Raw genomic sequence first — 82066 nt, 5'->3', positions numbered from 1 at the left:
AGCGGCCGGGGATCCAGCGGCCGGGGATCCAGCGGCCGGGGATCCAGCGGCCGGGGATCCAGCGGCCGGGGATCCAGCGGCCGGGGATCCAGCGGCCGGGGATCCAGCGGACGGAGAGTCAGCTGCCGGGGACCCAGAGGCGAGGCTGCTCACAAGTCGCCCTTCGGCCCCACGTTCAGCGCCTGCATCACGCGCTGCGCGCTGCTGCCCAGCTCCAGCAGTTCGACGAGATCCAGCCACCGCTGCGGGTCCGCGACCTCGGTCGGCATCTTCGCGTCGTGGGCGCTGACCGGCGCGTCGTGCGCAACAGCGACCACCTTCGGTGCGACGTCCAGGTAGTCGCTCGCCTCCAGGATCTTGCGCTTTACCGACGGCGACATCGGCGTCGAAGCATCCGCCGCCGCGGCGCGGATCTCGGCCAGACCACCGTACGCCGTGACCAGCGACGCCGCGGTCTTCTCGCCGACGCCCTTCACGCCGGGCAGTCCGTCCGACGCGTCCCCGCGCAGCGTCGCGTAGTCGGCGTACCGGGACGCGGGGATGTCGTACTTGGCCAGCAGCGCCTTCTCGTCGTACACCTCGGCGCGCCCCACGCCCTTGGCCGCCGTGTAGATGACCCGGATCCCGCGCGCGTCGTCGATCAGCTGGAACAGGTCGCGGTCGCCGGTCACCACGTCGACCGGCATCGTCGAGCGGTGCGACAGGGTCCCGATCACGTCGTCGGCCTCGTGGTCGGGCGCGCCGGCGATCGCGATGCCGAGCGAGTCGAGGCAGGCGCGGATGAACGGGACCTGCACCTCCAGGCGATCCGGCACGTCCTCGACCTGCTCGCCGCCGGTGGCGACGTACTCGACCCGCTGGGCCTTGTACGACGGGATCAGCTCGACCCGCCACGACGGGCGCCAGTTGTCGTCCCAGCAGGCGACCAGGTGGGTCGGCCGGTGGTTCTCGACCAGGCGCGCGATGAAGTCGAGCAGCCCGCGGATCGCGTTGGTCGGCGTACCGTCGGCGGCCTTCATCGTGTCCGGGACCCCGAAGAACGCCCGGAAGTACAGGGAAGCAGTGTCGAGCAGCATCAGCCGTTGCCCGGAACCAGTCTCAGCCATGGGGTGATGCTTTCATGCCGGGCCCCCGGGGCAGTAGGGTCTCCAGCGTGGAGGACCTGGACCGCAAGATCGTGGCGCTGCTGGCGTCGGACGGCCGGATGAGTTTCACCGACCTCGGCAAGGCCACCGGCCTGTCCACGTCGGCGGTGCACCAGCGGGTGAAGCGGCTGGAGCAGCGCGGCATCATCCTGGGGTACGCGGCAACGATCGACCACACCGCGCTCGACCTGCCGCTGACCGCGCTGATCTCGATCCGTCCGATCGACCCGTCGCAGCCCGACGACTCGCCGGAGCGGCTGCGGGACGTGCCCGAGATCGAGTCCTGCTACTCGGTCGCGGGTGATTCCAGCTACGTGCTGATCGTCCGGGTCGCCTCGCCGGCGGCGCTCGAGGAGCTGCTGGCCACGATCCGGGCCCGGGCGAACGTCTCCACGACCACGACGATCGTCCTCAGTACGCCGTACGAGCGCCGCCCACCGGCGCTCTGAGCGATCCCAAGCCCCACGGCCGCCCGCGAGCTTCGACTTTGAGCACGGCTCAGTCATTGCAGCGGCGCTGCGGTGGCTGAGCGGTGCACAAAGTGGCGCGGGGCCGGTGCCGAAGGACAGGAGGTGTCGGGCGGCGGAGGCGGGCGGTTCGGGTCGGACGGCGGGCCTGAGCGGGCGCCGACGAGGGACCTCCTGTCGGTCGGTACGCAATCAGACCGCGCAGCTGTCCGGCCCGCAGGCGCCGTCGACCCCGCCGACAACCTCCAGCACCGGGTGGGTGTCCGCCCAGGCCCGCTCCATGACCTCCAGCAGCTGCTCGACCCCAACCGCACCCGGGATCGCGTACTTGTTGTCGATGACAACAAACGGCGCGCCCTGCGCCCCGAGCCGCTCGGCCTCGCGCTGATCAGCCGCGACCTGCGCCTGATACCGCCGACTCCGCAACACCTCGTCGGCCCCGTCGAGCCCGAGCTCGTCGGCGAACTCGAGCACCTGCTCGAGCGTCCAGAACTCCCGCGCCTCGCCGAAGTGCGCGCGGTAGATCGCCGTCCACACCTCGTTCCCACGACCGAGCGAGGACGCGTAGGCCAGCAGTTCGTGCGCGTAGTCCGTGGGTCCGAGCGTCCGGTCAACTGCCCGGTACGGCGTCAGCCCCTCGGCGTGCGCCGCCGCCTCGATGGGTTCGAGAACCTGCTGCTCCACCCCCGGCACGCCGTGCATCCGCAGCAGCTCACGCTGCGTCACGCCGGTCCGCGGCAGATCCGGGTGCAACTGAATCGACCGGTGCACCACCTCGACAGCATGCGGGAACCGCGCGAGCGCCACCTGCAGCCGGTTGTCCATCAACCCGCAGTACGGGCACACGACGTCCGACCAGAACTCGATCTTCACAGCACCAACCTCCTGATACACACTTTCTGTTCGTAACACCACTGTGCATTAGAATCGGACCCTCTACAAAAGGCACATCAATGTGCGCGGGAGGTGGCAGATGGAGCGCAGAAAGGCCCCGGTCAACGTCCGGGCGAACGTCCGCCGGGCCCCCGGCCCGTGCGCGCACTGGGGCGACACCGACGCCGACTTCATCCGCGAGATCCTCGACCTGGTCGGCGACAAGTGGAGCGTCCTGATCATCGGCACCCTGGCCGACGGCCCGGTCCGGTACTCCGACCTCGGGCACGCGATCCCCGGCATCTCGCAGCGGATGCTGACGCTGACCCTCAAGCAGCTCCAGCGCAGCGGCATCGTGTCCAGGACGGCGTACGCCGAGGTCCCGCCGCGCGTCGAGTACGCGCTCACCGACATCGGCGCGTCGCTGCTGTCCACGGTGCTCGCGATGGCGGCCTGGTCGGCCGATCACCACGCCGAGATCCGTCGCCGGCAGGCGGCCTTCGACGCCGCTGAGTGACGCCGCCCGGCGGCTCCCTGAACGGCCCGGGAACACCCGGCGAACTGTGCGCCGCCCTGCTGTCGCACACCCTGAAGAGGTCGCATGCTCCTCCTCGAACCATTCTCGATCGAGGGGGGACCTCGTGGACCTGTCCAGAGCACGCCGTCGTGCTGTCGCCGCCGCGCTGCCGCTGGCCGTCGTGGCCACGCTGGCCGGACTGCCCGGTACGGCGAACGCGCTGTCGACCGACGTCGTCATCTCCGCCGTGTACGGCGGTGGCGGCAACTCGGGCGCGGCCTTCCGCAACGACTACATCGAGCTCGCGAACCTGACCGGTACGCCGGTCAGCGTCGACGGCTGGAGCGTCCAGTACGCGTCGGCCGCCGGCTCGGTGTTCCAGCTGACCAACCTCACCGGCACCATCCCGGCGCACGGCCGGTACCTGGTCCAGGAAGCCGCCGGCGCCGGCGGCACCGTCGCGCTGCCGACGCCCGACGCGACCGGGTCGATCCCGATGTCGGCGACGTCCGGGGTGGTCGCCCTGGTGACGGCCCAGATCCCGCTGGTCGGCTGCGGCATCTCCTGCTCGACCGCGCCGAACGTGAAGGACCTGGTCGGGTACGGCGCGACCGCGAACGTCGAGACGCTGGCCGCGCCGGGCCTCACCAACACCACCGCCAACGCGCGCTCCGGGGCGCTGACCGACACCGACAACAACTCCGTCGACTTCAGCTCCGGCGTCCCGAAGGCGACGAACACGGCCGGTACGACGGTCGACGCGGGCAACCCTGGTGGTCCGGTCGACCCGACGCCGGGCTCGGTCCGGATCCACGACATCCAGGGCTCCGGCCGGATCTCGCCGATCGTCGGCCAGAGCGTCACGAACGTCCCCGGCATCGTCACGGCGACCCGTACGACGGGCAACGCGCGCGGTTACTGGATGCAGGACCCGACCGCCGACGCGGACCAGTTGACCAGCGAGGGCCTCTTCGTCTTCACCGGCTCCACCTCACCGGCCGTCGTGGCCGGCGACTCCGTGCTCGCCTCGGGCCGGGTCACCGAGTTCCGCCCGGCGGCCGGCGCGCAGAGCCTGACCGAGATCGGCGGGACGGTGAACACCCTCAAGGTCAGCAGCGGCAACGCGCTGCCCGCTCCGGTACCGGTCGCGCTCCCGGACGCCTACACCAAGGCCGGCGCGCTCGAGGCGCAGCCGCTGGAGGAGAACTCCTACGTCCTGGACTGGCTGGAGGTGCACGAGGGGATGCGGGTGACCGTTGCCCAGAGCACCCGTCTGGTCAGCCCGGTGAACACCGAGTTCGGTGAGCTGTGGGTGACGTTCAAGCCGGCCCAGAACACGACGCCGCGCGGCGGCACCGTCTACACGTCGTACGACGACCAGAACAGCGGCCGGTTCATGATCGCGGCGCTGAACGGCGCTCCCGCGGCGAACGTCGGCTCGACGCTGGCCGCCGGGACGACCGGCGTGATCGACTACCAGTCGTTCGGCGGCTACGTGCTGCTGGCGACGCAGCTCGGCGCGATCACCGACGGCGGGCTGAAGAAGCAGAAGGTGCTGCCGCCGAAGAAGGCCGGCGACCTGTCGATCGCGACCTACAACGTGGAGAACCTGGCCGCGACCAACCCGGACGCGAAGTTCGCCCGGCTGGCCGAGGCGGTCGTGCACAACCTCGGGTCGCCGGACATCCTGGCGCTGGAGGAGATCCAGGACAACAACGGTGCCACCGGCAACGGAGTCGTGGCCGCCGACCAGACCGTCACGAAGTTCACCGCCGCGATCCAGGCGGCCGGCGGACCGGCGTACTCGTCACGCTCGATCGACCCGAACGACGGCACCGACGGTGGTGAGCCGGGCGGCAACATCCGCCAGGTGTTCCTGTTCAACCCGGCCCGGACGACGTTCGTCGACCGTCCCGGGGGCGACGCGAACACGGCGGTCTCGGTGGTCCGCGCCCGGCCGACCAGCAACCAGGTGTCGCTGTCGGTCTCGCCGGGCCGGATCGACCCGGGCAGCGACGCGTGGGCGTCGAGCCGCAAGCCGCTGGTGGGGGAGTTCCTGTACGACGGCAACAAGCAGCTGTTCCTGGTGGCGAACCACTTCAACTCCAAGGGCGGCGACCACCCGCTGTCGGCCGCGGTGCAGCCGCCGGTGCGCAGCAGCGAGGTGCAGCGGCTGAAGCAAGCCAACGAGGTCCGCGACTTCGTCCAGGACCTGTCCGACAAGTCGGCCGGGCGCGCGCGGGTCGTCGTACTGGGTGACCTGAACGACTACCAGTTCAGCCCGGCGATCAAGACGCTGACCAACGACGGCGCGCTGCTCAAGCCGCTGATCGAGACGCTGCCGGTCAACGAGCGCTACAGCTACGTGTTCGACGGCAACTCGCAGGTGCTCGACCACATCCTGGTCAGCCCGGCGATCCAGGGCTACTCGTACGGCGTCGTGCACATCAACGCCGAGTTCTCCGACCAGGCCAGTGACCACGACCCGCAGATCGTGCGGATCCTGACCGGCTGCGACGTCAGCCCGCTGCCGGCCCGGTGCCGCCCGGGCAGCCCGGTGGTGGACGTGCCCTAGCCCTGGCCCTTCTGGGCCATGAACGCGGCGTACCCCCGGCCCGGGGTGCTGCCCTGCTCGGTGAGCTGGGCGGTGACGGTGAGATCAGCTTCGGCGAGAGCCGCGGTGATCACCTCGGGCCGGTACAGGTACGCCGTGTAGCTCACGGCGACGCCGTACGCCTTCTCCGGCTGCAGCGTCTCGTCCTGGCCGGAGTGCGTCCCGATCAGCACCCGCCCGCCCGGCCGCAGCACCCGGGCGAACTCGGTGAACAGCCCCGGCAGCTCCTCGCGCGGGATGTGGAAGGTCGAGTACCAGGCCAGGACGCCGCCGAGCGCGCCGTCCTTGAACGGCAGGTCGGTCATCGACCCGACCTCGAACGTCACGCCCGGGTAGTTCTTCCGGGCCAGCTCGACCATCTTCGGCGACAGGTCGAGCCCCGAGATGTCGCACCCGACCGCCTTCAGGAACCCGGTGGTCCGCCCGGCCCCGCAGCCCAGGTCGACCATCGGGTCCCCGGTCAGCTCCGCGAACGCCGTCAGCATCGCCCGCTCCAGCGGGTTCCCGGCCATCCGGTCCTTCACCAGCTCGTGGTACGCGTCCGCGACGTTGTCGTACGACGACCTCGTGGCGGCAAGGTGTTCAGTCACCGCGACAGATTAGTCGCTGCCTGTGACAGTCCTGACACGGAGTCTTCCGCCGGTGCCGCTGACCCCTGTGCGGCGGCACCGGCGGAAGCTGATCAGGTGATCTGGAGGAGCTTCTGGGACTCGGCCGCGGCGCGGGAGGCGGCGGCCTGCTCGGTGGCGGCGGCGATGGAGTCGCCGGCGTGGGTGCGCCACCAGTCCTGGCCCTCGGTGGGCAGGGTGTCGATCGGGTCGTAGTACTCGTAGGTGCGGTTCAGCGCCTCCGGGTCGGTCTGCTCGATACCGGTGCGGTAGTTCTTCTTCCAGTACGAGATGCCGCGGACCTCGTCGTACTCCGAGAGCTGGTGCACCCAGCGCTTGCCGACGTACGGGACGTCGCAGACGATCCGCGGGGTCGCGAAGCCGGGCAGGTAGCCGAGGATGCCGTGCTGCAGGTGCTGCGCGTCCTTGACCGAGACCCGCCAGTGCTCCGAGAACGGGATCATGTCGCACATGTAGAAGTAGTACGGCGTGATGGTGGCGCCGTCGAGCAGCGCGAAGCACAGGTCGAGCAGCTCCGGCACCGAGTCGTTGACGCCGCGCATCAGCACGCCCTGGTTGCGCACGTCGCGCAGGCCGGCCTCGAACATCGCCTTGGTCGCCTCGGCGACCAGCGGCGTCACCGACTGGGCCGCGTTGACATGGGTGTGCATGGCAACCATCACGCCGCGCTGCCGCGCGATCGACGCGACCCGCTCGACGCCGGCCCGGACGTCGTCGGACAGCCAGTGCTGCGGCATCCCCATCAGCGCCTTGGTGGCCAGCCGGATGTCGCGGATGTTCTCGATCTCCAGCAGGCTGGTCAGGAACGCCTCCAGCCGCGGCCAGGGCATGTTCGCCACGTCGCCACCGGAGACCACGACGTCCCGGACGCCGGGGTTGCGGCGCAGGTAGTCGAGCATGTCGTCGAGGCGCTGCTGCGGCTTGATGGTGAACTTCAGCTTGTCGATCACCGGCGTCGAGTTGCCGACCAGGTCCATCCGGGTGCAGTGCCCGCAGTACTGCGGGCAGGTGGGCAGCACCTCGGCCAGGACCTTCGTCGGGTAGCGGTGGGTCAACCCCTCCGTGGCCCACATCTCGTGCTCGTGCAGCGAGTCGCGCGTGGCGTGCGGGTGCGACGGCCAGTCCGTCCGCCGATCCGTGAACATCGGCAGCATGTAGCGCCGGACCGGGTCGGCGTAGAAGGCCTCGGTGTAGTCGGAAGCGCCCTGCGGGACGATCGTGTTCAGCATCTGCGGCGGGAGCAGCATCGACATCGTCGCCCGCTCGGCCTGGTCGCGGGCCAGGTCCTCGTAGACGCGCTCCTCGAGCAGGTCGCCCATCACGTCGCGCAGCTGCTTGACGTTCTTCACGCAGTGCGAGCGCTGCCACTGCACCGAGCGCCACTCGTCGGCCGTCACGTCCTTGAACCCCGGCATCCGGGTCCAGTCGGGCTCGACGAGCTCCGCCCGGGTGTAGGCGTACGGCTGGCCGTCGGGGACGGTCAGCTCGGGGCTGATCAGATCAGTCACGGAAGTCCTCCGGGGGCTCCACGGGCGATGCGGTCTCATGTGAGGATAGCGATAGAACTTCCCTCAGATCCAACAGTACGCCGTAAGAATTCCTTCTCAGACCCAGAATCAGTAGTATTTTGCCCGGCTCACCCCCGAGCCGCGAACCTCTGGAGGCAGCGTGTCGTCGAGCCCCGTCGGACTGCACCGCGTGATCGAGCCCGCGGGTGTGCTGCCGCAGGCCGCGACCCGGCTGGACGCGCACCCGGAGCTGTGGCCGGACGAGATCCGGATCGCGGTCGAGCGGCTGAACCTGGACGCCGCGTCGTTCCGGCAGCTGGCCGAGGCGCACGGGCACGACGGTGAGGGCGTACGCCGTGCGGTGCTCGAGATCGTGGCCGAACGCGGCAAGATGCAGAACCCGGTCACCGGGTCCGGCGGCATGCTGGTCGGCGTCGTCGACGAGGTCGGGCCGGAGTCGCCGCTCGGCGTGAAGCCGGGTGACCGGGTCGCCACGCTGGTGTCGCTGACGCTGACCCCGCTGCGGATCACCGACGGCCTGCGCCGCTGGGACGGCCGCAGCGAGCAGGTCCCGGCCGAGGGGCACGCGATCCTGTTCGCCCGCTCGATCGTCGCGAAGCTGCCCGACGACCTCGCGCCGGAGCTGTCGCTGGCCGTGATGGACGTCTGCGGCGCGCCGGCGTTGACCGCGCGGGTGGTCCGCGAGTATGTCGACAAAGGCATAAAGCCTGTCGTGTCAGTAATTGGCGGCGCAGGGAAATCCGGGTCGCTCGCGCTGGCCGCCGCGCGGCGCTCGGGCGCGGCCCGGACGATCGGGATCGTGCCGGTCGAGGCGGAGCGGGAGCGGCTCGCCGAGGCCGACCTGGCCGACGTGGTCGCGCTGGCCGACGCCCGCGACCCGGTCGCCCTCGCGGCTGCGGTCGAGGCGTCCGGGGGACCGGCGGACATCACCGTCGTCTGCGTCGACGTACCGGGGTGCGAGCACGGCGCGGTGCTCGCGACGGCGTCCGGCGGCACGGTGATCTTCTTCTCGATGGCGACCTCGTTCTCGGCCGCCGCGCTCGGCGCGGAGGGGCTCGCGGCCGACGTGACGATGCTCGTCGGCAACGGCTACGTGCCCGGTCACGCCGACTTCGCGCTCGAGCTGCTGCGCTCCGAACCGGGTGTCCGGCGACTCTTCGAGAGCCGGCTGAAGGCGGAGGGGCAGGATTAGCCCTGTGCGCACACTTCTGACGAACGGTTCCGTCTACTCACCCGCCGACCCCCACGCGACCGCGATCGCGTTCGACGACGGCGTGGTCACCTGGCTCGGCGACGACAGCAGCGCTTCGTCGTACGCCGAGGGCGCGGACGAGGTGATCGACCTCCGGGGCAAGCTGGTCACGCCCACCTTCGTCGACGCCCACGTCCACACCGCGCAGACCGGCGCCCTGCTGACCGGCCTCGACCTGATCGGCACCACCAGCCTGACCGACGCCCTCGACCGGCTCGCCGCGTTCGTGGCGACGCTGCCGGCCGACGCGGTGGTCGACGGCGCCGGGTGGGACGAGACGAAGTGGCCCGAGGGCCGCCCTCCGACGGCCGAGGAGCTGGACCGCGCCGGGGGAGACCGTCGGGTCTACCTCTCGCGTGTCGACGGCCACTCGGGCGTCATCTCCTCGTCGCTCATGAAGGCTGTCGAGGGACTGGAAGGACAGGCCGGGTTCGACAAGAGCGGCCGGGTCGAGCGCGACGCGCACCACGCCGTACGGGACGCGCTGAGCGAGCTGGTCGGTCCCGACCAGCGGCTCGCCGACGCGCGCGCGGCGGTCAAGGCGATGGCCGAGCGCGGGATCGGCGCGTTCCACGAGATGGCGGCGCCGCACATCGGGCCGGTCTGGGAGCTGCCGCTGGTCCGCCGGGCCGCCGACGAATTGGGGCTCTCGGCAACCTTGTACTGGGGCGAGACCGGTGTCTTCGACAACGTTTCGCAGTACGGGCTGGCCGGGCTCGCCGGTGACCTGAACGCCGACGGCGCACTGGGCTCGCGGACTGCGGCGTTGCGCGCGCCGTACGCCGATCGTGAGGACCACCGTGGGCACGCGTACCTGACCGCGGAGCAGATCGCCGAGCACGTGATCGCCTGCACCGAGAAGGGCGTCCAGGCGGGCTTCCACTGCATCGGGGACCTTGCCCTCGACAACATCGCGCGTGGCTTCGAGCTGGCCGCCGAGAAGGTCGGCGTCCCGGCGCTGCTCGCCGCGCGGCACCGGCTCGAGCACGTCGAGATGCCGGACGCGGACGTCGTCGCGACGCTCGCGAAGTGCGGTGTCGTGGCCAGCGTGCAGCCGATGTTCGACGGTCACTGGGGTGGCCCGGACGGCATGTACGCCGAGCGGGTCGGCGACCGCTGGGAGGGGATGAACCCGTTCGGCACGCTGCAGCGCGCGGGCGTGGTCCTGGCCTTCGGCTCGGACGCGCCGGTCACCGCGCTCGGCGGCTGGGAGGCTGTCCGCGCGGCGGCGTTCCACCGGACCGAGTCGGAGCGGATCACCGTGCGCGCCGCGTTCCAGGCGCACACCCGTGGCGGCTGGCGGGCGGCCGGGATCGACGACCAGGGCGTCCTCGCGCCCGGTACGCCGGCGACGTACGCGGTCTGGGAGACCGACGCCCACCTGGTCGTCCAGACGCCGGACCCGCGGGTCGCGGCCTGGTCGACCGACCCGGGTGCCGGCGTACCGGTGCTCCCGGACCTGAGCGACGCGGCGCAGGTGCCGCAGTGTGTGCGGACCGCCGTCGGTGGCCGCCTGGTGTACGAGTCTGAAGGGTGGTCCACGGAGTGACCCGTGCCGTGAAGAAGCTCGACCTCGATCCGGTCACCGTCCGGAAGGCGCGCAGCCTGGCGCGCAAGGCCGGCAAGCCGATCGTGAACATCGCCCGGCAGCACACCACGGTCTCGGTCGAGCGGGCCGTGCTGCGGCTGGCCGGCCTGGCCGGGGCCGACTCCGAGGGCATCCCCTGGGTGAACCGGCTCGCCGACACCGTCCGGGCCGACGTCGGCCTGGAGCACGGACTGGCGCTGCCGGTCTGGGACGCACTGGTCCGCGGCGAGGCCGAGGACCTGTCGGTGCTCGCGCAGAAGGCGGCGTCGGGCTCGGTGACGTTCCGGCTGCCGGAAGGGCGGGACGCCGTACGGGCTCGTGCTGCCGCGCGCAAGGCCGCGGCCGGAGGGCTGAAGAAGGTCGACGGACGGCGTCGTGAACGGGACCGGCTGATCGCCAAGCACGGCGATCCTGAGCAGCGGCCGTGGATCTACCTGATCGTCGCCACCGGCGACATCTACGAGGACATCCCGCAGGCCCAGGCGGCCGCGCGGGCCGGCGCCGACATCATCGCGGTGATCCGGTCGACCGGGCAGTCGCTGCTCGACTACGTGCCCGAGGGCGCGACCCGCGAGGGCTTCGCCGGCACGTACGCAACGCAGGAGAACTTCCGCCTGATGCGCGCGGCGCTCGACGAGTCGTCGCGCGAGCTCGGCCGCTACATCCGGCTGACCAACTACGCCTCCGGGCTGTGCATGCCGGAGATCGCGACGCTGGCCGGGCTGCAGCGCCTCGACATGATGCTGAACGACTCGATGTACGGGATCCTGTTCCGCGACATCAACCCGATCCGGACCTTCGTCGACCAGCGCTTCAGCCGCCAGATCCACGCCCGGGCCGGGATCATCATCAACACCGGCGAGGACAACTACCTGACCACCGCCGACGCCGTCGAGGCCGCGCACACGGTGACGGTCTCGCAGCTGCTGAACGAGTACTTCGCCAAGGAGGCCGGGCTCGAGGACTGGCAGCTCGGGCTCGGGCACGCCTTCGAGATCACCCCGGAGATCCCGGACTCGTTCCGGCTGGAGCTCGCGCACGCGATGCTGGCCCGGCAGCTGTTCCCGGACGCGCCGCTGAAGTGGATGCCGCCGACCCGGCACATGACCGGTGACGTGTTCCGCGGCTACCTGCTGGACGGGTTCTTCAACCTGGTCGGCGCGATGACCGGGCAGGGCATCCTGCTGGTCGGGATGATGACCGAGGCCGTGGTCACGCCGTGGATCTCCGACCGCGACCTCGCGCTGCAGAACGTCCGCTACGTACTGGGGGCCGCAGGCAACCTTCACGAGGACTTCCACCCGGCACCGGACGGTTTCATCGCGCAGCGCGCCCGGCAGGTGCTGGGGGAGTCCGTCGAGCTGCTGGAGAACATCGTCGACGACGGCCTGCTGAACGCGATCGGCGACGGCACCTTCGGGCTGATGAAGCGCCCGCAGGACGCCGGCCGCGGCCTGGACGGCGTCGCGCGCCGCTCGGCGGCGTACTACAACCCGGCGATCGAGCTGCTCGAGGAGGCGCAGTGAGCATCATCAGGCCGTACGGCGACACCACCGGCGACGGGATGGTGCAGCTGTCGTTCACGCTGCCGATCCCGCACGACAAGCGCGCCGAGGGCGCCGCGGTGCAGCTGGCCAACAAGATGGGCATGGACCCGGCGCTGGTCGTGCACGCCAAGGCGATGGGCCCGGACTTCACCTTCTTCGTCGTCTACGGACCGGTGAACCACCTGGTCGACACCGACAAGGTCGAGGTGATCGAGCGCGACTACCCGCTGCTGGCGCCCAAGGACGCGAACCTTGCCATCCGCAAGGGTCTGCGCCGCCGGCTGACCGTGGTCGGCGCCTGCATCGGCACCGACGCGCACACCGTCGGCATCGACGCGATCATGAACATCAAGGGGTTCGCGGGGGAGAAGGGCCTGGAGTACTACCGGGAGCTGAAGGTGGTCAACCTCGGTGCGCAGGTCGCCGTACCGGAGCTGGTCCGGCGGGCCAAGGCCGAGAAGGCCGACGCGATCCTGGTCTCCCAGGTGGTCACCCAGCGCGAGGCGCACGTGCTGAACACCAAGGAGATGTCGGCCGCGTTCCGCGAGGCCTACCCCGAGGAGACCCGTCCGGTACTGGTTGCCGGTGGCCCCCGTTTCACCGAGCAGATGGCCGGGGAGCTCGGTGTGGACCGGGTGTTCGGCCGCGGTACGACGCCCGGCGAGGTGGCCAGCTACCTGGTCGACGTACTGGTGACGAAGCGGGTCCGGACCCCGAACAGGAGAAGCGCATGAGCAAGGCCGAGATCGGTCTGTCGGTCACCCACCGGCGTTACGTCCCGTACAGCCACGCCCACTACGCCGGGCACCTGGTCGACGGCGCCTACGTGCTGGGGCTGTTCGGCGACGTCGCGACCGAGGTCTGCATCGTGGCCGACGGAGATGAAGGATTGTTCGCTTCCTACTCCGATGTCCAGTTCCTGCAGCCTTTGCGGGCCGGCGACATGGTCGAGGTGACCGCGACGATCTCCCGGGTCGGGACGCGCAGCCGCGAGCTCGACTTCGCGGCGTACGTGGTCTGCCGGGGGCGGCCGGACAAGTCCGAGTCGGCGGCCGAGGTACTGGCCGAACCGCTGCTGATCACGAGGGCAACCGGTACCGTCGTCGTACCGGCTGCGTGACAGATAGTTGCCCTGGGTAACAACGTCGACCGAATGTGTTACAACGTTCTGAAGGAGCCGGTGCAGAGGTTGACTTCACCGCTTCCAGCGAGCATCGTTCTGAGAGTCGTCAATGTTCGTTGTTCCAGCAGACACACAGAGTTCGGCCACCGGATGATCCCGCGACGCTGACCAGGCCAGTGCCAGGCTTGAGTCGACGGGGGCTGAGATCGCCGGTGGACAGCCCCCCGCGGGGCAGAGGTGGAAGAGGCTCGGCGCCCAGTAGACAACAGCCGGGCGGCTCGCATCCAGCGGGTCCGCCGGTTGGTCCGAAGGGTCGGCCGAGCCTCTTTCCTCTCTCACCCGACAGCCGCCTCTCGCGCCGCGTCGGTGCCGTAACACCATCTCGACACCTCTGCGTCACCAACCGGATCTCTTCCGGGTTCCCGTACGTTGTACCGTCGTGCGCACCGGCAGGTGCCGGACGGTGAGGCGAAGGGGACCCGAGTGGAGCGGTTGAAGGCTCTGGCACGGCTGGTGCCGAGGATCGTGGTGGCGGTCGGCGCCGGCGCCCTGCTGGGACTGGCCTTCGAGCCCCACGACCACCCGTGGCTGGCCGTCGTCGCCGTACCGCTGTTCCTGGCCGCGCTGAACGGCGTCTCGGTCAAGGGTGGCATCCTGGTCGGCGCCGGCTTCGGCATCACCTACTACGCAGTCCTGGTCCCGTGGCTCAGCGTCATCGGCGGCGACGCCGCGATCGCGCTGGCGATCCTCGAAGGGCTCTTCTACGCGGTCTTCGGTGCCCTGGCCAGCCAGGCGTTGAAGCACAAGCTGTGGATGCTGTGGATCCCGTGCCTGTGGGTCGGGACGGAGTTCGCCACGTCGTCGGTGCCGTTCGGCGGGTTCCCGTGGGGCCGGCTCGCGTGGGCGTTCTCGGACTCGCCGCTCGGCCGGCTCGCCTCGCTGGTCGGGATCGCCGGCCTGAGCTTCGTGATCGCGCTGCTCGGCGTTCTCGCGTACGCCGTACTGCGCCGCAGGAGCGCCCTCGGCCTGCGCGTCGTCGCGCTGGTCGCCGGGGTCGCGATCGTCGGCGGCAGCTCGCTGATGTCGCTGTCCACCGAGGGCAACGGCAAGACGATCACCGCGGCGATGGTGCAGGGCAACGTGCCGGGCAAGGGACTGGAGTTCCTCGGCCGCGCCCGGACCGTCACCAAGAACCACCTGAACGCCACGCTCGACCTGCAGCGCCAGGTCGAGGCCGGCACCCAGGTCAAGCCCGACCTGGTGATCTGGCCGGAGAACTCGACCGACATCGACCCGTACAAGGACGCCGAGACCCGGGCCGACATCGAGGCCGCGGTGAAGGCGGTCAACGTCCCGATCCTGGTCGGCGCGGTGACCGAGGGGCCGGGCGAGAACGAGCGGCAGACCACCGGCATCGTCTGGGACCCGGCCAGCGGGCCGGGCCAGCGGTACGCGAAGCGGCACCCGGTGCCGTTCGGCGAGTACATCCCGTTCCGCGACCAGCTGCTGCCCTACATCAAGCGCCTGGAGATGGTCGGCCGGCAGACCGCGCCGGGCGTCGGTCCCGGGCTGATGCCGATCAACGGCGTCACCTACGGCGACCTGATCTGCTTCGAGCTCGCCTACGACAACGTCGTGTCCGACCTGGCCAAGGGCGGCGCGCAGGTGCTCGTCGTACAGACCAACAACGCGACGTACGGCGGGACCGGGCAGCCCGAGCAGCAGTTCGCGATCACCCGGATGCGTGCGATCGAGACCGGGCGGACCGTGCTGATCGCCTCCACCTCAGGGATCTCCGGCGTGATCCGGCCGGACGGGGCCGTCGAGCACAAGTCGGGCCAGTTCGTGCCGGACGTGTACGTCGCGTCGGTGCCGGTCCGCGACGGCGAGACGCTCGCGACCAAGCTCGGCGGCTGGCCGCAGTGGCTCTTGACCGGCCTGGGGATCATGGGAGCAGTGCTGGCGCTGGCGACGCGCCGGAACCGCCGCCCGGCGGACCCCGGTACGCCGCCGGCCGCGACCCCCAGCGCTGAGAAGGTACCGGTCTGACCGACACGAGAGGTGGGGCTGCTGTGAGCGGCGTAACCGGAAGTCCGACGCGCAAGACCCGAGGGCTGCCGTGGTTCGTCGCGGTGGCGCTTCTGGTGGTGCCGATCGTCGAGATCTACGTGATCATCCAGATCGGCCAGGTGATCGGCGGCTGGCCCACGGTCGCCCTGCTGCTGATCGAGAGCGCGCTCGGCGCCTGGCTGATCAAGCGCGAGGGACGCCGGGCGTTCTCCGCGCTCCGCACGGCGCTGGAGACCGGGCGGATGCCCGGCAAGGAGCTGGCCGACGCGGCGCTGCTGCTGGTCGGCGGCACGCTGCTGCTGACGCCGGGGTTCGTCACTGACATCTTCGGCTTCTTCTTCGTGCTGCCGTTCACCCGACCGCTCGCGCGCCGGGTGCTCTCCGGGTTCCTGGGCCGCCGAGTGGTCTCGCAGCTCGGGGGCAATCCGATCACCGGGTTCATGCCGGGGACCTTCCGGCCGCCGTCGGCCGAGCAGTCCGAAGGGCAGCGGATGCGGAACGACGACGTCGTCCAGGGCGAGGTCATCGACCCCGACCGGCCGCAGGACAGGTGACCGAGGTCACGTCCTCGACCTGGGGGTGAACACAGCGAACGGGCCGTTCCGCGACTCTGCGGAACGGCCCGTTCGGGGTTCGGTGCTCAGGCGGTGCGCTTGCCCGTGGTGTTGCGGGCCCGGTGCAGGTGCGCCGGACCGATCTCACCGTTGCGGAGCAGCTGGACGCGCTCGGCGAGCAGCTCCTCGAGCTCGGAGATGCTCCGGCGCTCGCGCAGCATGTCCCAGTGCGTCCGGGCGGGCTTCTCCTGCTTCGGCTCCGGCTTCTCACCGGTCGAACGGGCGGCCTCGCTGCCGCAGTGCGGGCACTCCCAGATCGCGGGGACCTCGGCGTCGTGCGCCATCGTCACCTCGACCACGTGACCGCGCGGGCAGTCGTAAGTGATCATCTGGCGCGGCGCGAACTCCACACCACGGTCGTCCTCGAAGCTGACCCCACCCAGCCCCGAACCACGCAGAACGCGATTAGACATGTCAAACCTCCGAGATTTCGTCATCCGTGCCAACGGTCGGCCGGCTCGGATCATTCCCATTTTGGCATGCCCGAGGCCAAGGTACGCACCTGACAAGCCCGTCGTGACCCGGTGTCATCGCCTGTTCACAGTTGACTGTGTGTCGCGCGCCACAGTCTGAAACGAGCAGCCGGATTCACAGCCAGTTGCCAGCAAGCCCGGATTCATTCCTCAGCAAAGCTTCCTAGCGTCTGCGCTCATGGTCCTCCCACGCCACAGACTCGGTGGCCTCAGCCTGCTCAACGTGGCCCTGGTGGCGGTCGTCGTCGCCGTCGCCGTCACGGCGTACCTGCTGTTCTTCCGCGACGAGTCCGAGGCGGCCGGTACGACGCGCCCGAGCGTCGCGGTGGCGCGTGGGGAGGTGGTCGCCGGCGTGTCGTCGAGCGGGACGCTGCAGAGCTCCCAGTCGGCGACGCCGCAGTTCGCGACGTCGGGGACGGTCACGGCGGTGTACGTGAAGGTCGGCCAGGTGGTCGCGAAGAACGCGGCGCTGGCCAGGATCGACCCGGCGCCGGCGGAACGGCAGGTGCGGATCGCCGAGCAGAACCAGATCGCGGCGGCGAACTCGGTGGATGCCGCGGAGGAGTCGCTGAGCGACGCGGAGGAGGCGGCGGAGTCAACGGCGACGCCGGCAGTCGGCGGACAACAGCAAGATCCTGAGATCGCGGTGACGAACGCCAAGGCGAGCCGTGCGCGGGCGAAGGCTGACAAGGAACAGGCCGATCAGAACCTCGAGGCGGCTCAGGCGGCGGTCGAGGCGACGACTTTGCGGGCGCCGATCGCGGGGACTGTGACTGCGGTGAACGGGGGAGTGGGGTCGGTGGCCGGTGGATCGAACTCGCCGTCGGCATCTGCCGAGGCCTCAACTTCTACCTCAGGCTTCGTCAACCTCGCGGACCTGAAGTCTCTTCAAGTAGTTGCCGCCTTCCCCGAAGCCGACGCCGTGAAGATCAAGGCCAAGCAGTCAGCGACCGTCACCCTCAACGCCGACCCCGGCACGACCCTCTCGGCTACTCTCCTCTCGGTCTCGCCGACCCCCACGACGACCAACGGCGTCGTCTCGTACTCCGCGACCTTCAGCCTCACCAAGCTCCCCGCCGGCGCCCGGATCGGCCAGACCGCCAACGTCACCGTGCAGACGGCGAAGGTCTCCAACACGCTGTACGTCCCGAGCACCGCCGTCGTCACCTCCGGCGGCACCCACACGGTCACCCTTGCCGACGGATCCACCCGGGAGGTCCAGATCGGCGTCCAGGGCGGCAGCTTCACCGAGATCAAGTCCGGCCTGGACGAGGGCGAGCAGGTCGAGCTCCTCCAGGGAGCCATCGGCGGCGCGACCGCCGGCCAGGAGCGGGCTGGTCAGGGCCGGGCCGGTCAGTTCCAGGGCGGCGGCGGCCAGCTCCCCGGCGGCTTCGGCGGCGGCCAGGGCGGAGGCGCCAACCGTGGCCGCTGACGCTCAGCACTTGCTGCGCGACACCCCCGCACCTGCGCCCGCCTCGGCGCTGATCGAGCTCCGGGGTGTGACCAAGACCTACGGCAGCGGCGAGACCGCCGTACATGCTCTTCGTGGGGTCTCCCTGCAGGTTCACGCCGGTGACTACGTAGCGGTGATGGGCTCGTCCGGCTCCGGCAAGTCGACCCTGATGAACATCCTCGGCTGCCTGGACGTCCCCAGCCGGGGCGAGTACTGGCTGGACGGGACCGACGTCGCCCGCCTCACCGAGGACCAGCAGGCCCTCGTCCGCGGCCGCAAGATCGGCTTCGTCTTCCAGTCGTTCAACCTGATCCCGCGGACCAGCGCGCTGGCGAACGTCGAGCTGCCGCTCACCTACGCCCACCTCCGGCGCTCGGAGCGCCGTCAGCGGGCCCGGCGCGCACTCGAGCTCGTCGGCCTCGCCGACCGCGCGGACCACCGGCCCAATCAACTCTCCGGCGGTCAGCAACAACGCGTCGCCATCGCCCGAGCCCTCGCCACCGGTCCGCGCATCCTGCTCGCCGACGAGCCGACCGGAAACCTCGACGCGCGGTCCACGGACGAGGTGCTCGACATGTTCGACGCGTTGAACGCCGAAGGCCGCACGGTGGTGGTGATCACGCACGAGGATGAAGTAGCTCGCCGAGCTCGCCGGTTGATTCAAGTGTCTGACGGAAAGATCGTTGCTGACAAGGTGACTGGCTGATGTCTCCTAGAGATCTCTTCGGGGCCGCCCTGCGTGGGCTCGGGGCCAACAAGTTGCGCTCCTTGCTCACCGTCCTCGGCGTCTCGATCGGCGTCGGCGCGGTGATCGTGCTGGTTGCGGTGGGCAACGGGTCGGGGAAGGCCGTGCAGGAGCGGCTGGAGGCGATGGGCACCAACCTGCTCACCGTCTCGTCCTCAGGCGGCGGCGGTGGTTTCCAGCGCGGCCAGGCCGGTCCGTCCGCTCAGCAGTACGCCCTGACGACCGACGACGCCGCGGCCCTCGCCGACGACCGGCTCGCACCCGACATCGCGACCGTCGCCCCCGTGATGACCAGTTCCGGTACGGCGACCAACGGCGACACCAGCTACACCGTCAACCAGGTGATCGGCACAACCCCCGACTACCTGCCCGCGACCAACACCCCGGTCGGCACCGGCCGCGCCTTCACCCAGCAGGACGTGGACCAAGCGGCCCGCGTGGTCCTGCTCGGCCAGACCGCCGCGAGCGAGCTGTTCACCCGCCCGAACACCGCCGTCGGCCAGACCGTGAAGCTCGGCGCGGTCGACTTCACCGTCCTGGGTGTCCTCGCGAGCAAGGACAGCACCGGCTTTGCCGACCCGAACGCGGCGGTCGTCGTACCGATCTCGACGCTGCGCGCGACCCAGGCCGGGTACGGCGCGCTCAACCAGATCGTCGTCCAGGCGACGAGCAAGGACCGCGTCGACGTCGCCCAGGCCGAGGTCACGCAGCTGCTCGCGGCCCGGCACCAGGTCCCGGCGACCCAGACGTCACCGTTCCGGATCACCAACTCGGCGCAGATCCTGCAGACCAGCCAGGACACCGCCGCGACCTTCACCGCGCTGCTCGCGACGGTCGCGGCGATCAGCCTGGTGGTCGGCGGGATCGGCGTCACCAACATCATGCTCGTCACGGTCACCGAGCGGACCCGCGAGATCGGGATCCGCAAGGCGCTCGGCGCGCGCCGGCGGGCGATCCTCGGGCAGTTCCTGATCGAGGCGACGCTGCTCAGCCTGATCGGCGGCGCCGTCGGCGTCGCGGCGGCGCTGGTCGTCAGCCGGTTCGAGCTGGCCGGCGTACGCCCGGTGCTGGTGCCGTCGTCGATCGCGCTCGCCTTCGGCGTCTCCGCGGCCGTCGGGCTGTTCTTCGGCAGCATGCCGGCCCACCGGGCGGCCGGGCTGCGTCCCATCGATGCACTGCGACACGAGTGAGAGGTTCAGGCATGTCCAACCAGAGTCCCGACGAGTTCGCCCAGATCGGGTCCGACCAGGAGGTCGAGGCGGCGCTCCGGCCGAAGAAGACGCTGAAGTTGCCGGTGGCAACTGCCGTGCTGAGCGGCGTGGTGGTGCTGGCGATCGGGCTGGCGGGCGGCGCCGGGCTGCACGCGGCGTTCGCGTCGGACGGTACGCCGGCGCAGGCGGGGCGCGGGGCGGGGTACGGCGGATTCCGTGGTCAGGGCGGGCAGCCCGGCCAAGGCGGTGCCGGTCAGGGAGGCGCTGGTCAGGGTGGGGCCGGCCAGGGCGGTGCCGGGCAGCGCGGCGGCGGGCAGTTCGGCCAGGGCCGCGCGGCGATCGGCACGGTGGTGTCGGCGGCCGACGGGAAGCTGGTGGTGAAGACGCAGAACGGCGACGTGACCGTGAAGCTCACCGGCGACACGGCGTACGAGATCTCGAGCAAGGGATCGGTGAGCGATCTGAAGGCCGGGCAGCAGGTCGTGGTGAGCGGTGAGACGGCCGACGGGACGCTGACCGCGCGCACCGTCCGGCAGGGGGAGCTACCGCCCAACCGTTGACGGGCTTCTTTGGAAAGCGCTATCTTGCGACGAAATGAGGCGCAGAAAGTACAAATTCGCCTCTTCGTCGACAGGAGAAGACGGCATGCGCAGTTCCAGGAGACTCGTCGCGGCGGTGCTGGCGGCCACCTTCACGGTGGCCGCGTGCGGTTCGTCCGGCGCCGGTGAGGTGACCCAGGACTCGTCGGCACCGCTGGAGCTGTGGGTCAGGACCACGCCCGGCGGTGACGGCGAGAAGGGGATGAAGAAGCTGGCCGCCGCGTTCGAGGCGGCCAGTGGGCAGAAGGTCCAGGTCACCGCGATCTTCGACGACTTCGAGACCAAGCTGTCCCAGCGCGCGGCGCAGAAGGACCTGCCGGATCTGGTCCTGAACGACTCGGCGCAGCTCGGCACGATGGTCAGCCAGGGGATCGTCCGCGAGGTCGACCTCGCGGCGGTCAAGGGCAGCGACCAGCTGCTCGAGGCGGCGCTCGCCGCCGGGCGCGCGACCGACGGCAAGACGTACGGCGTCCCGTACTCCGCGCAGGCGAGCGCGCTGCTGATCCGCAAGGACTGGCGCGCGAAGACCGGCCTGCCGGTGCCGGCCACGTGGGCGGAGCTGATCACGCTGGCCAAGGCGTTCACCACGCAGGACCCCGACGGGAACGGCAAGGCCGACACCGCCGGGCTCGCCGTACCGGGGTCGACGAAGCGTGGGTACGCGTCGTGGTACTTCTCGAACTTCCTGTGGGCCGGTGGCGGTGACTTCGTCGCGGCGCAGCCGGACGGGAAGTACAAGGCCGCGATGAGTACGCCGGAGTCGGTCGCCGCGACGACGTGGTTCCGGGACCTGGCCTGTACGGCGAAGGTGGTGCAGCCGGGCGCCGCGACGATGGACACGCCGCCGACGAACGAGACGTTCGAGGCGGGGCGCGCCGGGATGTACGTGGTCGGGCCGTACCTGCTGCCGCGGTTCGACTCGGCGCTGGGCAAGGACAAGTACGAGGTGGTGCCGGTGCCGGCCGGGCCGAAGGACGCGACGGTGCTGGCCGAGGGCGGCAGCGTGTATCTGATGGCGGGCTCACCGAACCGCGCCGGGCAGGACGCGTTCGCGGCGTACGCGATCTCGGCCGAGGGGCAGAAGCTCGGGATGGCCGGCGAGAAGGCGTTCATCGTGCAGCTCCCGGTGAACAAGACCGTCGACATCGGCAGCGTTCGGCCCGACCCACGCTGGAAGGTCTACGCCGACGCGTACAAGTCGCACGCCCGCTACGCGCCGTCGATCCCGAACTGGACGGCGGTCCGTCAGTCGTCGGCCGACACCGTCAACGCGTTGATCGCTGACTGCAGCCTCAACGTCGGTGACGAGCTGAAGAAGCTCGACAGCAAGCTCACGGACGCGCTGAACCAGCAGGGGATCGGCGCCTGATGACCGCGATCGAAGTACTGGGGGTCGCTCGCGCGAAGGTGCGGGTGAGAAGACTCGGACAGTGGTGGGTGCCGTGGGCCTTCCTGGCTCCTGCTCTCGTTCTGTTCCTGTACTTCAAGTTCATCCCGATGGCTCGGGCCATCACGATGTCGGTGCAGGACGTGAAGCCCTATCTCGGGAACACCTGGGTGGGGTCGGCGAACTACGGCGAGGTGCTCGGGTCGGAGGGGTTCCGGGCGGCGGCGTGGAACACCGTGGTGCTCGCGGTGGGGCAGACGTTCGGGTCGATGCTGCTCGGGTTCGGGCTGGCGCTCCTGGTCGAGGGGCAGACCCGGAAGCTGAGCTTCGTCCGCTCGGCGGCGTTCCTGCCTGTGGTGGTGCCGTTGGCGGTGGTCGCCGAGTTGTGGCGGATCATGTACCACCCGACGGCCGACGGGCTGATGAACCAGGTGATCGGGCTGGTCGGGCTCGGGCCGTCGGGGTTCATCAACCACCCGGACAGCTCGCTCGCGTCCATCGTCGTGACCGGGATCTGGCGTGGCGCGCCGTACGACATGATGATCTTCCTCGCCGGGCTGGCCGGAATCGACCGCGGCCTGTACGAGGCGGCGACCGTCGACGGCGCGTCCACGCGGCAGCGGATCCTGCACGTCACGCTGCCGGGGCTCCGGCCGGTGTTCGCGATCCTGTTCGTGCTCGCCGCGGTGCGCGGGTTCCGGAGCTTCACCGAGGTCTTCCTGCTCACCAACGGCGGGCCGAACGGTTCCACCGAGGTCGTGATGACGCTGATCTACAAGCTCGGTCTCGAGCAGAACCGGCTCGGCGTCGGCTCGGCCGGTGCGGTGCTGCTGTTCGCCGCGACCCTCGTCCTGACCGTCTGCGTCCAGCTGCTGCGTCGAAGGAGAGCCGCATGAGCGCCGCCACCGAGACCGCGCTCGGTCTCACCGAACGCACCGGCCCGGTCGCCAGGCTGCTCAAGGCCGTCGTCTACACCGGCCTGTTCGTGGTCTTCGCCGGCCCGCTGCTCGCGCTGCTGGTGAGCTCGTTCAACCACGTCTCCGACCCGACCCAGCTCAGCGTCATCCCGCGCAGCCCGACGCTGGACAACTTCCGGATCGCCTTCGACCACGGCGTACTGCGGTACCTGCTGAACTCGTTCTTCGTCGTCGGCTTCGGGCTGCTGCTCCAGGTCGCGGTCTCGGTGCTGGCCGGGTACGCGCTGGCCCGCAAGGTGTTCCCGGCGATGACGCTGGTGATGGTCGCGATCCTGGCCACGATGATGCTGCCCGAGGAGATCCTCGCGCTGCCGCTCACGCTCGTGCTCGGCGATCTCCCGCTGCTGCACGTGAACCTGATGGGCACGCTGGCCGGGATGATCGTGCCGCTCGGCGCCTGGGCGTTCTCGATCCTGGTGATGACCGAGTTCATGAAGGACGTGCCGCGTGAGCTGGAGGAGGCGGCCCGGATCGACGGCGCCGGCGAGCTGCGGATCTTCGCCCAGATCATCCTGCCGCTGTGCAAGCCGGCGCTCGGCGTGATCGGGGTGTTCGGGTTCACGATGATCTGGGACCAGTACCTGCTCCCGTTGCTGGTGGCAACGGACTCGTCGGCGTACACGTTGCCGCTGGCCCTCAGAACGTTGCGGATCGACCCGGTCGTCACCCCGGGCGTCGTGCTGGCCGCGTCGCTGCTGGCCCTGCTGCCGTCGGTGCTGGTCTTCCTGTTCTTCCAACGGTCGTTCGCGCGGGGTCTGACCTCGGGCGCCCTGAAGGGATGAGTGGCATGGAGTGGTTCCGGCACGACCGGTTCGGGATGTTCGTGCACTGGGGGCTGTACTCGCTGGCCGCCCGGCACGAGTGGGTGAAGAACCGGGAACGGATGACCGACGAGCAGTACCAGCGGTACTTCGACCGGTTCGACCCCGATCTGTACGACCCGCGCGCGTGGGCGCGCTCGGCGAAGGCGGCCGGGATGCGGTACGTCGTGCTGACGACGAAGCACCACGACGGGTTCTGCCTGTGGGACAGCGCGCTGGCCGACTACAAGGTCACCGGTACGCCGTACGGGCGGGATCTCGTCGGGCCGTTCGTGGCCGCTTGCCGGGAGGCGGGGCTGAAGGTCGGGTTCTACCACTCGCTGATCGACTGGCATCATCCCGAGTTCCCGATCGACGGGCTGCATCCGCAGCGCGACGACGAGGAGGCGCGGAAGCGGCCCCGGGACATGAGCGTCTACCGGGAGTACCTGCACGGTCAGGTGCGGGAGCTGCTGACCGGGTTCGGGACGATCGACTACTTGTTCTTCGACTTCTCGTACCCGCGGAGGGCGGAGGGCAAGGGCGCCGAGGACTGGGGTGCGGCTGAGCTGCTGGCGATGGTTCGCGAGTTGCAGCCGGAGATCCTGGTCAACGACCGGACCGGGCTGCCCGGGGACTTCGTGACGCCGGAGCAGTACCAGCCGTCCGGGCCGCTGCCGGTGGCGTGGGAGGCGTGCCAGACGCTGAACGGGAGCTGGGGCTACGACCGGGACAACGCCGACTACAAGTCGCCGGAGCTGCTGGTCCGGATGCTGATCGACGGTGTCTCCAAGGACGGCAACCTGCTGCTCAACGTCGGGCCGACCGGTCGCGGGCTGATCGATCCCGAGGCCGAGACCCGGCTCGCGGCGATCGGTGGATGGATGCGGCTGCACGAGCGGTCGATCCGCGGCTGCGGTGCGTCGGAGTACGACGCGCCGGCCGACTGCCGCTACACACAGAACGGCGATCGGCTCTACGTGCATCTGTTCAGCTGGCCGTTCAAGCACGTGCATCTCCCGGGCCTGGCGGGCAAGGTCCGCTACGCCCAGCTGCTGTCGGACGGCTCCGAGGTCCAGCTCGTCGATCACGACGCGGACCGCGAGGCCGAGAACACCCGCCCCGGTGCTCAGCCGCCCGGCACGCTCACGCTCGAGCTCCCCGTCCGCCGCCCCGAGGTCGCGGTCCCCGTCATCGAACTGTTCCTGTGAGCAGGAGGACCCATGAAACGACGAACGTTCCTCACCGCCACCGGTGTGACAGCAGCTGGTCTCGCCATGCCTTCTGAAGCTGTGGCCGCGCGAAGACCACCTGTTCGTTCACTGGAGGAACTGCAGCGAGCGATCAACCAAGCAGTAGCCGGAAGCACCATCACGCTTGCCAACGGCACCTACGACGTCACCAACCCGATCGCGATCACCGGGAAGCGGGGGAGCCGGCGCCGCCCGATCACCATCCGCGCCGAATCCGTCGGTGGCGTCGTGCTGACCGGCGAGCAGAGCTTCGTGCTGACCGGCTCGTCCGACCTCACGCTCAGCGGGTTCGTCTTCAAGCAGCGGACGACCCTCGACCTGCCGCCGGACTGCCGGCGGATCCGGTTGAGCCACAACGAGTTCCAGCTCGCCGACCTCGAGGGTCTGCACTGGGTGATGGTCCGGGCCGACCACTCGACACTCGTCCGGAACGTCTGGCACGGCAAGTCGACGCTCGGCATCTACCTCGGCATCGAGGGCGCGGGGACCAGTGCGATGGCCCAGGGCGTGTACGTCGCCCGCAACCACTTCCGCGACCACACCTTCCCCGGCGACAACGGCGGCGAGCCGATCCGGCTCGGCGTCAGTCCGCGCGCCCTGTCCCGGGCCGGCGCGGTGGTCGAGCTGAACCTGTTCGAGCGCGCCAACGGCGACCCGGAGGCGATCTCGGTGAAGTCGTCGGGGAACGTGATCCGGCGCAACACGATCCGGGACAGCATCGGGGGGATCGTGCTGCGGCACGGTAACGACAACCGGGTCGAGGGCAACTACCTGCTCGCTGGTGGCAACGGGATCCGGATCTACGGCAACGATCATCTTGTCGCCAACAACTACCTGGAGGGGATCGAGGGCGCTGGGGTGGTGCTCGGGAGTGGGTCGGTGCGGGACCACCTCGCGGGGGAGACGGCGGAGTCGCGGCGCGGGAACGACGCGCCGGACCGGGTCCGGATCGGGCTGAACACGATTCTCGACTGCGGCTCCGGGATCGTCGGCGAGAGCCACCGGACCCTCCCGCCGCTGGATTGCGCGATCACGGACAATCTCCTGGTGGGCGACACAGGACAGCTGATCGACATGCCGTACCCGGACGGGATCGACTTCGCGGGCAACCTCACCTGGGGAGCCGCGGCCGACGGCAACGGGCCGGCGACGCGCAAGGACCCGCTGCTCGCGGCCGGGCCGGACGGCGTCCGGCGCCTGACCGAGCACAGCCCGGCGCGAGACGCGTCGGCGCGCTGGTACCCCGGCGTCGAGTGCGACCTCGACGGCGACCAGCGGCACGGCCGCGTCGACGTCGGCGCCGACGAGTACTCGCGGCACCGGCCGGTCTGGGGCCCGCTGACCGCGGCCGAGGTCGGGCCGTACAGCGCATGAACACGACGGTCACTCAGCAGGACGAACTGATTCGGACCCACCTGGATCGTCTGCGCCTCGACCTCGTCGTCGCCGCCCGGATCACCAAGGTGCACCGCGAGTGGGCGCGCCCGCTGCAGCCCGACCCGTTCTCGCGGCTCTACCTGATCCTCGAGGGCGAGGGCCGGCTCGTCGTCGGCGACCAGGTCCTCGACCCGAAGCCCGGCGACCTGTGCTACCTGCCCGCCGAGGTCCCGGTCTCGTACGAGGCGATCAGCGACAACACGTACCGTAAGCACTGGCTGCACTTCTCCGCGCTGATCGGCGACAAGGACATCGGCGAGGTGCTCAGCCTCCCGTACGTCGTACGCAGCAAGTCGCCCGAGGAAGCGGGCGCGCTGTTCGAGCAGGTCGGCGCCGCCGACCGGGATCCGCCCGGTCTCGCGACCCCGCTCCGGCTGCGCTCGGCGCTCACCGCGCTGTTCGCGCACTACCTCGACAGCGCGCCGCCCGGGACCGTCCAGCTCTCGCCGCAGCAGACGAGCGAGTCGGACGTCGTCCAGTACATCCAGGCCAACCTCGGCAGCCCGCTGACCGTGGAGAGCCTGGCCGCCCGCTTCGGGCAGGACCAGCCGAGCTTCATCCGGTACTTCCGGGCGGAGTTCGGGCTGTCACCCAAGCAGTACCTCAAACGGGCCCGGATCGAGTGGGCGCAGCGCGAGCTGGCGTCCACCGCGCGCCCGATGGAGGAGATCGCCGCGGCCGTCGGCATGGACCAGTCGTACTTCTCGAAGGTCTTCCGCCAGGTCAGCTCGGTCACCCCGAGCGAGTACCGAAAGCTGTACCGCCCCCACAGCTAGGAGTCTCATCATGCAACGTCGTACCTTCTTGCTCGGCGGCGTCGCCGCCCTCGTGCTGTCCAGAACAGAAACGGCTTTCGCGGGCACGACCGCGACCGTCACCTCGCTCGCCCAGCTCCAGCAGGCGATCAACAGCGCCACCGCCGGCGCGCGGATCGTCCTCAAGAACGGCTCGTACGCCGTGCCGTCCGGCTCGCCGATCACCATCAGCGGCCGGCACGGCACCAGCGCTTCGCCGATCACGATCACGGCCGAGACCCGCGGCGGCGTCACGCTGACCGGACCGCACAGCTTCGTGGTGTCGAACTCGTCCGACATCGTGATCAGCGGCTTCGTGTTCAGGCAGAGCTCGACGCTCGACCTGCCCGCGAACTCGCCGGGGATCCGGCTGACTCGCAACGACTTCAACCTGGCCGCGGCCGCCGAGCACTGGGTCGTCGTCCGCGGCGACGGCGCGAAGGTCGACCGCAACGTCTTCCACGACAAGTCCACCAAGGGCTGCTACCTGGTCGTCGACGGCCCGTCCGGTACGGCGATGGCGCAGGGTACGCACATCCTGCGCAACCACTTCCGCGACCACAGCTTCGGCGGCGACAACGGCGGCGAGCCGATCCGGCTCGGTGTCAGCAGCCGGGCGCTCGGCGACGCCGGGGCGACGGTCGAGTACAACCTGTTCGAGCGCGTGAACGGAGACCCGGAGGGGATCTCGGTGAAGGCGTCCGGGAACACGATCCGGTACAACACGATCCGGGACAGCGTGGGCGGGATCGTGCTGCGGCACGGCAACGACAACCGGGTCGAGGGCAACTACCTGCTCGCTGGTGGCAACGGGATCCGGATCTACGGCAACGATCACCTGATCGTCAACAACTACTTGGCGGGGATCGGAGGAGCGGGGATCGTGCTCGGGAGCGGGTCGGTGCGGGACCACTTCAGCGGCGAGTCGTCGGACTCGCGCAAGGGCAACGACGCGCCGGACCGGGTGACGATCGTGCTGAACACGCTGCGGAACAACGGGCAGGGGATCGTCGGTGAGAGCCAGCGGACACTGCCGCCGCTGGCGTGCCGCGTCGCCGACAACCTGGTCGTCGGCGACGGAGACGCGCTGGTGGAGATGCCTTATCAGCAGGGGATCACCTGGAAGAACAACGTGCTGTGGGGGAGTGCGGCGAACGGGAACATCCCGGCCGGTGGGTTCACGCGGGCCGATCCGAAGCTCACCGCCGGCTCCGACGGCATTCACAGACTCGGCTCGGGGAGCGCGGCGATCAATGCGGCGAGTGAGTCGAGCAGAGTGACGGACGACGTCGACGGACAGACGAGAACAGCGCCCTTCGACGTAGGTGCCGACGAGTACTCGACTGCCCAGCCGGTACGCCGTCCGCTGACTGCTGCTGACGTCGGACCCGGAGCTGCTTAGACCAGCGTCGGCTGGGTGTTGCCGGCCTCCGTGATCCCGCGACGCATGTCGACGCGGCTGAGCAGCACCAAGCCGATCAGGAAGAACAGCCCGAGCGCCACGATGGCCGGCCGGTAGGAGCCGGTCACCTGGTGGACCAGGCCGAAGACGAGGGTGCCGAGCCACGAGGTGCCCCGCTCTCCGGCCTGGTACAGGCTGAAGTACTCGGCCTCGCGGCCCTTCGGGATGAGCTGGCTGAACGCCGAGCGGGACAGCGCCTGCGTCCCGCCGAGCACGATGCCGATCGCCACGCCCATCGCCAGGAAGGGGACGATCTGCTTCTCCGGCAGCGTGAACCCGGCGATCACGATCACCATCCAGACCACCAGCCCGCCCATGATCGTGCGGTGCGAGCCGTACTTGCGGGCGAACCGCCCGAACCCGATCGCCCCGAAGAACGCGACGAACTGGACCAGCAGGATGGTCATGATCAGCACCTGGGTCTCGAACCCGAGCTGCTTCTCGCCGTACGTCGAGGAGACCGAGATGACGGTCTGGATCCCGTCGTTGAAGAACAGGTACGCGACCAGGAACAGCAGCGTCATCGGGTACGCGCGCAGGTGCTGCAGCGTCGCGCCGAGCTGGCCGAAGCTCTGCCGGACCAGCGACCCGCCGCGCACCTGCACGACCGCGACCGGTGGCCGGTTCCGCAGCTTGACGAACGGTATGAACGTGAACAGCCCCCACCACAGCCCGGCGCTGAGCAGACTCAGCCGGACCGCGGTGCCCTGACCCATCCCGAGCGCGTCGTGCGCGGTGACCACGCCGAGGTTGATCGCGAGCAGGATGAACCCGCCGAGGTACCCGAAGGCCCAGGCCCGCGAGGACACGTCGTCGCGGGCGTCCGGTGGCGCGATGTCGATCAGGATCGAGTCGTAGACCACCATCGACGAGCCCAGACACAGGTTGCCGACGAACAGCAGGAACGCGCCGAGCTGCCAGTTCCCGCCGCTGACGAAGACCATCGAGCTCGCGGCGACCGCGCCGGTCCAGGCGAAACCGCACATCAGCAGCTTCTTGCGCGGCGAACGGTCCGCGATCGCGCCGACGATCGGCAGGAACAGGGCCGAGAACAGCGTCGCGACCGTGACGACGTAGAAGGCCAGCGAGCCCGGCGAGATGCCGAGGCCGAGCACTTCTAGGTTGGTGCGGCACGGGTTGTCCGTCGTACCGGCGGCACCGCAGGCGGCGGTCTCGGCGACCGAGGTCAGGTACGGCGCGAACAGCACCGTGCCGGTGGTCGTCACGTAGCCCGAGTTGGCCCAGTCGTAGAGGCTGAAGCCCCAGTACTCACGCTTGTCGACGGCCGCCGGGGCCGACAGGAATCCCATGCGCAGGAGTGTGTCAGGTCAAGGCGTCGTTCGCAGGACCTGCCGGTAACACTTCAGCGCCACTCGCCCCGTTCGACCAGTACGTCGCGCAGCAGATCGGTGCGGTCGGTGATGATCCCGTCGACGCCGGCGTCCAGCAGCCGGTGCATGTCCGCCGGGTCGTCGACCGTCCAGACGTGCACCTGCTTGCCGAGGGCATGCGCCCGCCTGAGCAGCCCGGGCGTCAGCACGCGGATCCGGCCGTACACCTCCGGGATCTGCAGGCACGCGCCCGGCGACGACAGCCGGAACGGCGCGAACCGCAGCCGGGCGATCTCGTTCTGGCCGAACCCGGTCGCCAGCCGCGGCCCGAGCTCGCGCCGGATCCGCTGCACCCGGGCCTGCGAGAACGACGACACGCAGACCCGGTCGACGGCGCCCGCGTCCCGCAGTACGGCGGCCGCCGGGCCGACGCCGTTGTCGGCCTTGATGTCGAGGTTGAGCCGGATGCCGGGGAACTCCTCGAGCACGTCGGTGAGCAGCGGGATCGGCTCGTGCCCGTTGATCCGCGCCTTGCTGACCTCCGACCAGGGCAGCTCCGCGATCAGGCCGGTCCGGTCGGTGACCCGGTCCAGCCGGTGGTCGTGGAAGGCGACGACGACACCGTCGCTGGTCGCGTGCAGGTCGGTCTCGACGTACTGGTAGCCGAGCGCCACCGCCTGCGCGAAGGCGCGCAGGGAGTTCTCGTAGCCGACGTTGTCCGGGTGCAACGCACCACCGCGGTGGGCCATCGCGATCGGCCCCTCGTGGTCGAGGTAGGGGTACACGGGCCAGATTATGTACCGTGGTGACGGTGACGGATCTCAGCCCCCGCCCCGACCTGTGGTCCCTCGACCCCGAGGTCCTGCACCTGAACCACGGCTCGTACGGCGCGGTCCCGCGCCGGACCCAGGAGCTGCTGGCCAGGCTGCGGACCGAGACCGAGGCCAACACGATGCTCTGGTTCCGCTCGGTCGCCGACCGGCTGACCACGAGCCGCCTGGAGCTCGCCGCGTTCCTCGGCACCGACCCGGCCGGCTTCGCGCTGGTCCCGAACGCCAGCGCCGGCCTCACCGCCGCGCTGGCCGCGATCCCGATCCCGCCCGGCAGCCGGATCGTCCTGACCGACCACATCTACGGCGCCGTCCGGTACGCCGCCGAGCGGATTGCCCGGGCCCGCCAGGCCGAGGTGGTGATCGTCCACGTGCCGCTGGAGGCCGACGACGACACGATCGTCGCGGCTGTCGGCGCCGCGCTGGACGAGCGGACCGCGGCGCTGATCGTCGACCAGATCAGCTCGGGCACCGCGATGGTGTTCCCGATCCGGCGGCTCGCCGAGGCGTGCGGGGACATCCCGCTGATCGTCGACGGCGCGCACGCTCCGGCGCTGATCGACGAGCCGGCCGAGGACGGCGCCGACTTCTGGACCGGCAACTTCCACAAGTGGCCGGCCACGCCCCGCGGTACCGCCGGGCTGGTCGTCGCCGAGAAGTGGCGGGCGGCGACGATGCCGCTGATCGTGTCCTGGTCGGAGTACGACGAACGGCTGCCGGAACGCTTCGACATGCAGGGCACCTACGACTACGCGACCTGGATCGCGGCGCCGGAGTCGCTGCGGGTGCTGGCCGAGCTCGACTGGCCGGTCCGGCGGCCGCAGCTGACCACGCTGGTCGAGGAGGGCGCGCAGATCCTGGCCAAGGCGCTCGGCTCCGACCTGCCGGACGTCGCCCACCCGGCGGCGACGATGCGGCTGGTCGGGATCCCGTTCGACGCCACCCGGTCGCCGAACGCGGCCGAGGAGTTCAAGATCAAGGTGTCGCGCGAGCTGAAGGCCGAGATCACGCTGACCGGGTTCGACGACCGGGTCTTCGTGCGGCTGTCGGCGCACGCCTACAACAGCCTGCGCGACTACGAGCTGCTGGCCTCGCGGCTGCCGACGTTGCTCTGAATCTCGCTGAACGAGCGCTCCCCGTGCACCGCCAGCTCGGCCAGGACCGAGGCCGGGTCACCGGCCTCGACCAGGTCGAGCAGCTTGCGGTGCCGGGCGACGTGCTCGTGCAGGTCCTCGTAGAAGTGCTCCCGGGCGTACAGGTTGCGGGCCATGCAGAGCAGGAGCTGCTGCTGCACCGACGCGTACGCCTCCTCGAGCCGGCGGTGACCAGCCAGCGCGACGAGTGAGGAGTGGAAGCGGTAGCCCGCTTGGACCAGGCTGCCGCGGTCCTCGGCGCTCGCGCAGCGTTCCATCTCCAGGAGCGCGTCCTGCGCGACCTTCAGCCGCTCGGGGACCTGCACCGGTACGCCGAGCTCGACCGCCAGCCGCTCCAGGGCCGAGCGCAGGGTGAGGATCTCGAAGACGTCCTGATCGGTCAGCGTCGCGACCGTCGAACCGCGCCGCGGCTTGGTGACGATCAGGCCTTCCTGCTCCAGCACGCGCAGCGCCTCGCGCAGGGGAGGGCGGCTGATCCCGAGCTGCTCGGTCAGCCGCTCCTCGATCAGCCGCTCGCCCTCGGCCAGCTCCCCGGCCAGGATCATCCGCCGGATCGCGTTGGCGGCGAGCTGGACCAGGCTGGGCGATTCGAGTTGGTGCTCTGTCATGGGCGTCATTGTTCCCCGAAGTCTTGTGGGCGTCGACTATCTATTGTAGACAATAGTTCATAGACGGTTGGACCGTACGAACTGGAGGCGTTCGTGGGCCAAGACATCGACCGAGAACAGCCGATCGGCTTCGTCGGACTCGGCAACCTGGGCCGCCCGATGGCCGAGTCCTTGCGGCGCGCGGGCTGGTCGCTGAAGGTGTACGACCAGGATTCGGCCCATGCTGCCGGTCTGGACGCGGAACTGGCCGACGGACCCGCTGACCTGAGTGAGTGTGCGGCGGTCGCACTGGCTGTTCCTGACGACGAGGCGGTCACCGGGATCCTGACCGAGCTGATCCCGCGGCTGGCCGCGGGATCGGTGGTGCTGATCCACAGCACGATCCTCCCGGCGACCGCTCGTCAACTGGCGTTGCAAGCCGAGGTCCGTGGGATCGGGCTGCTCGACGTACCGGTCAGCGGGGGAGCGGAGAGAGCGCTCACCGGCTCTCTCACGGTGATGGCCGGCGGCCGAGCCGAGGTGCTCGACCAAGCCCGCCCGGTTCTCGAATCCGTTGCCGACAGCATCCTTCATGTCGGGCCTGCAGGCGCGGGCGCGGCGGTGAAGCTGGCCAACCAGCTGATGATGTTCGCGGCGCTCGCCGGCGTGCAGGAGGGTCTCGCGCTCGCCGGCGCCTACGGCGTACCGGAGCAGGCCGTCCTCGACGCGGTTGCGACCAGCACCGGCGACTCCTGGATCACGCGGAACTGGGGATTCTTCGACCGCGTCGCCGCGGCGTACGACGCGGCGGGGACGCCGGTGCGGAACCGGCCGTGGAGCAAGGACCTGTGGGACATCGTCGCGGCCGCGCGTGAGTCCGACGTACAGGTGCCGGTGGCCGGTCTGCTGGCGCAGCATCTGGCTGACGAGGTCGAGGCCCACGCGCGGAAGAGCGGCCGATGAAGAACACGCGGACCGGCCGCGAAGGGCTGACGGCGTACCTGTTCCTGAGCCCGTGGCTGGTCGGCATCGTGCTGCTCACGCTGGGACCGATGCTGTACTCGGCGTACCTGGCGTTCACCAGCTACGACCTGCTCAGCGCACCACGCTGGATCGGCCTCGACAACTTCCAGCGGATGTTCACCGCCGACCCGCGCTACCTGTCGTCGGTGCAGGTCACGCTGATCTACGTCGTCGTCTCGGTGCCGCTGCTGCTGATCGTCTCGATGGTCCTGGCGCTGCTGCTCAACAAGGGCATCAAGTTCCTGTCGGGCTACCGGGCGCTGTTCTACCTGCCGTCGTTGATGGGCGCGAGCGTCGCGATCGCGGTGCTCTGGCGGCAGATGTTCGGCAGCACCGGGCTGGTGAACCAGGTGCTCAGCCTGTTCGGCATCACCCACGGCAGCTGGGTCGGCAGTCCCGGTACGGCGCTGTGGACGATCGTCACGCTGAACCTCTGGGCGTTCGGCGCGACGATGATCATCTTCCTGGCCGGGCTGCGGCAGGTCCCGGCCGAGCTGCACGAAGCGGCCGCGGTCGACGGTGCCGGGCCGGTCCGCCGGTTCTTCAGTGTCACGCTGCCGCTGATGACACCGCTGATCTTCTTCAACCTGCTGCTCGACACGATCCACGCGTTCCAGGTCTTCACCGGCGCGTTCGTGGTCAGCCGGGGCTCTGGTGGGCCGGCCGACTCGACGCTGTTCTACACGCTCTACCTGTACCAGCAGGGCTTCGCGGAGCTGAAGATGGGCTACGCGTCGGCGATGGCGTGGGTGCTGGTTGTCGTGCTGGGGCTGTTCACCGGGTTCCTGTTCCTGACCGCCAAGCGGTGGGTGTACTACGGGGACGAGCGATGACCGCCGTGTCGGTCGGCGCCCGGCCGTTCTTCGGCCGGCGCACGACGCGGAACCCGCTGGTGATCGGGCTGCTCCGGCACGCGCTGCTGATCGGCGTACTGATCGTGATGTTGTACCCGGTGGTCTGGATGGTCGCGGCGTCGTTCCGGCCGTCGGCCGAGGTGATGAACAGCCTCGGGCTGTTCTCGAAGAACTACACGCTGGACAACTACAAGCACGGCTGGAGCGCCGGGCAGCTCGACTTCTCCCGGTACTTCCTGAACTCGGTCGCGATCACCGGGCTGTCGATCGCGGGCAACCTGTTCTCCTGCTCGCTGACGGCGTACGCGTTCGCCCGCCTGGACTTCCCGTTGAAGCGGACCCTGTTCGGGGTGCTGCTGGCAACGATGTTGTTGCCCTACCACGTCACTTTGGTGCCGCAGTACATCTTGTTCAACGAGCTGGCCTGGATGAACACCTACCTGCCGCTGGTGGTACCCAAGTGGCTCGGCGTCGAGGCGTTCTTCATCTTCCTGATGGTCCAGTTCATCCGGACGCTGCCGCGCGAGCTCGACGACGCGGCCCGGATCGACGGCTGCGGGCACTGGCGCACCTTCAGCCGGATCATCCTGCCGCTGGCGCTGCCGGCGCTCGGCACCACCGCGCTGTTCACCTTCATCAACAGCTGGAACGACTTCCTCGGCCCGCTGCTCTACCTGAACCGGCCCGAGCTCTGGACGGTCTCGCTCGGCCTCAACTCGTTCCTGGACGTCACCGGCGAATCGGCGTACGGCTCGCTGTTCGCGATGTCCACGCTCGCCCTGGCCCCGATCGTCGGCTTCTTCCTGGGGGCGCAGAAGCTGCTGATCGAGGGCGTCGCCACCACCGGCCTCAAGTGACTGGAGATCTGCGATGAGAAGACTGAGTACGGCGGCGCTGGCCACGGCCGCGCTGATGGTGGTTGCCGGCTGCAACGGTACGTCGGTCGGTGACACCGGCGGTGGCGCTGCGAGCGGGCAGGACGGCAAGGGTGACGTGACCGGTAGCCTGCAGCTGACCTTCTGGGGCGGAGCGAGCCGGGCGGCGAAAACCAACGCGGTCGCGGACATGTTCGTCAAGGCCCACCCCGGCGTCAGCATCGACCGGCAGAACGCGGACTTCGGCAACTACTTCAACAAGCTGAACATCCAGGCCTCCAGCAAGACGCTGCCCTGCGTCATGCAGCTGCAGGGCCGGCAGCTCAACGACTACACCAAGCGCAAGGTGCTGCTGCCGCTCGACCCGATGATCGAGTCGGGCGCGATCAAGGTCGACGACATCCCGAAGGAGGTCGTCGACACCGGGCGCGGACCGGACGGCAAGCTCTACTTCCTGCCGTACGGCGCGGCGTACGACGCGGTCGGGGTCAACGAGACGCTCGCGGAGCAGGCCGGGATCGGGCTGCCCAAGGACGGGTACGACTGGCAGCAGTACACCGACTGGATCGCGTCGGCCAAGGGCAAGCTGCCTTCGGGTGTCTTCGCCTCCGGCTCGCGCGGCGGCGTACCGAACTACTTCATCGCATACCAGCTGGCCAACGGCAAGCAGCTGTTCACCGACGACGGCAAGCTCGGCTTCACCAAGGAGTCGCTGGTCGAGTACTGGGACATGTGGGAGAAGCTGCGCAAGGACGGCGTGACGATGGGCGCGGACGCGCAGGCCGACGAGCCGGAGGGCGCCGAGCAGAACTTCATCGCGCAGGGGCGCGTGATGACCGACAGCATGCCGGGCAACGCGCTGACGCCGGCGTCGGCGACGCTCGCGGACAAGGCCGGCGGGCAGAAGCTGAACACGCTGCCGATGCCGTCCGGGCCGAACGGGTCGGGGAACGCGATCTTCACCTCCGGGTTCGCGATCCCGACGAACTGCGACAACGTGCCGACGGCGGCGGCGTTCATCGACTTCTTCACCAACGACCTCGAGGCGGGGAAGTCGTTCAAGTCGGACAACGGTGCGGCGACGAACCAGAAGGTGCTGCAGGCGCAGATCGACGATCCGGCGTTGCCGGCGCTGAAGAAGCACGAGCTGGAGCTGTACGCGCAGATCGTGGCCAAGAAGCCGCCGACGATCCTGTACCCGCCGGGGTACCAGGCGACGTTCGAGAAGGCCTACACGCGGGCCTACGAGGAGATCGCGTTCGGGAAGAAGACCGTGCAGCAGGCGGCCGACTCGTTCTTCACCGAGGCGAACGCCGGACTGGGCGGCTGATGAGCTTCGCTGCGGGGGACGCTGGTACGCCGGACGCTGCGGGCGGCGAGTCCGCGGCGGCCGCCGGGCCGCCGGGTGCGCTCGACGGGTTGCGGGTGCTGGACCTGACGCAGGTGATGGCCGGGCCGTTCTGCACGATGCTGCTCGCCGACCTGGGCGCGGACGTGATCAAGATCGAGAACCCGGCGACCGGCGACCAGACCCGCCGGTCGTGGGGCTACTCAGTGCACGGCGAGGACAGCCGGGCCTTCCTCGCGCTCAACCGCAACAAGCGCAGCGTCGTGCTGGACCTGAAATCGCCCGACGACCTCGCGTCGTTCCACCGGCTCGTCCTGAGCGCGGACGTCGTGGTGGAGAACTTCCGCCCCGGCGTGACCGCGCGGCTCGGCGTCGACTACCCGACACTCGCCGCGCTCAACCCGCGGCTGATCTACGCCAGCGTCTCCGGTTTCGGCCAGACCGGCCCGTACGCCGACCGCCCCGGCTACGACCTGATCGCCCAGGCGATGTCCGGCGTGATGAGCATCACGGGTGAGCCTGGCGGCCCGCCGGTGAAGTCCGGGCTCCCGGTCGGCGATCTCGGCGCCGGGCTGTTCTGCGCGTTCGGCATCGTCGCCGCCGTGCACGCGCGGGAACGCACCGGCGAAGGTCAGTACGTCGAGACGTCGCTGTTCGAGGCGGCGCTCGCGATGTCGGTCTGGGAGTCGACCGAGTACTGGGCCACCGGCACCGTTCCGCAGCCGCTCGGCTCGGCGAACCGGATGTCGGCGCCGTACCAGGCGTTGCGGACGAAGGACGGTCACCTCACGCTGGGGGCGAACAACGAGCGCCTTTGGCAACGACTCTGTACCGCTCTGGAGGTCACCGACTTGCTCACCGACGAACGCTTCGCTACCAACACCGACCGGATGGCGCACCGCGACCAGCTGGCCGGCGTACTGGAGGACAGGCTGGCCACAGCGACCACCGACGAGTGGGTCACGCGGTTGCTGGCGGCCGGCGTACCGGCTGGTCCGATCCGGGACTACCGGTACGTACTGGACGAGGACCCGCACGTGCGGGCCCGCGAGATGGTGCAGGAGATCGACCACCCGGTCGAGGGGAAGGTGCGGGTGCTGGGCTCGCCGGTGAAGCTGAGTGGGACGCCGGCGCGGATCAGGCGGCACCCACCGCTGCTCGGCGAGCACACGGACGAGGTGCTGGGCGAGCTGTCGCCGCGCCTCGACGAGGGGACCGGCGCATGAGCGCGCTCGAGATCGACCGCGACGGCGCGATTCTCCGGCTCACGCTGGCCAACATCGAGCGCCGGAACGCGATCACGTGGGAGATGTACGACGGTCTCTCGACCATCGAGTCGCTGGTCGAGAAGGACCGCGGGATCCGCGTGGTCGTACTGCGCGGCGCGGGCGGGAAGGCCTTCGCGGCGGGCACGGACATCCGGCAGTTCGCGGACTTCACGACGGGGGAGCAGGGGGTCGAGTACGAGCGCCGGATCGGGGCGGTCCTGACGAGCTTCCTGCGCGTCCGCGTCCCGGTGGTCGGCGTCGTCCAAGGCCCGGCGGTCGGCGCCGGCTTGGCGTTGGCGGCCTGCTGCGACCTGGTCGTCGCGACGCCCGACGCGGTCTTCGGTGCGCCGGTCGCCCGGACGCTCGGCAATACGCTCCCGCCGTTGGTCATCGCCCGCCTCCAGCAACGCCTGGGCGCCGGCCGCACGATGGCGCTGCTCCTCACTGCCGGCCTGATGCCGTCGTCCGAGGCTGCCATCGCCGGCTTCGTCACCGAGGTCATCGAACGCGAGGACCTCGACGACCGGGTCGAGAAGCTCCTTGCGGTGATCTGCGCCAACGCGCCGCTCACCCTCGCCTCGATGAAGGAGTTCGACCGCCGCATCCTCCGCGACGGCGCTTTCACCGACGGAGAGGATGTTCTGGCCGAGGTCTACGCCAGCCGAGACTTCCAGGCCGGCGTCAAGGCGTTCCTGGCTCACGAGGATGTCGAGTGGGAGGGCCGATGATCGTCGACGCCCACCACCACTTCTGGCAGCTCGCCGCACAAGAGCAGCCGTGGCGAGACAACCGCCACGGGGCGATCGCCCGCGACTACACGCCGGAGGATTTGTCGGTGGAGCTCACCGCAGCGGGAGTCGACCGCACGGTCCTCATCCAGTCCGTCGACGAGCCGGCGGAGAACGACCGGCTGCTGGAGTACGCGCGTACGCCGTATGTGGGTGCGGTGGTGGGCTGGCTGCCGCTGTCCGACCCGAAGGCAGCACGCGAGGAGATCGCACGGGTGGCGGCGAGCGCTCGCCGCGCAGACGAAGCAATCGGCTCGAACAGCCCGGCGACGCGCGCGCGGCCGGTCGCCTCGGCCGGCACCGGCGGCGGCTCGGTGATCTCCGGCGAGCGCAGCGAAGCCGGGGGCGGCGGCTCCTCCCCCCTCGATCTGCCCGCTGAGTTGCAGGGATTCGCTGGGGTGTTCAGCGGGGTGCGGTGTCTGGTGGGGCGTGACCCGATGGAGTGGCTGGGGGAGTCGGTGGGGCTCTTCCGCGAGCTGGCCTCCGCGGGGATCGCCTGGGATGTGGTTCCGGTGACCGCCGAGCAGACCAAGGCGGTGCTTCAGCTTGCCGACGCCGTGCCCGAGCTGCGGATCGTGGTCGACCATCTCGGGCGGCCGCCGGTGGACAGCGGGGTATGGGAGCCGTGGGCGGGGCAGGTGCGGGAGTTGGCTGCCTGTCCGCAAGTGGGGATGAAGGTTTCGCTGGGGATCGATCTGCTGACCGAGCTGAACGAGTGGCCGGACATCGGGCGGTACCTGGCGTGGGTCGTCGAGTGCTTCGGGGTCCGACGGCTGATGGTGGCGAGCAACTGGCCCGTGGTGCTGCTGCGGGCGTCGTACGGAGAAGCGTGGAGCAACCTGCGGGGCGCGCTCGAACAGGTGCTGCAGGACGGGGACGAACTCGCGGCCGTGCTCGGAGGTACGGCCGCCGACTACTACCGGATCAACTGAAAGGTCATCCAGATGACAGTGACCGAGACAGCCAGGGCCGACGATCTGAGCAGCTTGTACCGGCACCTGCGGGTGGTGGACGTCGCCGACGCGCTGGACGGGATCGGGTACTTCGACATCGGGCTGATGTCGCCGGACGTCCGGCCGCTGTGGCTGGGGATGAAGTTCTGGGGCCCGGCGGCGACGATTCGCGCCGTGCCGTCGAACCGGCCGATGTGGAAGCTCGACAGCACCCAGGACATCGTCGAGGCGCACCGGATCTGGTTCGAGGAGACCGGCAACGTGAAGCTGCCGGGCGACCTCGCGCCGGGGCACGTGGTCGTGATGGACGCCGGCGGCGGGAAGGAGGTCGGGTTCTGGGGCTCGGAGAACGGGATGGGCGCGGTGCAGAACGGCGCGGCCGGGATCGTCACCGACGGGTACTGCCGCGACACCGCGGAGATCGCCGCGCAGCGCACGCCGATCTGCTCGCGGGCGCGCGGCCGGACGATCATCCCGGGGCGGATCAAGGTGGTCGAGACGCAGGCGACGATCGCCTGCGGCGGGACGCAGGTCAGCCCCGGCGACATGATCGGGTGCGACGACGACGGGGTGATCGTGGTCCCGGCGGAGGTCGCCGAGGAGGTCGCGGTGCACGCCCGGGCGATCCTGCTCGCGGACATGCGGGCGCGCCGGAAGAAGTACGAGTCGCTGGGGATGAAGCCCGACAGCTCGGTCGACCACGCGGCGATCGAGGCGTACTACGACGGCGTGTGAGAACTGTCGGCGGTGACGGTTAGCCTCCCGGGCCATGACCTCGTACCTGGACAACACCCGGAACTCCTACGACACCGTCGCCGCCGACTACCACGCGCTGGTCGCTCCGCGGTTCGACGACCCGTACCACCGCGCGATCCTCGGCCTGTACGGCGACCTGCTGGCCGAAGGCGACGGCGGGCCGGTGGGCGATCTCGGCTGCGGCCCCGGCCACGTCACGGCGTACGTGGCCGAGCTCGGTATGGACGCGTTCGGGATGGACCTGTCGCCGGGGATGGTCGACTTCGCCAGGGCCGAGTACCCCGACCTGAAGTTCGAGGTCGGGTCGCTGCTCGACCTCCCGCTCCCGGACAACGGGCTGGCGGGCGCGCTCTCGTACTACTCGCTCGTCCACACCCCGGCCGAGGATCTCCCGACGGCCTTCGCCGAGATCCACCGCGTCCTCGCGCCGGGCGGACTGTTCCTCTACGGCTTCAAGGCGGGCACCGGCACCTACCACCTGACCGAGGGCTACGGGCACCCGATCGAGCTGAACGTCTACGCCTACGAGCCGGCCGCGATCCACGAACTGCTGGTCGCGGCCGGCTTCGCCGAGGTGACCCGGCTGACCCGCCCGGCGATGGACACCGAGAAGACCGACCAGGCCTTCCTCATCTACCGCAAGCCCTAGCCCTTCACCGCCCCCGAGGTCATCCCCGCGACGATCTGGCGGTTGAAGAACAGGAACATCACCAGCGGCGGGACGGTGATCAGCAGGATGTTCATGAACAGCAGGTTGTACTGCGTGGTGAACTGACTCTGGAAGTTGAACAGGGTCAGCTGGACGGTGGCGTTCTGGTCGCCGGGCAGGAAGTAGAGCGGGTTCACGAAGTCGTTGAACACGTTCACCGACTGCACGACGACCACCGTCACGATCACCGAGCGCAGCAGCGGGAAGATCACCCGGAAGAACAGCCGCAGCGGTCCGGCGCCGTCGATCACCGCGGCCTCGTCCAGCTCGCGCGGGATGGTCGCGACGAAGGCCCGGAACAGCAGGATGCAGAACGACAGCCCGAAGGCGATCTCGATCAAGATCAGCCCGGTCATGGTCCGGAACAGCTGCAGCCCCTGCAGCACCCAGATCGTCGGTACGACGGCCGGCGGGATGATCAGGCCGGACAGCACGATGAAGTTGATGAACGGGTTCCAGCGCGACCGCCGGCGTTGCAGCACGAAGCCGACCATCGCGGCCAGCACCACCATCCCGGTGACGCTGACCACGGTCAGCACGGTCGAGTTGATGAACGCGATCACCAGCATGTAGTCGCGGGCCTTGACCACGGCGACGAAGTTCTCGACGAACTGGAACTGGTGCGGCCAGGAGAAGTCCAGCAGCGCGGACTGCTGCCGGTCCTTGACCGCGGTCAGCACGATGAACACGAACGGGATCACGAACACCACGAACGACGCGACGATCGCGACCGCGCTGAGCAGGTAGTTGCGGCCGGGTTTGTGGTTGACCAGCTCGGCGGTGCTCACATCTCCACCTCCTTGCGGTTCAGGAACCAGAACAGCGGCAGCACCACCGCGGTCACCACGATGAACAGCACCACGTTGCCCGCGGTGGACAGCCCGTAGAAGCCGGCCTGGTACTGCTTGTAGATCACCGACGCGATCACGTCGGAGGTGAAGCCCGGCCCGCCGCGGGTCATCGCCCAGATCAGGTCGAACGACCGCAGCCCGCCGATCAGCGACAGGATGATCACGGTCACCGTCGCCGGTCGCGACAGCGGCAGCACGATCCGCCGGAACGTCTCGAACGCGCTCGCGCCGTCGACGCGCGCGGCCTCCATGTACTCCCGCGGGATCGACACGATGCCCGCGATGTAGATCAGCGTCGCCAGCCCGACGCCCTTCCAGACGTCGACCAGCGCGACCGACAGCAGCGCCCACTTCGGGTCGGTGAGCCAGCCGGGCCCGCTGATCCCGATCACCTCGAGCGCGCCGTTGATCAGGCCGCGCTCGGGGTTCATCAGCACGGTGAAGGTCAGCCCGACGCCGATCGTGCTGACCAGCACGGGGAAGAAGACGACCGACCGCAGGTACCCGCGGCCGATGATCCGCGACGTCAGCAGTACGGCGAGCAGCAGCCCGAGCACCACCTTCGACCCGGAGGTGACGACCGCGAAGATCAGCGTGTTGGTGAAGCCCTTGATCAGCTGCGGCTCCTGGAAGAACAGCTGGAAATTCTCCAGCCCGATGAACTTCGACTCGAACAGGCTCCACCGGGTCAGGCTGAAGTACAGCGACGCGAAGGTCGGGACGACGAACAGCACGCCGTAGATCACGGCCGCCGGCAGGTAGAACCAGTTCGAGTACGGCGAGTAGACCTTCCCCCCGGCCGCCGAAGCGGCCGGGGAGACTGCGCTACGGGAGCGTGGTCGGACAGACGTGGTCGCCACGTCTACCAGCCCGCCAGCCCGAGCTGCTGGGCCTGCTTCTTGACGTCCTCGTCGTACCGGGCGGCGCCGTCCTGGGCCTTGCGGATGCCCGAGCCGACCTCGACGGTGATCTGCTCCAGCGAGGGGCCCTTCACCGGCGACAGGAACTCCAGCGCCAGGCTGGACCCGCCCTGCTTGTCCAGGTACGGCTGCATGTCCTTGATCGACTGCGGTACGTCGGCCGGCAGCGTGCAGCCCTTGACGGCGTACGGGCCGGTCGGCGTACCGGACTTGGCCAGCGACGCGCAGCCGTCGGGGCTGGCGACGAAGGCGAGGAACTTCTTGGCCGCCTCCAGCTTGTCGCCGGTGGTCGTGGTCGGGATGTAGACGCCGTTCGGGGTCCAGACGGTCAGCCCGTTGGTGCTCGCGTCGTCACCAGGCAACGCGAACAGCCCGACGTCCTTGGCGCCGGCCGGGTAGGTGTCCACCATGTCGTTGACCACGCCGGTCAGGATCGGGTAGTGCGCACCCTTGCCCTGGGCAAGCATCCGCAGTCCGTCCGGCAGCTTCGCGGAGGCGAAGTCCTTGTTCTGGTAGCCGGCGTCGTGCACGGCCTCGGTGTGCTCGAAGCCCTTCTTGGCCGCCGCCGACGTGGCGTACTTGGCCTGGTTGTTGGTGTACTTCTCGGCGAAGTCGGTCTCGGTCGCCGCGACGTTGTGGAAGTCGCCGAGCACGAACAGCTGCGAGGTCCAGGTCTCGCCGTAGGTCTGGATCACCGGTGCGATCCCGGCGGCCTTGATCTTGGCGTTGTTGGCCATGAACTCGGCCCAGGTCTTCGGCACCTTCAGCCCGAGCTTGGTGTAGATCGGGATGTTGTAGAGCACCGCGCCGGCCATGAAACCACCGGCCGGTACGCCGTACACCTGGTCGCCCGCGGTGACCGTCTTCTTGAAGTTCTCGTCGATGTCGTTGATGTAGGGCTGGTCGCCGATCGGGACCAGGTTCTTCTGTGGCGCGATCGCCTGGAACAGCGACCCGGTGTTGTAGCTGAACACGTCGGTCATGTCGCCGGTGGACAGCCGGGTCTTGATGATGTTGTCGCCCTCGGTGCCGCCGGGGCGGCTCTCCAGCTTGACCGTGACGTCGGGGTTCTTCGCGGTGAAGTCCGAGATCAGCTGCTGGGCCTCCTTGACGTCCTGCTCCTGGTTGCCGGCCAGGTAGGTGATGGAGACCGAGCCGGAGCCGCCCGTGTCGTCGCTGGAGCCGAGACTGCCCGCGCTGCAGGCGGTCAGGGCGAGGGAGGCGGCCGCGACCACGGCCAGTCCTGAGGTACGGCGGCGGAACGTCATCTGTGACCTCCAGGGGATCTTCATCGGCGGTTGAGCAGACGGTCGAGCTCGGCCTGCAGCGCCTCGGCCGACGGGGAGAAGCCCCGCGGGCTGACGGCGTCGACGAGCTGGGTGGCGGGTTGGTCGAGGTAGCGGGTGAGCCGGGTGGCGAACGCGGCGTCGTCGGGGACGACGTCCTTGTCGACCGCGGCGCGGACCAGTGCGTCCCAGGTCGGCTCGTGGTCCATCAGCTGCCGGATGCTCGCGTTCGCGGGCAGCGCCGAGGTCTCGGCGGCCGGGTCGGCGACGGTCCACTCGTGGTTCCCGTGACCAACGGTCTCCGGGGAGGTTGCCCCCGGCACGTGAACCGTTGCCGTCGACCCCACGGGCACGGTGACGGCGAGGGTGAGCTGCCCGTCGGCGCGGGTCCAGGAGACCGCCGCTTCGCCGTACGGCGTGAGGTGCTTGGCCGACGCCTTGGCGAGACGTTCGGTCGGCAGCGGGTCGACGACGATCGTCCGGTAGCCGGGGTCGCCCGGTGCGAGCCCGGCGACCCGGCGGTGCATCCAGTCGGCCACCGCGCCGAGGGCGTAGTGGTTGAACGAGGTCATCTGCCCCGGGTTGATGCTGCCGTCGGGGAGCATGCTGTCCCAGCGCTCCCAGACCGTCGTCGCGCCCATGGTCACTGCGTACAGCCAGGACGGGCATCCTGTCTGCAGCAGAAGCCGGTACGCGAGGTCCGGATGTCCGGTATCGGCCAAGGCATCGGCCATCAGCGGCGTACCGACGAAGCCGGTGCTGATCCGGAAGCCCGACGTCCGGACGAGGTCGGCGAGCCGTGCGGCCGCGCCCTGCCGCTGCTCGGTGGTCGGCAGCAGCGCCCACTGCAGAGCCAGCGCGTACGTCGTCGTCGCGTCGCTCAGCACCCGGCCGCCCTCGGTCGTGTACTCCGCGGCGAACGCCTGCCGGACCCGCGCGGCCAGCTCGCCGTACCGGCTCGCGATGTCGGTCTCGCCGACGACGTCGGCCGCCCGGGCGACCACCTCGGCGGAGCGGGCCAGGTGCGCGGTCGCGATCACGTCCGCGTCGGCCTTGGCCGCGAAGGCGTTGTCCGGCGGCGCGGTCGGGTCGAGCCAGTCGCCGAACTGGAACCCGCCGGTCCACAACAGGTTGTCCCCGGCAAGGTCTGCCATCCGGTCGACCCAGGCCCGCATGCTCGGCAGCTGCCGCGCGAGCAGGGCAGCGTCGCCGGTCCGCTCGTACACGACCCACGGGACGATCGTTGCCGCGTCACCCCACGCCGCGGTCGCCGGACCGGGGTCGCGCAGCACGTCCGGGATCACGTACGGCACCGAGCCGTCCTCGTGCTGCTCGGCGGCCAGGTCGGCCAGCCAGTTGGTCAGGAACCCGGCGCTGTCGAACAGGAAGCTCGCCGACGGCGAGAACACCTGGATGTCACCGGTCCAGCCGAGCCGCTCGTCGCGCTGCGGGCAGTCGGTCGGGACGTCGAGGAAGTTTCCGCGCATCCCCCAGACCACGTTCTCGTGGAACCGGTCGAGGGTCTCGTTCGAGGACGCGAACCAGCCGGTGCGGGTGAGATCGGAGCCGACGACAACGGCTTCGATGTCCTCGGCAACGAGATCGGCGACCCCGGTCACCTCGGCGTACCGGAAGCCGTGGAAGGTCAGCTCGGACTCGAGCGTCACCTCGTCGGGGCCGGCCAGGACATAGGTGTCGATCGCCTTCGCCGTGCGCAGCGGGCGGACGCCGAGCTCGCCGTTCTCCAGGACCTCGGCGTGCCGGAGCACGACCTCGTCCCCGGCCGCGCCGCCGCGGACCTTGAGCCGGACCCGGCCGACGACGTTCTGGCCGAAGTCGACCAGGGTCTTGCCCGCGGGGGAGGTGGACACCTCCACGGCCGGCAGCACGTCGGTGATCCGGACCGGCGGACCGTCGGGCGCCACCAGCAGCCCGAGATCGGCGTCGACCACGTCGACCGGGGTGCTCGGGCCGGGAGTCCGGCGGAGGTCGGTCGACTGGCCGTCGTACAGGTCGTCGGCGGTGATCGCGCTCTCTCGTGCTCTCCAGCTGCCGTCCGAGCCGATCACGAGCGTCTCGCCGGAGCTGGTGGTCACCTCCAGTTGGGCGAGTACGGCCAGGCGGTCGCCGTACACGGCCCGCTGGTTCTTGAAGCCGAGGCGGCCGCGGTACCAACCGTTGCCGAGCAGGAACTCGAGCTGGTTCGCGCCCGGGCGGACGAGGTCGGTGACGTCGTAGGTCTGGTAGCGCAGCCGGAACTGGTACGCCGTCCAGCCCGGCGCCAGCTCGTGGTCGCCTACCCGGCTGCCGTTCAGCGTCGGCACGTAGGTGCCGTGCGCCGTCGCGTACAGGCGGGCGCTGACGATGCCCTCGGGCAGCTCGAAGTCGCCGGTGACGATCGGTGCGGGGGAGTCGGGGGCGCCGATCTCGCGCGGGGTGACGAACCGCGCGGACCAGTCGCCGGTGCTGAGTAGCCCGGCCTCGACGACGGCCGGCTCGCTCCAGTCGCTCCACTCGACACCCCGGACGCGGACCCGGACCGTCGCCTGCTCGCGCGACCCGAGCGGATCGTCGGGCCACGCGACCAGCACCTGGTCGGCGGCCTCGACCAGATGGGTCTGCGGGGCCGCGCTGCCCCGGACGATCTCCAGCTCGTACGCCGTCTGCGCCCAGTCCGCGTCGGCGGAGGGCACCTGCCAGGACAGGCGCGGTGCGCCGGTGCCGATCCCGAGGACCGGGCCGGCGCCGGTGTGATGGTCGAAGCGGAGGTGTGTCGGTGCGGCGGATCGCGACATGGCACTCCTAGCGGGATGAAACGATTCATTGGGTAGGTCCGATCTTGGGGCCGCCGCCGTCCGCGCGCTAGAACGGAGTGCACCGGACCTAGCACAAAACGCACTTTGCCGCCTAGGTTGAGGCATGGAGGATCCACCGGTCGGCAACACCCGCACGCTGCTGCACTTCGTCGACGGTGCCGTCGCGTACGCCGGCCCGTACGTGCACCCGACCGGGCACCCGGTGCACACCCACAGCTTCTTCGAGGTCGCCGTCATCACCGGCGGCACCGGGTACCACGAGAGCCTGTCCGGACGGCATGAGCTGACCGTGGGCGACGTGATCCTGCTCCGCCCCGGCGTCTGGCACGCGTACGACGACTGCGTCGACCTGGAGCTCTACAACTGCTGCTTCTCCGCCGACCTGATCCAGCGCGAGCTGGCCTGGATGCGCGAGGACCCGCTGCTCGGATTCCTGCTCTGGACCGGCCCGTTCTCGGCCCAGCGCCGCGGCATCCTGACCACGCATCTGGACGAGGTCACCCTGGCCGAGGCGATCGGGCATCTGCAGGGGCTCGGCGAGCTCCGACATGAATCGGTTCACCTGCACCGCGGCGACATCGTCGGGCGGCTCTCGCTGTTCCTCAGCTGCCTGGCCCGGGCGGTCGCCGCGACAGGCGTGGTCGGGCGCGAGACGCAGATCCATCCGGCGGTGCTGACCGCGATGCGGATGCTGGAGGCGGCGCCCGCGCATCAGTGGACGCTGACCGAGCTCGCGGAGGAGCTGCACCTGGTGCCGGGGTACTTGGTCAGGCTGTTCAAGTCGTCGACGGGACTGCCGCCGATGGCTTACCTGTCACGGCATCGCGTCGAGCTAGCGGCCGATCTGCTGCTGCACACCGACCACTCGATCAGCCGGATCGCCGAGTCGGTCGGGTGGCCCGACCAGAACTACTTCGCCCGGCGCTTCAAGCTGCACTACGGGCTGACCGCGTCGAACTACCGGGCCCGGTTCACCCACGCGGCGTTCCCGCGGCCGGCCTCCCAGCCGCGCCCGACCGTGCGCAGCAGGTCGGGGTAGACCCAGAGGTAGCGGAACGGCTTGATCAGCGCCATGTACGCCGTACCGCGGAGGCCGTTCGGTTTGACCAGCACGGCCATCTGGCCGCGGTAGTGGTCGCCGTCCTGGACCCAGCCGAGGTGCAGGACGCCGTGCATCGTGCTGTTCGCGATCTCCGCGGCCCATTCGTTGTCGGTCAGGAAGATCGGGCGGAAGGGAACGCCGTCGAGCTCGGGGCCGGTCGGGCCGTCGCGGAGGTCGGCCGGGAGGCGGTCCTTGAGGCTGGGGACGCGTCGACCGAGGCCCTCGCCGTCCTTGTCCCAGCCGAACAGCTCGCCGAGCTTCCAGCGGGCGGCCATCAGGAACTTGCCGATGGTCGACGACATCAGCTCCGGGGTGTCGGCGTTCGCTTCGGAGAACTGGGCGATCAGGCGCTGGAAGTCGGCGGGGCCGCCCGGGGTGGGCAGCGCCCAGACGTCCTCGATCTGGAAGTCGGCGGTGATCTCGTGGATCCGCCAGGGAATGTCGGCGTGCGCCGCGGTCGGGAGCCTCATCATCCTGATCCCTTCTATACGATGCCGTACATGAGCAACGTAGACCGCTGTGTACGGTGCCGTATAGATCTCGGCCGCGTGAGGGGAGCCACACGGTGGGCGTGACCCGTACGCCGCGGACGCGGTGGGTCGAGGAGGGGCTGCGGCTGCTGTCGACGGGCGGGCCGGACGCCGTACGGATCGAGCCGCTGGCGCAGCTGCTGGGCGTGACCAAGGGCGGCTTCTACGGCTACTTCAAGAACCGTGACGCGCTGCTCACCGAGATCCTCGACACCTGGGAGCGCGAGACCACCGAGGCGCTGATCGACCAGGTCGAGAAAGCCGGCGGCGACGGCCGGGCGAAACTCAACCGCCTGATCACCCTCGTTGCCGCCGGCGACGGCGTGATGACCGGCACGGCGGTCGACCTGGCGATCCGCGAGTGGGCCCGCCGCGACGAGCGGGTCGCCGTACAGCTCAAGCGGGTCGACAACCGGCGGATCGCCTATCTGCGCGAGCTTTTCGGCGAGTTCTGCGCCGACCCGGAGGACGTGGAGGTCCGCAGCCTGCTGCTCTTCTCGCTGCGCATCGGCAGCCCGCTGATCGCCGCCGACCACGCCGGCCGCAGCCGCAAGGACGTGCTAGAGCACACCCGCCGGTGGCTGCTTACTTGAGCAGCGGAAGCGTGTGCAGGAAGGACTCCCACGAGTCTGGGAGCCAGCCCGGTACGCCGAGGACGGCCATGTAGAGCCAGATGGCAACGAGCACACAGACGAACAGCGCCAGCGTCCCCAGCGCCTTCAGCCAGGCCGGCTGCTTCCCCGTCCAGGCGGTCAGCTGCTGCACCCACTCCTTCACCCGGTAGAGCAGCCGCTGCGCCCACTCGAACTCGCTGGCCAGCACCGCCAGACCCGCGATGAACAAGGGAATCCCACCCGGCCCCGGCAACCACCCGGTCAACGGCGCCGCGATGATCAGGATGCCACCCACTACACCCACCCCGATCCGGTAGATCAGGTGCTTACGCGGATTCGCACGGATCTTCCGCCGCCACTCCCACCGATCGTCCTGGGCGTCCAGCGTGATGTTGTCGTCCGTGCGGTCCGGACTGGTCTGCTCGGCCACACCCCAAATGTACGTCCTGCTCAGGCTCGTTCCGGGGATCTGTGACCCTGATCCGCCCCTGAAATCCTCGCCGTCAGCCCGCCCGCCTGCCCTTTCCTAGTTGAGTTTACAAGCGGGACATCGGACAGTGATCAGCTTGTCCACAGGCCGTCACGCGCTGGTGGAGTTGCCGTACTCCCAGTGCCAGGGCTCCTCGCGGTTGCCGCCCTGTTTGGCCCAGTCGGGGTGGATCCAGCCGAAGCGCGGGGCGTTCTGGAGCATCCACTGGTGCTGGGTGGTGCCGAAGTTCTCGATGCCGCCGCAGAGGTCGACGGCGAGGCCCCAGCCGTGGTTCGACGTACCGGGGAGGGCTGCCAGGGACGGTTTGCGGCCGTACAGGGAGACCTGGGAGCTGTAGGAGCGGTAGGAGTCGGTGATGCAGAGCGGTTTGCCGAAGCGCTTCTGGTACGCCGACGACAGACCCAGGTACGCCGTGGCGGCGTCGCAGCGCAGCGAGTGGGCGCTGGTGATGTTGCACAGCTTGTTGGCGGGGATCATGCCGTTGCTGTAGCCGCCCCAGCCGAGGCTCGTGCCACCCGTGGCCAGGAACGGCATCGGGTTGACTGGGTCCCCGCCGAGCCGCACCTCGAAGTGCAGGTGGGCGCCGGTCGAGTTCCCTTCGGTGCCCACGGCACCGATTCGCTGGCCGGCCTGGACCTGCGCCCCGTCCGGTACGTCGATCGAGCTCAGGTGCGCGTACAGCGTTTCCAGCCCGTTCCCGTGGTCGATCCGGACCAGGTTCCCGGCCCACGCCGGGTGCTCGACGCGCACCGTCCCGGCGGTCACCGCGCGTACCGGCGTACCGATCGCGGCGGGGAAGTCCTGCCCGGTGTGGATCCCGCTCGCCCACAGCGACCCGGACTGCCCGAACGGCGTCCCGATCTCGTAGGTCCCATCGGCCAGCGGCCAGGTCCAGGCGCCCGTGCCTACGTCGTACGACGTCGGCGTGTTCCCGCAGCGGAACTGCGCCGCCTGGGTCGTCGTCGCGGGCGGGCTGTTCAGCTTGGCGGGGGTCCCCAGCGTCGGCCGCAGCGCGGCGTACAGGCTCTCGGGGACGGTCGTGACGACGACGGCGCCCTTCGGCTCGTCGGCGGCGATCATCTCGCCGTCACCCAGCGCGATCCCGACGTGGTAGAGCCCGACCGACCGGCTCCCCATCACCAGCAGGTCACCCGGCTGCACCGACGCTCCGGGGACCGTGTGGTAGTTCGAGTACACCTTGCTGATCAGCGCCGGAAGATTCGTGTACGGCGCCCAGCTGGTCCGCGCCGCTCCCAGGCACCCGTACTTGGCCGGCCCGGTCGCCGAGACGCCGTACGGCTTGCCGAGCAGCGCGAACGCCTGGTTGACCGCCCGGATCGTCTCCGCCGGCAGCACCTTGACCGTCCGCCCGGCCGCGGTGAACGTCGCCGCACCCGCCACAGCCTTCCCAGCAGCCGTGAGCGGCTTGTAGCCGGCCGGGAGCTTGGCAGGGTTCCGCAGCGCACTGGCGCCAGGCGGCTTCACCCCTGCGGCAGTCAGCTCAGCCAGGTACGTCTGCCAGCGCGACTTGGCCTGCTGGTTCCGGCTGGCCTGCAGCTGCTCGGACAGCTGGGTAGCGCCCGCCAGGTCGGCCAGCTGGCCCTCCATGGTCATGGAGGCGTTCGCAGCCTTCTGCTGGACCTCCTGGCTCAGCTGCGCGGCCTTCGCCGACGCCTCGTCAGCGGCCTTGCGCTTGTTCTTCGCGTCGTTGTCCGCCGTACCGGCCGCGTTCTCGGCGGCGCTGGCGGCGTTGTACTGGGCGACCTGGGTGCTGCCGAGCTGCTTGATCGCGGCCTGCCGGTCGGCGATCTCCTGCAGGTTCTCCGCGATCGGCGCCAGCGACCACAGCATCGACTCGGTGCCGATCACGGTCGGGATGCCGAGCTGGTACGCCTGGGCGGTGAGTAGGCCGAGCTTGCGGCGCTCCACCTCCGAGCTCGCCCGCTTCGTCGCGGCGTACGCCTCGGCCCGCTTCGCGGCGGCCTCGGTGGTCTGGGCGGCCTTCAGGGCGTTCGTGTACGCGATCGTCGCCTTGGCGAACTCGGCCTGGACCGCGGCCGCCTCGGCCCGGAGCTGCTCCAGGGACCGGTTCACGTCGGTGACCGAGGCCGGCGGCGGGGGAGTCGGGTCGTCGGCGTACGCCGAGTACGCGGGCACGGCGAAGACGGCCAGCAGCGTGCCGAGCGCGGCGAACCGCAGCCCCCGCCTGTTCGTCATCCGAAGCCCCCATCGACCGTCGCCTCACGCGCGCACGAGAGGTAGAGACGGCCCCCGTGCGCCCCCAGCCTAGGCGGCGACCGGGTGACGCGAAACCCCGGCTCACCGATCGTGACCACCACCACGGGGCCCACGGCGGGATCCGCTGGTGCGAGGCACTAAAGTTCAGGTATGGCCTCGCACTTTGACGTTGTTGTCCTCGGCGCCGGCCCGGGTGGGTACGTCGCGGCGATCCGCGCCGCCCAGCTCGGGCTCAAGACCGCCATCATCGAGAAGAAGTACTGGGGCGGTGTCTGCCTGAACGTGGGCTGCATCCCGTCCAAGGCGCTGCTGCGCAACGCCGAGCTGGCGCACATCTTCCGCAAGGAGGCGAAGACCTTCGGCATCAGCGGCGAGGTGACCTTCGACTTCCCGACGGCCGTGCAGCGCAGCCGCAAGGTGGCCGACGGCCGCGTCAAGGGCGTGCACTTCCTGATGAAGAAGAACGACATCAAGGAGTACGACGGCTGGGGCTCGTTCGTCGACGCGAACACCCTGGACGTGTCGCTGAACGACGGCTCGTCCGAGACCGTCACCTTCGACAACTGCATCATCGCCACCGGCGCCACCACCAAGCTGCTCCCGGGCACCCAGCTGAGCGAGCGGGTCGTCACCTACGAGGAGCAGATCCTCACCGAGGAGCTGCCGGGCAGCATCGTGATCGCCGGTGCCGGCGCGATCGGTGTCGAGTTCGCCTACGTGCTGGCCAACTACGGCGTCAAGGTGACGATCGTCGAGTTCCTGGACCGGATGGTCCCGCTGGAGGACATCGAGGTCTCCAAGGAGCTCGCCAAGGCGTACAAGAAGCTCGGCGTGGACGTGCTCACCGGCACCCGGGTCGACTCGATCGACGACTCCGGCGACAAGGTCAAGGTCACCGTCACCGGCAAGGACGGCAACCAGCAGGTGCTGGAGGCCGACAAGGTGATGCAGGCGATCGGCTTCCAGCCGCGCGTCGACGGCTACGGCCTGGACAAGATCGGTGTCGAGCTGACCGAGCGCGGCGCGATCAAGGCCGACGGCTTCCTGCGCACCAACGTGCCGAACATCTTCGCGATCGGTGACGTGAACGCCAAGCTGATGCTGGCCCACGCCGCCGAGGCGCAGGCGATCGTGGCCGCCGAGACCATCGCCGGGGTCGAGACGATGGAGCTCGACCACGTGATGATCCCGCGGGCGACCTTCTGCCAGCCGCAGATCGCCAGCTTCGGCTGGACCGAGGAGCAGGCCCGGCTGGAGGGCTTCGACGTCAAGGTCGCGAAGTTCCCGTTCACCGCGAACGGCAAGGCCCACGGCCTCGGCGACCCGACCGGTTTCGTCAAGGTGATCAGCGACGCCAAGTACGGCGAGCTGCTCGGCGCGCACCTGATCGGCCCCGAGGTCACCGAGCTGCTGCCGGAGCTGACGCTGGCCCAGAAGTGGGACCTGACCACCAAGGAGCTGGCCCGCAACGTGCACGCCCACCCGACGCTGAGCGAGGCCCTGCAGGAGGCCTTCCACGGCCTCGAAGGGCACATGATCAACTTCTGATCGGCTCTGTCCACAGGACCCCCGGCGTCACGCCGGGGGTCCTTGCTTTTGTGGCACTCTCTTGGGCATGGAGAGTCTGTACGACGCGGTGGGTGGGGACGAGGGGTGCCGGCGGCTGGCGCACGCGTGGCACGATCGGGTGCTCGCCGACGAGGTGGTGAGCCACGCGTTCAGCCACGGCTTCCATCCGAAGCACACCGAGCGGCTGGCGGCGTACTGGGCGGAGGCGCTCGGCGGGCCGGCGACGTACTCGGCGTCGTACGGCGGGGAGACGCTGGTCGTCCGGATGCACAGCGGCAACGGCCCGCACGAGGAGATGGACCGCCGCGCGATCGCGTGCTTCGCGGGAGCATTAGACGATGTTGGTGTGGGGGAGCCGCTGAGGACAGTCCTGTACGACTACTTCGCTTGGGCGACGACCGTGTCGCTGACGCAGTACACGGGCTCGGCGAGCGACGTACCGGCCGGGCTCGCCGTGCCCAAGTGGTCCTGGAACGGCCTCGTCACAGACTGAACGCGACCGCCCGCAGGATCAGCGCGGCCACGAACACCACCGTGAATGCCAGATCGATCCCGATCCCACCGGCCCGCAGCGGCGGCAGCTTGCGGCGTACCGGCGCGATCACCGGCTCGGTCCACGCGTGCGCCAACTCCCGCGCCCGCCCACCGCGCGCGGCCCCGCTCGCCATCCCGGTCCAGTCGAGCACCATGCGCACGATCAGCACCAGGATGAACAACGTCAGCGCGTACCCCAGCAGGGTCCCGATCAGGCTCATGAGCTTCCTCCGTAGAACGTCTTGCCAGTATCAACGGCCGAACCCCGCCGATGATGTCGCCGGCGCCAGCTTCTTAGCCGACTTTCAGGCGGCGAGCGCTGGGATGATGAGCGGATGAGCAGGCTCCGACCCACCACCGGCCGCGCCGCCGCGGCGTACCCGGAGGTCCCGGTGCGCTACCACCGCCCGTTCCTGCGGTGCGTCGCCGGGCTGTTCCTGATGGGCGAGTCGGTGCTGACCATCTCGCTCACCTACTTCCCCGAGGGCCGCGGCGACGACGTCGACGGCGGCGACTGGTACCTGAACCTCGCCTTCCTGGTGATGCTGGGCAGCGTCTACTTGTACCTGGCCTCGTCGCTGGTGCTGACCCGGACGCATCTCGTCATCAACAACCCGCTGCGGCGGGTGGCGATCCCGCTTGCGCAGATCGAGCGCGCGGAGGAAGGCAGCAACCTGCGGATCGTCACGGCGTACCGGTCGTTCCTCGCGGCGGGGGTCGAGGCCGCCAACGTCCAGATCGCCTCGGGCCGGTACGGGACTCAGCAGGATCTCGCCGAGCTGATCAACCACGCGGCCGCCGATGCCAGATCCGCAGCGGCCGAGCCTGAGGAGCCGGCGCGCTATCGGTTTGCCTGGCCGGACGCGCTCTTTCTGGTCTTCGCGGTCATTCATCTCGTCAACGCAGCCGTGCTGCTGGTGAACGACGGGCCGCTGCCGCTCTGAGCGTTACGCGAGGTGGACGAACTTGGTGAGCAGTGGGACGTCGGGGTGGTGGACGTGCAGGGCCAGGCCGGGTGGGGCGGTTGGGTCGACCAGGCTGCCGGTGGGGGACGGGGGCTCGGCGAGCAGCGGGACTGTGGAACGGATGCCGGGGGCAAGTAACAGCGGCAGTCCGGCGTACGACGTACTGATGCCGTTGTGCAGGTGACCGGCGAACAGCGCGTTCACCGGGTGGCGGCGCAGCAGGCTCGCGAACTGGCCTGGTTCGCGGAGCAGCCACTGGTCCATCGTCGGGTGCTCGAGGCCGACCGGCGGGTGGTGGAACGCGATGAACACCGGCCCGTCGTGCGGGTCGGCGAGTGCGGCGTCGAGCCAGTCGAGGGAGTCGGAGCTGAGGTGCCCGTGGTCCTCGCCGGGCACGGTCGTGTCGAGCAGCACGAAACGCGCGCCGGCGACGTCGCGGACCTGGTGCACGGGGTCCTCGCCGCCGGTCACCGATTGGACGTACGCCGTCAGCCCGGCGCGGAAGTTCGCGCGGACGTCGTGGTTGCCGGGCAGCACCAGCACCGGCAGCTCGCCGAAGGCGGCCAGCTCGGCGGCGACCTCGGCGTACTCGGTGCCGTGGTCGGCGAGGTCGCCGGTGACCAGCACGACGTCGACCGGCCGGCTGAACGCCAGCAGGTACGCCGTGACGCGGCGGAGGCGGTCGCGCGCCTCCGCTGTCCCGTCCAGGTGGGGATCACTCAGGTGCGCGATGACTGTCACCAGCAGACCTCCTCGTCGTAGGTCAGCAGGTTATCCGCAGAAGTCCCCCGCGAGGTCGCCGCACGGCACCAGTCCGTCGCGGGCCAGGATCGGCTTGGCCTGGTCCGACGTCAGGTAGTCGAGGAACGCGTCCTGCAGCGAGTCAGGTTTCGGCACCGCCGCCGTGTACGCGTGCTCGACCTCCCAGAACCGGTACGTCCGGTCGCTCACCTTCTCGGTCGCCGGCACCACCCCGTCGATCGCGATCGGCGTGATCGTCGGGTACTTGCGCGACCCGCCGAGCTCGGCGTACCCGATCGCGCCGTCGATGTCGGCCACGCGACTCAGCAGCTCCTCGGTCGTCCCGACCTCGCAGCGCTGCTGCTTGGCGACCGGGTCGTCCTTGGTCTTGCAGTCGTCGGAGGTGATGCCGAGCTCCTGGTCCCCGGCGAGCACCTTCTCGCGGAACGTCCGCCGCGACCCGGAGTCCGGCCCGACCCGGCTGACCATCCGGATCGGCAGGTCGCGCCCGCCGAGCTGCTTCCAGTTCGTCAGCCGGCCCGCGTAGATGTCGCGCAACTGGTTGGTGGTGAGCGCGCTGACGTCGGTCGTCCGGTTCACCACGACGGCGAACACGACGACTGCAATCGGCCGGCTCTGCAGCTCTGCCGCCTCCTCGGCGGGTCCGTCGGACATCGCGATCAGCTTCTCCGCGGCCGCCGGGTCTTTCTTGCCGGTGTCGGCGAGCAGCCGCGTCCCGCTCCGGCTGCCGCCGGCTGCGATCGTGATGTCGGCCTGCGTGCACTCGGCGACGTACGCGCTGCGCACCTCCATCACCGTCGGCTCCACCGCCGTCGACCCGACGACGCGCAACTGCCCGGCCGCGCAGTTGTCCGGCGGCTGCAGTACGTCGACCAGGAACAGCGCGACCAGCGCTCCGACGAGCACCAGCGACAACGCACCGAAGATGAGCGTACGGCGACCCGGCCCGCGCGGCCGCGGCTCGTGGTAGACGCCTCCGCCCGCCGACCCACCCGCGAGGTAGCCCGAGTGCGTGACCCCGTCGCCGCGCCCGCTGAGCACGAGCAGGAACTTGAAGCTGTCGCCGCGGTTGATCGCCATCCGCGGGATCACCAGCCGGCTGGTGTCGACGAAGTTCTCCGAGTCGAGCTGCCGTTGCAGCATCTCGCCGAGCGCCTCCGGCTTGGCCTCGGTGACTTCCAGCCCGACGATCGTGCGGTCCGGGAAGGCGAACGACACCTTCTCGTGCATGTGGTGCGGCTCGATGTCCATCCCGCCGGCGTTGTCGACGCGCAGCAGTACGACGCTCGGTTCCTCGACCACGTCGCCCTGGTGCCGGACCTCGACGTCGACCATGTGCGAGCTCGGGAACACCCCGATCGGGGCGTCGACCTGCACGCGGTAGACCAGGCGTTTGCGGCGCAGGAAGTACCGGTCCACCAGCCAGGCGACCGCCGTACTGATCAGGGCGACCGCCGCGATCACGGTTTCGAGATTGATGTCTCCGAGCCCGGAGAAATCCACTGCCAGTCCCATTCCCCCTCCAAGACCTGCAGGCTACGGAGCGTTGGTGAACGGTTGCTGACACTGCGGTGACCGTTGTCCGGGCGGTGCGGGAGCTTGGCCGGGCCGCCGCGTTCTGCGAGATTTGGCCGCATGGCTGAACAGGTGGACGTGGTCGTGATCGGGCTCGGCGTGGGCGGCGAGGAGACCGCCGGACGGCTGGCCCAGGCCGGGCTGAACGTCGTCGGCGTCGACCCGCGCCTGGTCGGCGGCGAGTGCCCGTACTGGGGCTGCATCCCGAGCAAGATGATGATCCGGGCCGCGAACCTGATCGCCGAGACGCGCCGCGTCGACGGGATGGCCGGGCACGCCACGATCGAGCCGGACTGGGCGCCGGTGGCGCGCCGGATCCGCGAGGAGGCGACCGACACCTGGAACGACCAGGTCGCCGTCGACCGGCTGGTCGGCAAGGGCGTCACGTTCCTGCGCGAGCGCGGCACGATCACCGGTCCGGGCACGGTCCAGGCGGGCGATCGGACGTTCGAGGCGGCCCGCGGGATCGTGGTCGCGACCGGGACGGTGCCGGTGGTGCCGCCGATCGAAGGGCTGGCCGGTACGCCGTACTGGACGAACCACGAGGCGATCGAGGCGGACACGTTGCCGGCCACGATCGTGGTGCTCGGCGGCGGCGCGATCGGGCTGGAGCTGGCGCAGGTGTTCGCCCGGTTCGGGGTCGCGGTGACGGTGGTCGAGGCGGCCGACCGGATCCTGGCGCTGGAGGAGCCGGAGTCGAGTGCGCTGGCGCAGGAGGCGCTGGAGCGCGACGGAATCACCTTCCGGGTCGGCGTCCGCGCCGAGGCGGTTGCCTACGACAACGGGTTCACCGTACGGCTGGGCGACGGTTCGTCGGTCACCGGCGAGAAGTTGCTGGTGGCAACAGGGCGCCGGACCGATGTCCGGGCGCTCGGACTGGATGCCGTCGGCATCGACCCGGCGGCGCGGTTCGTTGCCGTCGACGAGCATGTCCGGGCCGCGGACAACGTCTGGGCGATCGGCGACGTCACCGGCGAGGGGGTGTTCACGCACAACGCGATGTACCAGGCGAACATCGCGGTGCACGACATCCTCGGCACCCCCGATGCTCCGCTGGCCCGATACCACGCGATGCCGCGGGTGACCTTCACGGACCCGGAGATCGGCGCGGTCGGGCTGACCGAGCAGCAGGCGGTCACGCAGGGCCTCGACGTCCGGACCGCGGTCACGCAGATCCCGTACTCGACCCGCGGCTGGATCCACAAGGCGGGCAACGAGGGGTTCGTGAAGCTGGTGATGGACGCATCACGCGGAGTGCTCGTCGGCGCGACCAGCGCCGGGCCGGTCGGCGGCGAGGTGCTGAGCGGGCTCGCGGTCGCCGTGCACGCCGGCGTACCGGTGAAGGAGCTGCAGCAGATGATCCTCGCGTACCCGACCTTCCACCGTGCGTACGGCGAGGCGCTGAAGAACCTCTGACGAACCCTCGGTGACCTTTGTTGCGATCGGGTCGCAACTAGATCAACAATGGATCTATGCATGTTCCTGACGGGTTCTTCGACGCCCCGACCTCGATCGCGACCGGACTGATCGCGGCCGGTGCCGTCGGCATCAGCCTCCAGCGCGCCAGCCGCGAGATCCGCGAGACCGGCCCGGCGCTGGCCGGGCTGACCGCGGCGTTCGTGTTCGCCGTCCAGATGGTGAACTTCCCGGTCGGGGCCGGGACCAGCGGGCACCTCCTCGGCGGCGCGCTCGCCGCCGCGCTGGTCGGTCCGTGGAGCGCGGTGCTGGTGATGTCGACGGTGCTGCTGGTGCAGGGACTGCTGTTCGCCGACGGCGGGCTGACCGCGCTCGGCACCAACGTCACGCTGATGGGCCTGATCACGGTCCTGGTCGGGTACTTCGTCACCCGCGCGCTGCTCCAGGTCCTGCCGAAGCGCGTCGGCAGCGTCGTACCGGCGACCACGGTCGGCGCGCTGGTCTCCGTCCCGGTCGCCGCGCTCTGCTTCACCGGCCTGTACGCCGTCGGCGGCGCCGTCGACATCCCGCTCGGCAAGCTCGCGACGGCGATGGTCGGCTGGCACCTCCTGGTCGGGCTCGGCGAGGCGGTGATCACCGCGGCCGTGCTGAGCGCGGTCGTCGCGACCCGCCCGGACCTGGTCTACGCCGCCCGGCACCTGCAGACCGACCTCGTCCTGGTCGATGCCGACGGCAACTCGTCGACGGTCTCGCCGGACCGGCCGATCGCCGCCCGCCCGGCCGGGCGCTCGCTCGGCGTCGGCGTCGCGGTGACGCTGGTCGTCGCCGGGGTGGTCAGCCTGTTCGCGAGCGCGCACCCGGACGGACTGGAGTTCGTCGGCGCGAAGCTCGGGTTCGAGAGTGCGGCGAAGGACTCGGCGGTCGCGGGCAGCCCGCTCGCGGACTACGGGGTGAGCGGGATCGGGAACAGTCACGTCTCGGGCGCGCTGGCCGGGATCATCGGCGTACTGGTGACGATCGCCGTCGGGCTGCTGGTCGCCAAGATCGCGTCGCTGCGGTCGGCTCGGGCCAACGCCGACACGAGCGCGTGATGCCCGTCCTCACGCGGGCCGGCGGTCGATGAGCGGCGACGGGCTGCTGGTCCCGACCGGGAGCCTGATCCACCGGCTCCCGGCGCAGGTGAAGATCGTCGGGCTGCTGCTGTTCGTGCTCGCGGTGGTGTCGACACCGGCGGCGGTGTTCTGGGCGTTCGGCGTGTACGCCGTACTGATCGTCGGCTGCGTCGTGCTCGCTCAGTTGCCTGCCGCAACGGTCCTGAAGCGGCTGGCGGTGGAGACGCCGTTCATCGTGTTCGCGCTGCTGCTGCCGTTCGTGGCGACCGGGCCGCGGGTCGACGTACTGGGGGTGTCGTTGTCGTCGGCCGGGGTGCTCGGGGCGTGGAACGTGCTCGCGAAGGGGACGCTCGGTGTGGTCGCGGCGATCGTGCTGTCGGCGTCGACCGGGCCGCGCGACCTGCTCGCGGGGTTGGAGCGGCTGCGGTTGCCCTCGACGCTGGTGGCGATCTTGTCGTTCATGGTTCGCTACCTGAGCGTCGTGTCGGACGACCTGCACCGGATGCGGATCGCGCGCGAGTCCCGGGGGTACGCCGGTGGGCGGGCCGGCCATCTGCGGGCGGTCGCCGGGGGAGTGGGGGCGCTGTTCGTGCGGAGCTTCGAGCGCGGCGAGCGCGTGCACCTCGCGATGCAGTCGCGCGGGTACACCGGGCGGATGCCGCTGCTGTCCGTCACCGGCGCCGACCGGCGGCAGTGGCTGACCGGCCTCACGGTGTCCCTGGCCGCGATCGCCGTCGCGGTGGCGGCTAGGGTGGTCGGCTTGTGAGCAGCCCTTCGATCCACGTCGAGCGCCTGGTGTTCGCCTACCCCGACGGCCGGCAGGCGTTGTTCGGCGTCGACTTCACCATCGAACGCGGCGAACGCGTCGCCCTGCTCGGCCCGAACGGCGCCGGGAAGACCACGCTCGTGCTGCACCTGAACGGCATCCTCGGCTCGGTCGCCGGCGGCACCGGCAGCGGCCGCATCCAGATCGGCGGCACCGATCTGCACCGGGAGCACCTGCCCGAAGTACGCCGTAAGGTCGGATTGGTCTTCCAAGACCCCGACGACCAGCTCTTCATGCCGACGGTCCGCGACGACGTGGCCTTCGGCCCCGCCAACCTCGGCCTCCGCGGCGCGGACCTCGACGAACGCGTCCAGGAAGCACTCGTCCAGGTCGGCATGCAGGACCACGCCGATGTTGCGCCTCACCACCTCTCCTACGGTCAGCGCCGGCGCGTCGCCGTCGCAACAGTCCTGGCGATGCGGCCTGAAGTGCTTGTGTTGGACGAACCCTCCAGCAACCTCGACCCCGCCAGCCGCCGCGAGCTCGCCGACATCCTCTCCGCCCTGGATGTCACCCTGCTGATGATCACCCACGACCTCCCCTACGCCCTCCAACTCTGCGAACGCAGCCTCCTGATGGACACCGGCCGCATCGTCGCCGACGGCAAAACCCGAGACCTGCTCGCTGATCCCACGCTGATGTCCGCCCATCGGTTGGAGCTCCCGTACGGCTTCAACCCGCTGTCCGTCCCGGGACCCGAAAACTAGCGGTGTCGATCTGCGGGTCCTTCATCCGACGCGTTGGTAATCGACCAACGCTCGGAAGGACCGGACCATGAATACCACCCCGAACAACAGCCCGGCGACCATGCGGCCGACAGCGCAGCCGGTGGCTGATGCCGCAGCGGCCGGGAACAAGCAGTTGGCACAGTCTGCAGGTTCCACTCACGTTCGCTTTCCGGCCGGTGTGGCGTCAGCCACAGGCGGCCGGGTCGGCCGCATGGGCGCCGGGCTGTTGTTAGGACTGGGCGCTCTGGCCGGCCCGTCCAACCTCGTGGTGGTGCTGACTCAGGCGTTCACCCGCGACGGCTTCGACGTACGACGCCACGCGGGGAGCATGCTGACGCTCGGCGACCACGGCTGGATCCAGAGCGCGAACTTCGTGCTCACCGGCCTGCTGGTGGTTCTCGGCGCCATCGGGCTGGGACGCGTGGTGAGCAAGCGCGCCGCGCGACTGCTGACCGTCTTCGGGCTGGGGACGGCCGCCGGTGGGGTCTTCCTTCCTGACCCGGCGCTGGGATTCCCGACCGGCGTCCCCGAGACCGCGACGATGTCGTGGCACGGTGCAGCCCACTTCGCCGCCGGTGGGATCGGGTTCCTCGCGTTCATCGCCTGCTGTGTCGTCGTCGGGAACCACTTCCGGCGTACCAGCAACCGCATCTGGGCGGCAGCCTCCTACACGACCGGCACGCTCTTCCTCGCCGCGTTCGCCGGCATCGCCTCCGGCTCGGCCGGTGAGACCACCACGCTCGCGTTCTGGGCGGCGATCATCATCGCCTGGATCTGGCTGACCGCCACCCTGAACCGCTTCCGGCTCACCGCTCGGTGAGCCGCCCGACCAAGTGCGTCAGCTCATGCCGTTCGTCGTACAGCGCGAAATCGACCCCGGCATCCCGCGACTCGTACCCGAACTGCACCCGCGACGGCAGCAGCAGTGGCTTGCGGAAGTCCACCCGCACCTCGAACGCCTCCGGCAACCCGGCGCCCCGCTCGATGGACGCCAGAGCGGCAGCCTTCGCCCACATCCCGTGGGCGATCTGCCGCGGAAAGCCGAACGCCTGCGCCGACAGCTTGAACAGGTGAATAGGGTTCCGATCCCCGGACGCCGCCGCGTAGCGCCGCCCGAGATTCCCGCGCAGATCCCACCACGCGACGCCGTCCAGCCCGGGATCGTCCAGCAGCGAAGCATGCGCCGAAGGATCGCCACTCGAACGACTCAGCAGCGTCGTCGAGTCGGTCCAGACCAGCTCACCGAACACCCGCACCTCGCTGAGGACGTCGAACACCGTCCCCTTCGGGTGCGCCCGCTCCGGCCCGCTGTGCACGGTGATCGCGAGATCGGCGTGCAGCGGGATCGGCCGGTACTGGGTGATCGTGTTCGACAGGTGCACGATCCCCATCGGCTTGTACGGGAACGACGGGTCCGACATTAGATCCAGGTGGAGCGGAAAGGCGAGCACATGCGGATACGTGACCGGCAGGATCGGCGCAGCGCCGAATCCCGTGACTTCCCGGTACGTCGCCAGGTGGTCCTGGTCGACCACCACCTCGGGCAGCTCCAGCCGCAGCCCGTCGGCGTCCGGCTCGTACTCCGCCCGCCGCAGCGTGGCCTTCACCGTCCGCGCGTACAGTGAGCCGAGTCCCGGCGAGTCGTCGTACCGCCGTGTCGGCATCTCAGGCGCCCAGCATGCTCTGGCCGCAGACCCGGACGACGTTCCCAGTGACGCCCGCGGAGGCCGGGTCGGCGAACCAGGCGATCGTCTCGGCGACGTCGACCGGCTGCCCGCCCTGCTGCAGCGAGTTGATCCGGCGGCCGACCTCGCGGATCGCGAACGGTACCCGCGCGGTCATCTCGGTCTCGATGAACCCGGGCGCGACCGCGTTGATCCGGATCTGCCGCTCGGCGAGCTTCGGCGCGTACGCCTGGACCAGCCCGATCACGCCGGCCTTGGAGGTCGCGTAGTTGGTCTGGCCGTTGTTGCCCGCGATGCCGGCGATCGAGGAGACACCGATCACCGAGCCGCCGTCGTGCAGCGCACCGGACTCGAGCAGGTGCGCGGTGATCCGCTCGGGCGCCCGCAGGTTGACGTCGAGCACCGCCTCCCAGGTGTCGGTGCGCATGTTCGCGAGCCGCTTGTCGCGGGTGATGCCCGCGTTGTGGACGACGATGTCGAGCCCGCCGTGGTGCTCCTCGGCGTACGCCGCGATCCGCTGCGGTGCGTCGATCGCGGTGACGTCGAGCAGCAGCTCGCTGCCACCGATCGCCGAGATCACCTTGCGCAGGTCGTTGGCGTTCTGCGGTACGTCGACGCCGATCACGGTCGCGCCGTCGCGGGCCAGCGTGTCAGCGATCGCGGCACCGATCCCGCGGGCGGCGCCGGTGACCAGCGCGACCTTGCCGGCCAGCGGCCGGGCCGGGTCGTTAGCGACCAGCGGGCCGGTGCTGATCCGGGCGACCTGGCCGTCGACGTACGCCGACTTGGGGGACAGGAAGAAGCGCAGCGTCGACTCGAGCTGGTCGTGCGCGTCGGGGGCGACGTACACGAGGTTGACGGTGGCGCCGCGCTTGACCTCCTTGCCGAGCGAGCGGGTGAAGCCCTCGAGCGCGCGCTGCGCGATCTGCTGCTCCGGCGTCGCGGCGAGCTCCGGCGTGCGGCCGACGACGATCACGCGGCCGGCCGCGCCGAGCTGGCGGATCACGGGGGAGAAGAAGCGCTGCAGCGAGCTGAGCTCCGCCGTACTGGCCGCGCCGGTCGCGTCGAACACGAGCGCCTTCGGGCGCAGCTCGCTCGACGAGACGCCTTCGGCCGCCGTACTGAAGCTCGCGCCGATGTCGCGCAGCAGCGCCTGGATGGCCTTGCCGGTGTCGGTCTCGCCGATCGAGCCGAAGACGACCGGGCCGTCGATCACCTTGGAGCCGTCGCGCCAGCGCGGCAGCGGCGTCGGGTCGGGCAGGCCGAGGTTCTTGACCAGGGCCTGGCCGAGCGGCGTCCGGGTGAAGGTCTGGTAGCGATCCGTCATCTGTCAGGCTCCCACTACTTCTCGAGGATGGCGACGACGCCCTGGCCACCGGCGGCGCAGATCGAAATCAGGCCACGGCCGCCACCGTTCTCGTCCAGCTGCTTGGCCAGCGCGGCCACGATCCGCCCGCCGGTCGCGGCGAACGGGTGGCCGGCGGCGAGCGAGCTGCCGTTGACGTTCAGCTTGGCGCGGTCGATCTCGCCGAGCGGCGCGTCCAGGCCGAGCCGTTCCTTGCAGAAGATCGGGTCCTCCCAGGCCTTCAGCGTCGACAGCACCTGGGACGCGAACGCCTCGTGGATCTCGTAGTAGTCGAAGTCCTGCAGGGTCAGGCCGGCCCGCGCGAGCATCTTCGGTACGGCGTACGCGGGGGCCATCAGCAACCCCTCGGCGCCCTTCACGTAGTCGACGGCGGCGGTCTGCGCGTGGGTCAGGTAGGCGAGCGGGCGCAGGCCGTGCTCAGCGGCCCACTCGTCGGTTGACAGCAGCACGGCCGACGCGCCGTCGGTGAGCGGGGTCGAGTTGCCCGCGGTCATCGTCGCGGTCTCGCCCTTGCCGTACACGGTCTTGAGCTTGGCGAGCTTCTCGAGCGTGGTGTCGGGGCGCAGGTTCTGGTCCTTCTCCAAGCCCAGGTACGGCGTGATCAGGTCGTCGTGAAATCCGCGGTCGTACGACGCCGCCAGGTTGATGTGCGAGCGGTAGGCCAGCTCGTCCTGCGCCTCGCGGGTGACACCCCACTCCAGCGCGGTGAGCGCGGCGTGCTCGCCCATCGACTTGCGGGTCCGCGGCTCGGCGTTGCGCGGGATCTCCGGGACGATGTCCTTCGGGCGGACCCGGGCGAGCACCTTCAGCCGGTCCGGTGCGCTCCTGGCCCGGTTGAGGTCGAGCAGGATCTGGCGCAGCTTGTCGTTGACCGCGATCGGCGCGTCCGAGGCCGTGTCGACACCGCCCGCGACCCCGGCGTCGATCTGGCCGAGGGCGATCTTGTTCCCGACCAGGATCGCCGCCTCGAGCCCGGTGCCGCAGGCCTGCTGCAGGTCGTACGCCGGGGTGGTCGCGGCCAGCTTCGACCCGAGCACCACCTCGCGGACCATGTTCCAGTCCCGGGCGTGCTTGAGGACGGCACCGGCGACGACCTCGCCGAGCTCGGCGCCGCCGAGGCCGGTGCGGTCGACCAGGCCGTTGAGCGCGGCGGTGAGCATGTCGGAGTTGGAGGCGTGCCGGTAGTTCTTGTCCTGCCGGGCGAACGGGATCCGGTTGCCTGCGACAACGGCAACCTTGCGGGGTTCGGTCACGGGGTTTCTCCTGTGCTGCGGCCGGCGGTCGCCTTGGTGGGTTTCCTGGTTACCTTGCCGTCTGCGATCTTGTTGCCTGAGGCCCGGATGTTGCCGAGCGCCCGGCGACCGACCGCGGTGGCCAGCGTCGCCGTGATGGCAGTCTCCCGGACGGTCGCGACATCGGCCTGGTGCACCACCGGGTGTCCCGGTTGCGTCGCGGACACGATCAGGCCCATCCGTGCCATGTGCAGCGAGCCGAGCGTCTGGGTGTAGAGGTGGTTGGCCAGGTAGTCGGCGTCGACGTCGTCGAACACGCCGGCCCGCTGGCCGGCCACGAGGATGGTCGAGATCCGCTGCAGCGCGCTGCCCATCGCCGTACCGAGCTTGAGCATCACCGGCTCGGTGATCTCGCCGAACAGCTCGTCCCCGGTGCGCCGCAGCAGACTCATCGCGCAGTCGGCGAAGGCCGGGTACTCCAGGCAGAAGTCGACGAACACCTCGCTCAGGGCGCGGAGCCGGTTCATCGGCGTACGGCGGGGGCTGTCGACTGCTTCGAGCCGCTCGTCCAGCTCGCCCAGGTAGTCGATCAAGGTGAGCGCGAACAGCTCTTCCTTGCCCGCGAAGTGCCGGTAGATGAGGGCCTTGTTGATGCCGACCCGCTTGGCGACCTCGTCGATCTGGGCGTCGATCGAGCCGCGCTCGTCGAACAGCTCGCGGGTGCAGCGGATGATGTCCCGCTCCCGGTCGCGACGGCGCTCCGCCGTGGTGCGGCGGCGTCCGATCGCGAGCAACGCGGAGCTCATGCACCGATCTTAGTCACAGGGGTGCCGCCCGGTGCAAACGCCGGTTACACTCGCGGGTAACATTGCTCTCGAATGCGTTCTTCCCCTGCCCTGCTCGCCCGGAGGACTCGATGACCATGACCGACCCGAAGCCCGCCGTCTCCGCCGACGTGATGGCCCTCGCCGGCGAGCTCGGCGCCGAGCGGGCGAAACCGGGCTGGAGCGCGTTCTCGCTGGCCATCAACGACGACCAGCGCGAGCTGCGCGACTGGGCGCACACCTTCGCCGCCGACGTGATCCGCCCCGCCGCCTCGGAGTGGGACGAGCGCGAGGAAACCCCGTGGCCGGTGATCCAGGAGGCCGCGAAGATCGGCCTGTACGGGCTCGAGGCGAGCATCAACCTGTTCATCGACCCGTCCGGCCTGCTGATGCCGCTGGTCCAGGAGGAGCTGTTCTGGGGTGACGCCGGCATCGGCATGTCCCTGGTCGGCACCGGCCTGGCCTCGTCCGCGATCTTCTCCAACGGCACCCCCGAGCAGTGGGCCCAGTGGCTCCCGCGCTGCTACGGCACGCCGGACGACGTACAGGTCGCCGCGTTCTGCTCCTCCGAGCCCGGCGCCGGCTCGGACGTCTCCGCGATCCGCACGCGGGCGACGTACGACGAGAAGACCGACGAGTGGGTCATCAACGGCCAGAAGGCCTGGGCCACCAACGGCGGCATCGCCGACGTCCACGTCGTCGTCGCGACCGTCGACCCTGCTCTGGGCACCAAGGGGCAGGCAGCCTTCGTCGTACCCAAGTCTGAGGTGGTTGGCCTGGAGCAGGGCACCAAACTCAAGAAGCACGGCCTCCGCGCCTCCCACACCGCCGACGTCTTCTTCGACAACGTCCGCATCCCCGCCGCCAACGTCCTAGGCGGCAAGGAGAAGCTCGACACCCGCCTGGCCAAGGCCCGCGAAGCCACCTCCGGCGGCGCCCGCAACGCCTCCATGGCCACCTTCGAGATGACCCGCCACATCGTCGGCGCCCAAGCCATCGGCATCGCCCGCGCGGCGTACGAGGTCGCCCTCGACTACGCCAAGACCCGCGAACAGTTCGGCCGCCCGATCATCGACAACCAGGGCATCGCCTTCAAACTCGCCGACATGGCACTGGAAATCGACGCCGCACGCCTGCTGGTCTGGCGAGCCGCCAACATGTCCTCGGCCCTGATGCGCGGCGAAACCCCCGACTACCGCCACGGCGAAGGCTCCATGGCCAAACTCAAGGCCGGCGAGGTCGCCGTCAAGGTCACGGAAGAAGCCATCCAAATCCTCGGCGGCAACGGCTACACGCGGGAGTACCCGGTGGAGCGGATGCACCGCGACGCGAAGATCTACACGATCTTCGAGGGCACCTCGGAGATCCAGCGGCTGGTCATCTCTCGCGCAATCTCGGGAATGCGGATCAGGTAGAAGAACTACAGGCGACTCAGAGAAACAACAAAAGAACAGAAAACAGAAAAGAAAGATTAGAATGAGAGTTGCCTGGTTGCTGCCGGCAGGAACGTGCGGCTGGGCGCTCGGTTGTCCGTGATTTCGCTGCGAGTCGGACTACGGGCGGTGGAGCGCGCCGGTTCGGTCGACCCACCACACCTCGATTCCCGCAGCATCCAGCGACCCAGTCGTTTCGGAATGCACGTTCCGGTATCGCGGGAAGTCGGGGAGGGCAATCACGCTGCGCCAAGAGGGCTCCTTACCCCGCAGTCGCATGGCGGCGAGCACGGCTTGGGCATACCAGTGCCCAGCTTGGGTGCTTGGTGCAGTGCGCTTCTTCTCGCCTGCGCGCGAGGGGTCCGCGTACGCGCGGCTCGGGTATCCCTTCACTTCGATGCCTACAGTCTGTCCGTGTCGAGAAGCGATCACATCGACCCCGCGCTCCTTCGAGGCAGTGTTGGCTACGGACAGAATGCGCCAGCCGTCGGTTGCGAGAGCAGTGACCAGCATGGATTGAATGTTGGCTTCCGTGTGCCACTCGTCTGCCGGTGGTGTCGTCCTCAGTGGAGGTTGCTGGGTGCGAACTTCGCTGCTGTGGCCGCTGCGCCAGTCCGCGATTTCGTCGGAGGTGGCGCGCCGAAAGAGTCCGCGATCGAGCCGGGTGAGGAACGGCTCCTTCTTTGAGAACTGGGAACGGTTGACAACGTTCCAGCAGGCACCCCGGATATGCGTTCGCACTGTTTGATCGCTGGCTTGCGAGGGCGCGTGACGGTGAAACCACGAGAGGACCTCTTGAGACGTGAAAGGTCCAGGCTGGATCGCTGCGTAGTCCCGCAATCGATCCCAGACTGTCAGCGACTCCTTCATGAGCCTAGACTGCCAGACGCGCCGGGCATCACAGAGCCCACAGCCTTGACGACTAGCTGGGTCGGACGCGTTTGGTGTCGTGGGCCCAGATGGCTATTTCTACTCGGTTTCGGGCGTTGAGTTTGGTCATCAGGGCGGCTACGTGGGACTTGACTGTGCTCAGGCCTACGTAGAGGTCGGTGGCTATTTCGGCGTTGGTTCGGCCTCGGGCGACGAGGGCGAGGACCTCTTCCTCGCGGTCGGTGAGGGGGTCCAGGGGTTGGATCGGTACGGCGGGGGACTGGGCGGCGAAGGTTGCCAGGAGGCGGCTGGTGATGTTGGGGGCGATGAGGGCGTCGCCGTTGGCGGCTGCGTGGATGGCTTGGACCAGGAGTTGGGGGCCGGCGTCTTTGAGGAGGAAGCCTCGGGCGCCGGCTCGGAGGGCGCCTAGGACGTACTCGTCGAGGTCGAAGGTGGTGATGACGACGACTGCCAGTGGGTCTTGGACGTCTGGGCCGGCTAGGCGGCGGGTTACCTCTACGCCGTCGAGGCCGGGCATGCGGATGTCGCAGAGGAGGACGTCGGGGCGTAGGCGGGTGGCCAGGTCTAGGGCTGTGAGGCCGTCTGGTGCTTCGCCGACGACTTCGAGGTCGGGTTGGGCGTTGAGGATCATGACCAGGCCGGTGCGGACCAGATCCTGGTCGTCGGCGACTAGGACGCGGATGGTCATCTCGGCGACTCCACGGGCAGCACGGCTTCGACCACCCAGCCGCCCTTGGGGACTGGGCCGGCGGAGAACGATCCGCCGAGGAGTTGGGTGCGTTCGGCCATGCCCTGGAGGCCGAAGCCGGGGGCCGACGGTGGGCCTGGGGTGGTTTGGCCGTTGTCGGTGACGCGTAGCTTGATGGCGTTGCCGTTTCGGCGTACGGCGATCTCGACGCGGGTCGCGTTCCGGGCGTGCCGTACGGCGTTGGTCAGGGACTCCTGGGCGAGGCGGTAGAGCGCGGCGTCGACGGGTCGGGTCAGCCGGGTCACCGAGGCGTCCAGGGAGACCTCGACGGTGGGTGTTGCGCTAGGGCGCGCCAGCGCGGGCAGGTCTGCGACGCCCATCGGCGGTGCGTAGGCGACGGCTTCGTCGTCGCGCAGCACCCGGACCATGGATCGCATCTCGGCCAGGGTTTGCGTTGCCTCGTTCTCGATCGCGGCCAGGACCTCGGCGGCCTTCTCGGGCTGGAGACTGGCGACCACGCCGCCGGCCTGCGCCTGTACGGCGATGGCCGAGACGTGGTGAGCCACCGTGTCGTGCAGCTCGCGCGCCAGCGCGACCCGTTCCTGGTTGCGGATCTCGCGCTGCCGGCGGTGCCAGAGGTCTGCGCGGTAGCGGAACACGACCGCGACGGCGGCGCAAAGCAGGACCAGGACGCCCCCGCCGAAGGTGTCGGCCCAGCCCGTTGAGGCGGCGTACATGCCCAGTACGACGACGACCGTCACGAACGCCGTACCGACGACGATCTCTCGGCCCGAGCCCCAGCGCACGAGGGAGTAGAGCAGGATCAAGGTGGCGATCATCGAGTCGAGGCCGAGGTTTCCGGTGTGGACGGTCAGTTGGAGGACGGTCAGCAGCCCGGCGACGCCCCACCCGATCAGGGCGGCCGGCAGCGGGCGCCTCCGTCGCAACAACACCGTAGGGATCAGCACCAGGGCAAGCAGCGTGACCAAGGGTCGCCAGGCGAGGTTCGGGCGGGCGATGCCCTCGACCAGTACGGCGACCGCGAGCACGCCGGCCAGCAGCCAGTCGAGCCGGCCGACGGGTGGGGCGTCGGCGGGCCGCGGTTCGTGCCAGAGAGTGACCACGGCTCCAGAGTAGGGTCCGGCGGACGTCGACGTACCAGCCGAAAGAACTAGAGGCAGGTCGTGCCATCGGCCGGGCGAAACCGAGCCTCTGGGCGGAGGTGCCGACCTGCTGGGCGACGCCATCGTGGAGCCACTGATCCGCACCACGACAATCGGAGCCCACGATGACAACCCTGGTAGACCAGCCGATCCCGGTCCGCGCCAAGCTCGCCGCGACGTGGACGAGCTTCATGTTCCTCTACGCCTACGTCGACATCCTCAACTTCTTCACCCCCGGCGTCGTCGGCGACATCCTGGCCGGCAAGGTCTTCGAGTTCGACCTGTCCCAGACCTTCTCGACCTCGGCGCTGGCCCTCGTCTCCGTCCCGGCCCTGATGATCGCGCTGTCGATGATGCTGCCCGCCAGGGCGAGCCGTACGACGAACCTCGTCGTGGCCACGCTCTACGTCCCCGTCACGGCCTTCAATCTGGTGGGCGAGGACTGGCGGTACTTCTACGGCCTCGGCGTCGCGCTGGAGCTGATCCTGCTCGCCTTCATCCTGCGCAGCGCCTGGACCTGGCCGTCGACGACCACGGCTAACCGCGGGGCCGTGCGCGCCCACCAGCAGGCGTGACCGCTACTCGACGAACGCGGTCATGCGGATCGAGACCAGCAGCCCGGGTACGTCGACGCCGAGCTTGGCGACGTACCGGGTCGGGGGATCGGTCGGGAACCAGCGGGCGTACTCCTCGTTGAGAGCGGCGAAGTCGGCGGGGTCGGTGAGCAGGATGCCGACCTCGACGACGTCGTCGAGCTCGGCGCCGCCGGCCCGGAGAATCGCGCGGCAGTTCTCCAGCGCCTGCCTGGTCTGGGCCTCGATGCTGTCTCCCGCGAACTTGCCGGTCTGCGGGTCGACACCGGTGGTCCCCGAGACGAGCAGCTGGGATCCGGCCCGGACGCCCTGGCTGTAGTACGGCGAACTCGGCGCGTTCGCGGTCGAGATGATGTGTCGTCCCATGACCGTCTTCTTACTCTCGCGGCCGACGTTGCACAACGCGTCAGAGGCGGAAAGCCGGGGGAGTGCCCTGGAGGCCGCGGGACGTGGTTTCGGGGTCGGTGAAGAAGTTGGGGGACTGTTCGTCGGCGGTGTAGAGGCGGTGGAAGACGGGGGTCTGGGAGCCGGACATCGGGGGGACGATCCAGGACCAATCGGTGGGGCACTGGCGGCCGGCGCGTTCTTCGCGGTCGAGGTGGACGAGGAAGCGGCGGGACTCGGTGTGGTGGTCGGTGATCGAGACGCCCTGGGACTTGAAGGAGTGCAGGACGGCGCGGTTGAGCTCGACCAGGGCTCGGTCTCGCCAGAGGGTGGCTTCGGTGGAGGTGTCGAGGCCGAGGCGCTGGGCCACCTCCGGGATGAGGGCGTAGCGGTCCTCGTCGGCCAGGTTGCGGGCGCCGATCTCGGTGCCCATGTACCAGCCGTTGAAGGGCGCGGCGGGGTAGGAGATGCCGCCGATGTCGAGGCGGTTGTTGCTGATCACCGGTACGGCGTGCCAGCGGAGGTTCAGGTCGGCGAACCAGGGGAGGTCGGGGTGCTCGAGGGGGACCTCGTGGATCGAGTGTTGGGGGAGCTGGAACAGCTGGGGGCCCTCGTCGGCGGTTTCGACAACCAGGGGGAGGACGTCGAAGGCGCTGCGGCGAGTAGGAGGTTGCCAGCCTCGGCGGATGAGTTCGGTGGTGAAGGGGCGGTAGCGCGGGTCGCCGAGGACGCGGCCGTCGGGCTCGGCGTAGCCGGCGTACCGGATGAGTTGTTCGTTCCAGATCCTCGGCGCCGGTCTGGTCGGGGTCTCGGGGGCGAAGATGCTGATCATCGGGCGGATCTTGCCGCCGTTGTGGGCGGCGCGGAGGTGGTCGAAGCAGTGACCTGCTACGCCGGAAGCGTCGCCGACGGTGCGCAGGTCGCGGACCTGGAGGCTGCGCCAGTAGAGGCGGCCGATGCAGCGGGCGTTGTTGCGCCAGGCCACTCGTGCGCCGAACGCGAGCTCCTCGGGGGTGTGCCAGTAGGTGCCGGTGAGGTCGATCTCGCGGTGGACGGCGGCGATACGCGGGCCGATGCGGCCGGAGCGGGGGTTCTCGGCGGCGTAGAGCTCGAGGAACTCCTCAGCAGCAGCGCGTACGGCGTCTTGGCCGGTCCAAGCCGGAGCCGCGACCGGGGCAGGGGGCGAGACGCCGTGAGCCGGGCAGCCCGCCGGAGCGGCTGAGCCGTTCGCCGGATAACGCGCTGGACCGGCTTCCGGCGATGGAGGCTGCTCGGCCTCGGGTCGCCGTACGGCGTGAGGCGGCGGGTGCGTCGGTCGAGCCTGCACCCTCCCCGGACCAGGCGACGCCCGCCGCCCGCCCCGGGGAGCCTTGTGCCACGGCCGGTCGCCGATCTGCAGCAGCTGCTCGCCACCGACGAGCTGCGGCGCGCAGGTCCGCAGGGCGGCGAACAGCAGCACCAGCATCAGTACGACGCTCGTCGGGAAGCTGGTCGGCACGGTCCAGCCGGTGAAGGCAGCGGCCGTTGCGGCGAGGACGATCACAACAGGGCGGTGCTGTGCGGGTCCCACGGTCTATCCCGGAGTGCCCGGTGCGTGACCGTTGCGGGAGCGGGGATGCGGGTCGTCGGTGAAGAACGCGTCGGCCGCGGGTTCGGTCGGCGTCACGGTGCCGAGGTGCCCGACCTCCGAGGCGAACGTGCTCACGATCGACTGCATCTGCGCCTGCGCGGTCTCGGCGTACGAACGGACCTGCTGCCCGGCGGTGTTCATCGCCTCGGCGACGATGCGGCGCTCGTGCTCGCGGGCCTGGCCGATCCGCTCGCGCGCGTCGCGGCTGACGTCACTGACCATCTCCTCGACCACCAGCTGGGCCTGGCTGAACATCTGGACGACCTGCTCGTTGACGCGGTCACCCGCCTGCTCGTACTGGTCGAGCTCGGCCTGCACCCGCTGCAGCTCGGCCTGGAGGCGCTCGCCGTTCGCGCGGCTCGCGGACAGCTCGTGGTCCATCGCCTGCAGCTGGTCAGCGAGCCGATCGAGGTAGGCGTAGACCTCGCCGGCGTCGAGTCCACGCATCCGCTTCGGGAAGGTCTCGTCCCGGATCGACCGAGCCGTCTGCCGTGGCGAACCCTGACGGTGCTTGCTGGTCCTCACTGGGTGTCTCCTGCCGTAGTAGCGGTGGCCCGGCGGTGTGGTCGTCCGCGGCCGCGTAGTAGAAGTGCTCGTACTTGATGTGCTCGGGCGGCAGGCCGGCGGCGGCGAGCCGTTCGAGCGTGTGCGCGACCATCTGCGGCCCGCCGCAGACCATCGCCGTCCGGCCGGGCTGCACCTGCCGAGCGGCGACCGTGCCGACCTTTCCGCGCGTTCCCGGGTACGACGGGTCGTCGGACACGACCTCGGTGTACTCGAACCACGACCGCGTCTCGGCCAGCTGCCGCAGCCGCGGCCGGTCGTACAGATGCCAAGGCATCCGTACGCCGTGCAGCAGGTGCACCGAGGGACCGCTGCCCGACCGGTGCCACGCGCCGTCGATCTGTTCGAGCAGCGCGAGCAGCGGCGCCAGACCGGTCCCGCCGGCTACCAGCAGCAGCTCCCGCGGCGAGGTGTCGCGCAGAGTCAGCCGTTCGCCGACCGGTGCTCCGAGCTTGACGGTGTCGCCGGCCTTCAGCGACCGCACGACGCTCGGACTCACCTGGCCGCCGTCGATCTGCTGGACGTGCAGGTCGATCGAGCCGTCCGCTCGCGGCGCGTTGGCCGGGCTGAAGTACCGCCACTGCCGGGGGCGCTGCGGGATCTCCATCGAGATCGACTGGCCGGGCCGGAACGCGAACGGCCGCCGCGGCCGCACGGTCAGCAGCGTGAGGTCCATCGTGCGCCGCTCGGCCGACATCACGTCGGCGTCCCACCAGTCCGGCGTGGACTCCGACGCGTCCTCCGCCGCCTCGACCATGATCCGCGCCACCACCTGGTACGCCGCCGTCCAGTGCGCGGCCAGCTCCTCGTCCCACTCCGGCCCCAGGAAGTGGGCGAGCGTCGCGCACAGCGAGGCGCCGACCGCGTTGTAGTGCTCGGCCAGTACGGCGTACTTGCGGTGGTCGCGCCCGAGGTGCTGCAGGAAGGCGGCGTCGTGCTCGATCTGGTCGGCGTGGCTGACGATCCGGCCGAGGGCGCCGACGAACTTGTCGCGCTGGTTGGCCATCGACAGCGGGAACATCGAGCGCACCTCGGGGTACGACACGAACAGGTGTGAGTAGAAGTACAACGGGACCTGTTCGCCGTGCTCGGTGACCTGGTCCCAACTGCGTTGCAGGGCCTGTGCATCCATCGGAGATCGCTATCTGTCTCGATTCGTCAACTCGTCGAGAAAAGCGAACGTTTCGTTCCTGGGACACACGTGTTCCCGCTCGCCGGCGGCGCGTGCCGGCAGGTGTTCCGTGGACAAGGGTGCCCTCCCAATTCCAGTCCCCGAGTCGTCTCCGGTGCTTCGACCTTCCCGATCTACCCGTGCTCGACGAGGGTAAACCGTTGAAAGGACTCAAAGGTCTCGAAATTCTGGAACCCAACGGGTGGTTGAGATGTGGACGACTTGCCGCCCCGGCGGGCTCCCGGAAAGGGGCCTGCGGCAACCATCGGGAAATCCGCAGGTCAGGGCCGGAATTCACTGCTCGGAAGACAACTGGTCTACACCGGGAAATGCCTTCTGGTATGTCCCGGAATTAACGGGCCGTCGGCCCATATAATATTCGACTAATCGGCTGTGACGTCCGCCGTTGACGCCGGGCCGCCCGCTTTGGTAAAGCAGGAGCCCGGCGTCGGGGTAGCAGGACGGCGGCGTGGTGGTCGAACCGGATTTATCCGGCTTCGAGCGCGTTCGTCAGCAGTGTCGCGAGGGCCTCGACCTGGATGTCGATGGTCGCCTGGTCCTCGGGGTCGGCACCGTCCAGCGCGACGGCGGCCAGCCCGGCCTTGCTGTCGATCAGGTCGGCGATCCGGGTGTCGATGGTCTGGGCCGCGATCACGCGCCAGGCCGTGACGGGCTCCTGCTGGCCGATCCGGTGCACCCGGTCGATCGCCTGGGTCTGCTCGGCGTTCGTCCAGGACAGCTCGGCCAGTACGACGTTCGACGCGACCTGGAGGTTCAGCCCGACGCCCGCGGTCAGCAGCGAGCAGACGACGATCGAGACGTCCGGGTCGTTGACGAACGCGTCGATGTTCTTCTGCCGCGTGGTCGGGGACTGGTCGCCGCGGATCGAGGCGTAGCTGATGCCGCGGTCGGCGAACAGCTGCTCGGCGGTGTCCATCGCCTCGATGTGGCGGGCGAAGTACACGACCTTGCCGACGTTGTGCGCCAGCTGGGCCGCGTAGTCGGCGGCTAGCGTCGCCTTGGCCTTGCCGATCCGGCGTACGAGCGTGAAGACGTTCTCGCCGGTCTTGGCCGTCGAGGTCTCGGTGCGCTCCCACTCGGCGACCTGGCGGACCAGGGTGTGGTCGATGCCGTCGACAACGACTCCGGAGGTGCGCAGCTCGAGCGCCGCGTGGTACCGGGAGACCAGCCGCGCGGCGAGCTCGCGCTCGGCCTCGCGGATCGAGCGGCCGACCGAACCGTCGAGCTCGACCGGCAGGTTCGCGATCCGGCGGGCGGGGATGTCGGCCGCGACGTCGACCTTGCGGCGGCGCACGATGCCCATGTCGATCACGCTGGTCCGGGCCGCCGGGTAGAAGGCCGGGTCGGCCGGCGTCAGGTCGGTCTCCTCGAGCTTCTCCATCAGGACGGCGCCCGGGGAGCGCTCCTCGATCCAGCCCAGGTACTGCCAGATCGCGGTGAAGTCCTCGATGTCGTTGATCAGCGGCGTACCGGTCAGTGCCATCAGCAACGGCCGCGCCGTCCGGGAGCGGATCCGCTCGGACAGGTGCAGCACGTTGCGGGAGCGGTGCGACTTCTTGTTCTTGATGAAGTGCGCCTCGTCGACGACCATGCCGCGGAAGCCGAAGTCGACCAGCCAGCCGACATGCCGGTCGAGGACCTCGTAGTTCACCACCACGATGTCGGCGAAGCCGTCGATCGAGTCGCCGTCGCCCTGGATCACGGTCGCCTTGCGCTTCGGCGTCCACAGATCGGCCTCGCGGGCCCAGTTCGTCTTGACGACGTTCGGTACGACGACCAGCAGCGGGTACGCGTTCGCCGCCTGGGCGGCGAGCAGGGCCTGGGCGGTCTTGCCGAGGCCGGGCTCGTCGGCGAGCAGGAACGTGCGGTGGCCGTCGGACGCCGAGGCGATCAGCTGGGCCTGGTGCAGCATCAGCTCGCGGCCGCCCGCGGCCTGGAGCGAGGCCGGGTCGGGGAGCGACATGCTCGCCGAGGCGCCGGCCTGCTCGAAGGAGCGGAGCAGGGGACCGATCAGTTCCCACCCGGCCAGGCGGCGCGGCTTGGCCTCCTTCTGCGGCGCGGCCGAGAAGTCGGGCGCGAGGAACGGGTTCGCGAGCTGCCGTGAGACGACCGACTGCGGCACGACCTGCCGCGGCGGGGGAGCGGTCTCGGTGGGCGGCTCGACCGGCTTGGGCTTTTCCACCGGCGCTTCGAGACCGGCCGCGAGCAGCATCTCGCGCTGCAGCGCGACGGCGGCTTCGGACATCACCGCGTCCTCGGCGAGCAGAGCGAGCAGCGAGGGCTCGCGGGCGGCGGTCTTGGCGAGGATGGTCGCGACCCCGTCGAGCCGGCGGAGCTGCTCCGCGCGGTACGCGTCGGTCGCGGTCGCGTCGCCGTTCACCTGGGCGCGCTCCTGGCGCACGAGCAGGCCGATCACCTGGAACTTGGTCCGGATCGAGGGCGCGATCGCACCCCGCTCGACGGCTGCTTCGACCTCGCGGACGGCGCGCGCGAGGACCGGGATCAGTCCGTCCGCGTCGTCGGTACGCCGCTTGCGCCGCGTCCCGCCGCCGCCCGATCCGCCGCGCGAAGCGCCACCGCGGGACGAGCCGCCGGAGCTGCCACGGGACGAGCCGCCCGAGCCGCCGGAGCGCGAGGACCCGCCGCGGCCACCGCCGGACCCGCTGCGCGAACCGCCGCCTCCGCCGCGCGACCCCGCGGCGGCCGAGGCACGTGAGCCACCACCCGAGGCGCTGCGCGAGCCGGATCCGCTCCGGGAGTCCCCGGACCCACCGCGCGACCCCGCGTCGGCCGAAGCGCGCGAGGAGCTGCGACCGGAGGAGTTCCGCGAGCCGGTGCTCGACCCGCCGCGGGTGCTCGCCGTACCGGCGCTGCCGCGCGGGTCTCCGGCGGACGCGCCGCGGTCGGTGCTGGGTGCGTCGGTGCCGGGCTGGCGACGACCTCGGTTGGCCAAGAATCCTCCTCAGAGCCACCGCGGCACGGTGCCGCGGCACAACAGCGACGCCGTACGCCGCCGGCGGTCCGGTGAACCGGCGTGCGAGCACGGTTCATCGACTCGTCGAGCGGCCGAGGACCCTCCGGCGGAACTGGCTGTCGTGCGGGACGACGGGTGGATGGCCGTGAGTTCCAGCCCCGGGCGAAGTGGTCGCGGCGGGATCAGCGGTGCGGGGGCGTCAAGCCCACACCGTCAATAGTAGTTCCCCGCCCCCGGTCTGTGTCACCGGTACGGAGAGGTTATCTGTCCGGCCGGTCACCGAGGCCGGTCCGTTGCTCTGTCCACAGGCCCCGGGAGGCTCGATGCACAATCTGTGGATGGTTGTGGACAACCTGTAACGGGGATCGGGCAGATGCTGCAACATCAGTGCTGAACGGCCCCCGTCTGCGCTCCCGCCGACCGGGTACCGGGCCGGTCTTCGAGTCAGGAGGCGAATGATGGGTGCAGTTCTGTGGATCCCGGTGCTGCTGATCGCGCTGCTCGCGATCGGCGGTGTGCTCTGGGCGCTGTTCGGCGCCGGACTCGGCGCCACGGCGGCGGCGAAGTCGGCCAAGGGTGAGACCACCGGTGAGACGGCCGCGCACACCGACGAGCGGACGAAGTCGCGGCACGTGGACACCACGCCGCCCGACCAGACGGGCTGAGGCCGCCGTACCGGACCTGTACTCCGTGAGGCTGCGGTATCCGTCGGGACCCTGCGCCCGACGGATACCGCAGGTCTTGGGTCAGCCGCAGATGGACGTTCGCATCACGTCGGCGGGGCTGTTCCAGTTGGCGCAGCCGGTGCCGGAGTGCCCGTACCAGTCGTGGCCGAACTCGTGCGCCGCGAGCAGAGGGACGTCGCCGACCGCGCTGGCGACCAGCGTGATCCGCTGGCCGGCGCCGTAGTTGCAGCCGATGACGGTGCCGGCGCCGCAGTCGGTGATGTAGCCGTCCTGGCAGGAGACGGGCGTGCCGCCACCCTCGGTCAGGCCGTTCCAGGCGGCCGCACCCTGGCGGATCTGGTTCGCGTACGGCGCGCAGGACGCGGTGATCGTGTACGAGCGGGCGCTCGGGACGTCCCAGCCGAGCATCTTGGCCGGCATCGGCGCGGCGGCCTTGCCCGGCACCAGCTGGACGCCGTGGGCGTCGGTGCCGTGCTCGTCGTCGGCCGCGAGCGTCATGGTCTGGGCGGTCGTCGACATGGTCTGACTCGCGGCCTCGGGCAGGTCGTACGCCGAGGCGGCCGGGACCGATCCGAGTACGGTGGCCGCCACTGCCGCGAACAGCACCGTCACGCGCTGGAGATTTCTCATGGGGGTTTCCTTCCTCACTGGCACGGAATCGCCCATGAGCACACCGGGGGCGGAGCGGGTCGTCGGCCTGGCAGGCGGCGCTGACAACCTTGTCATGGGCGGTGACGTGACACATCGTTGTCAACCGACCACGAGCTGTCAAGGGGTTGTGCCGCAGCAACCGCTGTCCGGTTGACTGGTCGTTGCCATCGGCCCGTTCGAGAGGACCCTCATGCAGTTCGTGTTGCTGTACTACTACGACCCCGCCGTCGCCGGCCCGACGAAGGAGGAACTGCTCGACTGGCTGGCCTTCGACGCCGCGGTCCGGAAGGCCGGGGTGTTCGTGCACGAGGCGAGTTTTCACGCGGTCTCGCGAGCGCGGACCGTGCGGGTTCGCGGCGGCGTGACGTCGAGTGAGAAGGGTGGCGCGACCGGCTCGCCGGTACTGGCCGGGTACTACATCGTGAACGTTGCCGATGCCGAGGCCGCGGAGGTCTGGGCGGCGATGATTCCGACCGCCCGGTACGGCGCGGTGGAGGTCCGGCCGATCGTCGAGTACGACGCATAGCCGGGCTTTGTCAGCTCGGATTTGAATCGTTTCCAAATTTCCCGGCCGGATCGTGAGACGAACCGCCGACAGAGCCCGCGAGCGGGCGCCGGCCTTGGTTAGGTAGGTCGGAGATCGTTTTCCACTGACCGACCGGTGCGAGGAGAAGATGGTGTCGAAACCGCTCAAGATCGCGGCCCTGGGATTCTGGCACGTGCACGCGGGGGACTACTCCCGGCAGGCGCAGGAGCATCCGGGGACCGAGCTGGTCGCGGTGTGGGACGACGACCCCACGCGCGGCCGGGCCGGCGCCGAGCAGTTCGGGGTGCCGTACACCGACGACCTGGACGCGCTGCTGGCCCGCGACGACCTCGACGGCGTCACGGTGACCACGTCGACCGACGTGCACCGCGACCTGATGGTGAAGGTCGCGAACGCCGGCAAGCACATCTTCACCGAGAAGGTGCTCGCGCCGACCGTCGCCGAGGCCGAGGAGATCGTCGCCGCGGCCGACGCGAACGGCGTCAAGCTGGTGGTCTCGCTGCCGCGGCTCGCACACGGCTACACGCAGGCGATCCGCGAGGTGATCGACAGCGGTGACCTCGGCACGATCACGTACGGTCGGGTCCGGCTGTCGCACGACGGTGCGGTCTCCGATGGCGGCAAGGGCGGCTGGCTGCCCGAGCGGTTCTTCGACCCGAAGACCGCGATCGGGGGAGCGCTCACCGACCTCGGCTGCCACCCGGTCTACCTGACGCAGCTGTTCCTCGGCGCGCACCCGGAGACCGTGAGCGCGGTGTACCGGTCGGTGGCCGGGCTCGGGCTGGAGGACAACGCCGTCGTCACGGTCGGGTACGCCGACCAGCGGATCGGCGTCATCGAGGCCGGCTTCGCGAGCCGCAACCCGTTCACGATCGAGCTGTTCGGGACCACGGGCAGCCTGACGTACTCCGAGGACGGCAACGCGCTGCACGTCTTCGGGCCGGCGTACGGGGAGGGTAGGCAACTACCTGTGCCGGAGCACAGCATCGACCCGTTCGGTCAGTGGGTCGAGCACATCAGCAACGGAACACGGGCCGACGACAACATCTCTCGCGCGATCGAGCTGACCCGAATGGTTGTCGCGGCCAACGAAGCCGCCGAGACCGGAACCGTCGTGCAGTACGGAGGAGACGCGAATGCCTGAGCTCAAGGTCGGACTGATCGGCGCCGGCGGGATCGCGGGCGCGCACATCCGCGGGTACCAGGAGCACGCGGCGCGGATCGGGATCACCGCCGTGGCCGACGTCAACGAGCAGGCCGCGGCCGCGCGGGCCGAGGAGCTCGGCGCGACGCCGTACGCGGACTACCGGGAGATGCTCGAGCGCGAGGACCTCGACGCCGTCGACATCTGCCTGCCGCACCACCTGCACCGCGACGCGATCGTCGCCGCGGCCGAGGCCGGCAAGCACATCCTGTGCGAGAAGCCGCTGTGCTTGACGGCCGCGGAAGCTGCGGACGTCCGCGCGGCGGTGTCGGCCGCCGGTGTCACCCTGATGTGCGCGCACAACCAGCTGTTCCTGCCGGCCGTTGCCAAGGCCAAGGAACTCCTGGAGGCCGGCACGATCGGGACGGTCTTCGAGGTCCGGACGACCGACAGCTTCTACAACGACTTCGATCCGTCCTCGATGGGCTGGCGAGCCAGCGCGGCGACCAGCGGCGGCGGCGAACTGATCGACACCGGCTACCACCCGACGTACCTGCTGCTGCACCTCGCGGGCGGCAAGCCGGTCGAGGCGACGGCGATGCTCTCCACGCACCGGCTGAAGTTCATGGAAGGCGAGGACTCGGCGCAGGTCCTGGTCCGCTTCGACAACGGCGTCGTCGGCCAGCTGGTCACAAGCTGGGCCTACCAGCCGGCGGCATCGACCGAACGCTTCTCGGCGGTCGGCTCCGAAGGCGCCCTGCACAGCGACGGCAACACCCTGACGATCCGCCCGCGGTCGGGCGAGGTGAAGACCATCGAACTGGAGCCCGTCGACGGCTTCGTCGCCGAGATCGGCCACTTCGCCGACTCGCTGCTGAACAAGACCCGTCCCCTGCACACCGAGGAGGAAGGGATCGCGGTCCTCGGCATCCTGCTGGCCGCGTACGAGGGTGCGCGGACGAAGACGATCGCCCCGGTCCTGCCGAGCTGATCGGTGCACTACTGCATGAACGTCGTCCTCGGCCCCGACGGGCAGCCTTCAGCCGCGCT

78 protein-coding genes are annotated in these 82066 nt (G+C 69.8%); 47 read left to right on the top strand and 31 right to left on the bottom strand.

Going from position 1 to position 82066, the window contains the following annotated elements; all coding sequences use genetic code 11:
• Nucleotides 1–149 precede the first annotated feature (149 nt).
• Nucleotides 150–1076 carry a 5'-3' exonuclease gene (locus AB0M01_RS38020; RefSeq protein WP_363677528.1) on the bottom strand — a complete coding sequence of 309 codons (927 nt, stop codon included), beginning with the start codon at nt 1074–1076 and terminating at the stop codon, nt 150–152.
• A 77-nt stretch (nt 1077–1153) separates the two neighbouring features.
• On the opposite strand from AB0M01_RS38020, the gene AB0M01_RS38015 reads away from it, so the two are divergent.
• Nucleotides 1154–1594 carry an Lrp/AsnC family transcriptional regulator gene (locus tag AB0M01_RS38015; protein WP_363677527.1) on the top strand — a complete coding sequence of 147 codons (441 nt, stop codon included), beginning with the start codon at nt 1154–1156 and terminating at the stop codon, nt 1592–1594.
• 210 nt (nt 1595–1804) lie between these two features.
• Here the strand turns inward: AB0M01_RS38015 and AB0M01_RS38010 are convergent, their stop codons facing one another.
• Entirely contained in the window at nt 1805–2485 is a 681-nt protein-coding gene (locus AB0M01_RS38010) for a DsbA family oxidoreductase (RefSeq protein ID WP_363677526.1), read from the bottom strand.
• 100 nt (nt 2486–2585) lie between these two features.
• On the opposite strand from AB0M01_RS38010, the gene AB0M01_RS38005 reads away from it, so the two are divergent.
• Together AB0M01_RS38005 and AB0M01_RS38000 are read left to right on the top strand one after the other, a co-directional pair.
• Nucleotides 2586–3002 carry a helix-turn-helix domain-containing protein gene (locus tag AB0M01_RS38005; RefSeq protein WP_363677525.1) on the top strand — a complete coding sequence of 139 codons (417 nt, stop codon included), beginning with the start codon at nt 2586–2588 and terminating at the stop codon, nt 3000–3002.
• Between the two features lie 124 nt (nt 3003–3126).
• Entirely contained in the window at nt 3127–5577 is a 2451-nt protein-coding gene (locus tag AB0M01_RS38000; RefSeq protein WP_363677524.1) for a lamin tail domain-containing protein, read from the top strand.
• Here the strand turns inward: AB0M01_RS38000 and AB0M01_RS37995 are convergent.
• Together AB0M01_RS37995 and AB0M01_RS37990 are read right to left on the bottom strand one after the other, a co-directional pair.
• Nucleotides 5574–6206: a methyltransferase domain-containing protein gene (locus AB0M01_RS37995; protein WP_363677523.1), complete on the bottom strand. Its 633-nt coding sequence runs from the start codon at nt 6204–6206 to the stop codon at nt 5574–5576. The two genes, AB0M01_RS38000 and AB0M01_RS37995, sit on opposite strands and share 4 nt — an antisense overlap.
• Before the next feature lie 92 nt (nt 6207–6298).
• The gene (locus AB0M01_RS37990) at nt 6299–7753 is read right to left on the bottom strand and encodes a lysine 2,3-aminomutase (protein ID WP_363677522.1); all 1455 of its coding nucleotides are present in this window, start codon (nt 7751–7753) and stop codon (nt 6299–6301) included.
• Nucleotides 7754–7913: 160 nt separating this feature from the next.
• Between AB0M01_RS37990 and AB0M01_RS37985 the strand changes: the two genes are divergently transcribed.
• The 7 genes from AB0M01_RS37985 (at nt 7914) to AB0M01_RS37955 (ending at nt 15908) form a co-directional block, all read left to right on the top strand.
• Nucleotides 7914–8966: an L-erythro-3,5-diaminohexanoate dehydrogenase gene (locus AB0M01_RS37985; RefSeq protein ID WP_363677521.1), complete on the top strand. Its 1053-nt coding sequence runs from the start codon at nt 7914–7916 to the stop codon at nt 8964–8966.
• 4 nt (nt 8967–8970) lie between these two features.
• Nucleotides 8971–10575 (top strand): amidohydrolase, encoded by a 1605-nt coding sequence (locus tag AB0M01_RS37980; protein WP_363677520.1) that lies wholly within the window; start codon nt 8971–8973, stop codon nt 10573–10575.
• Nucleotides 10572–12140 carry a lysine 5,6-aminomutase subunit alpha gene (locus AB0M01_RS37975; protein WP_363677519.1) on the top strand — a complete coding sequence of 523 codons (1569 nt, stop codon included), beginning with the start codon at nt 10572–10574 and terminating at the stop codon, nt 12138–12140. The genes AB0M01_RS37980 and AB0M01_RS37975 overlap by 4 nt, the downstream gene beginning before the upstream one ends.
• Nucleotides 12137–12895, top strand: a complete 759-nt coding sequence (locus AB0M01_RS37970) for an OAM dimerization domain-containing protein (RefSeq protein ID WP_363677518.1) — start codon at nt 12137–12139, stop codon at nt 12893–12895. The genes AB0M01_RS37975 and AB0M01_RS37970 overlap by 4 nt, the downstream gene beginning before the upstream one ends.
• Nucleotides 12892–13281: a hotdog domain-containing protein gene (locus AB0M01_RS37965; protein ID WP_363677517.1), complete on the top strand. Its 390-nt coding sequence runs from the start codon at nt 12892–12894 to the stop codon at nt 13279–13281. Before AB0M01_RS37970 ends, AB0M01_RS37965 begins: the two co-directional genes overlap by 4 nt.
• A gap of 486 nt (nt 13282–13767) precedes the next feature.
• Nucleotides 13768–15333 carry an apolipoprotein N-acyltransferase gene (gene lnt / locus AB0M01_RS37960; RefSeq protein ID WP_363677516.1) on the top strand — a complete coding sequence of 522 codons (1566 nt, stop codon included), beginning with the start codon at nt 13768–13770 and terminating at the stop codon, nt 15331–15333.
• A gap of 23 nt (nt 15334–15356) precedes the next feature.
• Nucleotides 15357–15908, top strand: coding sequence for an FxsA family protein (locus tag AB0M01_RS37955; RefSeq protein ID WP_363677515.1), 552 nt, complete (start codon nt 15357–15359; stop codon nt 15906–15908).
• Nucleotides 15909–15994: 86 nt separating this feature from the next.
• On the opposite strand, the gene AB0M01_RS37950 is transcribed toward AB0M01_RS37955, so the two are convergent.
• Nucleotides 15995–16381 (bottom strand): RNA polymerase-binding protein RbpA, encoded by a 387-nt coding sequence (locus AB0M01_RS37950; RefSeq protein WP_344172121.1) that lies wholly within the window; start codon nt 16379–16381, stop codon nt 15995–15997.
• 238 nt (nt 16382–16619) lie between these two features.
• Between AB0M01_RS37950 and AB0M01_RS37945 the strand changes: the two genes are divergently transcribed.
• From AB0M01_RS37945 to AB0M01_RS37895, 11 genes are all read left to right on the top strand, one after another.
• On the top strand, nt 16620–17873 hold the full coding sequence (locus tag AB0M01_RS37945; protein WP_363677513.1) for an efflux RND transporter periplasmic adaptor subunit: 1254 nt from the start codon (nt 16620–16622) through the stop codon (nt 17871–17873).
• Nucleotides 17863–18600, top strand: a complete 738-nt coding sequence (locus AB0M01_RS37940; protein WP_363677512.1) for an ABC transporter ATP-binding protein — start codon at nt 17863–17865, stop codon at nt 18598–18600. The genes AB0M01_RS37945 and AB0M01_RS37940 overlap by 11 nt, the downstream gene beginning before the upstream one ends.
• The gene (locus AB0M01_RS37935) at nt 18600–19829 is read left to right on the top strand and encodes an ABC transporter permease (protein ID WP_363677511.1); all 1230 of its coding nucleotides are present in this window, start codon (nt 18600–18602) and stop codon (nt 19827–19829) included. Before AB0M01_RS37940 ends, AB0M01_RS37935 begins: the two co-directional genes overlap by 1 nt.
• Before the next feature lie 11 nt (nt 19830–19840).
• Nucleotides 19841–20410, top strand: a complete 570-nt coding sequence (locus AB0M01_RS37930) for a DUF5666 domain-containing protein (RefSeq protein ID WP_363677510.1) — start codon at nt 19841–19843, stop codon at nt 20408–20410.
• An 85-nt stretch (nt 20411–20495) separates the two neighbouring features.
• The gene (locus tag AB0M01_RS37925; RefSeq protein WP_363677508.1) at nt 20496–21818 is read left to right on the top strand and encodes a sugar ABC transporter substrate-binding protein; all 1323 of its coding nucleotides are present in this window, start codon (nt 20496–20498) and stop codon (nt 21816–21818) included.
• Nucleotides 21818–22732, top strand: coding sequence for a sugar ABC transporter permease (locus tag AB0M01_RS37920; protein WP_363677506.1), 915 nt, complete (start codon nt 21818–21820; stop codon nt 22730–22732). Before AB0M01_RS37925 ends, AB0M01_RS37920 begins: the two co-directional genes overlap by 1 nt.
• Nucleotides 22729–23595, top strand: a complete 867-nt coding sequence (locus tag AB0M01_RS37915; RefSeq protein ID WP_363677504.1) for a carbohydrate ABC transporter permease — start codon at nt 22729–22731, stop codon at nt 23593–23595. Before AB0M01_RS37920 ends, AB0M01_RS37915 begins: the two co-directional genes overlap by 4 nt.
• Nucleotides 23596–23600: 5 nt before the next feature.
• Entirely contained in the window at nt 23601–24824 is a 1224-nt protein-coding gene (locus AB0M01_RS37910; protein WP_363677503.1) for an alpha-L-fucosidase, read from the top strand.
• A 12-nt stretch (nt 24825–24836) separates the two neighbouring features.
• A complete protein-coding gene (locus tag AB0M01_RS37905) occupies nt 24837–26240 on the top strand; it encodes a polysaccharide lyase 6 family protein (RefSeq protein ID WP_363677501.1) in 1404 nt (467 codons plus the stop codon).
• The gene (locus AB0M01_RS37900) at nt 26237–27079 is read left to right on the top strand and encodes an AraC family transcriptional regulator (RefSeq protein WP_363677500.1); all 843 of its coding nucleotides are present in this window, start codon (nt 26237–26239) and stop codon (nt 27077–27079) included. The genes AB0M01_RS37905 and AB0M01_RS37900 overlap by 4 nt, the downstream gene beginning before the upstream one ends.
• Nucleotides 27080–27089: 10 nt before the next feature.
• Nucleotides 27090–28499: a polysaccharide lyase 6 family protein gene (locus AB0M01_RS37895; protein ID WP_363677498.1), complete on the top strand. Its 1410-nt coding sequence runs from the start codon at nt 27090–27092 to the stop codon at nt 28497–28499.
• Here the strand turns inward: AB0M01_RS37895 and AB0M01_RS37890 are convergent.
• Both AB0M01_RS37890 and AB0M01_RS37885 read right to left on the bottom strand, forming a co-directional pair.
• Nucleotides 28496–29869, bottom strand: coding sequence for an MFS transporter (locus AB0M01_RS37890; RefSeq protein WP_363677497.1), 1374 nt, complete (start codon nt 29867–29869; stop codon nt 28496–28498). The genes AB0M01_RS37895 and AB0M01_RS37890 overlap by 4 nt on opposite strands.
• 53 nt (nt 29870–29922) lie before the next feature.
• A complete protein-coding gene (locus AB0M01_RS37885) occupies nt 29923–30675 on the bottom strand; it encodes a glycerophosphodiester phosphodiesterase (protein WP_363677496.1) in 753 nt (250 codons plus the stop codon).
• A 26-nt stretch (nt 30676–30701) separates the two neighbouring features.
• Between AB0M01_RS37885 and AB0M01_RS37880 the strand changes: the two genes are divergently transcribed.
• Nucleotides 30702–31835 carry an aminotransferase class V-fold PLP-dependent enzyme gene (locus AB0M01_RS37880; protein WP_363677494.1) on the top strand — a complete coding sequence of 378 codons (1134 nt, stop codon included), beginning with the start codon at nt 30702–30704 and terminating at the stop codon, nt 31833–31835.
• On the opposite strand, the gene AB0M01_RS37875 is transcribed toward AB0M01_RS37880, so the two are convergent.
• Nucleotides 31796–32482: a GntR family transcriptional regulator gene (locus AB0M01_RS37875; protein WP_363677493.1), complete on the bottom strand. Its 687-nt coding sequence runs from the start codon at nt 32480–32482 to the stop codon at nt 31796–31798. The genes AB0M01_RS37880 and AB0M01_RS37875 overlap by 40 nt on opposite strands.
• Nucleotides 32483–32575: 93 nt before the next feature.
• Here AB0M01_RS37875 and AB0M01_RS37870 point away from each other — a divergent pair, with 93 nt between their 5' ends.
• Genes AB0M01_RS37870 through AB0M01_RS37830 form a run of 9 tightly spaced genes read left to right on the top strand, consistent with a single transcriptional unit; the run spans nt 32576 to nt 40975 of the window.
• Entirely contained in the window at nt 32576–33424 is an 849-nt protein-coding gene (locus tag AB0M01_RS37870; RefSeq protein ID WP_363677491.1) for an NAD(P)-dependent oxidoreductase, read from the top strand.
• Nucleotides 33421–34317, top strand: a complete 897-nt coding sequence (locus AB0M01_RS37865) for a sugar ABC transporter permease (protein ID WP_363677489.1) — start codon at nt 33421–33423, stop codon at nt 34315–34317. Before AB0M01_RS37870 ends, AB0M01_RS37865 begins: the two co-directional genes overlap by 4 nt.
• On the top strand, nt 34314–35195 hold the full coding sequence (locus AB0M01_RS37860; protein WP_363677487.1) for a carbohydrate ABC transporter permease: 882 nt from the start codon (nt 34314–34316) through the stop codon (nt 35193–35195). Before AB0M01_RS37865 ends, AB0M01_RS37860 begins: the two co-directional genes overlap by 4 nt.
• A 13-nt stretch (nt 35196–35208) precedes the next feature.
• Nucleotides 35209–36543 carry an extracellular solute-binding protein gene (locus tag AB0M01_RS37855; protein WP_363677485.1) on the top strand — a complete coding sequence of 445 codons (1335 nt, stop codon included), beginning with the start codon at nt 35209–35211 and terminating at the stop codon, nt 36541–36543.
• Complete coding sequence (locus AB0M01_RS37850; RefSeq protein ID WP_363677484.1) at nt 36543–37787, top strand: CoA transferase; 1245 nt, start codon at nt 36543–36545, stop codon at nt 37785–37787. The genes AB0M01_RS37855 and AB0M01_RS37850 overlap by 1 nt, the downstream gene beginning before the upstream one ends.
• On the top strand, nt 37784–38557 hold the full coding sequence (locus tag AB0M01_RS37845; RefSeq protein ID WP_363677483.1) for an enoyl-CoA hydratase: 774 nt from the start codon (nt 37784–37786) through the stop codon (nt 38555–38557). The genes AB0M01_RS37850 and AB0M01_RS37845 overlap by 4 nt, the downstream gene beginning before the upstream one ends.
• The gene (locus AB0M01_RS37840) at nt 38554–39549 is read left to right on the top strand and encodes an amidohydrolase family protein (protein ID WP_363677482.1); all 996 of its coding nucleotides are present in this window, start codon (nt 38554–38556) and stop codon (nt 39547–39549) included. The genes AB0M01_RS37845 and AB0M01_RS37840 overlap by 4 nt, the downstream gene beginning before the upstream one ends.
• Before the next feature lie 12 nt (nt 39550–39561).
• The gene (locus AB0M01_RS37835; RefSeq protein ID WP_363677481.1) at nt 39562–40305 is read left to right on the top strand and encodes an RraA family protein; all 744 of its coding nucleotides are present in this window, start codon (nt 39562–39564) and stop codon (nt 40303–40305) included.
• Nucleotides 40306–40339: 34 nt separating this feature from the next.
• Nucleotides 40340–40975, top strand: coding sequence for a class I SAM-dependent methyltransferase (locus tag AB0M01_RS37830; protein WP_363677479.1), 636 nt, complete (start codon nt 40340–40342; stop codon nt 40973–40975).
• Here the strand turns inward: AB0M01_RS37830 and AB0M01_RS37825 are convergent.
• The 4 genes from AB0M01_RS37825 to AB0M01_RS37810 are packed head-to-tail and all read right to left on the bottom strand — an operon-like array spanning nt 40972 to nt 46887.
• The gene (locus AB0M01_RS37825; protein WP_363677477.1) at nt 40972–41823 is read right to left on the bottom strand and encodes a carbohydrate ABC transporter permease; all 852 of its coding nucleotides are present in this window, start codon (nt 41821–41823) and stop codon (nt 40972–40974) included. The genes AB0M01_RS37830 and AB0M01_RS37825 overlap by 4 nt on opposite strands.
• The gene (locus tag AB0M01_RS37820) at nt 41820–42746 is read right to left on the bottom strand and encodes a sugar ABC transporter permease (protein WP_363677475.1); all 927 of its coding nucleotides are present in this window, start codon (nt 42744–42746) and stop codon (nt 41820–41822) included. Before AB0M01_RS37820 ends, AB0M01_RS37825 begins: the two co-directional genes overlap by 4 nt.
• Before the next feature lie 2 nt (nt 42747–42748).
• A complete protein-coding gene (locus AB0M01_RS37815) occupies nt 42749–44074 on the bottom strand; it encodes an extracellular solute-binding protein (protein ID WP_363677473.1) in 1326 nt (441 codons plus the stop codon).
• Between the two features lie 20 nt (nt 44075–44094).
• On the bottom strand, nt 44095–46887 hold the full coding sequence (locus AB0M01_RS37810) for a family 78 glycoside hydrolase catalytic domain (RefSeq protein WP_363677471.1): 2793 nt from the start codon (nt 46885–46887) through the stop codon (nt 44095–44097).
• A 124-nt stretch (nt 46888–47011) separates the two neighbouring features.
• Here AB0M01_RS37810 and AB0M01_RS37805 point away from each other — a divergent pair, with 124 nt between their 5' ends.
• The gene (locus tag AB0M01_RS37805) at nt 47012–47947 is read left to right on the top strand and encodes an AraC family transcriptional regulator (RefSeq protein WP_363677470.1); all 936 of its coding nucleotides are present in this window, start codon (nt 47012–47014) and stop codon (nt 47945–47947) included.
• On the opposite strand, the gene AB0M01_RS37800 is transcribed toward AB0M01_RS37805, so the two are convergent.
• Nucleotides 47866–48480, bottom strand: a complete 615-nt coding sequence (locus AB0M01_RS37800; RefSeq protein ID WP_363677469.1) for a DUF2867 domain-containing protein — start codon at nt 48478–48480, stop codon at nt 47866–47868. The two genes, AB0M01_RS37805 and AB0M01_RS37800, sit on opposite strands and share 82 nt — an antisense overlap.
• Before the next feature lie 95 nt (nt 48481–48575).
• On the opposite strand from AB0M01_RS37800, the gene AB0M01_RS37795 reads away from it, so the two are divergent.
• The gene (locus AB0M01_RS37795; protein WP_363677467.1) at nt 48576–49133 is read left to right on the top strand and encodes a TetR/AcrR family transcriptional regulator; all 558 of its coding nucleotides are present in this window, start codon (nt 48576–48578) and stop codon (nt 49131–49133) included.
• Here the strand turns inward: AB0M01_RS37795 and AB0M01_RS37790 are convergent.
• Both AB0M01_RS37790 and AB0M01_RS37785 read right to left on the bottom strand, forming a co-directional pair.
• Nucleotides 49126–49584: a PGPGW domain-containing protein gene (locus tag AB0M01_RS37790; protein WP_363677466.1), complete on the bottom strand. Its 459-nt coding sequence runs from the start codon at nt 49582–49584 to the stop codon at nt 49126–49128. The two genes, AB0M01_RS37795 and AB0M01_RS37790, sit on opposite strands and share 8 nt — an antisense overlap.
• Nucleotides 49585–49734: 150 nt before the next feature.
• Entirely contained in the window at nt 49735–51861 is a 2127-nt protein-coding gene (locus AB0M01_RS37785; protein WP_363677465.1) for a peptidoglycan DD-metalloendopeptidase family protein, read from the bottom strand.
• A 171-nt stretch (nt 51862–52032) separates the two neighbouring features.
• Here AB0M01_RS37785 and lpdA point away from each other — a divergent pair, with 171 nt between their 5' ends.
• Together lpdA and AB0M01_RS37775 are read left to right on the top strand one after the other, a co-directional pair.
• Nucleotides 52033–53430 carry a dihydrolipoyl dehydrogenase gene (gene lpdA / locus AB0M01_RS37780; RefSeq protein WP_363677463.1) on the top strand — a complete coding sequence of 466 codons (1398 nt, stop codon included), beginning with the start codon at nt 52033–52035 and terminating at the stop codon, nt 53428–53430.
• A 67-nt stretch (nt 53431–53497) separates the two neighbouring features.
• Nucleotides 53498–53944 carry a group II truncated hemoglobin gene (locus tag AB0M01_RS37775; protein ID WP_363677462.1) on the top strand — a complete coding sequence of 149 codons (447 nt, stop codon included), beginning with the start codon at nt 53498–53500 and terminating at the stop codon, nt 53942–53944.
• Here the strand turns inward: AB0M01_RS37775 and AB0M01_RS37770 are convergent.
• Entirely contained in the window at nt 53934–54206 is a 273-nt protein-coding gene (locus tag AB0M01_RS37770; protein WP_363677461.1) for a YggT family protein, read from the bottom strand. The genes AB0M01_RS37775 and AB0M01_RS37770 overlap by 11 nt on opposite strands.
• Before the next feature lie 114 nt (nt 54207–54320).
• Here AB0M01_RS37770 and AB0M01_RS37765 point away from each other — a divergent pair, with 114 nt between their 5' ends.
• Nucleotides 54321–54929, top strand: coding sequence for a hypothetical protein (locus tag AB0M01_RS37765; protein ID WP_363677460.1), 609 nt, complete (start codon nt 54321–54323; stop codon nt 54927–54929).
• A gap of 3 nt (nt 54930–54932) precedes the next feature.
• On the opposite strand, the gene AB0M01_RS37760 is transcribed toward AB0M01_RS37765, so the two are convergent.
• Together AB0M01_RS37760 and AB0M01_RS37755 are read right to left on the bottom strand one after the other, a co-directional pair.
• Nucleotides 54933–55691 (bottom strand): metallophosphoesterase, encoded by a 759-nt coding sequence (locus tag AB0M01_RS37760; protein WP_363677459.1) that lies wholly within the window; start codon nt 55689–55691, stop codon nt 54933–54935.
• A 30-nt stretch (nt 55692–55721) separates the two neighbouring features.
• Nucleotides 55722–57227 (bottom strand): substrate-binding domain-containing protein, encoded by a 1506-nt coding sequence (locus AB0M01_RS37755; protein WP_363677458.1) that lies wholly within the window; start codon nt 57225–57227, stop codon nt 55722–55724.
• A gap of 120 nt (nt 57228–57347) precedes the next feature.
• On the opposite strand from AB0M01_RS37755, the gene AB0M01_RS37750 reads away from it, so the two are divergent.
• The 5 genes from AB0M01_RS37750 to AB0M01_RS37730 all read left to right on the top strand — a co-directional run bounded on the left by AB0M01_RS37750 (nt 57348) and on the right by AB0M01_RS37730 (nt 62189).
• On the top strand, nt 57348–58703 hold the full coding sequence (locus tag AB0M01_RS37750) for an NAD(P)/FAD-dependent oxidoreductase (RefSeq protein ID WP_363677456.1): 1356 nt from the start codon (nt 57348–57350) through the stop codon (nt 58701–58703).
• Between the two features lie 56 nt (nt 58704–58759).
• Nucleotides 58760–59794: an energy-coupling factor ABC transporter permease gene (locus AB0M01_RS37745; RefSeq protein ID WP_363677455.1), complete on the top strand. Its 1035-nt coding sequence runs from the start codon at nt 58760–58762 to the stop codon at nt 59792–59794.
• Between the two features lie 28 nt (nt 59795–59822).
• A complete protein-coding gene (gene cbiQ, locus AB0M01_RS37740) occupies nt 59823–60581 on the top strand; it encodes a cobalt ECF transporter T component CbiQ (RefSeq protein WP_363677454.1) in 759 nt (252 codons plus the stop codon).
• Complete coding sequence (locus AB0M01_RS37735; RefSeq protein WP_363677453.1) at nt 60578–61348, top strand: ABC transporter ATP-binding protein; 771 nt, start codon at nt 60578–60580, stop codon at nt 61346–61348. Before cbiQ ends, AB0M01_RS37735 begins: the two co-directional genes overlap by 4 nt.
• A 199-nt stretch (nt 61349–61547) precedes the next feature.
• Nucleotides 61548–62189, top strand: coding sequence for a DUF998 domain-containing protein (locus AB0M01_RS37730; protein ID WP_363677452.1), 642 nt, complete (start codon nt 61548–61550; stop codon nt 62187–62189).
• Here AB0M01_RS37730 and AB0M01_RS37725 read toward each other — a convergent pair.
• The 4 genes from AB0M01_RS37725 to AB0M01_RS37710 are packed head-to-tail and all read right to left on the bottom strand — an operon-like array spanning nt 62176 to nt 66458.
• A complete protein-coding gene (locus tag AB0M01_RS37725) occupies nt 62176–63033 on the bottom strand; it encodes a MaoC/PaaZ C-terminal domain-containing protein (RefSeq protein WP_363677451.1) in 858 nt (285 codons plus the stop codon). The two genes, AB0M01_RS37730 and AB0M01_RS37725, sit on opposite strands and share 14 nt — an antisense overlap.
• 1 nt (nt 63034) lies before the next feature.
• Nucleotides 63035–64381, bottom strand: coding sequence for a 3-oxoacyl-ACP reductase (locus AB0M01_RS37720; protein ID WP_363677449.1), 1347 nt, complete (start codon nt 64379–64381; stop codon nt 63035–63037).
• A gap of 14 nt (nt 64382–64395) precedes the next feature.
• Nucleotides 64396–65673, bottom strand: coding sequence for an acetyl-CoA C-acetyltransferase (locus AB0M01_RS37715; protein WP_363677447.1), 1278 nt, complete (start codon nt 65671–65673; stop codon nt 64396–64398).
• Nucleotides 65670–66458: a TetR/AcrR family transcriptional regulator gene (locus AB0M01_RS37710; RefSeq protein ID WP_363677445.1), complete on the bottom strand. Its 789-nt coding sequence runs from the start codon at nt 66456–66458 to the stop codon at nt 65670–65672. The genes AB0M01_RS37715 and AB0M01_RS37710 overlap by 4 nt, the downstream gene beginning before the upstream one ends.
• 110 nt (nt 66459–66568) lie before the next feature.
• Between AB0M01_RS37710 and AB0M01_RS37705 the strand changes: the two genes are divergently transcribed.
• The gene (locus AB0M01_RS37705; RefSeq protein WP_363677443.1) at nt 66569–67891 is read left to right on the top strand and encodes an acyl-CoA dehydrogenase family protein; all 1323 of its coding nucleotides are present in this window, start codon (nt 66569–66571) and stop codon (nt 67889–67891) included.
• A 138-nt stretch (nt 67892–68029) separates the two neighbouring features.
• On the opposite strand, the gene AB0M01_RS37700 is transcribed toward AB0M01_RS37705, so the two are convergent.
• The 3 genes from AB0M01_RS37700 to AB0M01_RS37690 are packed head-to-tail and all read right to left on the bottom strand — an operon-like array spanning nt 68030 to nt 70612.
• Nucleotides 68030–68779, bottom strand: coding sequence for a hypothetical protein (locus AB0M01_RS37700; RefSeq protein WP_363677442.1), 750 nt, complete (start codon nt 68777–68779; stop codon nt 68030–68032).
• A gap of 52 nt (nt 68780–68831) precedes the next feature.
• Complete coding sequence (locus AB0M01_RS37695) at nt 68832–69488, bottom strand: response regulator transcription factor (RefSeq protein WP_363677440.1); 657 nt, start codon at nt 69486–69488, stop codon at nt 68832–68834.
• A complete protein-coding gene (locus tag AB0M01_RS37690) occupies nt 69485–70612 on the bottom strand; it encodes a sensor histidine kinase (protein WP_363677439.1) in 1128 nt (375 codons plus the stop codon). Before AB0M01_RS37690 ends, AB0M01_RS37695 begins: the two co-directional genes overlap by 4 nt.
• A 164-nt stretch (nt 70613–70776) precedes the next feature.
• Here AB0M01_RS37690 and AB0M01_RS37685 point away from each other — a divergent pair, with 164 nt between their 5' ends.
• Nucleotides 70777–71226 (top strand): DUF6326 family protein, encoded by a 450-nt coding sequence (locus tag AB0M01_RS37685; protein WP_363677438.1) that lies wholly within the window; start codon nt 70777–70779, stop codon nt 71224–71226.
• A 3-nt stretch (nt 71227–71229) separates the two neighbouring features.
• Here the strand turns inward: AB0M01_RS37685 and AB0M01_RS37680 are convergent, their stop codons facing one another.
• From AB0M01_RS37680 to AB0M01_RS37660, 5 genes are all read right to left on the bottom strand, one after another.
• The gene (locus AB0M01_RS37680) at nt 71230–71610 is read right to left on the bottom strand and encodes a Rid family hydrolase (RefSeq protein ID WP_363677437.1); all 381 of its coding nucleotides are present in this window, start codon (nt 71608–71610) and stop codon (nt 71230–71232) included.
• 40 nt (nt 71611–71650) lie between these two features.
• Entirely contained in the window at nt 71651–73171 is a 1521-nt protein-coding gene (locus AB0M01_RS37675; protein WP_363677436.1) for a nitric oxide synthase oxygenase, read from the bottom strand.
• A gap of 30 nt (nt 73172–73201) precedes the next feature.
• Complete coding sequence (locus AB0M01_RS37670) at nt 73202–73705, bottom strand: DivIVA domain-containing protein (protein WP_363677435.1); 504 nt, start codon at nt 73703–73705, stop codon at nt 73202–73204.
• Nucleotides 73653–74954, bottom strand: coding sequence for a globin domain-containing protein (locus AB0M01_RS37665; RefSeq protein WP_363677434.1), 1302 nt, complete (start codon nt 74952–74954; stop codon nt 73653–73655). The genes AB0M01_RS37670 and AB0M01_RS37665 overlap by 53 nt, the downstream gene beginning before the upstream one ends.
• 526 nt (nt 74955–75480) lie before the next feature.
• Nucleotides 75481–77967, bottom strand: a complete 2487-nt coding sequence (locus tag AB0M01_RS37660; protein WP_363677432.1) for a DEAD/DEAH box helicase — start codon at nt 77965–77967, stop codon at nt 75481–75483.
• Between the two features lie 479 nt (nt 77968–78446).
• Between AB0M01_RS37660 and AB0M01_RS37655 the strand changes: the two genes are divergently transcribed.
• Nucleotides 78447–78653: a hypothetical protein gene (locus AB0M01_RS37655; protein WP_363677430.1), complete on the top strand. Its 207-nt coding sequence runs from the start codon at nt 78447–78449 to the stop codon at nt 78651–78653.
• An 81-nt stretch (nt 78654–78734) separates the two neighbouring features.
• On the opposite strand, the gene AB0M01_RS37650 is transcribed toward AB0M01_RS37655, so the two are convergent.
• On the bottom strand, nt 78735–79304 hold the full coding sequence (locus tag AB0M01_RS37650; protein ID WP_363677429.1) for a hypothetical protein: 570 nt from the start codon (nt 79302–79304) through the stop codon (nt 78735–78737).
• A gap of 211 nt (nt 79305–79515) precedes the next feature.
• On the opposite strand from AB0M01_RS37650, the gene AB0M01_RS37645 reads away from it, so the two are divergent.
• The 3 genes from AB0M01_RS37645 (at nt 79516) to AB0M01_RS37635 (ending at nt 82007) form a co-directional block, all read left to right on the top strand.
• Complete coding sequence (locus AB0M01_RS37645; RefSeq protein ID WP_363677427.1) at nt 79516–79851, top strand: YciI family protein; 336 nt, start codon at nt 79516–79518, stop codon at nt 79849–79851.
• 151 nt (nt 79852–80002) lie between these two features.
• Nucleotides 80003–81016: a Gfo/Idh/MocA family oxidoreductase gene (locus AB0M01_RS37640; protein ID WP_363677426.1), complete on the top strand. Its 1014-nt coding sequence runs from the start codon at nt 80003–80005 to the stop codon at nt 81014–81016.
• The gene (locus tag AB0M01_RS37635; protein ID WP_363677425.1) at nt 81009–82007 is read left to right on the top strand and encodes a Gfo/Idh/MocA family oxidoreductase; all 999 of its coding nucleotides are present in this window, start codon (nt 81009–81011) and stop codon (nt 82005–82007) included. The genes AB0M01_RS37640 and AB0M01_RS37635 overlap by 8 nt, the downstream gene beginning before the upstream one ends.
• Nucleotides 82008–82066 lie beyond the last annotated feature (59 nt).

The sequence above is a fragment of the Kribbella sp. NPDC051770 genome (assembly GCF_040681455.1).
GTDB lineage: Bacteria > Actinomycetota > Actinomycetes > Propionibacteriales > Kribbellaceae > Kribbella.
The sequence above is the reverse complement of the archived record's forward strand: the minus strand, read 5'-3'. Positions and strand labels throughout refer to the sequence as shown.

Excerpts from the sequence above, each read along its gene's own strand:
- AB0M01_RS38020 (WP_363677528.1), bottom strand. The coding sequence starts at position 1,076 with ATGCTGCTCGACACTGCTTCCCTGTACTTCCGGGCGTTCTTCGGGGTC.
- AB0M01_RS38005 (WP_363677525.1), top strand. The coding sequence starts at position 2,586 with ATGGAGCGCAGAAAGGCCCCGGTCAACGTCCGGGCGAACGTCCGCCGG.
- AB0M01_RS37965 (WP_363677517.1), top strand. The coding sequence starts at position 12,892 with ATGAGCAAGGCCGAGATCGGTCTGTCGGTCACCCACCGGCGTTACGTC.
- AB0M01_RS37950 (WP_344172121.1), bottom strand. The coding sequence starts at position 16,381 with ATGTCTAATCGCGTTCTGCGTGGTTCGGGGCTGGGTGGGGTCAGCTTC.
- AB0M01_RS37945 (WP_363677513.1), top strand. The coding sequence starts at position 16,620 with ATGGTCCTCCCACGCCACAGACTCGGTGGCCTCAGCCTGCTCAACGTG.
- AB0M01_RS37935 (WP_363677511.1), top strand. The coding sequence starts at position 18,600 with ATGTCTCCTAGAGATCTCTTCGGGGCCGCCCTGCGTGGGCTCGGGGCC.
- AB0M01_RS37930 (WP_363677510.1), top strand. The coding sequence starts at position 19,841 with ATGTCCAACCAGAGTCCCGACGAGTTCGCCCAGATCGGGTCCGACCAG.
- AB0M01_RS37925 (WP_363677508.1), top strand. The coding sequence starts at position 20,496 with ATGCGCAGTTCCAGGAGACTCGTCGCGGCGGTGCTGGCGGCCACCTTC.
- AB0M01_RS37920 (WP_363677506.1), top strand. The coding sequence starts at position 21,818 with ATGACCGCGATCGAAGTACTGGGGGTCGCTCGCGCGAAGGTGCGGGTG.
- AB0M01_RS37915 (WP_363677504.1), top strand. The coding sequence starts at position 22,729 with ATGAGCGCCGCCACCGAGACCGCGCTCGGTCTCACCGAACGCACCGGC.
- AB0M01_RS37910 (WP_363677503.1), top strand. The coding sequence starts at position 23,601 with ATGGAGTGGTTCCGGCACGACCGGTTCGGGATGTTCGTGCACTGGGGG.
- AB0M01_RS37905 (WP_363677501.1), top strand. The coding sequence starts at position 24,837 with ATGAAACGACGAACGTTCCTCACCGCCACCGGTGTGACAGCAGCTGGT.
- AB0M01_RS37900 (WP_363677500.1), top strand. The coding sequence starts at position 26,237 with ATGAACACGACGGTCACTCAGCAGGACGAACTGATTCGGACCCACCTG.
- AB0M01_RS37895 (WP_363677498.1), top strand. The coding sequence starts at position 27,090 with ATGCAACGTCGTACCTTCTTGCTCGGCGGCGTCGCCGCCCTCGTGCTG.
- AB0M01_RS37890 (WP_363677497.1), bottom strand. The coding sequence starts at position 29,869 with ATGGGATTCCTGTCGGCCCCGGCGGCCGTCGACAAGCGTGAGTACTGG.
- AB0M01_RS37875 (WP_363677493.1), bottom strand. The coding sequence starts at position 32,482 with ATGACAGAGCACCAACTCGAATCGCCCAGCCTGGTCCAGCTCGCCGCC.
- AB0M01_RS37865 (WP_363677489.1), top strand. The coding sequence starts at position 33,421 with ATGAAGAACACGCGGACCGGCCGCGAAGGGCTGACGGCGTACCTGTTC.
- AB0M01_RS37860 (WP_363677487.1), top strand. The coding sequence starts at position 34,314 with ATGACCGCCGTGTCGGTCGGCGCCCGGCCGTTCTTCGGCCGGCGCACG.
- AB0M01_RS37855 (WP_363677485.1), top strand. The coding sequence starts at position 35,209 with ATGAGAAGACTGAGTACGGCGGCGCTGGCCACGGCCGCGCTGATGGTG.
- AB0M01_RS37850 (WP_363677484.1), top strand. The coding sequence starts at position 36,543 with ATGAGCTTCGCTGCGGGGGACGCTGGTACGCCGGACGCTGCGGGCGGC.
- AB0M01_RS37845 (WP_363677483.1), top strand. The coding sequence starts at position 37,784 with ATGAGCGCGCTCGAGATCGACCGCGACGGCGCGATTCTCCGGCTCACG.
- AB0M01_RS37840 (WP_363677482.1), top strand. The coding sequence starts at position 38,554 with ATGATCGTCGACGCCCACCACCACTTCTGGCAGCTCGCCGCACAAGAG.
- AB0M01_RS37835 (WP_363677481.1), top strand. The coding sequence starts at position 39,562 with ATGACAGTGACCGAGACAGCCAGGGCCGACGATCTGAGCAGCTTGTAC.
- AB0M01_RS37830 (WP_363677479.1), top strand. The coding sequence starts at position 40,340 with ATGACCTCGTACCTGGACAACACCCGGAACTCCTACGACACCGTCGCC.
- AB0M01_RS37815 (WP_363677473.1), bottom strand. The coding sequence starts at position 44,074 with ATGACGTTCCGCCGCCGTACCTCAGGACTGGCCGTGGTCGCGGCCGCC.
- AB0M01_RS37810 (WP_363677471.1), bottom strand. The coding sequence starts at position 46,887 with ATGTCGCGATCCGCCGCACCGACACACCTCCGCTTCGACCATCACACC.
- AB0M01_RS37805 (WP_363677470.1), top strand. The coding sequence starts at position 47,012 with ATGGAGGATCCACCGGTCGGCAACACCCGCACGCTGCTGCACTTCGTC.
- AB0M01_RS37800 (WP_363677469.1), bottom strand. The coding sequence starts at position 48,480 with ATGAGGCTCCCGACCGCGGCGCACGCCGACATTCCCTGGCGGATCCAC.
- AB0M01_RS37785 (WP_363677465.1), bottom strand. The coding sequence starts at position 51,861 with ATGACGAACAGGCGGGGGCTGCGGTTCGCCGCGCTCGGCACGCTGCTG.
- lpdA (WP_363677463.1), top strand. The coding sequence starts at position 52,033 with ATGGCCTCGCACTTTGACGTTGTTGTCCTCGGCGCCGGCCCGGGTGGG.
- AB0M01_RS37775 (WP_363677462.1), top strand. The coding sequence starts at position 53,498 with ATGGAGAGTCTGTACGACGCGGTGGGTGGGGACGAGGGGTGCCGGCGG.
- AB0M01_RS37770 (WP_363677461.1), bottom strand. The coding sequence starts at position 54,206 with ATGAGCCTGATCGGGACCCTGCTGGGGTACGCGCTGACGTTGTTCATC.
- AB0M01_RS37765 (WP_363677460.1), top strand. The coding sequence starts at position 54,321 with ATGAGCAGGCTCCGACCCACCACCGGCCGCGCCGCCGCGGCGTACCCG.
- AB0M01_RS37755 (WP_363677458.1), bottom strand. The coding sequence starts at position 57,227 with ATGGGACTGGCAGTGGATTTCTCCGGGCTCGGAGACATCAATCTCGAA.
- AB0M01_RS37750 (WP_363677456.1), top strand. The coding sequence starts at position 57,348 with ATGGCTGAACAGGTGGACGTGGTCGTGATCGGGCTCGGCGTGGGCGGC.
- AB0M01_RS37745 (WP_363677455.1), top strand. The coding sequence starts at position 58,760 with ATGCATGTTCCTGACGGGTTCTTCGACGCCCCGACCTCGATCGCGACC.
- cbiQ (WP_363677454.1), top strand. The coding sequence starts at position 59,823 with ATGAGCGGCGACGGGCTGCTGGTCCCGACCGGGAGCCTGATCCACCGG.
- AB0M01_RS37725 (WP_363677451.1), bottom strand. The coding sequence starts at position 63,033 with ATGCCGACACGGCGGTACGACGACTCGCCGGGACTCGGCTCACTGTAC.
- AB0M01_RS37720 (WP_363677449.1), bottom strand. The coding sequence starts at position 64,381 with ATGACGGATCGCTACCAGACCTTCACCCGGACGCCGCTCGGCCAGGCC.
- AB0M01_RS37710 (WP_363677445.1), bottom strand. The coding sequence starts at position 66,458 with ATGAGCTCCGCGTTGCTCGCGATCGGACGCCGCCGCACCACGGCGGAG.
- AB0M01_RS37705 (WP_363677443.1), top strand. The coding sequence starts at position 66,569 with ATGACCATGACCGACCCGAAGCCCGCCGTCTCCGCCGACGTGATGGCC.
- AB0M01_RS37700 (WP_363677442.1), bottom strand. The coding sequence starts at position 68,779 with ATGAAGGAGTCGCTGACAGTCTGGGATCGATTGCGGGACTACGCAGCG.
- AB0M01_RS37695 (WP_363677440.1), bottom strand. The coding sequence starts at position 69,488 with ATGACCATCCGCGTCCTAGTCGCCGACGACCAGGATCTGGTCCGCACC.
- AB0M01_RS37685 (WP_363677438.1), top strand. The coding sequence starts at position 70,777 with ATGACAACCCTGGTAGACCAGCCGATCCCGGTCCGCGCCAAGCTCGCC.
- AB0M01_RS37680 (WP_363677437.1), bottom strand. The coding sequence starts at position 71,610 with ATGGGACGACACATCATCTCGACCGCGAACGCGCCGAGTTCGCCGTAC.
- AB0M01_RS37670 (WP_363677435.1), bottom strand. The coding sequence starts at position 73,705 with ATGCGTGGACTCGACGCCGGCGAGGTCTACGCCTACCTCGATCGGCTC.
- AB0M01_RS37665 (WP_363677434.1), bottom strand. The coding sequence starts at position 74,954 with ATGGATGCACAGGCCCTGCAACGCAGTTGGGACCAGGTCACCGAGCAC.
- AB0M01_RS37655 (WP_363677430.1), top strand. The coding sequence starts at position 78,447 with ATGGGTGCAGTTCTGTGGATCCCGGTGCTGCTGATCGCGCTGCTCGCG.
- AB0M01_RS37650 (WP_363677429.1), bottom strand. The coding sequence starts at position 79,304 with ATGAGAAATCTCCAGCGCGTGACGGTGCTGTTCGCGGCAGTGGCGGCC.
- AB0M01_RS37645 (WP_363677427.1), top strand. The coding sequence starts at position 79,516 with ATGCAGTTCGTGTTGCTGTACTACTACGACCCCGCCGTCGCCGGCCCG.
- AB0M01_RS37635 (WP_363677425.1), top strand. The coding sequence starts at position 81,009 with ATGCCTGAGCTCAAGGTCGGACTGATCGGCGCCGGCGGGATCGCGGGC.